The organism is Arthrobacter sp. NPDC092385 (genome assembly GCF_044755105.1).
Classification (GTDB): domain Bacteria; phylum Actinomycetota; class Actinomycetes; order Actinomycetales; family Micrococcaceae; genus Arthrobacter_D.
Map to the genome: position 1 here is coordinate 111,853 of NZ_JBIVQL010000003.1, position 111,889 is coordinate 223,741.

Below are 111,889 nucleotides of genomic sequence, written 5' to 3' on the forward strand. Positions count from 1 at the left end.
TGCAGAAGTTCTCCAGTGGGCGGAAGCGTCCGTCCCCCTTCAGCCCCAGGCGGAGCTTGGTCCTGTAGTCAGTGGGCGCGCTGCCGCGCACCTTGCCGGTGAGGAGCTTCGACTCGGCATCCCACGCGAGGGAGCTGACGGCGCCGTCCTTGGCGTAGGTCTGCCCGCGCTGGAACGCGGCCCCGCCCACGATCCGGATGATGTCGGTGACATCGACCATGGGGTGGCTGGAATTGGGCATAATTCCATGCTCTCACGCGCGGGCGACGCTCGTTCGCCAGGACGGTCCCTTTCGCCGACAGCCGTCCGCCGTCGTCGGGGCCGTGGCCCTGTCGGTGATGCGGTGCCGCTCCCTGCCCTACTGTTGGTAAGGGGACTGACAATCGGCTGGGCCGATGGAATGGAAGAGGTCGCGCGTGTTCGAAGCAGCAAGCATCATCTACGCGGCGGCAGGACTCGCCGTGTTCGCCGCCGCGCTCCTGCCCCGCCTGCTCATGCGCGCGCCGGTCTCGATGCCCATGGTGTTCCTCGCGGCCGGCATCCTGGTCTTCAGCTTCGCGCGCGACCTGCCCGACCCCGACCCCGTGAAGTACAGCGACGTCACGATCCACCTCAGCGAGGTCTGCGTGATCATCTCCCTCATGGGTGCGGGGCTCGCCCTGGACCGCAGGGTGGGATGGCGCCGGTGGTCGACCACCTGGCGGCTCCTCGGCATCGCGATGCCGCTGTGCATCCTCGTGGTGACCCTCATGGGGCTGTGGATCCTCGGCCTCGGGCTCGCCTCCGCGCTGCTCGTGGCCGCGGCACTCGCCCCCACGGATCCCGTCCTCGCGTCCGAGGTGCAGGTCGGTGAGCCCTCGGAATCCGAGGAGGACCTCGAGGCCGAGGACGAGGTGCGCTTCGGGCTCACGTCCGAGGCCGGCCTCAACGACGGGCTGGCCTTCCCGTTCGTGTACCTCGCCATCCTGATCAGCACCGTGGGAACGGCCCCCTCCGCCTGGTTCCCGGAGTGGATCCTGCTCGATGTGCTGTGGCGCATGATCGTCGGCTGCGCGCTCGGGTTCGGCATGGGCAAGCTGCTCGCCCGGATCTTCTTCCGGACACCGATCAAGAGCGTCCGCCTGGCCAACTACTCGGAAGGTTTCGTGGCGCTCGCGGCCACCTTCCTGACGTACGGCGTGACCGAGGCCGTCGAGGGGTACGGCTTCATCGCCGTGTTCGTCTGCGCCGTCACCATCCGTGCCGGTGAGCAGACCCACGGCTACCACGGCGTGCTGCACAGCTACATCGAGCAGCTCGAGCGGCTTTTGACCGTCGTCGTGCTCGTCCTGCTGGGCGGCGCCGTGGCGCGGGGGCTGTTCGAGGGGCTGCGCCCGCTCGAGGTGGTGGTCGCCGTCGCGTTCATCCTGCTGGTCCGCCCGGTCACGGCCTGGCTCAGCCTCGCGCGCGGCAAGACCGGACCCAGGGAGCGCGGCGTCCTCGCCTTTTTCGGCGTCCGCGGCATCGGCTCCATCTACTACCTCAGCTATGCCCTCTCCAAGGGGGAGTTCTCGGCCGACGAGACGGCGCTGTGGCGCATCGGCGGGCTGGTGATCGTCATCTCGATCGTGGTGCACGGCATCACCGCTGCCCCGGTCATCAACGCACTGGACCGCGCCCGGCAGCGGAAGGCGCGCGAGCAGGGCGACGAGAGCCAGGCGCCCAACACCCCGGTCTAGCTCACGGCAGCCCTCTTCCGCTCGAGGGCGGCCTGGACCGCGAGTCCGCCGACGAGCGCCCAGAACGCCCCGCCGATCCCCAGGACGGACAGGCCCGACGCCGCCAGGAGGAAGGTCACGGCACCGCTCATGCGGCCCGTCGTGTCCCTGAAGGATGCCGTCACCGCCGTCGCCATGGTGCCGATCAGCGCGAGTCCCGCGACGGCCTCCACGAGCCCGGCCGGTGCGGCCCCCACGACGACCACGAGCGCGCCCGATGCTCCCGCGAGCACCAGGTAGGAGACTCCGGCCGTCAGGGCCGCGATCCAGCGCCGGTCCCGGTCCTCGCCCGCGCCCTCGCCGGCGGACAGGGCCGCGGACAGGGCTGCGAGGTTCACCGCGTGCCCGCCGAAGGGTGCCACGACGGCGGTGCCGAGTCCGGTCACGGCCAGTGCCGGCCGCCACGGCGCGCGGTAGCCGAAGGACGAGAGGACGGCGACGCCGGGCAGGTTCTGCGACGCCATCGTCACGACGTACAGCGGCAGCGCGATGCCGATGACGGCCGCCGGATCGATCACCGGGACGGTGAAGGCCAGGCTCGGAGCCAGCGACGCCGGATCGATTCTGGTGCCGTGGAGGGCGAACTGCACGCCGATGACGGCGAGGGCCGCCACGAGTGCGAGCGGCACGGCCCACTTCGGGATGAGCGCCGAGGCGGCGAGCCAGACGGCGATCACGGGGAGCACCAGGAGGGGGATGGACCCCAGGGACTGGAACGGGGCAAGGCACAGGGGCAGCAGGACTCCGGCGAGCATGGCCTGGGCGAGGTGCTGCGGGATGCGTGCCACGAGCCTGCCGAGCCACGGCACGGCGCCCGTCAGGGCGATCAGGATCCCGGTGACGAGGAAGGCGCCCACCGCGGTGGGCCAGCCGCCGTCGGGGACGCTGGCACCGGCCAGCAGGGCGGCGCCCGGCGTGGACCAGGAGAGCGTCACGGGGATGCGGTACCGCAGTGACAGCAGGACGATCCCGAGGCCGACGGCGGCCGTCAGGGCGAGCAGCCCCGAGGCTGCCTGCTCCGGCGTCGCACCGGTGGCCCGCAGGCCCGCGAGGACGACGGCGAAGGAGGACGTGAAGCCGACGAGGGCCGTGACCACGCCGGCGAGGACGGGTTCGTGCAGGCTGGGCCGGGTGGCCGTGCTGGTGTGCACCGCGGGTCTCCTGACCGGGAGCGTCGCGCGCCCGTGGATCGAGGGTGTTCTGTATATGGAACGGCAAGCGTAGGATGCTGGAATGCCCGAGGACAAGCCCGACCGGAATGTGTCCCTCCGAGCCGCCGTGGCTCGCCGCATCACGGCGCTCCGGCAGCAGAGGGGGCTCTCGCTGAGCGCGCTGGCACTCCGGGCCGGGATCGGGAAGGGCACGCTGTCCGAACTCGAGGCCGGCACGCGCAACCCGACACTGGAGACGCTCTACGCGCTCGCGGGACCGCTGGGTGTCCCGCTCACGGGCCTCCTGGGCGACGAGGCCGGACGCAGTATCTCCGACGGCGTCGTCGACGCCCGGTTGCTCAAGGTGCGCCTTCACGACGACGGCGGGACCACCGAGGTCTTCTGGCTCACCATCGCCGCGCCGGGCACGCGGGTGTCACCGCCGCACGGGCCCGGCACCGTGGAGCACCTCCGCGTGGTGCGGGGGAGCGCGCGGGTGGGGCCGATCGGTGCAGAGCAGGAGGTCCGGGCCGGCGACTCGCACTCGTGGCGGGGCGACACGGCGCACGGCTACGGATCGACGAGCGGGGCCGAGGGGGTGCTCACCATCGAGACGCCGGGCGTCCAGCCCTGATCAGGCGTTGCGGACCTGCTCGAGCCGCCGCTGCACGGCCTCCAGCTCATCGCTCAGGGACTGCAGGCGCTCGGTTCTCTGCTCGACGGCGAGTTCGCGGACGAGGAAGTCCTGGCGCTCGCGGAGTTCGGCTTCGGAGGTCGGCAGTTCGCTGGTGGTCATGGTTCCAGTCTGTCAGGGTGCACCGGGGTCCGCGACCCGTACCCCCACTCGGGTGATGGCGTGCGGAAATAGATGCGCCCGGGCAACCGTTCCCTCAAGAGGTCCGCGGCACACCCCGCCGTGGTTCCGCGAATCGAGAGGTGCACCCATGACTGTCCCCCTGTCCATCCTGGATCTGGCGCAGGTCGCCGAGGGATCCACGCCGGCGGAGACGTTCGCCTCGAGCGTGTCGCTCGCGCAGCACGCGGAGACCTGGGGCTATCAACGCATCTGGTACGCCGAGCACCACAACATGGGCAGTATCGCGTCCTCGGCCACGAGCGTGCTCATCGCCCACATCGCCGCGCACACCTCCAGCATCCGGCTCGGTTCCGGCGGCGTCATGCTGCCCAACCACTCGCCGCTGACCATCGCCGAGCAGTTCGGCACGCTGGAGAGCCTCCACCCCGGCCGGATCGACCTCGGCCTCGGCCGTGCCCCGGGCAGCGACCAGGTCACGGCCCGCGCCCTGCGCCGCGACCCCATGTCCGCCGACAGCTTCCCCTCCGACGTCCTGGAGCTGCAGGGCTACCTGACAGGGGAGACCCGGGTCCCGGGCGTCCAGGCGACGCCCGGCAAGGGCACGAACGTGCCGCTGTACATCCTCGGGTCCTCCCTCTTCGGTGCGAGGCTCGCTGCGGCGCTCGGCCTGCCCTTCGCCTTCGCGTCCCACTTCGCGCCGCAGGCCCTGCAGGACGCCGCGTCCATCTACCGGCGAGAGTTCAAGCCGTCGGCCCAGGCGGACAAGCCGCACTTCATCGCCGGCGTGAACGTCATCGCGGCAGACAGCGCGAATGACGCCCACCACGAGTTCCACGAGGCGATGCTCCGCCGCGTGACGCTCCTCCTCGGCCGCGGACAGACCTTCACGCGGGAGGAGTCGGAGGCGATCCTCGCGTCGCCGGGCGGCCAGCAGATGGCCGACATGGCGCGCTACAGCGCCGTGGGAACGCCCGACGTCGTACGGGACTACCTCGAGCGCTTCTCGGCCCAGATCGGGGCGGACGAACTCATCGTCGCGACGCAGGCCGAGACCACCGGGGCATGGCTCCGATCCTTCGAACTGCTGGCCGAAAGCATGCTCCCGGTGGCCGCCTGAAGGTCACGGAAAAAAGAACCTTTGCGATCCTGCTTGCCATTACCCTCCAACGTTTGGTTAAGTGGGACCCGGTTGTAGTGTTGCGCATTTGTATTTCGCGCGGTTTAGCCCTCGCGGGATAGGCCGCGTCTCTGAAAAAGCGGACAAGCACGCCGCAACTGGACCGCTCCGAAAGTCGGAGTGTGTCTGAGTTTCAGAAGGATAAACAAAAATGGCAACAGGTACCGTGAAGTGGTTCAACGCTGAAAAGGGCTTTGGATTCATTGCTCCCGACGACGGAAGCGCAGACGTGTTCGCACACTTCTCCGCCATCAACGCAAGCGGCTACCGCTCGCTTGATGAGAACCAGAAGGTCAGCTTCGACACCGAGCAGGGCCCCAAGGGTCCTCAGGCGTCGAACATCCAGCCCCTCTAAGGTTCGGATCTTCTCCTAGATCTTTTCGACAGCAGCAGGTCGGACTCCGGTCCGGCCTGCTGCTTCGTTTAAGTCCCTTCGCCCCCGGCTCGGGGCAGGGGCTCAGGAGCCGCTGCCGCAGAGTCCGATGAAGGCTCCGAGCTCCTCGAGGCCGGCAGGGGTGGCGGGCATGTGCTGGGTCAGGCGTGGCGATTGGATGATCACGGCACGCCACTGCCCCCGTGAGACGGCGACGTTGACCCGGTTGCGGTTGAGCAGGAACCCGATGCCCCGCGGTGCCTCCGCGGCGGAGGAGGCCGCCATGCTGACGAGCACGACGGCGGCCTGCTGGCCCTGGAACCGGTCCACCGTGCCCACCCGGATGTCGCCGAGTCCCGCCGCTGCGAGGGCCTGCCGGATGAGGTGCACCTGTGCGTTGTAGGCCGCGACCACCAGGATGTCCTCCTGCGTGAGCGGGCGCGGGGCAGCACCCGCATGCGGGGTCCAGGCCAGGCCGAGATGCCGACGGACCTGGTGGAGGACCTCGGCCGCTTCCTGGGGCGACGACGTCGCGTTGTCCGCATGGTCCACGAGAACGCAGCCGATGCCCGGCGCTGCTCCCTCCAGGTGCCGCCCCCGCGCCGCCGGAGCCGTGGCGAGGCGCCCGTCGTAGGCGAAGGCGGAGACCGACCGGCACAGCTCGGGATGCATCCGCCAGGTGTCCGCGAGGAAGTAGCCGAACCGCGCGGGCAGGGTGGCGTGACCGTCCGAGAGCCATCCCAGTGCCGACTCGTCGACCGGTTCGGGGTGCGTGCCCTGGCTGACCTGCGGGAGCTGCTGCGGATCACCGAGCAGCAGGAGCCTGCGGGCGGCCTGCGCGACCGCCATGGTGTTGGCGAGGGAGAACTGCCCGGCCTCGTCGATCACGAGCAGGTCGAGGGATCCTGCGGGGACCCTACTCCCGGTCAGCGTCCAGGCCGTGCCGCCGATCAGGCAGCCGCCGTCCGCCCCGATGAGCCGGGCGACGTCGTCGTCGGATCTCTGGTTCCACGGCGCGGACCCGTCGCCGGTCCGCTTGGCCACGAGCCCCGCCGGGACTCCGGCTTCCATCGCCCGGCACAACAGGTTCTCGACGACGGCGTGGGACTGCGCGACGACGCCCACCTTCCAGCCTGCGCGCACCAGCTGCTCGATCACGCCGGCGCCGACGTGGGTCTTGCCCGTGCCGGGAGGCCCCTGCACCGCGAGGTAGGAATCCGCGAGGAGGTGCAGGGCCGCCGTGATGGCTGTCACGTACCCGTTCCCGCCGGGAGGTACCGAAGGCAGGGCCACGCCGTCCGCGAGCCGGGGAGGGATCCGCCGGAGCAGGTCCAGCGCAGGGCCGGCCGGGACCTCGGGCAGCGCCCGGCCCACCCGGTCCGCCAGCGCCACCAGGGCGTCCTGCAGGGACTTCGTCATGAGCGGCTGGTCGGGGGCGAGGGCCAGCGGGAGTTCCGGGCGCGGCTCGGCTCCCCGCCTCAGCTTCTCCCGGAGCACGGCCGTGGTGAGCCCGTTCCCGTCCTCCGACAGCTCGGTCACCTCGACGCCGAACCATCCGCCGCGTCCCGTTCCGCCACTGTCGGCGATGTCGGCACCCGCGGGCACCGGGGCGTCGTAGACGGCGAAGTAGGTCGCGTCCTCGCGGAAGTCCGCACCGGGCTGCAGGTGCGCCGTGGCCCGCAGGGTTCGTGCCGGGTTCGAGCGGGGCGTCGGCTTCGCCCAGTCCTGCAGGGTCTCGAGCGTGCGGAACACCATGACGTCGCGGGACTGCTCCCACGCGTGGGCGGGGGCGGCGAGGCGGTCGAAGTGGGACCACCAGAACTGCTTCCGCTCGCGTCGGTGGTAGCCGACGGCCGCGGCGACGAGCGCGATGGCCTGCTGGTCCGGGTTCTTCGCGTCCTCCGGCGGGAGGCTCGCGAGGTGCTCCAGGAGCCGCGCCTCCTCCGGGGCCGGCCCGTAGGCGGCGACCTCGGGTTCCTCCACGGTCTCCGGGCCCGGGTCCTGGCGCGGAGGACCACCGAGGCGCCTGCCCAGTCCGAGCAGCCAGTCCCGGAGCCGGAGCGTCGAGAGGCAGTCATAGCGGTTGTAGTCGCTGATCCCGGCGAGGATCTCCGCCGCGGTGGCCTCCTCACCGGCGTCGCGCGCGGCACAGTACGCGGCATAGGCCACCACGGAGGCTCCGGCATCCTTGACGTCGCCCGAACGGAGGGTGCTGCCCATGTAGAGGGGTTCGAGCTTCTTGAGGCTGTAGGAGCGTTCGGAGATGCGGAGGCTGGAGCGCACGGTCTCGTACAGGTCCACGAGCACGCCGTCGCGCAGCAGCGTGTCCACGGCGTCCTCGCCGAGAACGTGCACGAGGGAGAGCCGCCGCAGCGCGCTCTTCTCGTACGCGGCGTAGTGGTAGACGTGCAGGTCGGGATACTGCTGCCGGCGCTGCGCCACGTAGTCGAGGAAGCGGATGAACGCCGACCGCTCCTCCGCACGGCTGTGGGCCCAGAAGGGACGGAAGGGCGGTTCACCGGCGTCGCCCGCCGGCCGTTCCACGACGCCGAACAGGTACTCGAGGCCCCAGCTTCCGTCCGACGGGTCCTGCCACAGCGGGTCGCCCTCGAAGTCGAAGAAGATGTCCCCCGGACTCGGTGCGGGCAGGGAGGACAGCGTGTGCTGCGGCAGCACACGGTAGGAGACCGTGTGCTCACCCCCGTCCGCGTCGAGGTAGGTCACGCCGCCGTCGGTCGGCGCGGTACCGACCTGCAGGCGCGCCTGCTCCTGCAGGCGGGCCAGTGACGCGTCCTCGGGCCGGGCAGGCATGGCGGCGAGCTGGTCGATGGTGGTGATGCCTTCGCTGCGGAGCCTGGCCCGGCGTTCTCCGGTCATCGAGGCGACGAGGAGGAGGTCCCGCGTGGCCTCGACCTGCTCGGTGCAGTAGTCGCAGCGCCCGCAGGCGGCGATGCCGGGAGAGTCCCAGGCCACCGGCTTTGGCTGGGCCCGGTGGTCGGTCACCAGCTCGAGGAAGCGTGCCCGGCGTTCGCGGAACACCGGCAGGAGATCGGTCAGGCTGTGCACGCTGCGCGAGCGGTCGCCCAGGACGAGCGTCACCTCCGGGGATGTCGGGATGCCCGATGCCTGCAGCTGGTCGCCGTACGCGGCGAGCTGGAGCAGGGCGCCGACCTTCGCGTGGCGGGCGAGCTTCGTGTCCCATACGGCGTAGGAGCCGTCGGGCTGCCGGACGAGGAAATCGGAACGGCCGTGGAACGTGCCGTCGAAGAAGGCGGCCTGGAACACGACCGACGCGCCCGAGCGGAGCGCACGGAGGGACTCCTCGTGCTTGTCCGCCAGGGCCGTCCGGTTCATGGACGCAGCAGGTTCGACGTCGTACACGCCCGTGGGATTGCCCGGCGACCACAGCCCGTGCTCCGCCACCAGTTCGTCCAGCACGCGGTGCTCGTGCACGTCGCCGAGGAGGGCGGCCCGCTGCAGCATCTCGTCCGGCGCGAAGTCGGCGCGCTGCGCCCTGCCCAGCTTCTCGTCGAGGATGCGCAGCAGGCGGTAGCCGCACTCGGACGCCGTCACGAGATCGGTCGCGGAGAACACGAGGTCCGGGTGGGCCGGCGGACCGCCCACGGCGTCGAGCAGGAACATGGGCTGGAGGTACCTTTCGCCGCGTCGGGAGGAGGACCCCAGTTCATCACGTACCGCCGACGATCGTGTGACGGGGGTCTCGGCCAGCACCGGGCGGTGCCTCCGGACTCAATGGAAGAATTGGTACAACCGACCACCGAAGCAGGAGCACTCCATGAACCCCCGCACGCTTTTCCGCACCGTCGCCGTCGCGGAGGCGGTGACCTGGGCCTTCCTGCTGCTGGGCATGTTCTTCAAGTACGTCACGCGCACCACGGAGGCCCTGGTGCCGCCGGCGGGAGCCGTGCACGGATTCGTATTCCTCTGCTTCGTGGTCACCATCGGCTTCATCTGGATCAACCAGCGCTGGTCCGTCCTGACCGGGTTGCTGGGACTCGCCTCGGCGGTCGTCCCGTTCGCGACCGTCCCGTACGAACGGTGGATCGAGCGCCGCGGGCAGCTGGCCGGCGCGTGGCGCCTCGCCCCGGGCGCGGAGGCGCCGGTGAATCCGGCCGAGAAGCTCCAGGCCTGGGTGCTGCGGAGTCCGCTCGTCGCACTGCTCGTCGCGATGGTCGGCATCTCGGTCGTCTTCACCGCGTTGCTGCTCGTCGGCCCTCCCGGATCCTCGAGCTGACGGAGGCCTGACCGATGGCGGATCTGCGGAACACCACCGATGACGAACGGTTCTTCCTCCACAGCGGACGACGCTGGCGGAAGGCCGACCCGTCCCTGCCCGAGGACGTGTTGGCGCGCCTCATGTCCCACCTCGGGCGTGGGCGCTCCGGGGTCCGCAACAGCGCCAAGGGCGACGACGGCGCGGCACTGCCGCGTGCCCGGCGCACCGTGCAGCTCGCGAAGGAAGGGCTCGGCGAGCGGGGGAAGCCCTGGTGGGAGCAGTCGGAGGCCGAGAGGAAGGCGCGGTGGACCGCTGCGCTGAAGGAACTCGACGCGCTGCACCCGCCGCGACCCGACCGCCCGGCGCGGAAGCGCTCCGGCGATGGGTGAGCGATCCTCCGACGGCCTGCTGCGCACCGAGATCCTGCGCATCGCGGAGCAGCGCGGCAGCGACAAGACGCTGTGCCCGTCCGACGCCGCCCGCAGCATCGGCGGGGAGGGATGGCGGGACCTCATGCCCGCCGCACGGCGCATCGCGTTCGAGCTGGCAGGCGAGGGGCGCGTCGACGTGACCCAGCACGGCGACCGGGTGGAGCCCGACGCACGGGGGCCCATCCGGATCCGCTGGGTGACCGGCCCGGCGTAGGTTGTGGCCATGGATCGCTCTGCGCATTCCCTGCGAGTCCTCGTGGCTTCTGCCGACCGGCACGATCTGGTCGAGGTCTGGGACGCACTCATCGGTGTGGTGCAGGAGCCGGCTCCGCCGAGCACTTTGATGGGTGTGACGGTGCTCGGTCATCCGGGCCAGCTCGTCGAACTCGAGGCCGTCGCGGCCGTCGCAGTGGAGGTCACCGGGCAGCCCCCGCTCGCATAGGAGTAGCCGAGGAGTCCGCAGGAGGACCTGTAGCGCAGGGGCTTGTCCCCGCGCTCGTGATGCACATCCTCATTCCGGGAATCCTCGAAGGCATCCCCTCCAGTGCCGGCCTGGAGTCCTGCCCACCCGACGGCCGCCCGGGAACGACGACGGCGGCACCCAAGGTGGGTGCCGCCGTCGTCGTGTCCTGCGGTGCGTCCGCCGGCTACTTCTTCGCGAGTTCGGGGTGGTGGAGCTCGGTGACGTCCGGGTGGGCGCGGACGCGGCCCTTCAGGACGTTCGACCCGTAGGTGGACAGCATGGGGTTTTCCGGATCGTCCGTGATGCCGCGGGCCGCGGCCTTCAGCTCGTCCGTGAGCGGCACCGGCGTGATCACGGCGTCGAGGCGCGGCGACCAGAAGAACGGGACGGCGTAGCGGTCGACGCCCGCCGGGGGCGCGGTCACGCGGTGGATGGTGGCCGCGAGGTAGCCCTCGGTGGCCACCTCGAGCATCTCGCCCAGATTGACGACGAGCGCGCCGGGGATCGGCGTGACCGGCACCCATTCGCTCGCACTGTGCGGGAGGACCTCGAGGCCGCCCACCTGGTCCTGCAGCAGGAGCGTCACGAAGCCGTAGTCGGCGTGGGCGCCGACGCCCTGCGAGCCGGCTCCCTCGACGACCCCACCGACGTAGTGCACGAGCTTGGCCATCCAGGCGGGCGTCCGCTCGAAGGGCTCGGCGAAGTAGTCCTCGGGAAGGTGCAGGGCGACGGCGATCGCGGAGAGCAGCTCGGCACCCACCCGTGACATCAGGCCGGCCCAGGCCATGGCCTGTTCCTCGAGTTCGGGGAGGGCTTCCCGAGGCCAGAGGTTCGGACCCTGGAGCAGCCAGAACGGCTCGTTGTCCGGGTAGTCGCCGAGCGGCTCGCGCTCGGGGGAGAAGTCGATCTGCTCCCGGGCGTCGGGGCGGCCACGGGTGATCTCGGTGCCGAGGCCGGCGTAGCCGCGGAAGTGGGGCGAGGTCCGGTTGTGGATCCTCAGCCGCTCCTCGAGCGGGAGCTCGAAGAACCGTCGCGTGACGTCGAAGAGATCGTCCACCTGGGTAGGGGCGGCGCCGTAGTTGACGACGTGGAAGAAGCCGACGGTGTGGGCGGCATTGCGCAGCTCCTCGATGAACCCGGGGTTGAAGGATCCATCGGCAGAACGTGCGGTACTGAGGTCAAGGGTGGGGATCGATCCCGTGGAATGCTGCATGCGGAGGAGATTACGCCCGTTCAAAAGCGGATTATGACTTTGCGTTACTCCGTGTTGCGGCGGGCGTCGTCCGCGCCGGGATCGGCAAGCCCCGCCAGCGCGCGGACGGCCCGCAGGCCGCCGTCGGACCCCGGCCAGTGCCGCTCAAGGGCGCCCTGTCCCGCGCTGCGCACGACGGCCCGCAGGGCCAGCGCGATCAGCACGACGTCGTCCGCGTACCCGATCACCGGCAGCACGTCCGGCACGAGGTCGACGGGCAGCACGAGGTACACCACGAGCGCGCCGAGGATGATCCGGGTCCGCCGGGGGAGGGTGCGATCGGCGGCGAGGCGCCGGATGAGCCGCAGGAGGTCCGGTCCGAGGCGCAGTGCATCGGCCAGGGAGAGGATCTCCGGGTGGCGCCTCGCGTAGAAGACGAGGCCGGCGAGGAACAGCACGTAGGCGAGCAGGACCGCGAGGGCGGCCTGCAGTACCGCGTTCCACTCCATGCCGTTCCCCTTCCGCTGCCTGCTCCGTGCCTACCGTACGCATGGACCCTGGGGTTCGATGAGGACGACGGCGGCCGGCGGGAGCCGGGGTGGCCGGCCTCAGGGTGCGAGCGCGGCCCGCAGGACCGCCGCGATGCTCTCGGTGACCTGCTCCTCGGTGACGGCGTCGGGGTCGGCCGCACATTCCACGGCCATGCCGTTCACCGTGGCCAGGAGGATGGTCGCGAAGACCGTGTAGTGCTCGGGGTCCGACGGCGCTCCGAAGGTACCTGCCCGCTGGGCCAGCGTGGCGGCGAGCAGGGCCCGCCGGCTGCGCCGGTGCTCGCGGAAGACCGCGCCCACCTCGGGATCCCGCCCGGCCTGCAGTGCGAACTCGACGACGAGCGCGTGCCACCGCTGCTCCTGCAGGACGCCGCGGGCGAGATAGCGCGCGGTGTGCAGGACGGTCTCCTCGAGGGAGGTCAGGAGGTCCACCTGGCTCAGGACGTCCGCGGCCGTATCGGCGAGCCGCTCACTCAGCAGCGTGGCGAAGAGTTCCTGCTTCGATCCGAAGTTGGAGTAGACCGCACCCTTCGTGTAGCCCGCGCGTTCGGCGATCGCGTCCAGCCGCGCGGCGACGTACCCGATCTCCTCGAAGACCTCCAGGGCTGCGGCGAGCAGCCCCGCGCGGACATCCTCCCGGCGCGGCCGGCGCCGCGGGCGGCCTCCCGCCGTGCTGCCGGTCTCCGGCTGTGCTGTCGTCATTCGTCCTCCTGCAACTACGATACCATTGGTATTGAATACTTCAGGTATCGAAATCGAGGACGCCATGGACATCTCCCCGCTCGCCGCGCAGTCCGACCAGCCGACGGACCGTGCGCCGGCCGTCGCCGTCCGCGGCCTGACCCTGCGGGCCGGCAAGCGGACCATCTTCGAGGACGTCACGTTCGATGTCGGCACCGGGTCGCTCGCCGTCCTCGCCGGAGCGTCGGGCACCGGCAAGAGCGCCCTCGCACTGGCGCTCGCCGGTCGGCTCACGCCCACGGCCGGGCAGGTTTCCGTCCTCGGGCTCGCGCTGCCCCGGCAGGCAGGAGCCGCGCGGCGGAAGGTCGGCTTCACCGGCAACGCCACCGTGACGCCGCTCGACGAGACCCTCACGGTCAGGCACCACGTCGCCGAGGCGCTCGAACTCGCCGGCCCGTGGTGGCGGCGGTCCGCCACCCACGAGCAGGTCGGCCGTACCATCACCGCGGCCAACGACCTGCTGGGAGCGCTCGGGGACGCCTTCGGCGACGATCCCGCCGCCGCGCCCCTCGCCCAGGCCCGGCTCCACCGGGGAGAACTCGTCCGCGACGCATCGCCGGTGGCCCGCTTCGCGCTCGGCCTCGTCCTCGCCCTGGTCTCGGCGCCGGACATCCTCGTGGTCGACGACGTCGACCGGCTCCGCACCTCGGATGAGCGCCGCGCCGCCTGGGCCGCGCTCCTCACCCTCGAGCGCACGCGCCGGGACGGCGTTCCGCCGCTGACCGTCGTCGCCACCTGCCAGGACCGGCAGGAGCTCGACGACGTCCTCCATGCAGGCCACCGTCTCAGCGCGCTTCCCCTGCGCCCCGTCGCCGTCCATGACCTCGGGTCCGCGGCATCCCTTCCCTCGTCTCCAGCTCCCGAAATCAGGTAAACCGTGTTCTCCCTGCTCCGCACGGAGCTCTCACGCTTCCGCATCACCCTCACGTCGAAGGCCGCACTGCTGGTCATCGCCATCATCCCCGCGCTCTACGGCGGGCTGTACCTCGCGGCCAACTGGGACCCGACGGGCAGCCTCGACCACCTGACGGCCGCCGTCGTCGACGAGGACCGGCCCGCTACCGCCACCGGCCCCGACGGCACCGCCGCCACCATCTCGGCCGGCGCGGACCTCACGGCCACGCTCACCTCCTCCGACGACGCCGGCTTCACCTGGGTCGCGGTCGACCGGGAGGAAGCGCAGGCAGGGCTCGACGACGGCACCTACGCGGCGACCCTCGACATCCCGGCGGAATTCTCCTCGCAGCTCGCCTCGGTCGGCGGCGAGGCCCCTGCCCGGGCGATGCTCGACATCACCACCAACGACGCCGACAGCTACATCGTGGGTCAGGTCGGCAACACCGTGGCGGCGAACCTGCAGCGCCAGGTGCAGTCCGGCGCCACGAAGGACTACCTGGACAGCATCTACCTCGGCTTCTCCTCCCTCCACGGGAAGCTCGCCGAGGCCGGCGAGGGTGCCGGGAGGATCGCCGACGGCGCCCAGGGTGCCGACGAAGGATCGGCCTCGCTCGTCGTCGGCCTCGGGGACCTCGTGGACGGCAGCACCGAGCTCTCGGCCGGTACCGCGGACGTGGCCGCAGGGGCGGCGGACCTCTCGACGGGTGCCGGCGACCTCGCCACAGGGCTCGGGCAGCTCGATGCGGCGACGGCGGACCTCGTCCCGCAGTCGCAGCAGCTGGCCGACGGCGCCGCCTCGGCCGCCTCGGGCGGAGCGACGCTCCGGGACGGTGCCTCCCAGCTCGCTCCGGGCGCGCAGTCCGTGGCGGACGGAGCCTCCCGGCTCGCAGGATCCGCGACCGCGCTGGCGGGCGGTACGCGCAGCGTCGCCGACGGCGTCGGGCAGCTCGGAGAGGGCGCGGGCGCCCTCTCTACGGGTGCTGCCCAGCTCTCGACCGGAGCGGGGCAGTCGGCTGCCGGTTCACGCGCAGTCGCCGACGGCCTCGCCCGGCTCACCGCGGGCTACGGCTCCCTCACGGATGCCGAGCGGCTCGCGGCGCTCCAGCAGCTCGCCGCCGGCGCGGAGGCCGCCGCTGCAGGAAGCGATCAGGTCTCCGGTGGCGCCGGCACGCTCGCCACGTCCGCCATCGACCTCGCCTCGGGCGCAGCAGCGGCAGCCGCAGGCGCGTCCGCGGCGGCCGACGGCGCCGACCAGCTGGCTGCCGGAAGCGCGGGCCTGGCGACGGGTGCGCAGGACACGGCAGCCGGTGCGGCAGCGGTGGCTCAGGGCGCCGACAGCCTCGCGGGCGGGCTCGCGCAGCTGCAGGCCGGGACCTCCACGCTCGCCCAGGACACACCGGCCCTCCGGGACGGGATCGCCTCGGCCTCCGACGGCGCCGACCGGATCGCCGCGGGAGCGGCGACGCTCAGCGGCGGTGCGGGCCAGGTCGCCGGGGGAGCGGCCACGCTGGCCGACGGGTCAGGGCAGGCGTACGACGGAGCGACGCGGCTCGAGGACGGCCTCGGCACCCTCTCCAGTGGATCCCGCGACCTCGCCACGCAGCTCGACCAGGGCGCGGGACAGGTCCCGGACTACGGCGACGAGCAGCGCAGCGAACTGAGCGACGTCGCCTCCTCGCCGGTATCCATCGAGCGCACGCACGCCAACGCCGTGGACGCCTATGGCGAGGGCATGGCGCCATACTTCATCCCCCTGGCGCTCTGGGTGGGCGGCATCGTGACGTACATCGTGCTCCGTGCCCTGTCGCCGCGGGCGCTCGCCTCCGCGGCCGCGGCCTGGCGGGTCTCGGCCGCCGGGTACCTGCAGGGTGCGCTGTTCGCGGTGCTGCAGGCACTGGTGCTGCTCGGGATCCTGGTGGCCGGCGTCGGGCTGACCACGCCGCACCCCGTAGGACTCGTGGCCTTCACCATCCTCACCGCGCTGGTCTTCACGGCCATCCATCAGGCGCTCGTCGCACTCCTCGGCGGCGTCGGACGGCTGGTGGCGCTGGTGCTGCTGATGCTGCAGCTCACCTCCGCCGGTGGGACCTACCCGGTGGCCACCGAGCCGGGATTCTTCCAGTTCCTGAGCCCGCTGCTGCCGATGACGCATGCGGTCACGGGTCTGCGCCACCTCATCGCCGGCGGTGACCTCGGCGTCGTGTGGCTCTCGGCCGCCCAGCTGCTGGTGTTCTTCGTGCTCGCGGCGGGACTGTCGGTCGTCGCCTCGCACCGCGGCCGCTCGTGGTCGCTGGAGAAACTGCACCCGAGCCTCGCGATCTGACAACCCGCCCTCCACAGGCGGCAGGGGCGCATGCGGGAGGTGGCGGGAGCTTATAGGTTGGAGGAGTACCCGAGCGCGATACCTCCACCAGGAAGGCACCATCCCATGATCTTCATCGTCGTCAAGTTCAACGTGAAGCCCGAGTGGAGCGACCGCTGGATCGACCTCACGCGGGACTTCACCGAGGCCACGCGCCAGGAACCCGGCAACCTGTGGTTCGACTGGTCGCGCAGCGTCGACGATCCCCACCGCTTCGTGCTCGTCGAGGCGTTCCAGGACGACGCCGCCGAGGCCCACGTGAACAGCGACCACTTCTCCCAGGCGATGCAGGACATGCCCCAGGCACTCGTGGAGACTCCGGAGATCATCAGCGAGCGCATCGGCGCCGAGGGCTGGGGACGCATGGGCGAGCTGACGGTGGACTAGGCGCGAGGCCGGCCCTGCCGGGTTTTGTCTGCCGGGTTTTGTCCGCCGGGTTTTGCCTGCCGGCCGGGGACGTGGGCGGACGGTGTCAGGCCTGCGGTGTCAGGCCCACGGTGTCAGGCCCACGGTGTCAGGCCCGCGGTGTCAGGCCCACGGTGTCAGGCCGACCGTGCGCTCCGGCCGGCGGGGAGCGTCCGCTCCATGATGAAGTCGTCCTCGTAGCGGTCGCCGAGGCGGAACCGCTTGGTCCCCACCCTCCGGAAGCCGTTCTTCGTGTAGAAGCGGATGGCCCGGAGGTTCTCCTGGTTGACGCCGAGCCAGACGCCCGGCTGCCCGGACCGCGCGGCGAGATCCAGGGTCGCGGCCATCAGCGCCGCTGCGGACCCCCTGCCGTGGTGGTCGGGGTGGACGTAGAACTTGCTGAGCTCGACGACGGGCGCGAGGGTCAGCGCGGCCAGCACATCGGCGTCGGCGGGCTGGTCCTCGACCACCATGCTCCAGCCGGCGATCCGGCTACCGTCCCTGATGCAGAGGATCGTGCGGCCGGCAGCGGCGAGGTGCTCCCCGAACCGTTCCGCCGAGAGCTGCGTGTCGATGTGCCGCTGGATCTCCTCGGGCGGGGAGTCCGGCGGACAGGCGAGGGGGAAGGTGATGGCGGCGCACACGGCCAGTGCCGCCGCGTCGTCGGCCGTGGCCGTCGCGATGTCGATCGTCATGCCTCCAATCTAGGACGAGTTGCAGCAGGACGCGGACCCGGGGGTCCGCGTCCTGCTGGTGCTTCTGCTGCCGGTACCCGGCTCGCCGCAGCCCTACGGGGCGAGGACGCTCTTGGGCAAATGGTGCGTCGTCACCGCGCCCACGGGAGCCATGGGGTGCAGCGGGTCGGGCGCCGTGCTGCCGGTGGGGCCGCCCAGCCGCGAATGGCAGACCGCGCTGAGGAGGGCGTACGCGTCGCCGGGCGTATGGCCGTGGGTGTCCACCAGGAAGTCGAAGGCGTCCTCGTAGCCGCGCCGGACCGACTCCTGCACGGGGTCGCCCAGGCCGACGAAGATCCACTCCGACTCGGTCTCCACCCTCGGCGCCCGGAGCGGCAGATCCTTGACGACGTCCACACTGACGACGGCCACGCCCTCGGCCTCGATGGCGACGAAGGACGACTCGCCCACCGCCATGATCGCGTGGATGTCCCCGATGGACAGGTAGGCGCCCTCCGTCATGACAGGCAGGTAGACCGTGGTGCCGGGACGGCAGTCCGTGAGGTCCATGTTGCCGCCCTGCGCATAGGAGGGCATGACCGTCGAATGCGATCCCCGTGCCGGCGCCGTGCCGATGCACCCGATCATCGGGGCCGGTTCGAGGGTGTGGCGGTCCGTCACGTGGACGCCGTCGCCGTCGATGGGGACCCGGCGCGTGAACATGTCCGGCCCCATCCTCTCCTGCAGGGCGCCCACGCCCGGCAGGCTGACGGACCAGCCGCAGTCCTTCAGCCGGATCTCGTGGATGGTGACGGCGAGCGCGTCCCCGGGTTCTGCACCCTCGACGTACAGCGGACCCGTGACGGGGTTGAGCTGCGCGGTCAGCTTCCCCATGTCCTTGTGCTCATGGAGCTGTGCGTACACCTCGTCGCTCGTCTCGAAGCCGATGCGCGCCCCGGTGCCGGGAGCGATGCGCAGGGCGGGCTCCACCTCGGCCGTGAAGCCGGGGTGCCCGTGTTCCTTGCCGAGGAAGTGGTCGAGGCCGTCCGTCGGGGGAGTGGTGGATGCTGCGGTGCCGGTCATGGTCGGAGCCCTTCGCGTTCGCCGGTGGCCACCGGCTGGTAGTCCTCGTCCGGAGCGGCGGAGTCCCTCCCGGAGACGTCCGTGGTGCGTCCGGTCTTCCTGTAGTAGGCGAAGACGCAGGCGCCGATGACGAGCCAGACGATGCCGCCGATCTTCGCCTCGACCGCCGCATTGAGCAGGACGTACCCGATGATGAGGAAGCCGATCACGGGGACCACGAGGTGCAGGAGGTAGTTGGTGGACTTCTTGCGCACCACGTAGTGCACCACCACGGAGACATGGAGCATGAGGAACCCGAAGAGCGCCCCGAAGTTGACCAGCGCCGAGATGATGTCGATCTGGCCGACGAAGAACAGCACCAGGACGGCCGAGATCACGGACACCGTGATGATCGCGTACTGGGGGACCTTCCGCGAGTTGATGGCGCTGAGGAACCTGGGCAGCTGGCCCTCGCGGCTCATCGAGTAGAGCAGCCGCGAGGTGGCAGCCTGAGCGGCCATGGCGTTCGCGATGCCGAGGGCGAGGACGTTGACCACGAAGAAGGCCGTGGCCCAGGTGCTGCTCGAGGCCGCTTCCACCAGGTCGAAGAAGGCATTACCGGCAGCCTCGTCCGAGAAGGGGCCCTGGTCCGCTGCGAGGAGGCTGGCCAGCCAGGTCTGGGTCACGAAGCAGAACGCGGCGATGAAGAGGGCGATGATCATGGCCCTTCCGGCCGCGGTGCGCTTGCCGGTGGATTCCTCGGCCATGGTGGAGATGCCGTCGAACCCGAGGAAGCTGAGGACGGCGATGGAGAGGGCCGAGGCCAGCAGCGGGCCGCTCACCTTGTCCGCGTCCCAGATGGGTGCGGCGGAGAACTCGGCGCCCGGGATGGTGCCGCCGTTGAGGGCCGACGCCGCGATCACGATGAAGATCACCACGAAGGCCAGTTCCACCACGAGGAAGATGCGGTTCATCAGCTTGAGCGAGCTCACGCCCAGCAGGTTCACGGCCGTATTGATGGCGACGAACACCAGTGCCCACACCCACCGCGCCGAGCCGGGGAAGATGCCGATCATCGACTCCGCGGCGAACACGTAGAGGAGCGTCGGGATGAGGAGGTAGTCGAGGAGGATCGCCCAGCCGGCGAAGAACCCGACCGTGGGGTGGATGCCGCGGCCCACGTAGGAGAAGACGGACCCCGCGAGCGGGATGGATCTCGCCATCTGCGAGTAGGCCAGGGCGGTGAAGATCATCGCCACGAGCCCGATCAGGTAGACGAGGGGAACCATGCCGTCGGCGGCGTTGTAGACCGTACCGAAGATCGCCCAGGGGGCGATCGGCACCATGAAGATCAACCCGTAGATGAGCAGGTCGGTCGTGGAGACCGACCGTTTGAGCTCCTGCTTGTATCCGTAGGATTCGAGCTGCTGCTGCGCGCTCAACTCGCCGGAGGAGTGGGGAGTGGCCACCGATGTGCCTTTCGTTCGGACCTGCGGCGGTCCCGGTGTCCAGGAAGGGTGGAACGCGCCGCAGAAGGGGGATCGAGACCTTCAGCGGGCGAGCCCGATCGGTCTGAGCAGTATCCTTGCGCACAAAAGGTCTTTCTGGAAGACCTTTTGTTTCCGGCAGGTAAAACCTGACCTAGGGTGGGGGAATGCAGGTGTCCGACCAGGCCCAGACCCGAACGCCGCCCCTCGAAGGGCTTCTTTCAGCTCCCCTGCAGGCCCACTCCCGCGGGGACGAGATCGCGGACAGGCTGGTCACGGCGATCGCGGTGGGGGAGTACCTGCCCGGCGCCCGCCTGCCCTCGGAGCGGGACCTGGCGATCTCCCTCGGCGTCGGCAGGATGACCGTCCGTGAGGCCATCGCGCGGCTCGTGTCGCAGGGGATCCTCGAGACGAGGCGCGGCCGGAACGGCGGGTCCTTCGTCACGGGGCAACCGGAGGAATCTTCCGGACAGGCTGTGCAGCGCACGCTCGGAGCACGCTGGGAATCGATGCGGGATCTGAGGGAGACGCTGTGCCTCCTGCACGGAGCGCTCGCTCGCTCCGCCGCTGACAACCGGAGTGACGAGGACGTGGTGGTACTCCGCGCACGCCTGGAGGACTTCCGCGCAGCGGCGTCGGGCAAGGCCTCCCAGTCGGCGGACGCGGCGCTGCATGCGGCGATCAGCGCGGCGACGCACAACGCGCTGTTGGGCGCGCTCCTCGCGGAGGTCGAGGCCCGCCTGAACCTGGCCGCGCCCTCGCATCCCTGGGGGCCGGTGGACGGCGTCGAGGCCATGGAGGCCCGGGCGCTGAAGGACCACGAGCTGCTGGTGGCCGCGATCTGCTCGCAGGACTCCGATGCGGCGGAGGGCATCGCCCGGCAGCACGTGAAGATCGACTTCGAGATGATCGAGGCGGCGCTCTCCAGGACTACCGCCAGCACGTCGCCGCGGCCCGGGCCCACGTAGCCGGCCGGGTACGTGCAAGGCCCCCGGTCCCCGGCCCCGAGGGTGCCGGCGGCCGAGGACCGGACGAAAGCGACCGGGAGCGTCTCCCCACCCGCCCTGCAGGCGAGGAGACACGTGCCCTAGTCGAAGACCGGCTCGCCGTCGCGGGTCAGCTTCCAGTTCTCCACGAAGAAGTCCGCCGGGTCGATCGTGCCCTCGGCGATCAGGTAGTCGATCAGCAGCTGGCGGATCTCGGTGGTCTGGTTCACGAGCACCGGCGCCGTGGCGATGTGCGGGAAGTTCCCGCCGCCCGACTGCCGGTAGTTGTTCGTCGCCACCGCGAAGCGCTGCGTCGGGTCGATCGGCGCACCGGCGTAGCTGAGGTCGGTGATGCGCTGGCCCACCGGCTTGCTGATGTCGATGCCGTAGGAGACGCCCGACATCATGTCGTAGTTGTAGTCGGGCGTGCCCGCGGCGTTGGTCAGCGTTGCAGGATCGACAGGAGTGCCGGGTGCGCTCTGGTTGAAGTACTTCGCCGAGTACTCGAGGTAGTCCTTCACCTGGGCGCCGGTCATCTCGACCCCGAAGAGCGTGTTCGGGAAGACGTACAGCCCGGCCATGTCGCGGATGGTCACGGGGCCCTGGGGGATCACGGCTGCGCGGTTGAAGGGCGCCACGATGGACAGCACCGGGAGGTCGGCGTTGGGCGTCCCATCGAGCGCCCTGTCCACGGCTCCCGCCTGGACCTCGTTCACGAAGTCCATGACGGCGGTGTCACGGATGCGCGACTCCGCGGCCGACATGGTCGCCGTCGCCGTGCCGATGGCCGTGTTCACGTACTCGATGACACGCTGGTGCTGGCCGGCGGCGATGGCCGAGATCTTCGGGTCGGCCTCGACGGTGTTGGTGTTGAGCAGCTCCGAGTTCGCCGAGGTGACGTCCCACTGGCCACGCACCTTCGTCAGCTCGAAGTCCATGACGGACAGGCGCATGCCCCAGTTCTTCGGCTCTGTGAGGAGCACCTGTTCGCCCGTCTGCCTGTTCGTGACGAAGCGCTCCGGGATCTCCTGGTGCTCGTGCCCCGCGAGGATCGCATCGATACCCGGTACCTGCTCGGCGAGCAGCGTCGACGCGTTCTCGACCGGCAGTCCGCCGCCGTAGGAGGATGTCCCGGAGGGGCCGGAGTGCGAGCTGACGACGACGACGTCCGCGCCGGCGGCCTTCATCTCCGGCACGTATTTCTGCGCCTGCTCCACCATGCCCTCGAAGCGGAGCTCACCCTCGACGTTGTTCTTGTCCCAGATGGCGCTGCCCGGGGTGGTCAACCCGAGGATGCCCACCCTGATGGGCTTCTGGCCCTTGAGCTTCACGGTCCTGATGACGTACGGGGTGAAGGCGTCCTCTCCGGTGTCCCAGTCCTTGACGTTCGCGCCGAGCAGCGGGAAGTCGAGCTGGTCCTCGTAGGTGCGCAGGAGGGGCACGCCGTAGTTGAACTCGTGGTTGCCGAGGGTCGTGGCGTCATAGCCCATGGCATTCATGGCGGCGGCCATGGGGTGGGTCTCGCCGGTCTCGTCCACGGGTTCGACGTTCGCGTAGTAGTCGGTGAGGGAGGTGCCCTGGATGGTGTCGCCGTTGTCGATCAGCAGGGTCGATCCCTCGCCGCGGTCCGCACGGACCTGGTTGACGAGGGTGGAGACCTTGGCGAGTCCGACGTCGTTGTGTGCGGCGTCGTCGTACTCGGCGTTGGTGAAGTAGTCCCAGTTCTCGATGTAGCCGTGGAGGTCGCTGGTACCCATGACGGTGATGGTGACGGGGTCCTGCGTGCCCTGGGCACCGCCGGGTGCGGCGGTTGCTGCGGGCGCGAGTCCGAGTGCGGCGACGCAGCCGAGGGCGACGGCCGCGGCGGCACGCCGGTGGCCCCTTGGAAAACTTTGTGACACGTGAAATCAGCTCCTGTAGGAATGCGGTGGCGACAGCCTATCCGTGACCGGTGACACACTGGTGACGGTAGCCTTGCTCCGGATGAACGGAGCAGGTCCAGTGCCGGGCGTCCCCGCCAGGGATGCCCTTGACGTGATCCAGGCCCCCGGGAGGACCCGCCCATGACGACGAACGCAGAGCAGCAGGCCTATCGCCAGGACGTCCTGGGCCCCGGGTACGAGGTGCGGACGCTTCCGCTGCGACCCGACGAGGAGGGCGAGGTCGTCGCGACGCTCGTCCGCAGGGCCCTCCCCGGAGGTTCCCGCCGGGCGGTGCTGTACGTGCACGGCTTCGTGGACTACTTCTTCCAGACGAACCTCGCCGATGCCTGGCACGAGGCCGGCTTCGACTTCTACGCGCTGGACCTGCGGAAATACGGGCGGTCACTGGGCGCGCACCAGACGCCGAACTACATCACGGCGCTCGAGGAGTACGACGAGGAGCTCGACGAGGCGGCCCGCATCATCCGCGAGGACGAAGGGCACGATGTCCTCGTGGTCATGGGGCACTCCACCGGCGGGCTGATCACGTCGCTGTGGGCCCACCGCCGCCGTGGCCGCGGGATCATCGACGCGCTCGTGCTGAACAGCCCCTGGTTCGACCTCAACGCGAGCCTCTTCCAGCGCACCCTCGGAACCGCCGCGGTCCATCGGCTCGGGACGCTTCGGCCGCGCGTCGTCGTCGGCAAGCTCGGATCCTCCTACGGACGGTACCTGCACCGGGACACCGGCGGCACCTGGGAGTACGACCTCACCTGGAAGCCGCACGGCGGATTCCCCGTCGTGGCGGGCTGGCTGCGCGCCATCCGCCGGGGCCATGCAGAGCTCAACCGCGGCCTCGCGATCGACTGCCCCGTCTTCGTGGCGTGCTCCGACGCCACGTCAGATCCGGCAAGGGAACCGGGCCGCATCTCGTCGACGGACGTGGTGCTCGACGTCGCGCACATCGCCGGGCGGGCGCCCAGGCTCGGCAGGCTGGTGACCCTGGTGCGGATCGCGGGGGGCATCCACGACCTCGCACTCTCGCCCGAACCGGCGCGGTCCGCGTTCTTCGCCGAACTGGCGCGGTGGCAGGACGCCTACGTTCCCGAGCCGGGTGCCGGGGCGTGACGGACGGGTTCCCCAGGTGACTGAGGCGGACGGGCAGGCGGGTAGGCGACCCGGTCAGGCGAGTCTGCGCGCGGCCAGCCGGTCCGCGAAGGCCTGCTCCTCGCACAGAGCCGTGTGCGCGAGCGTGAAGACCCGGGCGTCGGACCGCAGCTGGCCGATGAGCGCCAGGACGGAACGGGCGTCCAGGGCGTCCGAGTCGAGCAGAAGGGACGCCGTCGCCTGGAGCCGCCCCGCTCCCGCCCTCGCCGAAGCGGTCTGAAGGCTGCGCACGGCGCTGTGCCACTCGGCGGGATCCGTGACCCGGAACGAGCGCTCGATCGTGAGGATGCGTTCATCCAGCAGGTCGACGAACCGGGAGACGAAGGAGGTGGCTGCTCGGGCCGAACCGATGTCCGCCACGAGCTCGGCGAAGGCTGCCTTGTCGATGACGGGCTGCACTTCGCTCCTTCCGTGCGTCACGGGCCGGTGGCTGGAGCGCCAACGGAAGGGTGGGAACCTGGTCCCACCGGAATCTCCAGTCTCGCCGTAGAAGATAAAGCTGGAGCGGAGAAACCCTCGGGGTTTGTTCAAGAAAGGCGCAGCACCGGCTATCCCGGGAGCCTCGGCCATCTGCTCAGGAGGGTCCGCTTCCGACGTCGTAGGTGAGGAACGCGAACTGGCCCTGCTGCTCGACGGAGCGGAGCGTGAGCCGGTCCGATTCGACGCGCAGGGGCAGGAGGGGTGCGCCGCCGGTCAGGGCGACCGGCGCGACGGACACCTGGATCCCGTCCAGCAGGCCGGCTGCGAGGAACTGCCCGGCGAGGTCCCCGCCGCCCACGATCCAGATGTCCTTGCCGCCGGCCGCCTCATGCAGGCGCTCGAACACCGCACGGACATCGCCGGCGACGAACCGCACGTCCGCGCCCTCCGGCACCGGCAGTTCGCGGGTGGTGAAGACGAAGGTCGGCCGCTCGCCGTACATCGTGCCCCAGGTGCCGGGCTCCTCCAGGAGTCCCTCGAAGTCGAGGACCCACTCGTACGTCGTCGAGCCCTCCACGAGCACGCCGACCGTGTCGAGGAACCGTACGTAGTGCTCCGGCGGCGGAGGTTCGACGGCGAAGAGCCAGTCCAGCGAGTTGTGCTCGTCTGCGATGAAGCCGTTGATGGTGGAGGCCGTGTAGAAGATGACGCGTGTCATGGTCCATCTCACCACCGGGGCGGCGCCGGGGTAAGGGGCTGGGAGGATCAGTTCCGGGTGTCGATCCCGCCGATGAAGGCCCGGACCAGGGCGTCGAACTCCTCTTCCCTCTCGATCTGCGGCATGTGCCCGCACTTCTCGAACAGGTGGAACTCGGCGTGCGGGAACACCGCGCGCGCGTGGTCCAGGTGCGACGCCGGCAGCACGCGGTCCTCGTCCCCCCACACCACGAGCATGGGCTTGTGCTGGGCCGCCACCGTGCGGATCAGCTGGGTGCGCCAGCGACGCCGGACGCCCCGGAACGTACCGAGGTGCCGGGCGACGGCGAGCAGGACGTCGTCGTACGCCGGGTTCCTGCCCACCTCCTGCGCGTGGTCCAGGCGTTCCTCGGTGACGAACCGCTTGTCGTGGAACAGTGCCCGTTCCGTGCGGTACGCGGCCTTGCGGGACTTGTCCTTCATGAGCCTCCGACCCACGGGCCGGACGGCGAGGATCCGCAGCGCGAGCGTCACCTCCCTGCCGAAACCTGCGCTGTTCGCGAGCACGAGGCTCCGGACGCGCTGCGGCTCCAACGCACTGATCTTCATGGCGACCGCGCCACCGAGGGAATTGCCCACGACGTGCAGCGGCCGGTGCTCACCCAGCGTGTCGAGCGCGGCGAGGACGAAGCGGGCCATGGACTCCATGGAGTACCGGCCCTCCGTCCGCTCGGACAGCCCGAAGCCCGGCAGGTCCACGCTGATGACCCTGTGGTCCGGGGCGAGGCGGGCGTAGAGCCCCTCCCAGTCCTCCAGGCTACGGCCGATGCCGTGCAGCAGGAGGACGGGCGGCTTCTCCCGGGCGCCCTCATCGCGGTAGCGCACGCGGATGCCACCGACCAGCATGAAACCCTCGGGCACGGAACCCGGAGGGGCGGAGAGTCCGGTGCCGGAACGCGCCCCGCTCATCGGCGCACCTTCGCCGCGAGGCGGACGAGGGCCGTGGCGCGGCGTTCCAGCGTGCCGAAGGACATCGGGGCGATGCGCGCGACGACGTCGGGCACCTTCGCACTCAGCCCGATCAGCAGGCGCGGCCTGCGCGCCTTCACGGCCTCGAGCATGAGCTCGGCGGCCCGATCGGCTGGAAAGGTGAGGAGCCTGTTGAACTCCTCCTTCGCCTTTCCCACCTCGGCCTCGCTGAGGTTCCCGCCGATGCGCGCGTTGAGCGCGATGCCGGTCCGGATGCCGCCGGGGTGCACGGAGGTGGTGCCGATGCCGCGCGGCAGCAGCTCGTTGCGGAGCGCTTCGGTGAAGCCGCGCAGGGCGAACTTGCTGGCGGAGTACGCCGTCTGGCCCTTGGGCCCCACGAGCCCGAACAGGCTGGAGACGTTCACGATGTGCCCGCCCGGGCCGATCCTCGGCAGCAGCAGGTGGGTGAGCAGCACCGGAGCGGAGAAGTTGATGGCCATGACCCAGTCGAAGTCCTCCATGCTGATCTGGTCGAACCGCCCGGCGAGGGCCACGCCGGCGTTGTTGACGAGCAGATCCACGCGGTCGGTGGCGGCGAGCAGGTCGTCGGCCAGGCGCTCGATGGCGGCCCGGTCCGCGAGGTCGGCGGTGAACGTCGTGACGCCGGCGGTCGGGTAGGCGGCGCGGATCGACGCGGCGACGGCGTCGAGCCCCACCTCGTCCCGGTCCACGAGCAGCAGGGTGCTCCCGCGCTCCGCGAGGCCGCGGGCCAGGTGCTCGCCCATGCCGCCTGCTGCACCGGTGACGACGGCGGTGGCGCCGGCGAACCGGAAGGGGCGGATTCTCATGCGTGGATCTCCTGGAGTTCGGGGGCGGGGGAGGACGGCGGGGCGGGGGCGTCGAAGACCATGTTCCGCGCCAGGTTGCCGCGCAGGGCGGTCGGGGCATCGAGCAGGTAGTTCTGGCGCATGGTCCACGGCTGCCGGTCGCCCTGCTTCGGGAAGGCCGCGACGGCGCGCTGCACGTACCCGGAGGTCAGGTCGAGGAGCGGGCGTGGCGCCATGTCGCCGTCGGCTGCCGGTGCTCCGTAGCGGTAGCCGTGGCGGTCCATGTACCGGACGAGGCGGCAGACGTAGCGGGAGCTGAGGTCCGCCCGGAGCGTCCACGAGGCGTTGGTGTACCCGACGCACAGGGCGAGGTTGGGGACGCCGCTGATCATCAGGCCCCGGTACACCCAGGAGTTCCCGAGGTCCACCGGCCGCCCGTCCACGGTGAAGGTGGCTCCGCCGAGAGGCAGCATCGAGAGGCCGGTGGCGGTCACGACGACGTCCGCCTCGAGCTCCTTCCCGGACGCGAGGCGGATGCCGTGCGGCGTGAACGTGTCGATCGTGTCCGTGACCACGGAGGCGCTGCCGGACCTGAGTGCCTTGAACAGGTCGGCGCTCGGGGCGACGCAGAGCCGCTGGTCCCACGGGTTGTAGGCGGGCGTGAAGTTCTCGCTGACCAGCTTCTCGTCGCCGAGGATCCGCGCCGTCTGGGTGCGGATGAGCTTCTTGGCAAGCTCCGGGCGGCGCCGGCACAACTGGTAGAACGCCTGCGTGAAGAGCACGTTCTTGGCGCGGGCCACATGATGTGCCAGGCCGGCGGGCAGGTGGCGTCGTGCCGCGTCGGAGAACCTGTCCCGGCTCGGGACGGCGGTGATGTAGGTGGGGGAGCGCTGGAGCATGGTCACGTGCGCCGCGTCCTTCGCCATGGAGGGCACGAGGGTGACGGCGGTGGCACCGCTGCCGATCACCACGACGCGCTTGCCTGCGTAGTCCAGTCCCTCGGGCCAGAACTGGGGGCGGACGATCTCCCCCTCGTACGCATCGAGGCCGGGGAAGGACGGCTCGTGCCCTTGCTCGTAGTTGTAGTAGCCGCTGCACAGGTAGAGGAACCCGCACGTGAGCCGGCGGCGCTCCACCTGGACCCGCCCGGCGCCGTCGTCCTCCGTCACGTCCAGCTCCAGGGTCCACCGGGCGTCGTCGGAGGACCACGCCGCGCTGACCAGCTTCGTGTGGAACCGGATCCGCTCCTGGATCCGCGGGTCCTCGGCGGTCTCCCGGATGTACATGAGGATGGACATGCCGTCCGCGATCGCCTCGGCCTCGGTCCACGGGCGGAAGGGGTAGCCGAGGGTGAACATGTCGCTGTCGGAGCGGACGCCCGGATAACGGAAGAGGTCCCACGTGCCACCGATGGCGTCGCGGGCCTCCAGGACCGCGAAGCTCCTGCCGGGGAGTTCGGTGGAGACGCGGTAGGCAGCGCCGATGCCGGAGAGGCCGGCCCCGACGATCACGACGTCGAGGTGTTCGAGGGAGGAGTCCATAGCTCCATTATTCGATGGCCGCCCGCCCTGGCGCTTGACTTGACGCGACACCTCTTTACCCTTGGACGACATGGGGTCCATCATCCGGTCCGCCGGCATGCGCGGCTTCCGCGACGTCGTCGAACAGTTCGGCGGCGACGCCGAGGCGCTCGCGGCGCAGTACCGTGTGCCCATAGAAGCCATCGACAGCGACGACATCCTGGTGTCCGACATCGCGATGGCCAAGCTCCTCGAGGGTGCGGCGCGAGACCTGCCCTGCCCGGACCTCGGCCTGCGCATCTCGGCGTACCAGGACATCGGCATCCTCGGGCCGCTCGCCGTCGCCGTGCAGAACTCGCCCACGGTCGGCGCAGCCCTGGAGTGCGCGTCCCAGTTCCTCTTCCTCCACAGCCCGGTGCTGCGCTTCACCATCGTGCCGGACCCCGAGGGCAGGCCCGGGGACGTCGGCCTCTGCTACGGATCCTCCGAGGGCCCTCCGCCCCGACAGGCCACCGACGCGATCCTCGCCTTCGCACACCGCATGATCCGCTTCCTGGTGGACGGGCCGTACGGGCTGCACTCGGTCCACCTCTCGCACCTGCCGAAGGCGCCGGCCGCGCGGTACACGGAGTTCTTCGGTGCGGACGTCCGCTTCGGGCAGGCCGCATCGCTGCTGCGCGTGCCCCGGAGCCTCCTCGACCGACCGCTGGCGGGAGTGGACGCCACGCTGCGGGAGATCGCCCTCGACTACCTCCACAGCCACTTCCCGGAACCCGGCCGCGTCGTCGCGCCGCAGGTCCGCAACGCCATCGACCGCATGCTCGGCACCTCGCCGCCGCGCATCGACTCCGCGGCGCGGCTCCTCGGCATGCACGCCCGGACGATGCAGCGACGGCTCGCCGCGGAGAGCACCACCTTCGAGGCACTGCTCGACGACGCCCGGCGGGACGCGGCGCTCCGCCTGCTGACCCGCACCGACCTGCCTCTGCAGCAGGTGGCGGGGCTCGTGGGGCTGTCCGAGCAGTCGGCACTCACGCGGTGCGTGCGCCGATGGTGCGGGACGACGCCCCGTGCGGTCCGGGCGCTCGGCCAGGTCAGGGCCGGGTGAGCTTGTCGGGGTTGCGGACGAGGTAGACGCCGGTGATCCGGCTCCGGTCGTCCAGGGCGATGGCCAGGGTCAGTTCCAGCCGGGCCCCTGCATGGATCAGCACGCCCGGGCCGCCATTGAGGGTGCCGATGTCCACCCGCATCTGCGGAACCGGCGTCCGGGCGACCCTCAGGAGGAAGGCCGCGATGGGTTCGGCTCCGATGATCGGCTTGCGTGCGGCCACGACCTTGCCGCCGCCGTCGGAGAGCAGCACCGCATCGGGGGCCAGTCCGTCGATCAGTGCCCGGAGGTCCCCGGTGGCGAGGGCGGCCAGGAAGGCCTCGAGTACTTCGGCACTGCGCTGGGGGGTCGTCGCGACGTGGTGTGCGGCGTTGATGCGGGTGCGGGCCCGGTGCGCGATCTGGCGTACCGCTGTCGGGGTCTTGCCCATGGCATCGGCGACGACGTCGTAGGGCAGGGTGAAGACGTCGTGGAGCATGAAGACCGCCCGTTGCTCGGGGGTGGCCTGCTGCAGCACGACGGACAGCGCGTAGCTGAGTTGCTCCTTGAGGAGGAGCTGGTGCTCCGGGCCGTCGTCGTCGGTCACCAACGGCTCGGGCAGCCACGGCCCCGGGTAGTCCTCCCGGCGTCGGCTCGCGGCCCGCACCGCGTTCAGGGCGACGCGCGTGGCCGCCGTGGCGAGGTACGCGCGCGGATCGCGGACGGTGGACGCATCGACGGCGGCCCAGCGCAGGTAGGTCTCCTGGACGATGTCCTCGGCGTCGGCCCGGGAGCCGATGATCTCGTAGGCGATGGTGAAGACGAGGGGCCGGTGGGCCGTGAACAGCTCGTCCTGTTCCGTTCTGGAGGTCACGGCCTCAGTGTACGGACACCGCGGGTCCGGACGGCCACGTGAAGGACCCCGGGGTGCGGGCCTCCCCGGCCAGCCAGGCCACGGTCATCCGGCATACCCGCTCCTTGGCCCAGCCGCCGGCCCGCCCGGTCAGCGCCCAGCGCCGGGCGGTGTCATCGGGATGCACCACCTGGACGTGCCCCTGCCCTGACCCGAGGTCCAGGCACTGCAGCAGATAGCCGATATCGATGGCGGCGGGCGTCGTACCGGCCAGGCGGGCGAGCACGGTGTCGGCGGCGTGGGCTCCCAGGGGAAGGGCGGTCGCGCACGAGGCCCGCAGGTGCGCCCCGGCCGGGCCCTGCACGGCGACGGCATCCCCGGCACCGACGACACGCTCGTGCCCGGGCACCGTGAGGGTCGCGTCCACCGTCAGCCGGCCGTCCGCCCCGACGGGCAGGCCGCTGTCGGCGGCCAGGGCAGGTACGGCGAACCCGGCCGTCCAGACCGTCGTGCGAGCCGCGGGTCGGACCGCTTCGTGCCCGATGTCCCCGAGCCCGGTTCCTTCGTGCCCGGTTCCTTCGTGCCCGGTGATGCTTCCGGTGACCGGGTTTACGGCTCCCGCCTCCACCGCGATGCCGAGACGCCGCAGGCGCCCGGCGATCGTCGGGCGCGCGGTCAGCGGATGCGCCGGGCCGGAGGGGGCCACGATCGTGATCCCGAGGTCCGGCCGGGCAACAGCGAGAGCACATGCCAGCTCCACCCCGGTCGGTCCCGCACCCGCGACCGTCAGTGCTGATCCTGTCGGCAGGTCCGCCACTGCTCTCCGCGTGGCCTCCGCGGCGTCGGGGTTCGTGATCGACAGCAGTGCTGTCGATCGCTCGCCGCTGCCCACCGCATACACCAGCCAGTCGAAGTGGAGCGGATCCTGCTGTTCGAGGGCGACCAGCCGTTGTGCCGGGTCGATCCTGACCGCCCGGGCTCGCAGGTGCCGCACGCGCGGGTGCAGCACGTCCGCCCAGTCCACGGCCGCCGAGTCCCGTGCCCCGGCGGCGAGCGCGTGCAGCCGGATCCGCTGGGTGAACGCCGCTCCAGGATCCACCAGCGTCACCTCCACCGGCGACGCGCTCCTGCTCCTGCTCCCGGCGAGGCGATTGGCCGCCATGACCCCCGCGTACCCGCCACCGACGACCACTACCCGCACCGATCCAGCCATCATGCTCTCCTCCTCGAAACGTCCTGACACCATCAAGACACCGCCCGAGGGGGAAGTGTGACACTCCGCCCGGTCAGGTCCGAGCCGGCTGACCTCCGGCCGACCTCCGGCCGACCTCCCGCCGGTCGACGGCGGTCGACAGCGGTCGACCTACACTGGCAGGCAGGACTCGAGCGCAGGAAAGGGGAGCGGTGGCGGGGATCACCAGCACCGACGTGGCCCGCGAGAGCGGCGTCTCGCGCACCACCGTCAGCTACGTGCTGACCGGCCGGGACGGCGTGAACATCTCCGAGGAGACCCGCAGGCGTGTGCGCGAGACAGCAGCGCGGCTGGGGTACGCGCCGTCGGCCGCGGCCCGTGCCCTGCGCACCGGCCGCAGCGACCTGGTGCTGTGTATCCTGCCCGACTGGCCCGTCGGGCCCGTGATCGAGACGCTGCTGGACGAGCTCGCCGACGGGCTGTCGGGCCGAGGGCTGTCGGTCCTCGTGCATCACGGGCGGCGGACGCGTCCGCTCGCCGAGCTGTGGCGGGCCGTGACCCCGCGGGCGGTGATCGGGTTCGCCCCCTTCGCGGACGAGGACCTGCTCATGATGCGGCAGGCCGGGATCCAGGTGCTCGGCACCCTCGGCGAGGAGGATCAGCCCGACCCGGCCCTCCCGTCCCAGAGCCAGCTCGCCGTCGGCGCCCTGCAGGCCCGGCGACTCGCTGCGCGCGGTGTCCGGCGCCTCGGCTACGCGTGGCCCGCGGATGCCCGGCTCGAGGTCTTCGCGCGCGACCGCCTGCTGGGCGTCGAGCGTGCCTGTGCCGACCTCGGCCTCCCGGATCCGGTGGTGCGTCCCGTCGCGCTCGACGCTCCGACCGCCGCGGGAGCCGGGCGGTCCTGGCGGGAGCACGGGGTCACGGGCGTCGCCGCCTACAACGACGACGTCGCGCTCGCCGTCCTCGCGGGACTGCGCGCCGAGGGGCTGTCCTGCCCGGAGGACGTCGCTGTAGTGGGGGTCGACGACGTCCCCGCGGCGGCTCTCGCAGCGCCTCCTCTCACGACGGTGTCGCAGTCGATCGAGGTGCAGGCCCGCTATCTCGCCGCCCTCGTCCTCGCGGACCTCGACGGCACGAAGGAGAAGCCCGAGCATCCCGGCCACGGATTGCGGCTCGTTGAGCGGGAGTCGGCCTGACGGGAGATCCGCAGCGCCGACGCGAGGAGGGCCGGAGCTTGCGAACTGCTCCGGCCCTCCTGTCACTGCGGGTCCGGTACTGGTCTATTGCCCAGCCCTTGCTACGGCGCGGGGTACCGCACCACGTAGCTCGGCGTCCCGGTATTGGCATTGCTGACCGGGGCTCCCGTGTCGTTCACGACGTGGTCGATCGTGCCCGCACCCAGGTTCACGGTCAGAAGGTGGTTGAGCACCACGCCGGGGGTTTCCGGCACCTCGAAGCCGCGGGTGGCGTGGATGCTCGGGTCCACGTTGGTGAAGATGTAGGAGCCTCCTCCCCACAGGGTGTGGTCCTTGACGCCGTCGGCCACCTTGTAGCCGGCCCAGCCGAGGACGCCGTCGTGCTGCCAGGCGGCCTGGTTCGGGGCGTCGTACGGCAGCTCGTTCTGGAAGAAGACCGTGCGGCCCCTCTCGCCGTTCCAGATGACGTTGTACTCCTGGTAGTGCTCCACGAAGAGGCCGGTCGCGGTGACGTCGTCGCCGTTGACGATCACGCCGTTGCGTCCGGTGCTGACGTCCCAGCCGAAGGCGCCCTCGTTGCCGTGGTCGGCGCGCCACACCCAGGTGTGGTCGATCAGCACGTTGTCGCTATTGACCTCCAGGCTGACGTCGGCCCTGCCCACGTGCGGGCCGCCGATCCGGAAGTAGACGTCGCTCAGCGTCGTCGGGTTCGCGGGGTCGTTGTGCTTCGCGCCGTTGTTGCCGTTCTTCGTTCCTACCTGCAGCAGGACGGGGGAGTTCACGGTGCCGCCGTCGATCGTGACGCCGGCGATGACGACGCCGGGCACGTCGGCGACGCGCATCGGCGTGGCCCCGTTCACAGCGGTGAGGGTGGCGTGGCCGAGGCCGAGGACCACGGTGTCCGCCCGCTTCACCGCGATGGTCTGCGCGATGTCGTAGACGCCCGGGGTGAGGAGGAGGTGCTTGCCGCGGGCGAGTGCGTTGTTGATCGCCTGGACGGAATCGCCCGGGCGTGCCACGAAGAACTCGGACAGCGGGACGGTGCGCCCGGCCGTCAGGCCGTCACCCCACGAGATACCGCGCGAATCGGTCTGCGCGGCGGGCACGCGCACGCTGTAGGTGCCGGAGGCGTCGGCGAAGAGGTAGGGCTTCTCGCGACTGACCAGGGTGCGGTCGAGGGTGGTGTACGGGGGAGTGGGGAAGGAGCTGTCCGCGGGGGCGCCCTCGGTGCCCGAGAAGACGGCGTTCCAGACGCCGTTGGACCAGCTGCCGATCTCCGCGTTGCGGGTGAACCACTGCTGCTGGGACCCGTTGACGATGTCGCCGGCCTTCGAATCGGCGAGATAGCCGCCGCTCGCGTACTGGGGGCCTGCGGTGCAGTAGTCCATCAGCGAGAGCGTGCCGCCCGTGACGTTGACGCGCCGCAGCGACACGGCCTGGGACACGGCCCAGAAGTTCGCCGTCGCCCGGCAGTCGTCCTGGCCTGCACCGTTGACCTCGAGGGTGAGGTTGGAGAGCGTGCGCCAGAAGTTGTTGAGCGCGATGCAGTTGGCCGTGCCGTTGTCCTCGAGGCAGCGGTTGTAGACCTCGATCTTGCCGTTGATGGTGACGTCCGACGGGGAGGCCCCGAGGCCCGCGACCTCCGTGTAGTAGCCGACCTTGAACTGCAGGGGCTCGGCGTCCGTGCCGTAGGTGCCGGGCAGGAAGAGCAGGGCTTCGCGCTCCGTGCCCATCTCGTTGTCGATCTGCCGCGCGTTGACGGCGTCGACAGCCGCCTGGATCTCGCTGACGGGCATGCCGGGATCGAAGATGGTGACGTTGGGGCCGAGATCCGGCATCGGGGGCGGTGCCTTCTTCGTGGCGACCGGCGCCGTGCGCGAGGAATCCACGGGCGGTGCTGCGACGGCCGATGCTCCCGTGCCGGCAGCCAGGAGTGCCGTCACTCCGATCGCTGCTGCCAGCCGGGTGCGCCCGGTCCTGGTGGGGTGGGGGATTGTCATGCTGAACGGTTCCTCTCCGTCGAGGTGGTCCTACTCTGGTGATGGCGGCTGGTGAATCGTGTCACTAGTCCGTTCAGGAAGTACATCCCCGGAGCAGGACGAAGTCAAGGAGTGGAGGACGTCGGAGGGAATTCCTTGATGGGCTCCGGTGCCGGTGATAGAGCTTGGGGGAGCGCCGCCGGTATGGCCCGGCAGCCAGGCCCGCACCCGACCCGAGGAGACACCATGGCAACGCCCGACGACGAAGAGCGCACCCTCAGCGAGTGGAGCCGGACCCTGGCCCAGGCGCTGCAGATCCTGGACCTCGAGGTGGACCACCCGAGGATCGTCGAACTGGCCGAGCGGTCCTCCGGACTCGTGTCGCCGCACGCAGGCGCCATCAGCGCGTTCCTGGTGGGCTATGCGGCGGGCACCGTCACCACGGACGGCCGGGAGGAGACGAGCGCCGCGGTCGAGAAGGCCGTGAAGACCGTCCTGACCGTCATCCACAAGGACGAGGAGACGCAGGAGGAGAAGGGCTGGACGGGGTCGGCGCAGTAGCTCCGCAGTCCTAGGCCACCACCGGCATCCGCGTCCGCGCCTGCCGGAGGCGCACGAGCGTCCAGGCCAGCACGACGACGATCAGCACGGCTGCGGCCAGGCCGAGGCCCGAGTAGCCCAGCAGCACGAGGGCCGGGCCGGCGAGGGCGCCGCCCGTGGCCCCGGCGAGGTTCATGACGAGGTCCGACGAGCCCTGGACCGGTGCGCGCTCGGCGACCTCGACGGCGCCCGCGAGCAGGGCTGATGCGCACACGATGCAGGCGGACCAGCCGAGGCCCAGCAGGACCAGGCTCACCGTCACCCACACCTCCGACCCGGAACCCTGCCAGGCGGTGAGCAGTGCCGCGAGCAGGAGCACCTGTCCGCAGAGGACGCCCTCGGTCTTGCCGGCCCTGTCGGCGATCCAGCCGAAGACGGGGGACAGTGCATACATTCCGGCCACGTGCAGGCTGATGGTCAGTCCGACCACCGCGAGCCCTGCCCCGTGGTCGTGCAGGTGCACCGGCGTCATGGCCATGAGGGAGACCATGGCGGCGTGGCTCGCCGCGATGGTGACGACGGCGAAGCGGGCCCTGGGATTGCGGGCAAGGATGGCGAGCCCACGCCGCCTCTGCGGCGGAACGCCGTCGTCCGTGCGGGCGGCGGCCTGGTGCCGCAGGGCGGTCAGCAGGGGATCGGGGCGCAGCCCGAGTGCGTACACGGCCGCGGCAGCGGCCTGGGCCGCCGCGGAGAAGACGAATCCGCCGCTGAGCGGCGGGATGCCGAGCACGCCCGCCACGGCCTGGCCCGGTTCGAAGAGATTGGGGCCGAGGACGGCGCCGATGGTGGTGGACCAGACCACGACGGCGAGGCTCCGCCCGCGCGTCTCCTCGGTGGCGAGGTCCGTCGCGGCGAAACGGGCCTGCAGTCCCGTGGCCGAGCCGGCGCCGAGCAGCACCAGGGCTACGAGCAGGAGCGGGAAGAGCGCGAGCGAGGCCGCAGTGATGGCGAGCAGCGCACCCAGGCCGGCGACGACGGCGCCGGTACTCAGCGAGATGCGGCGCCCGCTGCGCTGGGCGAGCGTGGCGAGGGGGACGGCTGCGGCCGCCGCGCCGAGCGTGGCCATGGTCGCGGCCATCCCTGACCATGCGCTCGAACCCGATGTTTCGGCTGCGAGCAGGGCTCCCAGCGACAGCGTGGCGCCGGCGCCGACTCCACCGAGGATCTGGGCGACGACGAGGATCCGGATGACCCGGCGCTGCTGGTCCTGCTGCTGGTCCTGCTGCTGATCCATCGGCCCCGCCCTCGTGCTCGCTGTGACCGGAGCAGTCTACAAGCGGGGCGGGGCGGCCGGAGGCCTAGGCGTTCGAGGCCTCCGCTTCCTTCGCCGGTACGCCGGTGCCGGCGACGGGGAAGCCGTCCGGCTCGGCGTCGGGCATCTGCGCGCTCGCTTCGGCGTCGTGCTTCGAGGGCGGCGTGTGCGTGCTCGGCTCGAACCGGACGATGATCTGCTTGGAGGTCGGCGTGTTGCTGCCCTGCGCCACGTGCTCGAGGGGCACCAGGACGTTCGCCTCGGGATAGTACGAGGCGGCGCACCCGCGCGCCGTGGGGTACGAGACCACGCGGTAGGCGCGGAGCACGCGCTGCACGCCGTCGTCGTACACGCCGTGGATGTCCACGTTCTGGCCGTCCTTCAGGCCCAGTTCGGCGATGTCCTCCGGGTTGATGAACACCACGTGCCGGCCCCCCTTGATGCCGCGGTAGCGATCGTTGTTGCCGTAGATGGTGGTGTTCCACTGATCGTGGGCCCGCAGCGACTGGAGGATCAGCGTGCCCTCGGGGCGCTCGAGGTACTCGAGGTCGTTGACCGTGAGGACGGCCTTGCCCGTGGGGGTGTTGAAGGTGCGCGAGTCGCGCGGGCCGTTGGCCAGGATGAAACCGCCGTCCTGCCGGATCTTCCGGTTGTAGTCCTCGCAGCCCTCGACCACGCGCGAGATGTGCTCGCGGATGAGGTCGTAGTCCTTCTCGAACCCCTCCCAGTCGGCGTCGATCTTCCCGTCGATCGTGGCGCGGGCGAGCCGGCTGATGATCGCCGGCTCGGAGAGCAGGTTCTCGGAGACGGGTTCCACGCTGCCCCACGAGGGGTGCACGGCGCACACGGTGTCCTCCACGGAGACGAACTGCACGCCGGTGGCCTGGCGGTCGATCTCCGTGCGGCCCCTGCACGGCAGGATCAGCGCCTCCTTGCCCGTCACGAGGTGCGAGCGGTTCAGCTTGATCGAGATCTGCACCGTCATGTCGGTGTTCTCGAACGCCTTCTCCGCCACCTGGGTGTCCGAGATGGCCGCGACCAGGTTGCCACCGAGGGCGACCATGACCTTGACCTTGCCGTCCCGCATGCGCCGGATCGATTCGACGGCGTCCGCGCCGTGCTCGCGCGGGGGTTCGAACCCGAACTCCTTGCCGAGAGCGTCCATGAAGGTGGGCGGCATCTGCTCCCAGATGCCCATTGTGCGGTCCCCCTGGACGTTGCTGTGGCCGCGGATCGGGGACGCGCCTGCACCCTTCTTGCCCATGTTGCCGCGCAGCAGCAGGAGGTTGATCATCTCCTTGATCGTCGCGACACCCTTCTTCTGCTGCGTGATGCCCATCGCCCACGTGATGATGACCTTGTCCGCGGCGATGTACCGCGCGGCGAGCTCATCGATCTCCTCCGTGCGGAGTCCCGTGGCTTCGAGGACGGTGGCCTCGTCGAGCTCGAGCAGGTACTCCCGCAGTTCGTCGAGGCCCTCGCAGTGCTCCTCGAGGAACGCGTGGTCCAGCACCGTGCCCGGGTTCTTCGCTTCGGCCTCGAACACGCGCTTGGACACCGCCTGCAGGAGGGCCATGTCCCCGCCGAGCCGGACCTGGAGGTACTGGTCCGCGATCTCGGTGCCCTTGCCGAGAACACCGCGGACCAGTTGTGGGTTCTTGTAGCGCTTGAGGGACGCTTCGGGGAGGGGGTTGACGGCGACGATCTGCCCGCCGTTGCGCTTGCAGGCCTCGAGCTCGGTGAGCATGCGGGGGTGGTTGGTGCCCGGGTTCTGGCCCATGACCATGATCAGGTCCGCGTCGGCGTAGTCGTCGAACGTGACGGTCGCCTTGCCGATGCCGATCGTCTGGCCCATGGCCCAGCCGGAGGACTCGTGGCACATGTTGGAGCAGTCCGGCAGGTTGTTGGTGCCGTAGCCGCGGGCGAACAGCTGGTAGAGGAACGCCGCCTCGTTGGAGGTGCGGCCGCTGGTGTAGAACGCGGCCTCATCCGGCGAGTCAAGGCTCTTGAGCTTGTTCCCCACGATCTCGAAGGCCTCGTCCCAGCTCACGGGCCGGTAGTGGTCCTCACCGGCGGGCTTGTACACGGGCTCCACGAGCCGGCCCTGCATGCCCAGCCAGTAGTCGGAGTGCGTGCGCAGGTGGCTGATGGAGTTCTCGGCCCAGAAGTCGGACGAGATCACCACCGGCGCCGCCTCCCAGGTGACGGCCTTCGCCCCGTTCTCGCAGAACTCGAAGGTCTTGCGCTTGTGCGGGTCCGGCCAGGCGCAGCTCGGGCAGTCGAAGCCGTCCTTGTGGTTCATCTTGAGGACGGTCTTCAGTGTCCGCTCCACGCCCATGTGCTCGATCGCAGGCTTCATGGAGTGGTACACGCCGGGGATCCCTGCCGCCCATTCCTTCGGCCGCTTCTCGACCTTGAGGTCCTTCTCGTCGGCTTCTTCTACACGGGGTTCCTTGCGCGTCATGATGAACGTCCTCTTCCGCGGCCCGGGGTGGGCACTCCTCGACAGGTGATCCAACTGCCCTTGTGTATCAGGCCTAGCAGGGCTGCGGGCGTGACCGCAAGCATTCCGTGGCCCGTACTCCTCCGCTTGACGGCAAATCGCGCCGCCGTGCGGTGAGTGGCAGATCGAAGGCTGTGGAGTATGCGGAAGAGTGCGGCGGGGGTCCAGCGGTGCGAGCACGGAGGAGGGGGTTGGGGAACGACGTCGTAGGCGGGTTTATTTAGTTGACCTAACGAAACGGCAGGAGTACAGTTACTTAGAGCAACGAAGTATACGAGGCCAGGAGTTTTTGATGTCAGTAGCGCAGCACACCGCTGCAGAGCTGGTGCACAACATCTTCGACCTGCAGCGCGCCCTGCGGGGAGTCACCGCCGCGGGCATGAAGTACTCGGAGCTGGGGCCGGCACACACCGGCGTCCTCTTCTTCATCGGAGAGGGCGGGCCCATGCGTGCCTCTGCGCTCGCGGCCAGGCTCGGCATCGGACCGTCGGCCCTCAGCCGGCAGCTGGCCGACCTCGAGCAGTACGGCTTCGTGATCCGCACGCCTGACCCGCTCGACGGGCGGGCCTGCCTGCTCTCGCTCTCGGCGCAGGGGCAGACGTACCTGGCGGAGACCTACGAGCGCAGGGCCGAGACGCTGCGGGAGATCCTCTCCGACTGGACCGAGAGCGAGGCCGAGGCGGCGTCGTCGTCGGTCCAGCAGCTCACCGCCGCCCTGCGCTCCGCCGCCTCGCCCCCGAACGGGGCACCATCCGGAACACCACGCACCACCGCACACCGCACGGGCAACGACGGCCGTCACCACCTGGACCCCGCGTCCGAGATCCCGAAGGAAGAACGCTGATGGCCACCCATTCCACCGCGTCGACGACAGTCGATGCGCCCACGCCGCACGCGGCCGCGGCACCCCACCGGCCGGCCGCCGAGCCCATGAGCCACAAGCAGATCCTGCAGGCGCTCACGGGCCTGCTCGCCGGTCTGTTCACGGCGATCCTGAGCAGCACCATCGTGGCGAACGCCCTGCCCACGATCATGAGCGACCTCAACGGCTCCCAGACGGACTTCGCGTGGGTCATCACCGCAGCGCTGCTCGCGAATGCCGCGACCACCCCCATCTGGGGGAAGTTCTCGGACCTGTTCGACAAGAAGATGCTGGTGCAGGTCAGCATCGTGATCTTCGTGGCCGGTTCGGTCCTCGCGGGCTTCGCGCAGACCATCCCGCTGCTGCTCACGGCGCGCGTCATCCAGGGTGTCGCCATGGGTGGCCTGACCGCGCTGGCCCAGGCCATCATCGGCACCATCATCGCTCCGCGCGAGCGTGGCCGGTATTCCGGCTACATGGGCGGCGTCATGGCCGTCGCGACGGCGGGCGGTCCGCTCCTCGGCGGTTTCATCGTGGACTCACCCCTCGGGTGGCGCTGGACGTTCTTCGTCTGCGTCCCGCTCGCCATCATCGCCCTGGTTCTGCTGCAGGTCACCCTCAAGCTCCCCGACACGCGCCGCAAGGCCCGCATCGACTGGCTCGGGTCCATCCTGCTGACCGCGGGCGTGAGCCTGCTCCTCATCTGGGTCTCCTTCGCCGGCAAGGAGGGCTACTACGAGTGGTTCTCCCGCGAGAGCGCCCTGATGGTCGGCGGCAGCGTGATCCTGCTGGCACTCCTCCTCGTGGTCGAGGCCAAGGTGGCCGAGCCCATGATCCCGCTCAAGATCATCTCCGAGCGGACCACGGCCCTGGCCATCATTGCCTCGATCGCCGTCGGTATCGCACTGTTCGCCAGTTCGAGCTACCTCGGCCAGTACTACCAGGTGGCCCGGGGCGCCACGCCCACCGAGGCGGGCCTGCTCACGCTGCCGATGATCGCCGGCAACCTGCTCGGCTCCATCGGCGCCGGCCAGCTCGTCACCAAGTACGGCAAGTGGAAGCGGTACCTGATCGCGGGTGCCCTGTTCCTCATCGCCGGCCTCGGCCTCGCCGGGACCATCGACCACCTGACCGAGCTCTGGCTCGTCGGCATCTACACCTTCGTCTTCGGCCTGGGCCTCGGCCTGATGCTGCAGAACCTCGTCCTCGCCGTCCAGAACACCGTGGCCGTCAAGGACATCGGTTCGGCCAGCGCCTCCGTCGCGTTCTTCCGTTCGCTGGGCGGTGCCGCGGGCGTCGCCGTCCTCGGTGCCATCCTCGGCACGCAGGTGGAGGACAAGACCACCGAGGGGCTCGCCGCTGCGGGTGTCCCCACCACGGGCGGCGCGGCCGGCGGGTCCCTCGACCTCGTCGACCTCCCCACTCCGATCGCCGACATCGTTCGGGCCGCCTACGGCGACAGCACAGCCATGATCTTCCTGATCACGGCGGTCATCGCGGTCATCGGCCTCGCCTGTGTCCTGTTCATCAAGGAGACCCCGCTGCGCCGGACGGTCGACTTCGCCCAGGCCGCTCCCGCCGGTCCGGCCGCCTCTCTGTCGCCCGCGGCAACGGGGGCCACGCCCGCCGTCGCCGGCGCACAGTCGGGTGCCCAGTCGGGTTCACCGTCGGCTTCGCAGTCGGGCTCGCAGCCCGGCGCCGGTCGCGGGCGGGACGGCGACACGCAGGCCCTGAAGGCGTCCGACGTCGTCGCGGTGCAGCCCTCCCACGGCCGGCACAGCGCCGGTCCGGTCGAGATCCGCAAGGCCGACCTCGACCGCGCCGCACAGGAGCTGTCAGCGCTGGACGCCGATGTGCGGGACCGCGCTGGAGCGGACAGCTAGGCAGATCCCTCAGTGAGCAGGCCATCGGGAGTTCCCGGTGGCCTGCTCGCGTTGCGGGGTATGTTCCCGCATTCCACAAACCCCTTGTCCATCGGCGGAATGTGACGTAGCGTACTGCCCAGTGGTCGTCGAAACGTTTAGACGACCACGACGGCGGAGGACCACCTCGGGCCGTGATCCCGCAGACATCGGAGTCGGCATGGCCAATATCCACGACGTAGCACGCGTCGCAGGTGTGTCCATCAGTACGGTCTCCTATGCCCTGAGCGGCAAGCGTCCGATCGGGGAGAAGACCCGCCTGCGGATCGACGAGGCCGTGCGGCAACTCGACTACATGCCGAACGCGGCCGGCCGCATGCTCGCCGGGACGCGGACCCGCATCTTCGCCCTGACCGCCCCGCTGAGGAGTGATACCTACGCACCCGCGCACATGGCGTTCGTCCTGGCGGTCGCGACGGCGGCGCGGAAGTACGACTACGACGTCCTGCTCCTGACCGAGGACGAGGCCACCGACGGGCTCCGCCGGGTCTCCTCGAGCAGGCTCGTGGACGGCATCATCGTGCTGGACGTCTCCGTCCAGGACGAGCGTGCGGAGCTCGTGCGCTCGCTCGGTGTTCCTGCCGCACTCATCGGGGTGCCGGGCGACGCCGAAGGCCTCGTGTGCGTGGACCTCGACTTCGAGGCCGCGGCGGCACTCGCGGTCGACCGGCTCGTCGACGCAGGCCATGCCTCGATCGCACTGCTCGGGCACCCGGAGGTGGTCTACGAGCGAGGCTCGAACTTCCCGATGCGCTTTCGCGACGGCTTCCTCCGCCGCGCGGCGGAGCGGGGGGTCGCGGCGTCGTTCTCGATGGTGGAGAAGGACCCCGCGCAGGTGCGCGCTGCCCTGGCACGCGTCCTCGACGCCGCCCCGGCGCCCACCGGCCTCGTCGTGCATGCGGAGGAGGGTGTCCATAAGGTCATCCTCGAGGCGGTTGCAGCTCGCGGGCTGTCCGTCCCGCAGGACCTCTCGGTGATCGCCGGAGTACCGACGTTCGACACCTCCTCGTTCACGCCGCCCCTCGATGCCATCCCGCTCATCCCCGCGGATTCCTGCACCCGTGCCGTGGAGTTGGCGGTCCAGCAGCTCGATTCGACCGTCGAACCCCGTATCGAACTCATTCCACCCAAATACCACGACCACGGTTCGGTCGCGGCACCCAGCCCGGGCACGTAGCGCCGGCTCTCCATCCACCGACCAGTTCCACCCCGGCGACGGCAATCCATTGCCCCTCGTCGAAACGTTTCGATTACCGCAGGCCGTCACGCGACGACCGACGAACACTACAAGGGAGTAGGCATGAACAAGAGCAGATTGATCCTGGGGGCGGCTTTCACCGCCGCTGCACTCGCCCTGTCGGGATGCTCCGGCTCGGACTCCGGTTCGGGTGGCGAAGGCGGCCAGGGCGACACCCTCAAGCTCTGGCACTTCGAGAGTGAGACGAGCGCCATGGGCATCGCCTGGACCGAGGCCATCAAGGTCTTCGAGGAGGAGACGGGTGCAACCGTCGAGTTCGAGGAGCGCAGCTTCGAGCAGATCCGTTCGACGGCGAGCCAGGTGCTGAACTCGGACGAGGCGCCCGACCTCCTCGAGTACAACAAAGGCAATGCCACGGCCGGACTGCTGTCCAGCCAGGGCCTGCTGAGCAACCTCGACGACGCCGTGGAGGAGTACGGCTGGGACGACAAGCTGGCGCCGTCCCTGCAGACGACTGCGAAGTACGACGAACAGGGCATCATGGGCTCGGGCAGCTGGTTCGGCGTCCCGAACTACGGCGAGTTCGTCGAGGTGTACTACAACAAGGACATGTTCGCGGCCGCGGGCCTCGAGGTGCCCACCACGCTCGACGAGTTCGAGGACGTGATGCAGGCGTTCACCGACCAGGGCGTCACCCCCATGGCGGAGTCCGCGGCGGAGTACCCGCTCGGCCAGCTCTGGTACCAGCTCGCGCTGACGCAGGCCGACCGCGAGTGGGTCGAGGACTACCAGCTGTACAAGAACCCGGTGGACTGGCAGGGCGAGGAAGTGTCCTTCGCCACCGAGACGGTCAAGGACTGGACGGACAAGGGCTACATCTCCACCAACGCCACGGGCTCGACGGCGGAGGACGCCGGAACCGCGTTCATCAACGGCACGAACCCGATCTTCTTCTCGGGCAGCTGGTGGCACAACCGGTTCACCACCGAGGCGACGGGCTTCGAGTGGGGCACGTTCCTCTTCCCCGAGGCCGAACTCGCGCCAGGGTCCGCCGGCAACATGTGGGCGGTGCCGGAGAAGGCCGCCAACAAGGAACTCGCCTACAAGTTCATCGACATCACGATGCGCCCCGAGATCCAGAACCTGATCGGCAACAACGGCGGCGTCCCCGTCGCCGCCGATCCTGCGGACATCACCGATGAGAAGAGCTCGGAGCTCATCGCGAACTTCAACCAGCTCACCGAGAAGGACGGGATCGCCTTCTACCCGGACTGGCCCACGCCCACCTTCTACGACGAGCTGAACGCGGGCCTCCAGGAGCTCCTGAACGGCACCGTCTCGCCGGAGGAGTTCCAGGAGCAGGTCGGCGAGCAGTACCAGAGCGGCGTCGACGACATCGTCGGCTAGTTCCCCGCATCCGTCCGTGCCGCCGGTATCCCCTCCGGACCGGCGGCACGGACGGCATCCCCTGCCTGTCCCCGCACTCGGAAGGTGCAAGCCCATGGCGATCGCAACCCGGTCGAAGGAGCGCGCCCAGCGCGCCAGCGCCACCCCCAGTCTCATCCCCGGCTCCCGCAGCAGTTCCTTCTGGTTCTACCTGCTGCCCGGCCTCGCCCTGCTCATGCTCATCATCGTGGTCCCGCTGCTGTGGAACGTCTACCTGACCTTCACCTCGTACCGCGGTATCCGCCCACCGGAGTTCATCGGCCTGGAGAACTGGGTCGAGCTCTTCGGAGACACCACGTTCTGGACCTCGTTCCGCAACTCCGTGGCCATGATCGTCGCGATGGTGGTGGTGCCCACGCTGCTGGGCCTCGTCCTCGCCGCGATGCTGTTCGACCTGATCGGCCGGAAGTTCGGCGGCCGCATGGCGAGCTTCCTCCGCGCCACCTACTACCTGCCGCAGATCCTGCCCGGTGTCATCGCGGCCATCGTGATCGGCTGGATCCTCCGGCCCGAGAACGGCGCTCTCAACCAGGTGCTCGCCGCCGTCGGACTGGGCAACCTCCAGAGCAACTGGCTGGGGAGCCCGGAGACGGCCCTGCCCAGCATCATGGTGATCATGGTCTGGGTGCAGCTGGGCTATCCCGTGGTCATCTTCATGGCGGCGCTGCAGCGCGTGGACCCGGAGCTGTACGAGGCCGCGGAGCTCGACGGTGCCAACTGGTTCCAGCGCTTCCGTGCCATCACGGTCAGCATCATCCGGCCCGAGATCTTCGTGGTCACCCTCACGTGCGCCATCGCGGCGCTCAAGGTCTTCGGTCCCATCTACGCGCTGACCGGTGGCGGACCCGGCACCTCGACGATCGTCCCCGCGTACTACGCCTACAGCGAGTTCTTCCAGTCCCAGCAGGTGGGCTACGGCGCGACCATCGCCACCGCGCTGACGGTGGTCATCGCCGTCGTCAGCATCATCTTCGTCCTCGTGCAGACGAGGCTCGAGCGCAGCGAGGAGGCACGCTGATGGCCATCACCGAGACCACGGCCGAGAAGACCGCACGTGATGCGGTCCAGGAACCGCCCCGGCAACGACGGCGCAGCGGGCGGGCACGCAAGACCGCCGGGGACTGGGTGATCCTTGCGGTGGCCGTGCTGATCGGGCTGCTCATCGCGGTCCCGTTCCTGCTCATCCTCGCCAACTCGTTCAAGTCGCCCACGGACTACGCCTCGGGCGGGCCGCTCTCCCTTCCGTCGGCGCTCTACTTCGACGGGATCACCGCCTTCTGGGAGCGCGTCGACTTCCCGCGCAAGCTCTGGAACAGCTTCTTCATCAGTTCCGTGGTGGCCGTGCTCGCCGTCGGGATCTCGATGTTCAACGCCTTCGCCCTCGGCATCGGGCGCGTGCGCGGCCGGACCTGGCTGGTGCTGCTGATCCTGCTCGCCAACATGCTGCCGCAGGAGGTGCTGCTGTACCCGCTGTACTTCATGTTCCGGCAGGTGGGCCTCTACGACAGCGTGTGGGCCGTGATCATCATCTTCACCGTCATCCAGAGCGCCTTCGGGACCTATCTCCTGGCCTCGGTATACGGCACGTTCCCGAAGGAACTGCTGGAGGCGGCGTCGCTCGACGGCGCGAGCCGCTGGCAGATCCTGTGGCGCGTGATCTTCCCGATCTCGCGGCCCACGTTGAGCGTGCTGCTCATCTTCTTCTTCATCTGGACGTGGAACGAGTTCCTGATCCCGCTGACGTTCCTCGTGGGCAACGACAACCAGACAGTCCCCGTGGCCATCACGGTCCTGCAGGGCGATCGCCTCATGGATGTCACCACCACCAGCGCCTCCGCCCTCCTCGGGCTCCTCCCCACCCTCATCTTCTTCCTCATCTTCCAGCGCACCCTCACCCGGGGCATCACGGCAGGAGCAGTCAAGTAACCATGAAATTCACCGACGGATTCTGGCATGTCCGCCCCGGCGTCGATGCGCAGTACGCGCAGGAGGCCTACGACATCGAGGCGGTGGACTACCGGCGCCTCGTCGTCTCGGCCCCGACGAAGGTCATCGGGCGGCGGGGCGACACGCTCAATCGGGCCCTGCTGACGGTCACCCTCAGCAGCCCGCTCGAGGGGATCGTCGGTGTGCGGATCGAGAACCACCGCGGCGACACCCCGCACCGGGGCTTCGACCTCGTGGGAGCCGTGGAGGGGCTCGGCGCAGCGAAGGCTGACGACGACGGCGGCGTACTGACCGCAGGCCCGCTCACGGCGCGCATCAGCAAGGGTGCGCCGTGGAACCTCACCTTCGAGGCGGACGGCCGCACGCTCACCTCCAGCGGACACAAGTCCGTGGGGCGGATGGGCCTCGCCCCGGACGCGCCCGTGGCCGCGGAACCCGCCGGCGTCGCGGGGGTGTCGACGACGGGACGTGCGCCGTCGCCGTCGTACCTCCACGCCCAACTCTCCCTCGGCGTCGGCGAACTGGTGTACGGCCTGGGCGAGCGCTTCGGCCCGCTGGTGAAGAACGGCCAGACGGTCGACATCTGGAACGCCGACGGCGGCACCTCCAGCGAGCAGTCGTACAAGAACGTCCCGTTCTACCTGACCAACCGCGGCTACGGGATCTTCGTCAACCATCCCGAGCACGTCTCCTTCGAGGTGGGGTCGGAGTCCGTGGAGCGCGTGCAGTTCTCGGTGCCTGGGGAGTCGCTCGAGTACTTCGTCATCTACGGCCCCACGCCGGCGGACATCCTCGAGCGGTACACGCGCCTGACCGGCCGCCCCGCCCGGGTGCCCGCCTGGTCCTACGGCCTGTGGCTGTCCACGAGCTTCACCACGGACTACGACGAGGCGACCGTGGCTCACTTCGTCGACGGCATGGCGGAACGCGACCTCCCGCTGAGCGTCTTTCATTTCGACTGCTTCTGGATGCGCGAGTTCAACTGGACGGACTTCGAGTGGGACGCCCGGGTCTTCCCGGATCCCGAGGGCATGCTGGAGCGCATGCACGGCAAGGGCCTGCGGATCAGCGTCTGGCTCAACCCGTACATCGGCCAGCGATCGAAGCTCTTCGACGAGGCCGCGACGGCCGGGTACCTCGTGCGGCGGGAGGACGGCACGGTCTGGCAGTGGGACATGTGGCAGGCGGGCATGGGCCTGGTCGACTTCACGAACCCTGAGGCGACGGCCTGGTTCCAGGACAAGGTGCGCACGCTGCTCGGGCAGGGTGTCGACGCCATCAAGACCGACTTCGGGGAGCGCATCCCGCTGGGTGTCCGCTGGCATGATGGAACGCCTGCGGAGACGATGCACAACCTCTACCCGCAGCTCTACAACCGCGCGGTCTTCGACGTCCTCGAAGAGGTCCGGGGCGAGGGCGAGGCCGTCCTGTTCGCCCGCTCCGCCACCGCCGGCGGGCAGCAGATGCCCGTGCACTGGGGAGGCGACAACTCGTCCTCCTTCGAGTCGATGGCCGAGACGCTGCGCGGCGGCCTCTCGCTGGCGCTCAGTGGATTCGGCTACTGGAGCCACGACATCGGCGGCTTCGAGGGCTCACCCGATCCCGCGGTGTTCAAGCGGTGGGTCGCTTTCGGCCTGCTCTCCAGCCACTCGCGCCTGCACGGCTCCACCAGCTACCGCGTCCCGTGGGCGTTCGACACCGGCGACGAGCCCGAAGGCCAGAGCGCCGTGGACGTCACACGGACCTTCGCGCGGCTGAAACTGTTCCTCATGCCCTACCTGTACGCCGTCGGGCTGCAGGCCCACGCAACGGGAACGCCCTTCATGCGGCCCCTCCAGCTGGCGTTCCCGGAGGATCCCGCCGTAGCGCACCTGGACCGGCAGTACATGCTCGGGCCGGACCTGCTCGTGGCCCCGGTGTTCTCCGCCGACGGCGCGGTGGAGTACTACCTGCCTGCCGGCACGTGGACTCACCTGCTGACGGGGGAGACCGTCGCGGGAGGCGGCTGGCGGCGGGAGGTGCACGGCTTCGACAGCCTGCCGCTCTGGGTGCGGGAGGGCGCCGTCCTCGTCACCGGAAGCATCGTGGACCGGCCCGACTACGACTACCTCGACGACCCGCTGCTCACGGTCTACCCCGGTACTGCGGACGGCAGCACGGTGCGCGTGGTCACCCCCTCGGGGACGGAGGGTGGGTTCCGGGTCTCCCGCTCCCCGGCTGGCTACCGCATCACGGGGCCGGACGGCGTCAGCTTCCGCGCGCGCGTCGCGGGAGGCGCCGAGGTGGCATCCGACGGCGGGGTGGTCGAGCTGACGGCGGCGGGCGGCCAGTAGCATCGAGGGGTGAAACCGTTCCTCCTCCTGGCCACCCGCGCCGAGAACTACGCGGCCGACGCCGAGTACGCGAGCTTCCTGCGCTACGGTGGCCTCGCCGAGGGTGAGCTGCGGCGCATCCGGCTGGAAGCGGAGCCGCTGCCCGAGCTCGACCTCGCCGATTACTCGGGGATCTTCCTCGGCGGCAGCCCCTTCAACTCGTCGGATCCGGAGGAGTCGAAGAGTGCGGTGCAGCGGAGGGTCGAGGGCGAGCTCGCCTCGCTGCTCGACCGCGTGGTCGAGCAGGACTTTCCCTTCTTCGGCGCCTGTTACGGGGTCGGCACCCTCGGGCGGCACCAGGGCGCCGTCATCGACACCACGTACGCGGAACCGATCGGCGCCGTCGAGGTCACGCTGACTCCGGACGGCGCCGCCGATCCGCTGCTCGCCGCCCTGCCGCCGTCGTTCGCCGCCTACGTGGGACACAAGGAGGCGTGCAGGGCGCTGCCGGGATCGGCCGTGCTGCTGGCCTCGTCGGCAACCTGCCCCGTGCAGATGTTCCGCGTGGGGGAGAACGTGTACGCCACGCAGTTCCACCCCGAGCTCGACGTCGAGGCGCTCGTGGGGCGCATCAGCACCTACCGCCACGCAGGGTACTTCCCGCCCGAGCAGGCCGACGAGTACATCGAGCGGGCCCGCGCCTCGGTGGTGGACCAGCCCGAAGCCATCCTGCGCGCGTTCGTCACGCGGTACGCGCGGGACTGACGGGCGCCGCGGTCGCGGCACCGGCGCGCCGGCGTCGTGCGGGCGGTCGCCCCGTCGGCTGCCCGAGGCATTGATTCCTGGGCTCCCTGTCCAGTGTCGGCGCCGGGCGGTACTGTCGAAGGACAGGCCGCGCAGGGCGACTCAGAAGAGGTAGCTGTCATCCGTTCCAGCACGAGCACCGCACCGGCAGGCCGCACGGTCCCCGTCATCCCCGCCCCCGGCGAGAAGCGCCACTATCAGGTGCTTATCATCGGCGGTGGCAACGCCGGCGTGTCACTCGCCGGGCGCCTTCGCCGGTACCGCATGAAGGACATCGCGGTGATCGAGCCCCGGAGCCGCCATTTCTACCAGCCCCTGTTCTCGCATATCGCCGGGGGGACCGCCGATGCCCTCGAGGCCGTCCGGCTGCAGTCCGCGGTGATGCCCAAGGGTGTCACCTGGATCCAGGACAAGGCCACCGATGTCAGCACCAGCTCCAGGACGGTGCTGCTGGAGTCGGGTTCGGCGGTCACCTACGACCACCTCGTCGTCTGTCCCGGGATCCAGAACGACTGGACGGCCATCCCGGGCCTGAAGGAGGCGATGGAGGGGCCGTACGGAGCGTCGAACTACGAGTACGAGCTCGCTCCGAAGGCCTGGAAGCTCTTCCGCACCATGACCGGCGGCACCGTGGTGTTCACGCAGCCGCCCGGACCCGCCTCCTGCGACGGTGCGGCCCAGAAACCCATGTACCTGGCGTGCGACTACTGGCGGCGGCAGGGAGTGCTCGAGGACATCCGGGTGGTCCTCGCCGTCTCCACGCCCACGATCTTCGGCATGGAGATCATCGATGAGGAGCTGAACCGGAAGATCGAGGAGTACGGAATCGAGGTCCGGTACAGTACCGAGCTCGCAGCCGTCGATCCCGAGGGCAGGACGGTCAGCCTGGTGAACACCGGAACCGGAGCGGACGAGACCCTCGGGTACGACGTCCTCCACGCCGTGCCGCCGCAGTCCGCGCCGGAGTGGCTGAAGACCACGGACCTCCCGGCGCCGGGTAACCGCGGGGGATTCGTCGAGGTGGACCCCGTCATCCTGCGGCACACGCGCTTCCCCACGGTCTGGTCCCTGGGCGACGCGGCGTCGACGCTGAACTCGAAATCGGGTGCGGCGCTGCGCATGCAGACGAAGGTGCTCGCCAAGAACCTCAAGGCCGTGCTCAAGGGCAAGAAGCCCACCGCCGAGTACAACCACTATTCGGCCTGCCCCTTCGTGGTCAGCCGCAATACCGTGGTGTTCTCCGAGTTCGACGACAAGTACGCGCCGATGCCCACCGTGCCGGGCTGGAACAACCTCGCACGCGAGCGGAGGCTGACGTTCGTCGCGGAGCGCATCGTGCTGCCGAAGGTCTACTGGAACCTCATCCTGAAGGGCCGCGCCTGAGCGCAGGGGGACGCCACAGCCGCCCCCGGTGCACACGGTCCTCGGACGGTTCTGGACCTTGTCCGGTCGGGAGGCGCCCCGTAGCATCCGGTCATGGAGATCATCGAGTACCACCCCCGGCGTGACCAACTCGTGTACACCTTCGGCGGCAGCGCCCCCGTGCTGACCGTCCAGCCCGGCACGGCGCTGAAGCTCTGGTCCGAGGACGCGTTCAACAATGCGCTCACCTCCATCGAGGACGTGTCGGGCGAGAAGGTGGACCTGAACTTCATCAACCCGCAGACCGGCCCGTTCCACGTGGAGGGCGCCGAGCCGGGGGACACCCTCGCGCTGCACATCGTGGACCTCACGCCGGCGCGCTCGTACGGGGCCTCGGCCACCATCCCGTTCTTCGGCGGGCTCACCAGCACGGACCGCACCGCCACGCTGCAGGAGCCCCTGCCGGACATCACCTGGATCTACGACGTCGACACCGAGCGCCGGACGGTCGGCTTCCAGTCCCGGCTCGGGGACTTCGAGGTCGCGCTCCCGCTCGAGCCGATGCTCGGCACCGTCGGTGTCGCCCCGCCCGGCGGCGAGGTGCGCTCGGCCCTGGTTCCCGAGCGGTTCGGCGGGAACATGGACGCGCCCGACGTGAAGCCCGGCACCACCGTCTACCTCGGCGTGAACGTGGAGGGCGCCCTCTTCTCCGTCGGCGACGGACACTACCGGCAGGGTGAGGGCGAGGCGTGCGGCACCGCCGTCGAGGGCGCCATGCACTCCACCATCATCGTCGAACTCATCAAGGGCGGCGCTCCGGCGTGGCCGCGGCTCGAGACGGACTACCACTGGATGGCGGTCGGATCCTCGCGTCCCATGGAGGATTCGTGGCGCATCGGCCAGCTGGAGATGGTCCGGTGGTTCGGCGATCTCTTCGGGCTCCATCGGCTCGACGCCTACCAGCTCCTGACGCAGACGGCGCTCGCCCCGATCGCCAACGCCGTCGACGCCAACTACAGCGTGGTGGTGAAGGCGCCGAAGGCGCTCTTCCCCGCCGTCGACGCCTACGGCGGACTCCACGCGCACCTCCGGCGACAGGGCGCCGAGCTCCACTGAATCCACTCGAGGCACCGCCCCGCGGCGCCGGACTTCGCTCGATAACCGACTTCTGACGAAAGGACCCCAATGGACCTGCACCTCGACGGCACCACTGCCCTCGTGACCGGCGGCACGAAGGGTATCGGCCGCGCCATCGTCGAGTCGTTCGTCCAGGAAGGAGCGAACGTGGCGTTCTGCGCGCGGAATGCCGTGGAGGTGGCGGCGACCGAGGCGGCGTTCGCCTCCTCCCCGGCGCGGGTCACGGGGTACGTCCTCGACGTCGGTGACGGCCCGGCTGTCGCAGCCTGGGTGGAGACCGTGGCCTCGGAGTTCGGTGGCATCGACGCCGTTGTCAGCAACGTCAGCGCCCTGGCCATCGACGACACCGAGGAGAACTGGGAAGCCGGCCTGCGCGTCGACCTTCTGGGAACGGTGCGCCTCGTGAAGGCGTCGCTCCCACATCTCGCGCGGAGTTCGACGCCGTCGATCACCGCGATCTCCAGCGTCTCCGGGCGCGAGGTGGACTTCGCCTCAGGGCCCTACGGAACCGTGAAGTCCGCGCTCATCGCCTATATGGCGGGACTGGCGTTCCAGCTCGCAGGGCAGGGCATTAGGGCCAACACCGTCTCGCCGGGCAACACCTATCACGAGGGCGGCGTCTGGGAGGGCATCGAGGGCGGGAACCCGGAGTTGTTCTCCACGGCGATGGGCCTCAACCCGACCGGCCGCATGGGCACGCCGCAGGAGGTGGCGGACGCCGTCGTCTTCCTCGCCAGCCCTCGCTCCAGCCGCACCACGGGAGCGAACTTCCTGATCGACGGCGGTCTCACCCGCGGTATCCAGTTCTAGGAGTGACCGCCACGGTGACGCGGGGCGCCGGGAGTCCGGTGCCCCGCGTCACCTGGTGCTACTTGGCGAGGAAGCCGAGCAGGACCTCGTTGATCTCGGCGCCGTGCGTCCAGAGCATGCCGTGCGGTGCGTCGTCGATCTCCACATACTCGGCGGAGGGCAGGCGCTTGGCGAACTCCCGGCCGGTTGAGTCGATCGGGAGGATGCGGTCGTCGGTGCCGTGGACGATCAGGGCCGGGACGGTCACCTTCTCGACGTCGGAGCGGAAGTCGGTCAGCCAGGTATCGACGACGGCGAAGGATGCGTACCAGGAGGAGCCGGCGGCCACGTTCCAGGCGTTGCGCAGGGCTTCCTCGCTGAGGCGGTTGCCGAGGAAGTTGTCGGTGTTGAAGAAGTCGTTGTAGAAGTTCGTGAACCAGGCGTAGCGGTCCTCGATCGCGGCGCTGCGGATGCCGTCGAACACCGTGGAGGGGACGCCGGCGGGGTTGTCGTCGGTCTGGAGGAGGAACGGTTCCAGCGAGGCGAGGAAGGCGGCCTTCGCTACGCGGGCTTCGCCGTAGGTGCCGATGTAGCGGCCAACCTCACCGGTGCCCATCGAGAATCCGACGAGCACGACGTCGCTGAGGTCGAGGGTCTCGAGGACGGTGTTGAGGTCGGCGGCGAAGGTGTCGTAGTCATAGCCGGTGGTGGGCTTGCTGGATTTGCCGAAGCCGCGGCGGTCGTAGGTGATGACGCGGTAACCGGCGTTCAGGAGGGCAGCGGTCTGCTTCTCCCAGGAGCCGCCGTCGAGGGGATAGCCGTGGATCAGGACGACGGGCTGGCCCGTGCCGTGGTCCTCGTAGTAGAGCTCGATGTCCGTGGTGTTCTCCGTACCGACCTTGATGAAACCCATGACCATGTCCTTGTCTCGAAGGGAGAGAACGTTCGTTCTCTCTCGGTTCCCACAGCGTATAGAACGATCGTTCTCTTTTCAAGTAGCATGGCTGCATGAGTTTTTCCGAGGCCCGCACCCGCATCGTCGAGACCGCCGACGAGCTGTACAACGCGAAGGGGATCCAGGTGGTCGGCATGGACGAGCTGCGCGCCGCGGCGGGCGTCTCGCTCAAGAAGCTCTACCAGGAGTTCCCCTCGAAGAGCAGCATCGTGATGGCAGTCCTCGAGCGGCGGCACGCGTCCTGGACGGAGGGCCTCGATGCGAGGGTCCGCCAGGCCGGGACGCCACGGGATCGGCTCCTGGCGATCTTCGACTTCCTCGCCCAGTGGTTCGGCGAGGATTCCTTCCGCGGGTGCGGGTTCATCAACAGCTTCGCGGAGCTGGGCGCCGTCAGCCACGAGGTGGCGGACTACGCCCGGGAGCACAAGGCATCCTTCCAGGAGTACGTCGGGCAGCTCGCGGCGGACGCCGGCGCGCCGGCCTACCTCGCACCGCAGCTCTCGATCCTCGCGGAGGGAGCGCAGACCACGGCGGCGATCGCGGGGACGCCCGAGGCGGCGGGTCAGGCCCGGCGTGCCGCCGAGGTGCTGATCGATGCGGCACTGGGCGGGCGGGCCCGCGGCGCAGCCTAGCCCACGAGGTCCCGGTATTCGGGGTGGTCCTCGATGAAGGCCGCCACGAACTCGCACTGCGGCACCACCGTGAGGTGCTGTCCGCGGGCGTCGTCGAGCGCATGCCGGATCAGGGTGCTGCCCACACCGTGGCCCTCGACCTCCTCGTCCACCACGGTGTGCGTGAAGACGATCGTGTCGCCCGAGCGCTCGTAGGCCGCGATGCCGGCCTCGTCGCCGTCGAGCATTGCGACGTAGCGGCTCTTCGCCTCGTTGTTGCTGACCTGGACTCCGGTGTTCCCGGTGCTATCCGTGTTCTCGGTGCTCATCCTGTCACTGTGGCACCCCGTGCGGAGAAGGGTCAACGGGAGCCTGGCGCCCCCGCGCAGCCTCAGTCGTGCTGGGTTGCGGGCAGTGCGCTCTGCTCGGCCGGGCTGGTGTCCGCCAGCCACGCGAGCGCCTCGGCCTCGGAAGTGAAGTAGCGGGTGACGGTGGGGGACCGGTGGGAGAAGCCGGACATCACCTCGTCGACGGCGTCCTCACCCACGAGTGCCACCTTGGAGAAACCTCGGTAGGCGGCCATGCCCACGCGTGCCTCGGGCGTGACGCCGGCGATGCCGTGCATGTGGACCAGGAGCGGCAGTGCCGCGGGACCGTGGAATTCGGCCAGGGCGCGGGCGGCGGCGACCCCGTTCGCATGGGTGATCTCGACGCCCCGCCTCCACGTGAGCCTCAGGATCCCCATGTCGAAGTCCGTGGTGAATGGGTCCATCAGAGTCCTTTACCGGAAGGGCATGGCCATGGTCAGTGATTTGACAGCCTAGCAAGGCGGTCTCCCAGAATTCACGTGTAGTCCACCCCCGGCACGCGTGGTCCGCTGCGGTCATCGAGGAGGTAGCGTCATGCTCCATGACGTTGAGCATTCTGGTGACAGGGGCGAGCCGGGGGATCGGTGCCGCCATAGCCCACGACCTCGCAGGGCGGGGGCACCGCGTCGGCGTGCATGCGGGCCGTGACGCTGCGGCGGCAGAGGCGGTCCGAGCTACCCTTCCCGGCGCCGGCCACGCGGTCGTCGTAGGGGATGTCGGCGACGCCGGGGCGTGCCGGCGCATCGTCGACGAGACGGTCCGGGAACTCGGAGGCATCGACGTGCTGGTGAACAACGCCGGCATCTTCGAGGCGCATCCCGTCGGCACGACCAGCTTCGAGGACTGGCAGCAGGCCTGGCGCCGCACGCTCGACGTCAACCTGCTCGGCCCGGCGAACCTGGCCTGGCTCGTGGCCCGCCATCTCCTCGACCGCCCGTCAGGACCGGAGGGCGGGCGCCTCGTCAGCGTCGGATCACGCGGCGCCTATCGCGGCGAGCCGCTCACTCCCGCCTATGGGGCCAGCAAGGCCGCGCTGCACTCCATGACCCAGTCCCTCGCCGTCGCGCTCGCGCCACACGGCATCCTCGCGGCCGCCGTCGCGCCGGGCTTCGTGGAGACGGACATGGGGAGGTCGGTGCTCGATGGCCCGGATGGCGACGCCGTCCGGGCGCAGAGCCCGTTCAACCGCGTGGCGACGCCGGCGGACGTCGCGCAGGCCGTCGCGTGGCTCGCCACGGAGGCGCCGCTGTGGGTCAGCGGCACCGTGGTCGACGCCAACGGCGCGTCGTACCTGCGGTAGCCCTCGCATCGAACGGCCCTGTCGCTCGACGCGAGCGGGTGCAGTCGAACAGGCGCGCCGCGGCGACCTTCCATCAGGGCGTTACCTCATGGCGGGTGTCAGCCGAATGGGTGGGCCGATTCCGAGGACGGCATCGCGCAGGTCGTCGGGGAGCTCGTGGGCGCGCTCGGCCCCGGGGTGCCAGTGTTCCACCCAGCGGCGGAGGGCTTCCAGGCGGCCTGCGGACTCCAGCCCGCCGAGCCAGACGGACGGTCCCGTGGAATCGGCCGTACCGGCGCTGAGGGCGACGGCGCCGACAGCACCCTCCGCGCATCGCTGGAGGCAGGGCGCCGAGATGAGCATGCCGCCGGAGGAGCGGGCGACGGCGGCCGCGAGACCGCCGTCGCGCCGTGTCCTGGTGAGTGCGGCGCACCGATGGCCCGCGCAGAGGGCGATGACGACGCCGCCCGGTTGCCCTGGTGCGTTGCTGCCGCCCATGGCGCTAGCCCTGGCGCGCCTTCATGCGCGGGTTCTTCTTGTTGATGACGAAGGTCTTCCCGCGGCGCCGGACGATCTGAGCTCCGGGGACCTTCTTCAGTGAGCGGAGGGAGTTGCGGACTTTCATGGTGCTCCTTCAGTTGTGGGTGGATTGCTGGAGTGTGGCCGACGAGCCCAGTTCCTCGTCCGTGAGGGCGCAGGCGTCGAGCAGGCGCGTGATGTCGTCGTCGTCGAGTTCGTCTCCGGTGAGGGCGAGGTGCGTGCCCCGGCACCACTCGCCGTGCTTGGTCCAGGTGCCGCCGTTGCCCAGGGAGATGCGCGGGCCCACGCCGTGGACGGCGATCCGGGTGTCCGGCATGCCGGCGATCCACACGCTGCCTCGGACGAAGCAGCAGCCTTCGGCGATGGCGCCGAGGGCTGTCCGGAAGCGCTGCGGGTGCAGCGGTCTCGCAATCCGATGCTCGACGGTGCGGAAGGGCGCCGAGGGGGCAGCCGGCATCAGGACCACCCCGGGGCGGCTCCGCGCCTGGGCAGACGCGTAGTCGTGCGTGCCGAGAGTGGCGTCCCCGATCGGCGAGAGGGGAGCGTGGGGAGCGAGTTCGCCGATGAGCTGGCGGCCCCTGGCGGCGAGGACGGCGTCGCTCGGCAGTACATCGCTGGTGGTGGCCAGAACTGTGTCGGCGAACAGTAATTCGCCCATCACGAACTCACCGGGCGTTCGCGAATCCTCCGGCACGGCGGTGTAGCCGGACGCGAAGAGGGTGTGGTGGTCCCACACCTGGTCCTCCACGTCTTCGGGACGCAGGGCGAACGCAACCGTCCCGACGGTGAAGGCCCCTGGCGCTGTGGCGTGGAGCCCGTCGATCGCGTTCTCCGCCGTCGTGCCCGGCGGCAGTGCGACGACCGCACGGTCGGCGCCGTCCCGCGCCAGACGCAGGAGGGCGGGTGCGAGGTCGAACCGCACCGTGCAGCTCAGGCACCCGTGTTCGAGCATCGTCGACTCGCGCTCGATCAGCTGCTCGCCGAGGTGGATCCGGCGCGTGACCAGCCCACCGTCGAGGAGGTCGTGCAGGACCACGGGGGTGCCGGGAGAGCGCCCCGCCAGCAGCGAGGCGGCGTTGTTGCGACTGAGCGCGTCCAGGGACGTGATGATGACGAGGTGCATGACCCTACTATATGAGAATCATTCTCAAATATAAAACGGGTCCTGTGCATGTCCGGGCCGAACCGGGAATAGGGCTGCGCTGGGGGCGGAACACCTTCTGGCGGGTGGCCGGCATCCGCAGCCGGGGACTAGCGTCGAGACCAAGAGATCCGACCGACCAGAAGGAGTTCCCATGTCACGCGTAGCCATCATCGGTGGGCACGGCAAAGTAGCGCTGCACCTCACCAAGATCCTGACCAGCCAGGGCCACCAGGTCAGCTCGATCTTCCGCAACCCGGACCACGCCGGCGACGTCGAGCAGGCGGGTGCGACTCCCGTGGTCGCAGACCTCGCCGACCTGTCGGTGGAGCAGATGGCGGACCTCTTCCGTGGGCACGACGCCGTCGTCTGGTCCGCCGGTGCCGGCGGCAGCAGCCCCGAGGCCACCTATGACGTGGACCGGGACGCAGCGATCCGCTCGATGGACGCCGCGCAGGAGGCATCGGTGGGCCGGTACGTCATGGTGTCCTACCTCGGTGCCCGCAAGGACCACGGCGTGCCCGAGGACAACGGGTTCTTCCACTACGCCGAAGCCAAGGCCGCGGCCGACGAGCACCTGCGCAACTCCGAACTCGCCTGGACCATCCTCGGCCCCGGCGCCCTGACCACCGATCCCGGGACGGGGATGATCGAGGTCTCGGACAAGCCGCAGCGGGATTCCGTGCCGCGTGAGGACGTAGCCCTCGTGGCCGCCGTCGTCCTCGGCAACCTCGGCACCGTGGACAAGACCATCCAGTTCAACTCCGGCGAGACCCCGGTCGCGGAGGCCATCGAGACCGCCCTGTAGTACTCGTTCGACGAGAGAGGCGACGCCCCCAGGGGTGTCGCCTCTCTTTCGCGTCCCGCCGTACCGGTGAGGACGGCGCGCGAGCACCGCTCTGCCCGGGGCTACAGGCCCTCGGCGGCGTGGAACGTGCGCAGGGCCTCGACCACGAGCTTGTGGTCCTCGAGCTGCGGCAGCCCGGACACCGTCACGGTGGCGACGGGACCCACGCCGCGGATGTACAGCGGGAACGAGCCGCCGTGGGCCGCGTGCGTCGAGGCGTCGAACATCGGGTTGTCCTCGGCGCGGCCGCCGTTGCGCCGCCCGCGCAGGCCGACGAGGAGGGACGGCACGAGGTAGCGGGCAGCAGTCCGGCTCTTCGCATCGAGCCAGTAGTCGTTGTCGGGGGTGGCGCCCTCGAGCGCAGCTCGGAATAGGATGTGGTTCGGCTTGCAGATGCTCACGGCGATCGGCAGGTTCCGCCCGACGCCGAGCTGGACGAGGAGCTGCCCGAGGGCCACGGCGTCGTCATTGGTGAAGCGGGTGAACTGGAGCTCGGCGACCTCGGCCTCGACACTCGCTATGAGCGCCTCCAGCGCTTCGGCGGGCTGGTCGTTCCCCCCGTCCGGGTCGTACGGGACGAGGATCCTGGTGGCGGCATCATTGCTCATTGGATAAATCTACGTGGTCGAGTCGTTCGACGGAATCTACTTCGGTTGTTTAGCAGATCGACGTTTGCACTAGAATCACGCCTCTTCGTCCTACTTCTTGGTACGCCGGCTCCCGCCGTGCCAGTCCTCCTGCAGGCCCGCTTCGCCGTCGTCGACCCCGAAGCTGCGCAACTGCGGGCGTTCCCGCAGGCTCCGCTTGAGTTCGGCGAACCCGGGGAAGCGCGCCAACCCGACGACGTGATCCCACAGCTCCGCGGCCTCGCCCGGGCCGGGCAGGCGGCTGATGACGGGACCGAAGAAGGCGACCCCCTCCGGCGGATCGAAGTGGATGATCGGCGTGCCGACATCCTTGCCCGTCAGTGAGAGCGCCTCATCGGTCTCCGTCTGGATGACGGCGTCCCGAGAGGTCTCCTCCAGTGCCTCGGCGAGTGCTTGAGGCAGTCCGAGCTCGGCGAGGATCGGCAGCAGGAACTCGGCAGTGCCGCGGTGTCCGCCGTCGGAGTCGTCCTTGCGTGTGTCGAAGATCCGGGTACCGAGCCGCTCGTACAGACGGCCGACGGCGTCGGGCCCGTGCTCCTCGCGGGTCCGCGCGGCGACGCGGAGCAGGCGGAGCCCCGCGGTGTGGCCGGCCTCGTAGCCGGCGGGGAAGTGGGCGTCGTAGTCGATGGAACTGTTGAGCAGACGCAGCGAGATGAAGCGCCACTCCACGGCGTAGTCGCGCTGCCGGGCGACCATCCGTACCCACTTGCTGGTCATCCACGCGAACGGGCAGACGGGATCGAAGTAGAACCTGATATCCGGGGAGGTCATGGACTCACGCTAGGGAGCGGGCGGTGGAGGGGTCAAGGTCAGAGTTCGGGCACGCAGGGACCGGTGCCGAGGAGTGCGAGGCCGGCGCGATCGCCGTCGCCGAACGAGGTCACTCCGACGTTCCTCTCGTAGAGGAGCTCGCCGGGATCATCGACGTGGTCGAGCCCGACGACGTGCGCGAGTTCGTGCATGATGATCGCCCTGAGGTAGGCGCGGCCGTCCGGGAAGAGGAGGGTCTCGACGGCGTCCGGTGCGTCGAGCTGGACCTGCCCGCCCACGTAGACGAGCGGCTTTCCGGGCGTCTGGGCATAGTCGCTCCCGCCGAGTCCGGCGACGTCCCCCACCAGCTCCGGTATCTCGGCCGGGCTCGTCCAGGTGATGAGCACGGGCACCCAGGTCTTCCCGTACAGCTCCGGCTGGTACAGGTCGCGATCCTCGCTGGGCGCTTCCGTGGTGGTGCCGTCGTCGATGAACTGCAGGCCGGTGGCGGCAGATACCTCGGCGACGGCCTCCTGGACCAGGCCCTCCGACCCCACGGGTGCACCGTTCGGGCGGACGACGTAGTGCACGGGACGGCAGGGGTCGTAGGCCACCCATTCCTGCGACTCGACCGGCGAGTCGAGCAGTCTGTACGCCGTCGAGGCCGGTGCCGCCGGCGGAATGCCGAGCGGGACGTCGCCGGCTTCGACGCCGCGGGGCGGCACGTCGGCGCCGGGCAGGTGAGGCAGGGCGACGGGCAGCACGAAGCGGTCGAACAGGGTCGGGGTCAGGTAGAGGAGAGCGACGAGTGCGAGGGCCCCCACGATTCCGAGGCGCAGCCTGCGGCGCGGGCCCACCCGGCGCCTGTTCCCCTTCGCCGGTGCGCGCCAGGGCTGCGGAGCGGCGGGCCGGCCGAGGGCCTCGTCGAGGGACCACTGCGGAATACGGCCCGACGGCGACCGGCGCACTGCCTCCAGTCGCGCGTCGCGGCCCTCGTGGTACCACTCGCGATCCATTGCCCCCATGTGCCCTGCACTTCCCCCGTAGCGACGATCCCGCTCCATCCTGCTGCACGTCCACTGCTCGCGGAGGAATCCTCTGGCAAAGCTGCGCGAAGACTGACGGGTGCGGCTTCGCGTGCGGGCTTCGCCGGCGGATAGCCCGGTTTCTCGGCGTGTCGCCGATCGACGCGCACTTTTCCGCCGAAGCGCGTGCAGGAAGCCGCAGCGGCACTCGCCGTCGTTCCTGGTCCGTGTCTTCACAGGTGCGCTCAACCGGGCATGTTCCGCCGTGACACGCACTGCATGTCACAAAAGGCGGGAACGACGACGGCCCCGCCTCCCGGTGAAAATACCAGCGGGCGGGGCCGACGATCGGGTGGACCTAGGAGGTCTCGATGTCCTTCGAGGCGTAGTCGAACCGGAAGGTCACCGAGGTGTCGGAGAGCAGGTGCAGCTCGTGGTTGTCGCCGTCGCGCACGCCGAACCGGCCGTAGTTCTCGTCCCACGAACCGTTGACGAGGATCTTGAACTGGTAGGTTCCGGCGGGCAGCTGGTGGGTCTGCTTCCAGGCGTTCTCCGTCGGCTCCCAGACGAACTGCAACTCGCGCAGGTCCGTGCTCCAGTGGCCTGCCTCGCCGAACAGCGGGTCGAAGTCGCCGGAGAGGGCGACCGACTGCGGCTGGTCCTGCCACGCTTCGTCGGCGGGGGTGTCGGACGGGGCGTGCTCGGGCGCGGTGTCGGACACCTCGAGGGTCGCCGGGACTTCCGGGGGAGTGGGATCCTCGGCCGTCGACGAGGAGGCGGCATCGGACGGCGCCAGGTCGGCCATCGTCTCCGAGACCTCGGACGTCTCGGCCGTCTCGGGGGCGGAATCCTCGGCCTGGTCGGCCTGCGACTCCTCGCCCAGCTGCTCGGGCGCCTGCGGTGCGTGCGGCGGCGCGTCGACCTGTTCCGGCACCGGGGCTCCACTGATCATGGCGTTGACGAACTGGTCGGGATCGGTGAAGGCCTTGACGGCCCGGACGCCTTCCTCGGTGGCGGTCCAGCCGCTGCGGCCCTTCACGAGCCAGCCGGCCTTCACGAGCTTCGCCGTCGCCGTCGTCAGGGCCTTGTAGCCGCGGGGGACGCCGCCGGCGAGGAGCTCGGCTTCCTTGTCGTCGAAGGGCTCCTCGGCCACGGCCTGCGACAACAGCTCGCTGGGCGCGACGACGGTGCCGGACGCCTGGTGGTCGGCCAGCAGGGCGAGGGTGGTGCGCAGTCGGGCGTTGGTGCGATTCCGGGGGCTAATGGCGGTCTCCTTCGTGGTGTTCATGCGATTGGCTGCGGTCCATCATCACCGTGCTCCTGCCCTTTCGGGGAAGAAATAGCCTGAGGCGTATTACTACCCAGGCCGGGTCACGGATGCTAGGGCTGCGGATGACAGCACACTGATGTTATCGGAGGCGGGCGGTTCCCTGTGCTGGGTTCCACCGAATGACGGACACCGGCACCGGGAAGGGGTCAGCTCCCTGCGGTGACCGTGACGAGCTTGATGCACTGGCCCTGGTTACGGAAAGCGGGGGACGAGTACGTCGACCAACCTCCGTCCTTGCAGTTCTCGGCCGTCTGCGGTGCGACGACCTTCTCGTTGGTCCGCTGATCCCAGGCGGACATGTTGTTGTTGGCGGAACTGAGGGCGGGCATGGACGGGTAGCGGTCCGGGGAGGTCGTGGCGAAGACGACGAAGCCCCATTCGCTGGGTTGCGCTGCCGGTCCGCGCCGGTTGTCCTCGAAGGTGAAGTCCGCGTTGTCGATGAGGAAGTCGCCCTTGGTGTTGTACACCGTGTTGCCGGCGATGGTCCCTGAGCCGTTCGGGTTGAGGTACGCCCCGCTGCGCAGCGAGTGGAAGGTGTTGCCCGTCATTGAGAGGCCGCTGATGCCGCCCTGCGTGACGACGGCGCGGTTGCCTACCCAACCGCTCATGGGCAGGGCCTGCGCCGGGCCGGAGATGGTGGAGCCTTCGACGGTGACGTCATTCGCGCCGATCTGGACGAATTCCCTGGGGTACGGCGCATCGCTCGTCACGGTCAGACCGCTGAGGCTCGAGCCCGGGGCGGACATCAGGAAAGTGACAGCAGACGCGGTCTGTGTCACCGTCACGCCGGCCGTACCCGTGATGGTGACGTCCTTGTGCACGGTCGTGGTGCCCGCGACCGTGAGGTTGCCCTGGAGGTGGATGGTGTCGCCGGGCTGCGCTGCATCGACGGCGGACTGCAGGGTCGGGTAGGCGCAGCCCGTCTCGCACACCGACAGGGTGTTCGCGGCGGACGCCGCAGGCGCGACGAACACTGCGCCGGCAAGGCCGGCGGCAAAGGCAGCAGCAAGTACGGACTTCTTCATGGATATCTCCCCAGTTCACGGGCGGCTGCTCCTCATGGGGCCGCTCCACCGCGCGCGGCGGCTGATTGCAACAGTAGGAGAAGCCCGGGCGGGAGGAGATACGGGTGAATACTCGAATTCCCGTGCGGGCTACTTGCCCGGTCGGTCAGACCAACGGCGGGATGACCTTGTTGGAGGCCAGTCGGTCGAAGAGGTCGAGGAACCTGTCCTCGGTGTCGAGGCAGTCGGCGAACCCGTGCTGCCGGGCCTTGATGGTCGACGTGACGTTGTCGAAGCCCGAGCGGAAAAGGAAGTCGCCGAAGGCCCAGCCGGCGAGGTCCTGGTACGGGGTCTGAACGAGGTCGTATTCCGTCACCATCTGCTGCCAGAGGTCCTGGTGCTGGGGCATTGCCTCGGCGAGCAGGACGGGCTGCGGTTCGGCGTAGTCCATCTGGAAGTGACGGGCGAAGATCGGCCACAGCTGGCGCCACCGGATCTGGTCACCGTTGGTGATGTTGTAGACCTCCCCGGCCGCTCGTGGTTCCGCCCCTGCCCAGACGGTCGCCCGGGCCAGAAGTGAGGCGTCGGTCACCTGGTAGAGCGCGTCGTAGGCGGCGTGGGTGCCGGGGAACCGCAGGGGCTGGCCCAGTTCCCGGCAGATGCTCGCGTACACGGCGATGACCATGAGGATGTTCATCGGGTTGCCGACGGCGTACCCCACCACACCCTCCGGCCGCAGCATGGTGGCGTCGAAGCCGTGCTTCGCTGCGGCAGCGCGGAGGATGTCCTCCTGCTCGTAGTAGAAGTTGGGCTGGATCAGCCGCGGGTCCCGTTCCTTCGCGGGGGTGTTGAAGTAGCCCAGGTGCGCGCCGTAAGCCTTTCCACCCTGGTACAGGGTGACGTGGCGCAGCGGCGCGCCGGCTTCTTCCAGACCCTGCAGGGTGTTGGCGAGCAGGGCGCTGTTGACCTCGATCTGCTCCGCGGTCGTGGGCCGCTCGATGTAGGCGCCGAAGACCAGGTGGGTGGTGTCCCGAGCGCTCTCCAGTCCGGTCCGTGCTGCTTCCCGGTCGAGCAGGTCCACGGGCAGGTGCTCCCACTGGGCTCCGGTGACCGGCCGGCGGCTCAGCCCGCGGACCCGCGCCCCACGGCTGAGGTATTCGTCCGCTGCGTGCCGGCCGATGACCCCACCGGCGCCGGCAACCAGGACGACGGGGGAGTTTCCCGCTGTGGTCGGTTCTGTCTGGGCATCGGTCATGGTGAGCTCCTTCGAGGGTGGTCGACCAGGGCCGGCAGTCCTCATCGCGGTCCGGCTTCCAGGGTCAGCGTCAACCCTATCGATGACGACGGCCGAGGAGACGGCGAGCAGCCGGGATGCGCGCGGGTCGGGATCTGGTGTATCAGGCGGATCAGGGTGCAGGTCCGGTGCTAGGCTCCGCCGGATGATGCCTCTCGCCCGCACCTCGCTGCCCCGAAGGATCGCCCGCGTGGTGCTCGGAGCCTTTCTCGTCTTCGCCGGCACCGCCCACCTGACGGTGGCGCGGTCCGAGTTCGCCGCGCAGGTTCCATCGTGGCTGCCGCTGGGCGCGGATCTCGTGGTCGTTGTGTCCGGCGTCGTCGAACTGCTGCTCGGCGCCGCGCTGGTGTTCCCCGGCCGGTACCGCGTCCCGGTCGGCTGGGTGGTGGCGGCGTTCTTCGTCGCGATCTTCCCGGGCAACATCGCCCAGTACGTCGACGGCGTGAGCGCCTTCGGGCTCGACACCGACGGCGCTCGGCTCGCCCGCCTGTTCTTCCAGCCCGTGCTGGTGCTGTGGGCGCTGTGGTCCACCGGCGCGTGGCGGGACCGGCGGACGCCGAAAGAGCCCTAGCTGAACGAAGCAGCGCACAACGATGCCCGGCACGGAGACCGTGCCGGGCGCCGTCGTCGGGCGGCCGAGCTAGTTCGCGGCTACCCGGCGCCGGACCACGTAGGCGCCGCCGAGCACCGCGAGCACCAACCCGCCGCCGAGCGCGAGGGCACCGGCGTCGTCGCCCTTGGGCGTCTGGGCCACGCCGGTGTCGGCGCCGCCGACCGGCATCTGCCTCATCTGCGGAGGCTGCGGAGCGACGGGCGGGGTGACGACGACGGTGTTCTCCGCGACGATCCGGTCCACGATCGACGCGTCGTAGGGCGGGTTGCCGGCTGCGTCGCAGCCGAATCCGTCCTTGTCCGCATCGAGGCCGAGCTGATAGCCGGGTGTTCCCGCCGGGATGTTGTAGACGCCGGCGTTGGCGGCTTCCGTGCAGTTGTTGAACGGCAGGCCGACGGCGAGGGCCGGCGACGCCGAGAGCAGGGAGACACCGGCGACAGCCGATGTAGCCAGTGCGATGGAAAGCTTTTTCATGGAGAACTCCTGAGACCTCGGAAGGGATGGTCGTCCGACCGTACGGCTCAGGGGAAGGGTGCGGCGGAGAAGTCCCCGATCAAGGATCAGGTTGCGCGGCGCAACTAACTGCCCTACCGCACGCGGAACTACTTCGTGTCGGCGATCGGGTACAGGTCCGTGCCCTCGAGCATCACGGACTCGATCTTCGCCGTCAGGGCGCCGTCGGCCTCGGATGCCGCCTTCGCGTCGATCCACCGCTGGTCCGCGGCGAACGCCGCCCAGTTCGCCGTCGGATCGCCGTCGTGTTCGAGGATGTAGACGAGGACGTCGTCGGTGCCCACAGGCGTCCAGTAGCCCAGGCTCTTCATGTTGTGCTCGATGAACAGGTTGATGGTGTTGTCCCGGAAGCGGGCCATCAGGGCGTCCATCCTGCCGGGGTTGGCGGTGTAGGTGCGTAGTTCGTAGGTCATGGTTCTCCTGGGTGCGTGAGGCGGCTTCAGGATCAGCCTAGGCCCGGGCAGCCTCTGCCCGCACGGAGCCGTGCAGCCCGCGGCTCCCTTGGCTCGGCGCCGAACGGGTGAACGTCGGGCGAATTCTGTGCCAGGAACGTGCCTGAGGCCACCGATGAGGCATTTCGTCAGGGTGTAATCGGCGTATGACCTCCCTGACCCGCCGTACCGTCCTGACCGCTGCCGGCACCCTCGCCGTCGCCGGTGCCGCCGTGACCCCTGTCGCCACCGCACGCAACAGCCCCGCCGCGGCCACCACCGGCACCTTCGCCCATGGCGTCGCCTCTGGCGATCCGCTGCCGGACGGCGTCCTGCTGTGGACCAGGGTCACACCCGGCAGGGACGTGGTGCCCGGTTCGGGCAAGGGCCCGGCCGTGCCGGTCCGCTGGGAGGTGTCGACGACGGCGGACTTCCGGCGGGTCGTGGCGCGTGGCACCACGAAGACCGGCCCCGAACGGGACCACACCGTGAAGGTCGACGTGCGGGGGCTGCAGCCGGCCACGAGCTACTGGTACCGGTTCACGAACGGCAAGGACCAGTCGCCGATCGGCCGGACCCGCACGGCTCCCGCGGAGGGCGCCGCCGTCGATCTCCTGCGGGTCGGCGTCGTGTCCTGCGCCAACCTCCAGGCGGGGTGGTTCTCCTCCTACCGGCACCTGGCAGCACGCGATGACCTCGACCTCGTGCTGCACCTCGGCGACTACCTCTACGAGTACGCGCCCGGCGAGTACCAGGCGCGCGACGTCGTCGTCCGTCCCCATGACCCGGCCGTGGAGATGACGACCCTCGAGCACTACCGACGCCGGCACGCCCAGTACAAGGAGGACGCCGACCTGCAGGCCCTGCATGCCGCTGTTCCCTTCGTGGTGACGTGGGACGATCACGAGTCGACGAACGACGCGTGGTCCGGTGGCGCCGAGAACCACACGGAGGGAGTGGAGGGCGCGTGGGCGGACCGTCGGGCGGCCGCGATGCAGGCCTACGCCGAGTGGATGCCGGTGCGGTACGAGGCCGGCGGGCAGCTCTACCGACGGCTGAGTTTCGGATCGCTGGCGAGCATCTCGATGCTCGACCTCCGCTCCTACCGCGACCAGCAGGCCCCGTCGACCACGGACCCGGCCATCGGCAGCCCCGACCGCAGCATCACGGGCGAGGCGCAGATGGAGTGGCTCCTCGACGGGCTGTCGACGCAGCAGGCCCAGTGGAAGCTCGTCGGGAATCCCGTCATGATCACGCCCATCCTCTTCCCGCCCGCGCTCCCGACCGCAGCAGTGGAGGGCATGGAGAAACTGATGGGCACCGCGACGCTCGACGGCGTGCCCTACAACATCGACCAGTGGGACGGGTATACCGCCGACCAGTCGCGCGTGCTGAGGCACCTCGGCGACAACGGGATCACCGACATCGTGTTCCTGACCGGTGACATCCACTCTGGCTGGGCGTGCGACCTGCCGGCGGATCGGGCCACGTACCCGACGACGGGTGCGTCGGTCGGGACCGAGCTGGTCTGCACCTCGGTGACGAGCGACAACCTGGACGACATCCTCGGGGTGCCGCCGCGGACCGCGTCGCTGTCCGTCGAGGCGCGGTTCCGGACGAACAACCCGCACGTGAAGTACCTCGACTTCGACTCCCACGGCTACTCGGTGCTCGAGGTGCGCCCGCAGGGGGTGCGGATGGACTGGTACGTGCTGTCGGACCGGACGGACCCGGCGGCCACCGCCGGCCTGTCGCAGTCCTTCCAGGTGCTCGCGGGGACGCAGAAGGTGACGCGGGCGTAGTTCGCACTGGCTCGCACTGGCTCGCACTGGCTCGCACTGGCTCGCACTGGCTCGCACTGGCTCGCACTGCGAGGTGGCAGTCCGCGTGGAGGAGTAGTGCTACCGCGTCGGGGGAGTCGTGCCGGCTGCGTTCCGCTCCGCGTCCTCGACAGCCCAGGCGTCTGCGTAGAACTCCAGCGAGAGCGCTTCCAGCAGTTCGTTGTAGGGGCCGGTGTCCATCGCCTGCGCAGAACCGTTCGGGAATCTCGTGGCGAAGGCTGACACGCCCAACCCTGCCGCACCGTCCTTCAACGTCAGACCGGCGGCTTCCAGGATGGTCGGGTACATGCTCAGCTGGTCCAAGCGGGGGCGCAGAGTGCCGGCGCCGTCTCCGCCAGGAACCCAGATCCGGTTGAAGATGGTGCGGTTCGGGTGGTTGTCCAGCTGCTCGTGGAAAGGGTCACCTGCGGGCATGTGCTTGAGGTGATCGCCCATGATCACGACGGCGGTGTCGTCGAGGTAGCCCCTGTCCTTCATATGGTTCACGAATCCTGCGACCTGGGCCATCGAGCACGAGAACACCGACGTGATGTCGTGCTCGGTGTCCACCGAGCAGTAGTCGAAGACATACGCCGGCTCGTGGGTGTCCAGGGTCAGCATGGAAAGGTTGAAGGGCCGACCGGTTCTCTTCGCTTCGGCGTGCAGCTCATCGATCCTGTCCTTGGCATGGTCCATGAGACGTTCGTCGCTCAGGCCCCAGTCGCTGCGGAAGTTCTCCTCCGGCTCGCCGGCGGCACGCCAGTCCGCGAGGCCTTTCACCTCGGAGTAGCCGTGGCTGCGCAGGAAGGACTCCTTTGCGGCGAAGGAGGAGTTGGCACCGCCGAGGAACACGTTGGTGTATCCGTGTTCTTCGAGGACATCACCCGCGCAGGTCAGTCCGCCCAGGTAGGTGGGGGTGTCGCTGCCGAGGTCGTTGGAGGGGGCTGCGCCTGCGGCGGAGCCGGTACCCTTCAGCGGGACGCCGCACTCCGTCCCGCTGATGCCCGCGATGGTCCAGCCCCCACCCGTGTACTGCTGGAGGTTCTCCACGTTCTGCCAGCCCTCCGAAGCCCTGGTGACGTCCTTCAGGGGAGTGAAGGCGTCCTTCTCGAAGAGCTGGTCGTCCTCGAGTGTGGCTTCGCCGGACTCGAGGTAGATCAGCACCAGGTTGCGTGCGTTCTCGTCGCTGGTGATGGTGGGCTCCACGTAGTAGTCGCCGAGGTCGAAGTCGGAGTTCGCAGCCCTGATGTAGTTGCCCACGCCCACCGTGGTGGCGAAGGCGGTGGTGCCACCGATGACCACCGCACCCACCAGGGCCGTTGCAATGGATCGTGCGAACCACGTCGTGCGAGGTGGGCGCACGTCGTCGCCGGAGTGGCGACGGTTGCGGCGCCTGACAAAGTGGGCCGCTGCGATCGCGGCAGTGATGAGCACCGGAGCGACCCCGATTCCGAGGATGCCCACCCAGATGATGGAGCCGCCCCCACCGTCGATCTCCACGGACACGAGGTTCGAGAGCATCTGACCGACGGAGATCTCGCCCCAGTAGTAGCGGATGCCGGCGGCCGCGATGAGCAAAGCGAGGCCCATCCAGACCAGGACGTAGACCAGGACGTAGCCCACGACGACAGCCACTCGTCGGAGCACGTGCAGAATCCGGTCGGACATGGCGCTGCCTCACTTTTGAGGTGCCCGAGGGTGATCGAATGCTCTTGACATGCGATCCCGTGGGACTTTCGCAGCCTAGTGCCGGCGAACCGACCGTTCAATACCCGTTCACCTTGCGTTAACGAGTTGTTAGCCGAGGAGCCCGCCCGATGCGGCGCACCCCCGCGTGGCTCATTCCGGTGAAGGCGGGAGCGGTATGTTGGCGTACGCGCTACGGACGCCGCCAGTGCGGCGTCGTGCGTCGACATAACGGTTAGGGTCAGCGGACAACCAGCGCGCGGTCGGTGATCTCGCTCGGGGTCACCGGGAGGGTGGACGCATGCATATTGCCTCAGCTCAGGAGGACGTACGGCGGCTCTACCGTCGTGGGTCGGTGGGGCAACTCGTCACGGCGCTCGTGTGGGCAGGGTCCGCGATCGTCGCGTCGCAGGAGTCCACGGTGGCTGCCTCTATGGCCCTGTTCCTCGGGGGAACGCTGATCTTCCCGCTGACGACCGTCGGGCTCCGGCTGCGTGGCGGTCCCGCGTCCCTGCCGAAGGGCCACCCGATGTCCGCCCTGGCATTCCAGCTGGCGATGCAGGCCCCACTCGGCCTCGTCGTCGTTCTCGCGCTCGCGGCGCTCCAGCCGAGCCTCCTCTTTCCGGCCGCGATGGTCATCGTGGGCGCCCACTACCTCCCGTTCGTGTACCTCTACGGCATGCGCTCATTCCTGTTCCTGTCAGTGCCGCTGATCGTCGTCGGCGTCCTGATCGCCTCGGTGATGCCGGAGTGGTCGCTCGTGGGAGCATGGTTCACCGTCGCGGCGCTCCTGGCGTTCAGCGTCGTCGAATTCTTCCGCGACCGGCAGGTGTCCGATGCGGATCTCGCGAGGACGGGCGCCTGACATTGGCCGGGGACGGCCGGCTCATGACGGCGGGACACGAGACGAACTGACGACGCCGGGCTGGTGATGCCGGCGATGGCAGGCTACGACGGCGGCGTCCGGACGAGCACCGTGTCCCGCAGATAGGCGACGAACTCGTCGGGCTGTTCGAACAGCGGACGGTGGCCCGACGTCGAAAGCTCGGTGGTCTCCTTGACCGGTGCCTCGAGCAGCGGGAACCACTCCTCGAACGGTTCGGCCCGGCCGCGCGCCTCGTGAGCGCCCTGCACGAAGTAGACGGGAACCTCGAGGCGGGTGACGGAGGTCCGGAAGTCGATGTCCTGGAGCTGGGGGTAGATCACCGAGAACGTGTCCATGAACGAGCCGAGGAGGTGGATCTGGTCGGTGAGGGTGTATTCGGGGACGAGGAAGTTCTCCGAGAACCCGCCCTCGCCTTCGGAGTTGCCGGTGTGGTCGTAGGGGTACACCTGGTGTTCGTAAGACAGTGCGGTCTCGTAGTCGAGCATGTCCGCGTAGGGTGGCGGGCCGATCTGCTGCAGTCTGTCCGCCAGTGCTGTATCGCCCGACCGCTCGGCCCAGGCGAGAGTGTCCTCGTAGAAGATGGTGTCCGTCTCCAGCGTGCTGACCATCTGCCCGATGCCGATGAACGCGTGGTAGAGCTCCGGCTGCCTTTGCACTGCGAGGATCCCCTGGATCGTCCCGCCCGACTGTCCCATCAGGTAGATCCTGTCCTCGTCGAAGCGCTCCCGCAGATGATCGGTCACAGTGATCGCGTCCTCGACCGAGCTCTCGAGGGTGAGCGTGGACGCCGGGTCCAGCTCCGGGTAGGACGTCCCGGTTCCGCGCTGGTCCAGGGTCGCGACGACGAAGTACTCCTCCAGCTGTTGCAGATGGTTCCGCATGGCGCCCAGTTCGGAGCCGCCCGGTCCGCCCGCGAGGAACAGCAGGACGGGCTTCTCGACGTCGACGCCGCGCAGCATGAGGCCAAGGTCCTTGCCTCCGGTCTCCACCGTGGTGAGTTCGGCGATGCTCCCGGCGACGGGGTCGCCGTCGGCGGTCCGGATGGGGGCTGTGCTGGCCGGCCGGGCGATGACCACCGCGAGCCCGATGAGCGCCACCGCCGTGAGGGCGGCGACGGCGCGGCGAAGGTAGGTGGCGGCGCCGGCCCGGCCGGGCCTCTGGGACAGCCGTCGTGCCACTCCGGCGCCGATCGCCGCCCCCAGGACCAGCGGGGTCAGGGCGAGGAGGGCGTGGAAGCCGCGCCCGACGATGAAGGTGAGGACGCCGTACGTGGTGGTGTGGATTCCGTCCACGGTGGGCCCATCGGTGCCGATACGAGTGAGCTCGAAGACGACGGCGACCGCCACCGGGGCGAGCAGCATGGCCCACCGCGACCGGAGGACGAGCCCGGCGCCGGCGCCGACCAGCAGGCAGAGAAGCATCGTGCCGAGCACCTCGGCCGTGGTGAGGGGCCCGCGGGGAGTCCACAAGCCCAGCACGACGCCACAGCCGACGGTGATTACCAGGGCAATGCCGACGCCGAGACGCCGGTCCGCCCAGATGCTTCCCAGAACGCTCCGCACTGGAGTGGAGGGGGTGGAGCCGGTGGCGTGGTGAGCGGACATCGTGCGTCAACTGCCTTCCGGGCGGGGAGAGAACGTGCCGTGCATTCCCGTCCCAGCATTCCGGAAGGGTCCTGGCCCCACTAGGGCCGAAGGTCCACCGGAAGTGGTCAGGCGGCCTCCCGGTGGGGGACCAATGGCCCTGTCCCTGCCACCCGGGGACAAGACAATGGAGGAGGAGACGATTCAGCCCGTTGAGCGGGCCGACCTGGAAGCCGGGCAAACATGAGAACGCTCACGAAGAACCAGTCACCGTCCGCGCCGGACCATCCCGATGGCAGGAAACGGACGGGCCTCCGCCGGACGATCGTCGGTGGATTCTTCCTCTTCACGGGAGGAATCCACCTGGGGATCGTCATGACCGATCCGCAGCTGTATGCGGACTTCGCGCAGGAGTCGTTCATCCCGCTGGTCCAGACGGCCTGGACCAGTATCTTCATGGCCGCTCCGGCGCGTTGGGGGCTCGCGCTCTCCCTGGGTGAGGCCACCCTGGGCGTTCTGCTCCTGCGTGGCGGTCAGTGGGCCAAGGCCGGCTGGATCGGCGTCATCGCCTTCCACCTGGGGCTCATGCTGTTCGGCTGGGGCTTCTGGTTGTGGAGCGTCCCGGCGCTCGCCTTTTTGATCTGGGCCGCCCGGGAGGACTGGCGGTCCTCCACGCGGGGGTGACGCCGTCGGCCGCCGGTGCGGGGTGAGACCGGGTGACGCCGTCGGACGCCGGGCGGACCCTTGACAGTCCCCGTCGACCTGAGGATCGTCGGTGTCCAGGCAGTAGCTCCTCTTCTTGAACGAGGTGTGCATCATGGGTACTCCTGGCGACGACGGCAGGCTTCCCGTCATCTATGTCCGCGGTTTTGCCGGCACGAGTTCGGCCATCAATTCCGCGGTGGATGACCCGTTCTACGGCTTCAGCCAGGGCTCGGTGCATGTCCGCGCGAGCAGCAGCGGGAGGCCCCGGTTCCACCAGTTCGAATCCCCGATGCTCCGGCTCGTCACCGACCACAAGTACGAGGTGCCGGTCCACGGCGACCAGCGGTCATTCCTCACCCGGGTAGGGGTCGGGGACGTCAGCCCCGCATCGATCTGGATCCACCGTTACTACGACGATTCCGCCGGCACCTTCGCCGAGGACCCGCAGAGCTTCTCCTTCGAAGAGGCGGCCCGGGACCTGTTCGACCTGATCAAGCTGGTGCTCGCCAAGACCGGTGCGCCGAAGGTGTTCCTCGTCGCTCATTCCATGGGTGGGCTGATCTGCCGGGCGCTGCTGCAGCGCGTCATCCCCGAGGGTCTCGCCGACGCCGAGGGAGGGCTGGACCCGGCGGCGGGCACACGGTACGTGGCGCGGGTGTTCACCTACGCCACCCCGCACGGCGGCATCCGCTTCGCGGTAGGTCTCGGGCTGCTGGAGCGGCTCCGGGATGCCGCGGGCACGAACGAGGCGGACGTCTTCGGTCCTGACCGGATGTACGACTACCTCACGCCGCCGGCGCTGCGGCAGCAACACCCCCGCGATGATTTCGACCCGACCGTCATGCCGACGGACGGCTTCCCCACGGAGGAGCTGTTCTGCCTGATCGGCTCGAACCCCGGGGATTACGACGTCGCCTTCGGGTTGTCCTCGGCAGCTGTCGGAGCGCGCAGCGACGGGCTGGTGCAGATCGACAACGCAGCCGTCCACGGGGCTCCCCTGGCGATCGTGCACCGCAGCCACAGCGGACGTTACGGCATCGTCAATTCCGAGGAGGGGTACCAGAACCTCCAGCGGTTCCTGTTCGGCGACCTGAAGATCGAAGTGGAACTGGCCGGATTCACCGTCGGCAAGAAGGCTCCGGCCAGCGTCGAGTTCCAGCTCGATGTAGCCCTGGCGATCCGCGGCCTGCCGGTCCTGGTGCACGAGCAGAGTGCCGCCCACTACTGCCCGGTGCAGATCGAGCGGTGGAAGGAGGGGGATCCGATCGATTCCCCCGTGCCCCTGCTGACGACGTTCCTCTCGTCGAGCGCCCCACGCCCTGACACCGGGACGGGCCAGGAACCCAGGCTCCGCCACGCACTCAAGCTCCGGCTGATGTCCATCACGGAAGTGGAGGGACACTTCTTCTTCGAGGACCACCTCGAGCAGACGGAGGACTGGCAGGACACCCTGCTCATCGACATCGAACCGCCCTCGGCCACCTCGGTGCTGCCCCGGGCGTGGGCCGCGTGGAACTCCACCATCCCCACGGCCCTGCGTGACTGGAACCCCGGCCCCGAAGATTCCCTCCGCGACACCGACCAGGCCAACCCCCAGCACTGGGTGGGCCGTGTGTACGTCCCGGAGATCGCCCGGGACCTGCTCGGTGCCGACGCCGGACTCCGCATCACGGTCACTCCGCGGTCGCTGGCGACCTCGGGGGAGTGATCCACCGCCTACTTCCACGCTGGCGGTCCTCGGCGCTGGCCATGCCGCGTGCGCCTCCTCGACCTCATGCAGTCGCTCGGTGTGGGGCACGGTCGGTCATGGTCCGCTGTCGATTGAGGCCGGCGCCGCGACGGCGCACGTCGCCCGGACACGCCCTGCGGCGAGGGCAATGCTCCATCAGGTCGGGGGTCAGCGCTTCCCTGACGACATGCCCGCGATCGCTCCGACGACGAGGCCCACGCCTGCCCCGATGCCCGCGCCGATCGCTATGCCGGGTCCACCGGCGATCGCCACCCCGATGGCACATCCAACCCCCGCGCCGAGGGCGATCCCGATTCCCGGGTACGAGTCTTTCAGGGATTCATCCGCGCTTCGCTGTTCCATCGCTCGATTGTGGTGGGCCCCGCACCAGCAGGCAAGGGTCGTAGGTCCCGTTCTGCAGTTTCGAGCGCTGAAATCCTTCTTCACTCCTGCGCTTTTCCTTCCGACCATGGGATCCGGGCTCTCCTACCCTTTGAGGAGCGAAGCTATTGGGGGAAGACGTGGAAGCAGGACAGGGCGCTGCCGAGCAGGCTCAGCGTATAGGTGAACAGGTGTCCCGGCTGGAGGCCGAGCTCGAGCGAGTCGAGGCCGACCTCGCGCTGGTCGAGAAGACCTCCACCGGCCGCCCGTCCTGGTCGAAGCTCGTGCCTTCCAGCAGCAGCTCGGGCGACGACGCCTCGAGTCGTAACAGCCGCAGCAGGTCACCGTCACCCGGCACTGCCCGGACTTGCCGCTTCCCGGAGGTGATCTGCACCCCGAACTGCTCGCCGAGCACCGCATGCAGGGACGCATCGTGCAGCTCTTCCGCCGTCAGGCAGGCGAACGTCGGTGCCGGCAGCCACAAGTGGATGACAGCAATAGGTACGCCGTCGGACGGGCTCACGGACGAGATCACAGCAATCACGGGGGGAGGCGCCGCTTAAGCCTTCGAGGCGATCGGGCGCGTGCAGACCATCGAGTCCCTTCCGTCGCTCATCGCCCCGGGCGGGAAGGCCGTCATCGTGTTCTAGGGATGGTGACGACGGCTGAGGTGGCTGGGACGGCCGTCGGCGAGTAGAGCAGCGGGGCGCTTGCAGCAGATCGTTCACGTCCGGCGTCACGAAGCTGCTCGTGGACGGCATCCTCCACCTGCCAGTAGGTATTTCTTCGGGGACTCCGATTCGGGTCAAGGTGTACCGGTGGAGTGAACCAGGGGATGCCGTACTTCGATTCGACGTTCCACTTCCCCTCGTGGATCACATGATGATGCCGCGAGCACAGGAGGACGCCCTGGTTGATACTCGTTGTTCCACCTTTGGCCCAGGGCGCTATGTGGTGGGCCTCGCACCAGGTTGCCGGAATGGAGCAGTCCGGGAACGCGCAGCCCTTGTCCCTCGCAACGAGTGCCCGCCGCAGATGCGCGGGGAAGAGGCGTTGTGCCCGCCCGATGTCGAGGATCTGACCCTGCCCGCCGAGGACCATCGGAATGATGTCTGCATCACAGGCCAGCGTGCGGATGCTTCGTGCGCTCATCTGCTGCCCGAACACAGCGTGGCCGGCACGTTCCATCTCGCCCACGAGGTCGGTATAGCTGATGGTCACCATGACCTGGGGCCGGTGTCCGCCCGCTGCGGGAAGCCTGTCGGTCGACAAAGCGATCCTGCAGGCGGCGACCAAGCCGTCGAGGAGGTTCTGCGGACGTGTCGGCCGGTGTGTATCGCCCCCACCGGCGTCAGACACACCAGCGTCACCCTCTTCGTTCTCGGCGGCCATCACGTCGGCTCGGTCTCCGCCGATGGTCGAGTCCCCGGTGTTCTGAAGGGTCAGCGGATCCCTCCTCGGATTCGTCGCGGAGTTCATGACGGTGACCAGATGCTCGAACTGCTCGTCGGTGGCGCCGATCTCCAGAAAATGCAGACCGTTGCGTCTGCCCTTGAGGAAGACGCCCTGTCGTGCCTTGAGGACCTTCTCGGTGGGTTCCAGCCCGTCCTGGTTGAGCACACCCTCCCAGCGTCGCGCGAGGACCCGCAGGAGGTCTTCATCCGATTCGACTGCTTGCCGCGTGAGGTGCTGCTCCATCGAATCGAGTTGCACCGGCGTTGCGAAGGACCGCACCCGCTGCACGGCCTCATGGATGATCGAAACAGCGCGTCCGCTGACCTCGCCCGCGCTTGCTGCAGCACCGAGGGTGCTCATCGACGCGGGAGTGGCAGAGCCGATTGCAGTGACCCCGGGCAGGAGGCTTGCCGCGATCCTCAATCGACGGTTTGCCTCGGTGCGGCTGATGCCGAGCCCGGCCCGCAGAAAGTCGGCACAGGTCCTGAATTCGGGACGGAACCCATTATTGTTCCACTGTTCGGCGCCTGCTGAAGTGCTCCCGCCGCCGCCCCCGGCGCCGTCGTCCTGCACTGTCGACAGGCTTTGCTGCGCCCGCACAAGGAGGGATCCAGGGGCCTCCTGCTCCCCGGTGCCGGCGACGCCGTGTTCCTGCGCAGCTCGAGCGGCAACGATCTGGAGATGATCGATGACCTTCGAAAGCTCTTCGATGTCCACGAGTGCTCGTACGACGTCGTGCTTGCTGAGAAGAAGGTGGCGCCCATTCAGGTCCTGCCCGAAAGCGAGCAATTCCGACCGCATCGACTCCAAGGAGGTACCTGTTCCCTCGGGATGCTCGAGCGGTGCGATGTCCATACCTTATTTTATCGAACACGCGTACTATTTCAGAGGGTTCGGACTCTTTGTGGAGGAGAAGTCGAGCACTATTCCTCCACAGCCGTCGGCTGTCATCGCCGGTCACGCCATCGAGTTGGCGTACCGGAAACCATCAGGTGCGGATTCGACGTGAGGTCGATCATTCACGGCATGGTCCCGCCCTCGTTCAGGGAGAAGAACTCGTGCATGGTGTAGGCAGGCCGCGTGCTGATTGAAGAGTGGCATCTTGGCCCTGCCACCCAAGAGCCTCGACGCGGGACACCCGAGCGGACTTGCCAGCCAGGCGGTTGCGGCTTGTAGTTTCTGGTAGGTGGACCAGCGACACGGGAGGGCTGCAAAGCTGGGCCGACGATCAGCGCTCAGCGTTCGAGAGACCGTCCGCGAAGCGGAGCAGGTCGGCGCCGAGCCGGCGGGCCCGGTCCGCCACCGCGTCAGGGGCGTCAACAGCAGACGACGACGGCGGGCCGCCTGCCGAGGTCTGCACTGCGGGCTCCCGCTGGATGTCGATGTCGAACACCACATGGTCCGGGTGGTGCCAGGTCGAGAAGACCTCCACGGGCCGCCCGTCCTGGTCGAAGCTCGTGCCTTCCAGCAGCAGGACGGGCGACGACGCCTCCAGCTTCAGGAGCCGCAGCAGGTCCTGGTCACCCGGGACAGCGCGGATCTGCCGCTTCCCGGAGGTGATCTGCACCCCGAACTGCTCACCGAGCACCGCGTGCAGGGACGCGTCGCGCAGGGACTCCGCTGTCAAGTCAGCGAAGACAGGCACCGGAAGCCAGGTGTGGATGACGGCGATGGGCTCGCCGTCGGCCGTCCGCAGCCGCTCGAGCGCGAGCACCTGAGGAGTCCCGAGGACCGCCGTCGACGCATCGGCGTCCTGCAGCGTCAGCGACAGCACCTCGGTGCCGACATTCGCTCCGGCGCTCCCCAGCTGCGCCGAGAGCCCCGACGTGCGGTGCACCAGACGGTGGTGTTCCTGCCGGGGAGCCACGGTGCTGCCGCGCCCGCGGCCACGCTCGATCAGCCCCTCATCGGCGAGTGCACCGAGGGCCTGACGCACCACGGACCGGGACACCCCGTACCGCACCTGGAGCTGCGCCTCACTGGGTAGCGAGGTGCCCGGCGGCAGCGAGTGATTCAGGATCTGTGCCCGCAGGTGCCCGCGGAGCTGCAAGTGCAGCGGCTCGCTGCTCCCGGTGTCGAGCAGGCGTCCGGGGGCGTCAGGGGTGTCCATTCCAGCCATTATTCCGACCCGGCCTCAGGGCGCGGAGTCGGACTCGTCCGCTGGCGCCGGACCGTCGTCGTCCTGCTCCTCGAGGACCTTTCCATCGTGGACGCGCTTCAGTGTGATGCCCTCGAGGTAGCTGGGGACGGGAGGGTCGAGGTCTTCGTCGCTTGTCATGATTCCGATCCTAGGTGCCGACGGTACGGGAGCAGCTACTCCTTCTGCGCGGTCCGCCAGACGACGTCCCAGCCCGGCGCCAACTGAGCGGCCCGGCGCAGGGACAGGACGAGGCTGGCCTCGCGGGCGATGCCCTGGCCTGCGATGTCGAACGCCGTCCCGTGGTCCACCGAGACGCGGACGACGGGCAGGCCGACGGTGATGTTCACGCCGTCGTCGCCGTAGACCGCCTTGAAGGGTGCGTGGCCCTGGTCGTGGTAGCAGGCGATGACCATGTTCCAGTTGCCCTTGACCGCGGCGGGGATGAGCGCGTCCGCGGGGATGGGCCCGTGCACGTTGATGCCCTTCTCGCGGGCGGCGGCGACGGCGGGGGCGAGGATGTCGGCGTCCTCGTTCCCGAACAGGCGGTTCTCGCCGGCGTGCGGGTTGAGCCCGGCGAGGCCGATCGGCTCGTCCGGGTTGCCGAGTGCCTTCGTGAACGCGCTGACGAGTTCGATGACGTTGCCGGTGCGTTCCGGCGTGACGTCCTCGATGGCCTGCCGCAGGGAGACGTGGGTGGTGAGGTGGAAGAAGTAGAGGTCGCCCGCGGAGAGGACGAGGCTGAAGTTCTCCACGCCGAACTCGTGCGCGAGCAGCTCCGTGTGGCCGGGCCACTTGTGCCCGCCGGCGTGCATCGCGGCCTTGTTGAGCGGCGCGGTGACGATGCCCTGGACTGTGCCCTCGCGGGCCAGGCGGCAGGCCTCGACGACGAAGCGGTAGGAGCCGTCGCCCGCGGCGGGGCTGAGCTCGCCGAGCTTCACGTCGGCCAGCGACGGGCCGGTCTGCAGGAGTTCGATGATGCCGGGCTCGTTCGTCGCGTCCCCGATCGAGGACAGCACGCGGACCCTGTCCGGATCGCCGCCCACGTTGGACACGCCCTGGCGCATGGCGGCCTCGTCGCCGATGACGACGGGCACGCATTCCTGCCGGACGTCGTCGTGCCCGAGCAGTGACTTCGCGGTGATCTCCGGTCCGATGCCGGCGACGTCGCCGAGGGTGACGGCGAGGGTGGGGATGCTCATGAGGATGCCTCCGTTGAGTGGGCGAGGGGGGTCAGGGTTCGGGTGAGTTCGGCGACGGTGTCGAGCAAGGCGGTGACCGGCCCGAAGCCACCGGCCTTCGTGACGACAATCTTTCCAGCGGCGGTGCCGCCTTCGACGACGCTGACCGGGATGCCCTCCTGGATGGCGCCGGTGATACGCAGCGCCTGGGCGCGGGTGGCGTCGAGGACGGCGCGGGCGCCGTCGCCGCCGACGAGCACGAGGGCGCCGACCGACGCGCGGGCCAGGGTCTGCTGCACCACCGACGCGAGACTGCCCGCGATGGCGGTGCCGCTGAGGGTCTCGGAACCGCCGACCGCTTCGGGGGAGGTTATGACGACGACCCGCGGCAACGTCTCCGGGGACTCGAGTTCTCCGGCGGCCCATTGCGCGAGCCGGTTCGGCTGGTCGAGCAGGGACTCGTCGGGCTGCAGGATGCGGAGGTCGGCGGAGTCCAGCCGGGCGCGCAGGTGGTCGGTCTGGGCGCGGGCGACGTCGTGCAGCGAACTGACGACGACGACGATCCGTTGCCCCTGAGCGGCAGGCGCCGGCTCCGGGGGCGTCAGTTCGGCGGCAGCATCTGCCCACGCAGTCGCCAGGGCGGCGGCGAGTCCGGCCGATCCGGCCGGGATCGCCGTCGGGCCGGCGACGACGAGCGCGGCCGCGAGGGTGCGGAGGTCGCTATCGGACGCCGCATTCACCACGACGACGCCGCCACCCGCCGCGTCCCGCAGCGCCTGGGCGTCTGCCGCGGGTGAGCTGCCGAGGCTGATCGTCGTCGTGCCGGGGAGGAGGTGCGAGAACTCGCTCGTCGGGACCGGGGTGACAGGATCCCGGCCTGCGGGGGAGTCCTCGACGGGTCCGCCGTGCACGCGCAGCAGGCCGTCTTCTACGGTCCGCCCCATCGCCGGGTAGGCCGGGCAGACGACGGCGAAGCAGCCGGGGTGCTGTTCCTGCCAGGCGTCGAGGGCCCCGGCCACCTGCGCCGGGACGCTGCCGCGCATGGTGGAGTCGATCTTCAGGTACAGGCGATTCGCCCCGGCGATGACCAGATCGGCGACGGCGCCTGCGGTGGCCGTTCGGGCGGTCGCAGGGTCCATCGCCCGGGCGTCGGAGTTCAGGGCGAGGGCGCTGCCGGGCTCCACCGAGTTCGGGAGCAGTCCGCCCAGCAGCAGCCGGGAGGACCAGCCGGTGCGGGAGAACTGGACCACGGAGTCGGTGGCGCCGGTGACGTCGTCGGCCGCTATGCCGACGATCGGTGCGGACGGTGTCACGGCCGGTCGTCGTCCTGCGCTCGGCGGGGACGGGTGGTCGGCGCCGAGGGGTCACCAGCGGGCGGGAGCTCGGAGGCGGACGTCGAGGCGACCGCGACGGCGTCGTCCGTATCCAGACCGCCCTGGCGCTTGAGCACCCAGGTGGCGAGGAGCGGAGCGAAGATCGCGGTGACCAGGACGGCCGAGGCGACCTGCGCCGTCGCGACCTCCACGAACGGGGAGAAGCTCGGATCCGCTGCCGCAACGATCGCCGGGGTGGCGATCGAGTTGCCCGCCGTGGTCGCCGATGCGATACCGATGCCGGACTTCCCGCCGCGGCGGAGGATGAAGCGGTAGCCGATGTAGACCAGGGCGCCGGTGATGAGGGTGGCGGCGATGCCGACGAAGATGCCGCTGATGCCGCCGGTGATGACGTTGCGGAGGTCGATGCCGGTGCCGAGGGCGAAGGCGAAGAACGGGATGACGATGTTCGGCACGGGCCGCATGACCTCGGTCCACTTGGCGTCGAGGTTGCCGACGATGAAGCCGAGGATCAGGGGGATGACGGCGGCGAGGAGGGTGAGGAACGGGATGTTGCCGAGACCCGAGATGCCGAGGAAGAGCAGGGTGAAGAAGGGGCCGTCGTTGACGGCGGAGGCCATGTAGGCGCCGCGGTCGCGGTAGTCGCCGTAGCGGCCGGTGAAGGCGAGCCAGAGTCCGCCGTTGCTGTTGTCGAAGCTGGCCAGGAGGGCGAGGATCGAGATCCCGAGGATGCCGTCGATGCCGACAACCAGGCCGAGGCCTGCGACGAGGGCGGCAGGGATGATCGTCTTGAAGAGCAGGACGACGCCGGTCGTCGCGAGGACGGGGCCCGACGCCTTCGCGGTGATCTGCATGCCGGTGGCAAAGATGAGGATAGCAATGAGCGGCAGGGCGGACTCGGCGAACAGGGCGGTGGTGAAGCTGCCGAGTTCGAGGAAGCCGGGGGCGAACGTCCCGACGATCGAGCCGAGGATCAGGGGGATCAGCATGAGTCCGCCGGGGATGCGGTTCATGCCGTCGAACAGGGGGATGCGGGACTTCGGAAGCGATTCGGCTGCCATAGCGAATCTTCTCTCTGTACGGGAGGTCTCTGTGCGGACGGAGGCGTGCGGGAGGCGTGCGTACAACTAGTACGGACACGATGTACCTACTGTAGGGCGCGTGGGGCACGTCACACAAGAAGTGGCTGCGAGGAGCAATCCTTCCGCTGGGCCGTACAGAAGACCTTGTGTACTTCGCTGCCGTGGCGCACGTCCACCTGATCCGACGGGAACCGATGTTGATCATTACCTTCAACGGCGACCGCGCGGGCCGCGCCGCCCGCGCCGAGCAGTGACCGCTTCAGCAGCCGCCGCGTCGGCACTGGTGGTCATCCCCGCGTTCGGTTCGCCGGAGCTGACCGATGCGGTGGTGCGTGACCTGTGCCGCGACGGGAGCGACCTCGACCCGGCCCTGCGCATCGTGGTGGTCGACAACGCCGGGAACTACGTCCTCCCCGAGGGGAACATCGAGGTCTACCGCCCCGGGCGCAACCTGCGGTGGATCGGCGCCGCGAACTGGGCCCTGCAGACGGCGTCACGCGATGGACAGGCGGTCTGCGTGGTGCTGAACAACGACATCCGGCTGTCGCCCGGGTTCCTCGACGGATTGCTCGCGCCCTTCTCGACGGCGGACGACATCGCGCTCGCAGCGGCCTGCTACGACGATTTCTGGCTCCACCAGCGGGCCCCTGCTATTCCGGGCACCGCTGCGGAGTACGTCCCGCGCGACGTGCTGCGCGACGTCGACTTCTGTGACGGCACGGCGATCGCGTTCGCGGTGCCCCCCGTCGTCGAGCTGGGGGGCCTGGACGAGGCCACCTTCCCGCGGCACGGCTACGGCGCGGACATCGACCTGGCCATCCGCGTGCGGGCGGCCGGCCTGCGGTGCGTGGTCACGGAGGGCGCCTACGTCTCGCACCTTCGGCGGCAGACGATGAACCGGACCGGTCAGAGCTCCGAGGGAAACCGGGCGGAGATCCTCCACGGACTGGACGCCAAGTGGGGCGAGGGGTGGCGGGCCGACGTCGGGCTCGGCCCGGACTCGTTCCCCGCCCACAACACCGGGAGCGGCGCGTCCTGGTACCTGACGGCTCCGGCATGGTGAGCACTCCCGGACGGTCTCCGGGGCGGATCGTCTACGCAGGTTTCGCCACGCGCCACCACAGCGGCGGCGTGCACGTGATGACCCAGCACGTCCGGCTGCTGCGGAAGCTCGGCCACGAGGCCTGGTTGTGGCTGCCTGATCCGGACGACCGCACCGACTGGATCGCCGACGACGTGCCGATGGTGTTCGGCGCCACCACTGCGATCGGCGCCGACGACCTCCTGGTGCTGCCGGAGACACCGACCGTCCAGGGCCGCGATCCGGCACCCGGAGCCCGCAAGGTCATCTTCAACCAGAACCACTTCTACACCTTCGCCGCAGGCACCCCCGGCGAGGACTTCCCCGGGTGGACGCCGGCGCCCGCGGTCTGGGTGGTGTCCGCGGAGAGCCGCGACGTGCTGTCCGCCGCGCTGCCCGGCCTGCCGGTGAGCGTGGTGCCCAACCCGGTCGACGGCGAGCTGTTCACCCCCGGCGCCGCCGGGCAGCTCCGGGTGAGCTGGTTCCCCAAGAAGCGGCCGCGGGAGGCCTCGCTGCTGAAGCGGCTGCTCGCGGACGAGCCACGGCTCTCGGGGGTGGAGCTGGTGGAACTGGTCCAGGCCCCGCGGGCGCAGGTGGCCGCCACCCTGGCGAGCTCGGCGGTCTTCGTCGCCCTCGGGCACACCGAGAGCTTCGGTCTGCCGGTCGCCGAGGCGCTGGCGTCAGGCTGTCTCGTCGTCGGGTACGACGGCGGCGGCGGGCACGAGCTGTTCGAGGCGCCCGGCGCGTGGCGGGTGCCGGACCAGCGACCGCTGCTGATCCGCGACCGGGTGGCGTCCCTGATCCAGGACCTCGACGCCCTGGCGCCGGTCCGCGCGGCGAACCGCCGCTGGGTGCTCGACCGCTACCCGTTCGCCCGGACCGGCGCGGCGCTGCAGGAGGCGGTCGCGGCCGCGTGGGCCCGGCCCGGCGCTGACGCCGTGGCCGTGCATCCGGCCGCCTGGCTCGACACCCTCGGTCCGAACTTCACAGCGTATGCGTGAGGACTCAGTGGGCGCCCTTCACGACGTTGACGAGGTCCTCGCCGGCCACGTAGCGGCGCACCTGCGCGTTGACCAGAGCGAAAGCCCGTGGGCCGGACTGCGCAATCGAGCCGGCCGCGTGCGGGGTGATGATCAGGTTCGGCGCGTTCCACAGCGGGTGGTCGGCAGGCAGGGGCTCCGGCTCCATCACGTCGAGGGCGGCGCGCAGCCTCCCGGACGTCAGTTCCGCGAGCAGTGCCGAGGTGTCCACGACCCTGCCGCGCGCCACGTTGACCAGCAGGGCGCCGTCGGGCATCCGGGAGAGGAACTCCGCGTCGACGAGACCTGTCGTGGCCTCCGTGAGCGGAACGGTCAGCACCACCACGTCGGCTTCGGGCAGCAGGCCCGCCAGCTCCGAGGTGGCGTGGATGCCGTCCCGTGCCGTGTGCGCCACGAGCACGGGAACGGCGTCGAAGCTCCGCAGGCGGCGCGCGGTCTGCTCTCCGAGGTCACCGGCGCCGATGACCAGGACGCGCTTGCCGCGCAGGTCGTCGGCCTCCATCGGGTCCCACCGGCCCTGTCGCTGCGCCTCACCGAAGTGGGGCAGCCGACGCAGCGTGGCCAGGACGACGGCCAGAACCAGCTCGGCGACAGCCGGGCCGTGGACGCCACGCGCGCTGCACAGGGTCACACCGTCCGGGACGTGCTCGAGGATGTCCTCGACGCCGGCACTGGTCAGCTGGGTGACCTCGAGCTTCGGCATGGCGGCGAACTTCCCGGGGAGGTTGGTGGAGTCCTCGACCTGCGGCACCCAGAAGACGGTCTCCGCCAGGCGTGCGGGCTTCTCTCCCTCGCCATCCCAGACGATCACCTCGACCTCGTCGGGAAGGGCTCCGAGAAGATCGCGGGCATGGGGATCGGGTACGCATACAACAGTCATTTTGTCAGTGTAAACATTCCCTTGACGAGGCAGGGCTATGGTGTCAGCAGGACTTCTACAGAACTGAGAAATTCATTTCCGGCGGCGGGGAACACCCGTGCCCGATGGATCAGCCGCGCCCGTCGGTGCGGCTTCGAAGGCAGAACCGAACTTCTACAGGAGACGCGTCATGGCCATCACACAGCTCACCTACCCGCACCAGGAGCCGGAGCTCGCCGGCGAGGACACCCGGCTCCGCAACTGGGCCAGGAACTCCCGGCTGGGCCTGCCCGGCTCGGTCGTCGCGCCGGCCACCGAGGCGGAGCTGTGCGACTTCCTGTCCACCAGTGACGGCCGGGTCCGGATGATCGGGAGCCGGATGTCGCCCGGCAGGATGATCGAGGTCGCGGACGGGGCCGGAACGCTCCTGGACCTGAGCAGGCTGAGCGGCCTGATCTCCAGCACGGAGGACACCGCGACCTTCGCCGGCTCGACGTCGTTGGCCGAGGTGTACGCGTTCCTCACCGCGCGAGGGCAGATGCTGGACGCCTCACCCGGGGTGATCGCCGAGCAGACGCTGGCCGGCGCCCTGTCCACCGGAACCCACGGTCAGGGCCTGCAGCAGAGCTCGATCGCCGGCGCCGCGCTGGCCATCCGCATGGTGCTGGCCGACGGCACGGTCGCGGAGTACGGCCGTGACCACCCGGACTTCCCCGCCGTCCAGCTCGGCCTCGGCTCACTGGGCGTGATCACCGCCGTGACACTGCGCGCACGGGAGTCGATGATCTACACCTGCGTGAAGAAGGCCGTCGACGCCGGCACGCTCGAGACGGACCTGGAGACCTGGAACCGGGAGAACATCCTGGTCAAGGCGTGGTGGTTCCCGCAGGAGAACCAGGTCCAGGTGTGGACCGCCAACGAGGCGTCCGACGACGAGGTGTCGCGGTACCGGGCCGGCGGCAGCCGGCTCGTGGAGTACGCAACGACCGACACGTCCATGAACAGCACGATCGAGTCCACGCTGCAGCACCTCCGCGACGACAGCAAGGGTGTCGCCGACAACGGCAAGTCGCTCCGCACGGTGTCACGCTTCCGGGACTTCACCGACGTCACGGGTGACATCTACCAGGTGTTCTGCAAGGGGATCGCGACCCCCCAGATCAACGTCGAGATCGGCATCCCGCTCGCGCGGGCCGGAGCGGTGATCAGGAAGATCAAGGACTGGCATGCGGAGACCCGCCCCCGCATGCACTACCCGGTGATCCTCCGCTGCACGGGCGCGTCCGAGGGATGGCTGAGCCCGTCCAACGGCCAGGACACCTGCTACTTCGGCTTCGTGGTCTACTACGCGGCGGACGGTTCGCTGTCCGAGGAGGGGAACAGCTTCCTCCGGGCCGTGGAGCGGGCCCTGGCCGAGGAGGGCGGCCGTCCCCACTGGGGCAAGTACTTCGACGAGTCCCTCTACGACTGGCCGGCGCTGTACCCGCAGTGGGAGGCCTTCCGCCGGGTACGCGAGACGCTGGACCCCGAGCACAGGTTCGCGAACGCATTCACCGATGCGCTCCTCGACTGACCCGACCCGCCCACCCTCGATTTCCTGGACAGGAGCACCACCGATGAATGCCTGGGTGACCTTGCTGACTCAACCCGACTACCTGATCGGGGTCCGGACGCTGCGGGCCTCGCTGGCGGCCTCCGGCAGCACTATCCCCCTCGTGGTTATGGTGACCGAGGGGATCGACGAGCAGGCCCGGCGCGTCCTGCAGGACGACGGGTGCCTCTTGCGCGACGTGGCACCGTTGCGTCCGGCCGGTGGGTCGGCGGACAGCTACGCCAACTCCCGGTTCGCGGAGGTGTGGACCAAGCTGGCCGTCTGGGGCCTCACGGAGTTCGAGCGCGTCGTGTTCCTGGATGCCGACATGCTGGTGACCCGGAACATGGACGAGCTGTTCTCGCTGGACCTGGCCGACGGCGCCATCGCCGCCTGCCACGCCTGCCGGTGCAACCCCAACCGGATTGCGAGCTATCCGCCGAGCTGGACACCCGAGACCTGCTTCTACACGCAGTGCCGGGGCGGGGACCACGTCACCGAACCGGGTGCGACGGACAACTACCTGAACGGCGGCTTCCTCGTGCTGTCGCCCGACGAGGCCGTCCTCGCCGACATGGTGGGGCGGCTGGCAGGCGTGGACGACCTGTCGCACTACCCGTTCGCCGAACAGGACTTCCTCAACGAGTTCTACCGCGACCGCTGGCGTCCGCTGCCCTACGTGTACAACGCGCTGAAAACCTTGCAGCACCAGCACCCATCGGTCTGGGATCCGGCGCAGGTGAAGAATATCCACTACATCATCGACAAGCCGTGGGCGAAGCCGCTCGACCCCACCGACCGGTACGTCGAGGTGAACCGGCTCTGGTGGAAGATCGCCGACACCCTGGGCGCACCCGTCGGCTTCTAACCCTGCAGGTGAAGGCGCTCGGTCTCGACCTCGCTACCCCGTGGAGGGGTTTGCACCTGCTGCGTTCCGTGCCACCAGGATGTGCGTCCGCACGGCGGTATCCGGTCCTCTTGGTGTTGTCGCCGATAACAGCGCGCATATGGCGCGATCAGGCAGCGGCGAGTGCAATCGGCTCCAAGGAGAAGCGTTGTTCGAGGGCCGCTCCAAGCGGTTATAGCCGACGGGTGGCGCCGGACACTGATCTTATCTACGTTTACCTCCTGCCGACCACGAGCGGAGAACGGGGATACGACGCTATTCCAATCCCCGAATTCCCTTTAATCATCGACGGAGCTTCTCTCGGTAACGACTGATTTGTCAACGACACTGTTGGTCCTTCCTAGTTTTCGGGGCTGGCTCGATGTGCTGTTTAGGTGAGGTCACCTACCGCTACACCTACGAAGAACGCATGTGCTTGCACTTCGTAGGTTCAAATTCCAATTGAATTTATATACAAAGCGAATACATGTTAGTGAAAATCAACTGAACGAAGCGGCCGAGGTTGGCTCAACTACCGGAGCGGCTAAGTCCCCAAAAATTGCCGCAAACAACAGCTGCAACTCCTCAATCACGTTTTCTGCATTGTCGCCATGTCGAGCACGAAACTGATCGAGATTCTTTGTGGCATCGCGGAACCTCCCCGCAGCAAGAACTTTATCTGATCCCAGCGAAGGCTGACCGTAGTAATGCTCGATAGCGCCACGTTCTAGGATGTGCGTCCCCGAAGAATGTAACTGAAGATTGAGCTTTCGCTTTTGTTCACCAAGATCACCCTGAATAGAAGACAGGACTGTCAAGCGCTCACGACCACGCGATAGGTCAAATAACTGTCCTAGGATTGATTCAAGAGCCTGAAGGTCCCCGCGGTCTGGATTCTCGTCCAGTTCTCCAAAGGCCTTATGTGCTTCTTCCCAAAGCTTACGAGCACTTGCCTTTCGGCGAAAGCTTTCGACTGCTTTACCTCCTAGGGGGATTGGCTCGGAGGCAAGAAACACTTCGACACTTTGAAGAATTGATTGTCGGATTTGGTCAGCTTCGGCATCGCTTGATACTTTCGAGAAACCATCAAGTAAAACATCCAGGTCTCCTATAGCGAATACCGGTACCTCAAAACGACCGAAAAAATCTCGGTATCTTTGAATGCTAGACTTCCCGCCCGTGCGAATAAAAACCACTCCGTGTTCTACGTGGTCCCAATCCTTATCGATGAGTTGAGCTAGATGCGGAAGTACGACGGCATCACTGTCGCCTTCCACGAGCACGACTGCGCGTGCAAAGAGAGCAGCTTCGTTGTTTTCATGGCAAATTAGTTGAAGAGCATCCCTCTCTGACATGTTGGAACGCAGATCTACATCTACAACCGCAACGCCTGCAGAAGAATGGCGCTTTCGGAGACAGGCGAAAGTCGCCGTAGCGTTCGCATTAAGGAACACTGGAGAGTGTGTGGTTACAAGGACTGGATGATCCTTCGAGAATCTAGCCAGGGTATCGAACAACTGCCGTTGCGCTCGGGGGTGAAGGTAGAGTTCCGGTTCTTCAAACAATAGGAGATAGCTTGACTGTGTGTTTGGGGGTCCGTCACTACCTCGAAGTCCATTGTCCTTCAACGCGGTGTAGGCGCGCAAGATAGCGAAAGCGACAGTGCGCTTCAGCCCGTCTCCTTTGCTAGCTATCGAACCTTTATGGCCGTCGTCAATGTCAATCTCGGCACTGCCGAGAATTGATCGTAGTTCGGGTGCTGGAACTCTGACTTCAAGACCCACACCAGGAAAACTCTCCCGCACGAATTCCTGAATGGTGCTTTCTATCAGTTGCACTTCAGCCAGACGACTATCGATTGGCTCTCCGTCGTCGCCTAGGTGGCGACTTAGGCGCTGGTGAATCTCACGAAAAGAGTTTTCGATATCCTGAAACTCGTCTGAAACGGCGTCAAGCAAAATCTTTAGTAGTTTACCAAAAGTAGCTGTTTCGGAGGTCTTTGTTTCTGCGGTAGCATCTTTAACTGCCTCGATATAGATAACCTCTGGTAATAGTGGTTTCAGTCCCGCCTCGATGCCTGTCTTCAGTGGAACAACTGTTCTCTCGAAATCCTCTGCAGGTAAAATTTGTACAATCTCGGCAAGCTTTGTACGAGTTGGTGTTCGGATTGTGGCGTCCGCGCAGTCTTCACTGGATTGCGCTTGGCGCGGTTCTGCTCTTCGCCGCGTTCAACGCAGCGGCCGGGATCTACGTCCTGAGTACCTTCAGCGATTCGCGGTGGTCCCCGGATGGAGAGGCACCGCTGAGTGCTCCGACACTCTCCGAAACGCCTCTTGTGGGGGAGTTCCTGGAGCCGCTCGACTCCGCTATGGAAGGAGTAGTGGGAGGGGTGAATGACTTCCGCTCATTCCAGCAGGCACTTCCCATCGCTCTGGGCTTCCTTGCTACTTCTGGGTGGGCATTGCTGGTGTCATTCCCGCTCGTCATTCTTGCCGCTGGTCTTAGCTTCCTCACCGCGCAGCGCCGAAAGGCGGACTTCAGGAAGTACCGCGCGACTGTCGATTCGCTCAAGGAGGAGCTGGAGCAGATCAAGCGGCAGATCTCATCAGGGAGTGTCGGTGCTACGGCGCTCCCTATGGGGGATGCCGGTATGGGTACGCAGCCAGGAGTGACGCGCAGGTGACGCGGTGAAGGGCCGCATGATCGCCGCGCTGTGACCCCTTCTGCTTTTCAAGCACTTCGCACTTGCCGTTCATCTCAACCGGAACGTAGACGCCACGGTCGCCAACGGGACCGAGCTGGTACCACAACACCTCTCTGAGTGGTGGGCCTCATAACGATCAGCTCAGTTCTCGCCGGCGAGCACATCCACGTGAACGTGGTCGAGGTGACGCAGAATCTCATTCGCAGGCGCCGGTGCCTCGTAGGGGTGCCACCCGCCCCGCGCGATGCGGACGCTCCAAAATTGGTCATCGAAGATGACGTACTGGATGTCGAGGTCCTCGGCATGAGCCACCAGCCAGTGGGACAGGATCCATCCCTCGCGCCGGTTCTCCTCCGTCACCGGCCGGAAGAAGACGTCGATAGCCCGGCCGTCGTAGTGGGTGGAATCACCGCCATGCCCGGAGCCGACGCCGCCTGGCTCGAAGCCGCCGAGGCTCTGCTCGCCGAACACCTCGGTCATCGCCGTCCGCACCAGCTCGGCGCGCGGCGTCAGGCCCGTCGCGGTGAGCTCCTCTGTCTGGAGTTCGCCGTCCACGAAACCCCTGCAACTCAGGACAGGCCCGGCATCGTCAGCCGGTCCGCCTGCCAGCGATTGGAGCGCGGCGTCGTCCAGACCAGTTGTGTCCGGAGCGTCGGCTCCGCTGGATTGAAGCGCCACCGCCGTCGTCGCGCTCTTTGCCTGGTCACGGGTCAGCCCGACATCTCCGTCCGGCGTTTGAACGACGCATTCCGGCCTCGAGAAAAGCGAGCCGCCTCCGACGCGCGAATCGCCGAAAAGACCAGGTCCCAGGAGCACCAGCGCTGATCCGAGCACGCCGAGGATGACTGCACTGACGAGCAATCGAACCGGACGGCTCCGACGGCGGGGTGTGACGCTCGCCGTCATGAGTAGTCCTTGTCAGCGGACAGCTGAGGGACAATGTGCGGAGTATCAGGGGTCGACGCGCATATGCCAGAGATCATCGCCGCGCACCTGCTCACCATGACCGATCCTCCCGTTGTGGTGGTGCATCTCCTCGTAGGGCGATGCGCCACCGCTCAGGGAGTTAATTGACAGCGGGCGTCAGTAGTTCCCTCGACAGTTCCCGCGACGTCGGATCCGAGCGCCGTTCAGCAGGGCCGCCAGCTCTTTCCACCCGGTGCGTAGCAACGAGGACCGTTGTAGCCCGGGTACGGGTTCTGTGCCGCAGGGGGAGCCGGTGCGATGTACGGCGCAGCGGGCGGGATGTAGGGCGCTGGAACGGGCGGAAGGTTCCGAATCCGCTCACGCTCGGCGGCTGCTGCAGCTTCAGCTGCCAGGCGGTCGGCCTCAGCACGAGCGTTGGCTTCTGCCTAGAGCCGCTCGGATTCGACACGGGCAGCCTCCGCGGCTTCCGCCTGGATCCGCTCGGCCTCGACGCGGGCAGCCTCCGCGGCTTCTGCCTGGAGTCGTTCGGTCTCGATGCGGGCAGCTTCTGCCACCCTGGCTGCTTCCGCTTCAGCTGCCGCAGCCTGGGCTGCCTTCTCTGCGTCGTCGAGGGCGGTGGCCCTGGTGTTGGCGGTCGTCAGCGACTGCTCGCCCTTGGCAATCTGGGTGTCGAGGTCACGCAGCATCGCCGCCGCGCGATCGGCGCCGACCGCGAGGACCCGAACCGTGTCCTTGCCTGCTGCCAGCGCTTCCCGGGCGGATTTCGCGGTTGCGAGGGCGGCGAGGATGCCGGCTGCAGTTGCGGCGACGGCTGCCGCCGTCTCGCCCATGGGAGCGTCGGTCGCCGCAGCAAGGGTTTCCACGGCATCAGTCACTTCCGCCGGCAGGGTGCAGCCCGCAGCGGGGTCCAGCAGCCCGACGCCCTGTGCGGTGGCTTCGTTGTATGCCGCTTGCACCTCGTCGTAGTACTTACGGTTGGGCTCGATGAGGATGGGAACGCCCAGACCGATGCGTGCAAGTTCCGCATTGACCAGGGTCTGGTCCTCGATGAATACCGCGGCCAACACGCGGTCATACTTGTCGGTCCGCTCGACGTCGAAATCCAGGGCAACCTTCGTACCGGGCGGGGTCAGCGATTCAAGCTTCTCGGTGGCCTCCAGTCCGAGGCACTCGACAGGCTTGTCGGGGTGCTTCGTCTCGGGCGTATCCACGTTGAGCAGGCGGACGGTCTGGTCCTCGTCATCGAAGTTGATAACAAGGGTGTCGCCGTCGATGACCCGCACCACAGTGCCTGCCTGGTAGTCGGACGGCGTCCCACCCGACGCATCGGAGCCGGTGCAGGCCGTCAGGGTCGAGGCGAGAACAGTCGCGGTAAGAATGATCGCCGGTGCGAGGCGGCGGAAGTGAGCAGGATTCATCGGTCTTCTTCTACGGGTACGAATATGCGTGCTGGAGCGTCGGAAAGTCCCACCGGTGCCGCGGGCTTCGAGTGTCATTTTTGATGCAAACCATCGACCTTGATGCTCGGTGCCTGAAACACGGTTTGGCGAAGTCAATGACTTCAAAGATGTAGCACAGATCAATACTCCTGCTCATACAGGCAGTGATCGTGACAACCGGTCGCGAGCCTTCTTCAGACGCTTCCTTCGGCCAGCCGGAAAGCGGATCATGCCGCGAGATACCTCTGGTACTGGGGCCGACGCGATGCACAGGCCTGATTCGTCGTCCCGGAATGACGTCGCGAATCCTGAGCCAATGCTGAGCCCGAACTGAGTCATGAATCAATTGATCAGCGCCAGGTACAGGGCCCTTCGAATCGTTGTAGATCCACAAGGGTATGCTTCCCGAGAAGCAAGATCATCAACCCTGGGGGCCTTCCATTTCTTCGTCATCCCGTCCGCCTGCGCGCACTCCGTCGTCAACGATCAAACTGGAGGTGCGGCGCTCGACGGCGATCGTTGCCGGTCTCGGCCTGTTCCTCGTCGTCATCGGTCTCATCGCCGGTGGACTCAGCGGCGCGATCATCATGGCCGCACTCTTCGGCCTCTTCACGGGCCTCTACACGCTCCTGACCAACCGCCCGTCCTGGGCGCGGCTCGGCGGGCGCAGGGCCGGGGCCATCACGGCAGGAGCGGCCGTCGTCGCGCTCCTCGTCGGTGGTGCCATCGCGCCCGCATCCGACACGGTCCCGACAGCCGTGGCCGAGCAGGCCGCCGAGCCGACCAGTGCGCCAAGCACGAGCGCCCCGTCCGCAACAGCGACAGCGACGGCGACGGCGACGGCGACGGCAAAGCCGACGGCTTCCTCGAAACCGACGCCATCACCGACGCCCACGCCCACGGCGTCGGACGTCGCACCGCTGGATTCCGACGCCGTCGCCGATGTCACCGGAACGCCTCGCGCGCCGTCGGACCAGCCGGCCTTCAACACCACCGCGCTCGCGGTGCTCGAGACGCTGCCCATCAAGGGCCGTGCCCCGAAGACGGGGTACGACCGCGAGCAGTTCGGGCAGGCCTGGGCCGACGTCGACCGCAACGGGTGCGATACGCGCAACGACATGCTGAACCGGGACCTGACGGAGATCGCCTACGTGAACTCTGTGCCCTGCAAGGTGCAGTCCGGCGTGCTCGACGACCCGTACACCGGCACCCAGATCCCGTTCCTGCGCGGTCAGGCGACGAGCAGCGATGTGCAGATCGACCACGTCGTCGCCCTCTCCGATGCCTGGCAGAAGGGTGCGCAGCAGCTCACCGCCGACCAGCGCGTCGCCTTCGCGAACGACCCGCTGAACCTGCAGTCCACGGACGGCCCCACCAACCAGCAGAAGAGCGACGGCGACGCCGCCACCTGGCTGCCGCCGAACAAGGCCTACCGCTGCGAGTACGTGGCACGGCAGGTCTCCGTCAAGGCAACCTACGCGCTGTGGGTCACGCAGGCGGAGCGCGACGCCATGGCCGGCATCCTGTCCGACTGCAACGGCATCCTCGCGCCGACCAACCAGATGGCGCCGTCCATCGCCCCGCCCGTTGAGACCGAGGCGCCGATCGTCGCGCCCGCGCCGCCCGTCGTCGTCGTTCCCGAGCCCGTCGCGCCAGCCCCGGTAGCACCAGCGCCGGCGCCAGTGCCTGCACCGGTAGCTCCGGCACCTGCACCGGTAGCCCCTGTCCCGGCACCGGCTGCTCCCTTCTACCAGAACTGCGACGCCGTTCGGGCGGCAGGCGCTGCCCCGATCGCCGCAGGCTCACCCGGCTTCCAGCCGAAGTTCGATCGCGACGGCGATGGATGGGGCTGCGACAGCTAGCCGCACCACAACGGATGAACGGCGGGGCAGTCACGCGTGGTGGCTGCCCCGCCGTCGTCTTCGCCAGCTACAGGACATCGACGTCACCGGCTTGCTGTCCGTCCGCGGACGAGGGCCGGAGCGGGCGTGGGAACGACGCAGGGATTGGGGCCTTTCCTCGATCAGGGCTGATCCGGCTCGGAGCCCCAACGCCCGGTTCCTGCGGTGCGGCACATCATGCCGTCCTCGATGGCAGGTGGAGCAGCGCTCCTTCTGCCCAGTTCCATCGGATCAGCTCCTGCTCCAGCCGGACCGAGGGCCCATAGACGTCCTGCTGCAGTGCCCGGTACATCTCCGCCTCCGCCGCGGTGAGGCGCGTCAGATCGACGCGCGACGGCGTCGGCTCCGTCCCCCAGCGGTCCCGGTGCGCCAGCAGGGTCTCCTCGTCCATAAGCATGCTGCCCACCTGTGGGTGCACCGCGCGGAGTTGATCCAGGATCCGGAAGCCATGCGTGTCCAGGTCTCCCCAGTAGTGCACCGCACAGGATCGCAGCCACCCGGCGTCCCTCAGCGACGAGAAACCGTACCCGCCTCCGAACAGCGCCAGGGTCATTGGCCGATCGGGCAGGGACAGGAAGTTCACCAGGTTCTCCGTGACGATCACCTCGTCCACCGGCAGGCGGAGCGAGGCAAAAGCGTCCGCCGTGACCGTAAGATCGCGCGCGGACCCGAGTACCGACAGCTCTGGATCCAGCACCCGGAACCGAACCCGTTCCGGAGCATGCAGGAAGCCGTGCCGCGCAGCGAACCGTGCCCCCGGGGGTGAGTCCTGTGCGACGACGACGGACGAGGGCACTTCATCCACACGTACAGAGGGCGCCAGTTCAACCGCCGGCATCGGGTCCTCCGGCCGCAGCACCGACAGCATCTCGGTGATGGTTCTCCGGTGGCCTTCGACGAACTTGGTATGCACGCCGGGCAGGCTGAGCTGCCGGACATAGATGGCTGGCGAACGGTGTTCACGTAGCCAGAGCGCCACCCGCGACGCCGTCACTGCGTCCTCGCCCAGTTCGAGGAGTTGCATCGGCCGGGCGATGACCCAGGCTCTCAGCGCAGGGTCCACTTCCGTCAATTCCGCAGTCAGGGCCACGGCGCGCGCGGTGTCACGATCCTTGCCGACGAAGGCGATCTCGTCGTCGACGTTTGCGAACACCGCCGCCGCGGGCACTTGATTGGCGCCGATGGTGGTGCGACCCACCTCGATGAGTTCAAGGCTGAACGCACCCGCGGCCGCCGTGAGCTCACCGGACCAGGACCGGGCGGCAGCGTAGTGGTCGCGCAGCTCGGCGGCGGTTGGCTTCTTCAGGGCACGACGCCGGGGATAGGCTCCCGACGGCTCCAGCACCTCCCGTAGCAGCGAGCCTCGCTGCCACGCCGTCGCGGACAGCGTGCGAAGATTCGCGAGGGTCGTCCAGCGGGCGGAGGCATCAGCCGGCACGTCTATTTCTTTCCTCGCGGTATTCCTGGATCGTCATGTTCCGTAGCTGGGAATCGTCACCGTTGGTATTGGCCACGAAGCCCACATGGGAGACGAAGGGTTCGATGACGTGGATCTTCTGAAGCGGGGTGACGATCAACAGTTGCAGCTTCATGCGCCGGAACAACTCCAGGCCGTAGCGTGCCGACTCGTCCGAGCCACGGCCGAAGGCCTCGTCGATGACCACGAAGCGGAAGCTGCGGCCCTTGGAGCGCGACGTCGACCGGGCGGCGTCCTGCGCGGAACCGAGGCCGAACTGGAAGGCGAGCGCCGCGGCGAGGATCGTGTAGGCGAGCTTCTCCTTCTGGCCGCCGGATTTTCCGCCGGAGTCGGTGAAGTGCTCGAATTCCTCGCCGGTCTCGGTCCATTTCTCCGACGCCGAGAACGTGAACCAGTTCCGTACATCGGTGACCTTGGCCGTCCACCGTTCGTCCAATGCCGTCAGGCCCTCGCGCCCACGGAAGCGCTCGATCAGCCCTGCCACCTGCAGGTACTTCTGCTCCGAGTACTGCTCCGTGTCGCCGAGGCTTCCCTCCGAACAGGCGCGCAGGTCACTGCCGAACTGGCGCACATCCGCGTCGGAGGTGTTCTGGTGCTCCAGTTGGATGTGGCGGCCCGGGTTGTAGTCGATGCCCGCGAGGGACACGTTGATCTCGTTGATCCGGCCGATGATGTCCTGCCGGCGGCTGTCCAGGAACGCGTTGAACGCCACCACCTCGTGGATGGTGTTCTGGTTGAGTGATTCCTTGAAGTGGGCCTCGAACCGGGGGAGGTCGTTGCTGGTCAGCTGGTCCAGCATGCGGCTGAACTCGTCGGCCGATTCCAGCGATGCGTCGATGTCCGCGGTCTCGTTCGGGTACTTGTTCCGGAAGTCCGCCATCTGCCGCACGGTGGAGGCTGCGGCCGTGACGATGCGCTTGTTCCGCGCATCGATGGTGTCGGTGAGACTGGCTCGTACAGCGGATTCGACCGTGGCGGTGTTCCTGTGCGTCAGGGCCTTCCCGTCAAGGGCTGCCGCCGTGAGCTGAGCGACGGCGGCGCGGACATCGTCGTCGTCGGTGAGCGGTTTCTCGAGCAGGAGTTCTTCACATTCGACGATGGCGTCGGCGATGTCCCGGGCATCCTTGTCATTGGCCCCGATCCGCTGCTGAAGAACGCTGCTCTTCTGCTCGAGCTTCTCCAGCCGCCCGCGCAGCTCGGTTTCGGTCCGGGTGAGCTGCTGAAGGACATCGCTCGCGGCCTCCAGCTCCGCCCGTTCCGCCGTGAGGTCCGCGATCCGGCGCGCCGTGACCTGCCAGCTGATCTCGCTGAAGCTCGTCACGGCACGTACGGTGCCGAGGTGCTGATTCTTGCGGCCGACCTCACCGAGAGACGCGGCGATACGGCCCACCCGTCCGGTGATCCCGTCGAGCTCGCCCTGGAGTTCGTCGCGCTCGGCGTGGAAGCGGCCGATCTTGTCATGGTTGTCCCAACCGAGCACGAAGGTGCGGCGGTCGGTGAGGCCTTGGCGGTCGTCCTTCTCGTGGCGTCCGCGGCCGCCCTTGAGCTGACCGTTGAGGGTCAGTGCCTTGGGGTAACGGCGGAAGTCCTCGAGGGATTCGCAGCACACGTAGTCGAAGCGGCTGCTGAGCTCGTCGAGCAGGAAGTCACGGTGAGGCGTGCCGGCCTTGATGGCGATCTTCGCGGCCAGCGTCCCGGGCCCCGGCGGTTGCGGTGAGTAGGAGTCCGCGATGCGCCGATACACCAGGCGCCCGCGGAGGTTGTTGCCGTCCACCCAGGCGCTGACGGCCGGATAGTGCTCGTTCGGCACCAGCAGGGAGAGCGCGAAACCGCGCAGGGTGCGCTCGGCAGCGCCTTCCCATGCCCCTTCGCCGTCGCGCACGCGTAGCAGCTCGCCTGCATACGGCAGGGCGGTCTCGGCGATACCGGTTCCCTCGCACAGGCGACGGCGCAGCTCGAGCTGGGCGAGGGGGAGCAGATTGGGGCGGGACTGCAGGGAGACCAGTTCGGCGGTGATGGCCGCCAGTTGCTCGGCGTAGCTGGAGCGCTGGACCGTGAGGGCTGTGTGCTGTTCCTGCAACTGGCCTGATTGTTCCTTCAGGTCGGTCTCGACGTCGGCCAGCTGTGCCCGGTTGGCATCGAACAGCACGCGGTCCTCGGGAAGCTGGAGTCCGAGTTCCTTCGCTGCGCTGCGGTAGTTCTCGAACCGTGCACGCTGCGCCCGCGACTCCTCCTCGAGGCGGGCGAGGTCGACGTCGATCGCGGCGAGTCGCCCGCCTCCGTTGGTGCGGATGTCCTCCTGCACCGCGGACAGCTCGTGACGTGCGCCGGCGATCTCGGCTGCCAGCGCAGTGCCGTCCTCAGCGAGCCGGACTGCGGTGCGCTCGAGTTCGGCCTGGTGCTCGGTGCTGAGTTCGAGGCGCTGCTGCGAGAACCACGGATGCAGCTGGTCCCGCTGGGTGCGCGCTTGCTCGTCCTCGCTGCTCAGCTTCGCGTGCAGTGCGGAACCTCCCCGGATCGGGGCCAGCAGCGCGATCTGGTCCTTGGCGCGCAGCACGGCATCGTGCGCTCGCTTCAGGTCGTCGAAGTGGTGGATCAGGTTGCCGATCCGCGCCGCGACGTCGTCCTCCTCCAGCATGTTGGTCCGCACGAAGGAGGTGATGTTCTCCACCTGCTTCATGGAGATGGTCCGGTGGAAGAGTTCCATGGCCTGGTTGCCGCTGATCCCGAACTGGCGTTTGAAGGCGGCGGCGTAGGGGTCGAAGGAGTCATGCACGGCGACGCCGGCGCCACGCAGCTTCTTCTTGAGCTTCGCAGGATCCTGTCCGAAGTCGGAGAAGTCCGCGGCGATGCTCTGGTCGCTTTCCGCGAGCGAGTAGAAGCGGGTGGGCTGGCCTGCCTCCTGTGTGGCCCACAGCGTGATCGCGAGGGTCACCGACTTGCCCAGCTGCGCGTTGTGGAAGACGCCGAGCACCACGGTCAGCATGCCTGTCTTGCGTAGCGCCACGGGCCTGGAGTATTCGCCACTCGTGCTGCGCGTGCTCTTGTGGAATCCGCGCACGTAGGACATCAGGCTGCGTTCCTTCTTCTGCGCGCCTGCGGCCTTGTTGTAGTCGATGCGGTTGGCCGGCAGCAGCAGCGTGGTGATGGCGTCAACCACCGTGGACTTGCCCGAACCGATGTCACCGGTGAGGAGGCTGTTGACGCCGTCGAGCGTGAAACTCCTGACGCCGCCGTGGAAGGTGCCCCAATTGAGCAGTTCGAGGCGGTGCAGCCGGAAGCCGGGCAGCGCGCCGTCGTCGTCTCCTGGTCCCTCTAGGGCGAAGAGGGCGTCCTGGATCTCGGTGCTCATCTACTGTTCCCCCGTGGTGTTCGTGGTGGCGCCCGACAGCGTGGCGCGGTAGTCGGCGAGGCGCGCGTCGAACTCCTCGAGCCACTGCGCGTCCACGAAGGCCTTGAGGATGCGCATCACCTCATACGTGCCCGGCTGCCCGCGAAGTCTCCGCAGGAATCCCAGCTCCACCACTCTCTTGATATCGGCACCGAGACGGTCCAGGACGCGGGCCTCGTTGCTGCTGTCCGGCAGGAAGACCGAGACCATGTCCGCGATGTCCTGGTCCGTCATGATGAGGCGTAGTTCGCTGCTGTTGGTGTCGAACTCGAGCATGCGTCCGCGGAGCAGGGCCAGCAGCAGGCTGACGTTGAAGGTCAGCTGGCGGCGCGGGATCAGCCGGGGGAGGGAGCCGTCCTCGTCCTCGCGGGAACGGAGGAACGCGTAGCCCTCGGGCTCGTCGAGAATGAGCTCCAGCCCGAGCACTGCGACGTAATCCTGCACCTGGGATGCGAGCCCGAGCAGGGCCTGCCACGTCTTCTCATCCGCCTCTGCGTACATCACGCCCTTGAAGAGCCGGGTGATGACACCGGGGAGCTCCGGCGGGGTCGTGGCATTGTTCTCCGGGTTCAGGACTGTCATGAGGGCCTCACGAAGATGATCTGGTCGATGGTCGCTTCACGGATACTGCCGTCCGGCAGGGTCCAGGCGAGTTGTTCCGTCCGATCCGCGGTGATGGATGCCCACGGCGAGTCTGTGGCCAGCTGGTAATAGGCCACCAGTTCAGCCAGCCCCTGGGAGAGCGGATACGCCGCAGTGACCTCCGCGAGGGTGGCCTGTTCCACATCCGAGAGCACGGCCTCGATCTGCGCCGTGAGCCGGTCTCTGTCCACATGGAACTGGTTGAACAGCGCGCTGGCGTCAACGGTTGTGTCATCGGCCAGCTCGACGACGTCGTCCACCATCACGCGTCGGCTCGGCTCGTACAGAGGGCGTTCGAACGGCAACGCGACCTCGACGTCCGGGGCGGGGATGTCCATGAACACGCCTGACGGCGGCTGCGCACGCGTGGCGAGGGCACCGCCCTCGATCTGCCGGATGAGTTGCATGATGCGCTTGTTCTCGAGGAACACCTTGTCATCGAGCAGCCGGCGCATTTGCTGGGAGAGCTGGCGCACGGTGGCCTGGGTCTGCTCGACCGCGGGCAGCCAGTCCTGGTGCAGCGTGCCGAGGCCCTGCAGCTCGTCGCGCTCGGCAAGGGCTTTGATCTCGGTGGCGCGCTGCAGCAGGTCCCGCAGCTCGGTCCGCAGCTGGGGCGACATGAGGTAATCCCAGAACCCCTGGAATGTGCGGCCCTGCAGAGAGCTGGTGATGCCCTGCTGGTTGGCGAAGATCGAGGTGAGCAGTTCGCCCTGGGTGCCGTCCCAGGTGGTGATGTGCTCGCGCACCTCGCGGTCGAGCGTGCGGAAGTTCTGTTCGACCTCGCGAAAGTCGGAGAGCAGGTCCTTCGCCAGGGCGGTGAGCTGCTGCAAGTGGTCCAGTGCCTCAGGCGCGCTCATCACGCGAAGGTGGCCCTCGCGCAGGCGCTGCATCTCGGCGTCGATGCCGTCCCGCTGCCGTTGAAGCTCGGCGAGACGAACGTCCGGGTCCGTCTCCGATCCCTGGACCAATGCCTTCAGGACCGCGAAGATGCTGGTCAGCCGCGATTGCGTGGCCACGAAGGCGCGCCCCTGCAGGTTCTCGACCCACCGCACCACATCCTCGGAGGTAGCCGTGAGGTCATAGCGCGGTTCGTCCTGACCCGGCACGTAGTACTTGCGCAGCCACGCTTTCTCGGGCGCAGCCCAGTCGTCGAGATAGTCGGCGGCAGGCTTGGGGAAGGAATCCTCGCCCAAGGTGTCCCGCACGCCGAACAGCACGTCATCGAGGACGTCGATGAGCTGCTGCCGCCCGAGGTTGCGCTGGTTCGGACCCGTGAAGGCAGTCATGAAGAAGGCGAGTGCGAGCGGTGCATGGTGGGCACGCAGGAGCGACCACCCAGGGTGGTTCTCGCGCAGGGCCGCGACGCCGTAAAAGTCCACTTCTTCCCCAAAAGCCTCTGCGTGTCCTGATTGTTCTCCATGGTAAGCGCAGGGTGGTGTGCCGTGATGCTGCGCCGCGGGATAGGAGCTGGCGTCACATCGACGGTCTGAGATTCTGTGGAAGTTGGTCAAGCAGGGGCGCGAAGAGTTCCATCTCGGCTCGGGGGATGCCGCATGCGTCGGCCGCCGTCCGCCAGGTGCTCACGGCGTGCACGACCGTATCCACAATGACTTTCCGCTGGTCGCGGTTCACGAAGTAGTCGGCTACCCCCAGGGCGGCAGCCATCGCATCCTCACGTGTCACTGCGCCGTCAATGGCAGTACCTCGCTCGGCGTTCAGATCCGGTGTGGGATTGACATCGAATGCGGGGGAGAGTCGCCATCCGTTGCCTCCTCTGAGGAAACCGTGGTTCCTCAAATGATCGTCCGTATTGTTGACGAGGATGTTGAAGCAGATCCGTCGAAACAGTTCCGCTCGGTCGGCGCCCGGATCCTCGGAGTTCTCATCGATGACGTCCAGGAGATCCAGGTAGTCCCCGCCTGTACCGTCGCGCTGCCGTAGCATCGTCATCGCCGAGACGTACCCGGTTCGTCGAGGCCCATCCCGGTCGAATCGATCAAGGACGAGAACCGGGTCGGAGGCTGAGAGACGGAGTAGTTGGTGTGAGGGAGTGCCGATACCAGCCCGTTCGGCCAGTATGAGCGTGGCCGCTTCCCAGGCGATCACCTGCCACTGGTCGCCCGCGTGAGTGAATTTGGCAAGGGCAAGACGGTCGCCATCCTGAACAGAAGCCTTCGGACGTGCGCCACCAAGGCTGCCGGTGCCGGCGTCGAGAAGCATCTTCAGCGCGGAAAGATCCTCCGGATTCCGTTCGACGTCCTTCGCGGCCTGCCGCAACTCCGGTAACCGCACGAGCTTAGGTACGTCGGTACCTTGGCTCAGGTGGGGGCCCTCGGCCATGCGAAATCTCAGTGCCCCCTGTCGCGTCTTGTCCGATACTCCCAGGAGGAAATCGCGATCTGTCAGTGTTCTGGGGCTCACTGCGAGGCGTCGAGCCTCTGCCTGAAGCCGCTTGCTGATGATGTGCCGACCCCAACGGTCGGGAGACGCATCCGCGAAGGCACCGGGGATGCCCTTCACGGCGTGATTGCCACGTGTGATAGGTAACTCGGGATCGATCGCATACGAGGTCGGTAGGGCAAGATAGGCGCCGTCATACGCGAAGTTCGTGGTGGTGGTGCCCCGTCGGGACTCTATATAGGCTCGGCCGACGTTGACAGTGCCGCCCGTCGTCTCCAGATCCACTTCAATGTGTGCACTCAACGGCGCACCCTCTGGGGTAGCTTCTGTTCAGCGCGTGCGCGCCCGAAATCGGTCTCATAGGGATCGAAAGCGGCCTCGAGTTGCTCGCTCAACCCGAGTACCCTCGCCACGTTGAGGAAGGCCTCGAATCCGACGCCCAGTTCCCCCTTCTCAAGCTTCCGGAGCGTATTTCGACTGATCCCGGCACGATCTGCGACCTGCTCGGCAGTGAGGCCCAGAAGTTTGCGCCAGGTCAACAGCTGACCGCCGATCGTCCCCGCGATGCGTTGAGTGGTCACTGACGTTCTTTTGGTCATACCTGAATATAAGGCTAATGGTCCCATTCGGTGCACTTAACCCTGGTTGGGGTCACTCTGATAATCTTTACTACATCGCAGGCTCTCGCTTGCCTACTTGGCCGCCAACTCAGGCCGGAACCTCGATGCTGACGATGCGGTCGTCGCCCGGTTGCGGCTCGCCGCGTCCGCTGGTGTTGTTGGTGAGCACCCAGAGGCGTCCATCCGGCGCCTCGATGACCGCCCGGAGCCGGCCGTACTCACCCACCAGGTAATCGGTGCCTGCGGTGGGATCGCCCACGGGAACGGCGCGCAGCCTCTCCCCGCGGAGGTTGGCGATGAAGACCGTGCCGTCGACCACCGTGATGCCGCTCGGGCTCGCCTCGGACGGACTCCACTGCTGGACCGGATCGACGAATCCCTCCTCCCCGGCGATGCCCTCGACGACCGGCCAGCCGTAGTTCCTGCCGGCCTCGATGACGTTCAGTTCGTCCCACGTGTTCTGCCCGAATTCACTGGCGAACAGAGTGCCGTCCGCCGCCCAGGCAAGGCCCTGGACGTTGCGGTGGCCGTGGCTGAAGACGAGGGATCCGGGGTAGGGGTTGTCCGCGGGGACCTCACCGTCCGGCGTCATGCGGAGGATCTTCCCTGCCAGCGAGTCGAGGTCCTGTGCCCGGCCCGGGTCGCCGGCGTCGCCGACCCCGGCGTACAGCATGCCGTCGGGTCCGAAGGCGATGCGTCCACCGTTGTGGATGCTGTTCGACGGCAGCTCGTCGACGAGGGTTTCCGCGTCGCCCAGGACCAGGGAGCCGGGAGCGCCGTCGAGCGTCAGGCGCTGGATCCGGTTTCCATCCGTGCCGGTCGAGTAGGCATACAGGCGGTCCTGGTCGTCGACGGCGAGACCGAGCAGGCCGCCCTCCCCGCCGGGACGGACGCCCTCGACCGTGCCGACCTCCCGGCGATTGCCCGCGTCGTCGAGCTCGAAGATCCGTGCGGTGTCCCGCTCGCTGATGAGGAGGGTGCCGTCGCGGAACGCCATGGACCAGGGCAGGGCCAGGCCCGTCGCGATGTCCTGCGCGCCGACCGCCGCGTTCACGCCGGCGTCGGATTCCGACGTCGCGTCGGTGGTCCCGCCCGGACCGGCACTGCTGTCCGCTGTGCAGCCGGTGGCCAGGGCGACGACCACCAGGCCGACGATGCCGGTGAGGGGGATCCGTCTCGACATGGCTCGGCTCTCTTTCCGATGGCGTGCCCGATGGCACAGGAACGACGGCGCCGCAGCCAGCGTGGCTGCCCCGTCGTCGTCCGCTGTGGTTCCGCTACATGCTCCAGTCCTCCGCGTGGATGTCTGTCTCGTCAGACCAACGCCGCTGGAGCGCGAAAAGTTCGGACACGATGTCCTGCGGCAGCGGCTCGAGCGCCTGGCTGCAGGCGAGCAGTTCCCGCAGGTTCTCCTCACGACTGGCAGACCCGACAGTGCTGACCACCTGCGGGGTGCTGTGCGCGAAGCGCATGCAGAACTCGGCCCAGCTCGCGACGCCGGAGCGCTCGAAGATGGGTGCGACCTCGACGGCGCGTTCCTGAAGATAGGGCTTCCACGCAGCACCCGGGACGTCGCGCAGGTCGTGGACGGGGGCACCGGCCACCGTGCGCATCGAGATGATGGCCTTGTCCTGCGCCAACAGTTCGTCCCAGAGCTCGTTGGACGCGAACCGCTGCAGCGGGTTGAGGTAGAAGATGTAGCCGTCGATCAGCCCGTCGAGGTGCCCGGCCCGCAGCGCCTGGATCGGTGCATCCGACGTCCAGGGGAAGACCTCGAGGACGAACCGCCCCACGAGGCCGTCCTCCTTGATGCGCTGCAGGTCGGCGAGGATCGGCCCGCCCGTGGCCATGTCGTCCGCGAAAGCGCCGACGCCGCTGAGCTGGCCGATGTCGATGGAGCTGATGCCGAGCGGCTCGCTGTTCTCGGCGATCGTGGCGCGGACATCCTCGGCCGTTCCGCCGCCCAGCTTCACGATGACCGGCGGGACCCTGCCGGGATCTTCGGCGAAGGCGGCTCCGAGTACCTCGAGCGCGTGGTCGTACTGCCGTGACGTGTGCAGCCAGAGACCGGCGTCGATCGCCGTACGCGCCATGGAGGCCTGCTGCTCGCGGGGGACGTCGTCGTGCCCGAGCCGCGTGGTGCCATAGATGTACGGGGGAAGATCTGCCAGGGGTTTCATTGCCTCAGGCTAGCGGAGGGGAGTGCGCCGTCGGTCTACAGCGCGGCGACCGACTCATGACGCCGACGTGCCTGCTCCACAGGATCCGGAACGGGAGCGGCCGCGAGCAGGCGTTGGGTATAGGGATGCTCGGGGGCAGTCAATACTGTGTGGCGGTCACCCTGCTCGACGATTTTTCCGCGATGCAGCACCACCACGCGGTCGCAGAGCTCGTCCACGACCGCGAGGTCGTGACTGATGAACAGGCAGGCGAAACGGAGATTGCCTTGGATGGTGCGCAGCAACTCGAGCACTGTCGCTTGCACTGAGACATCCAGCGCCGAGGTCGGCTCATCTGCAATGAGCAGCATCGGCTCGAGCGATACCGCGCGGGCTATCGCTATGCGCTGGCGCTGGCCACCCGAGAGCTCGTGCGGGTAGCGCCCAGCCCACGAGGCAGGCAGCTCGACAGCCTCGAGCAGGCGATCGACACGCGCAGAAAGTGCGCCACCGCGCAGGCGTTCGTGGACCCGGATGGGTTCGCCGATCGACTGGCCGATAGTCCGTCGGGGGTCGAGCGCGGCAGTAGGGTTCTGGAACACCACGCCGATGCGCTTCTTGAGCGCTCGCGCCTGGGAGCGCGACGCTGTGGCCAGATCGACACCATCGATGACGATATGACCTTCGGTCAGCGGGGCGAGGCCGGGCGCGCTCTTGCCGATCGTCGACTTGCCTGAGCCCGATTCGCCGACGAGAGCGATCATCTCCCCAGCGCGGATGTCCATGGAGACGCCGTCGACCGCGCGCATCGCACGCCCGCGTCGATTGCGGTACTCCACCACCAGATCGGCGATCTCGAGAACCGGACGTTCGTGAGGTACAGCTGTCGATGCTCGGTGGGCGGATCCGAGCCGTGGGACCGCCGCGAGCAAGGCCTTCGTGTACTCCGCCTCGGGGGATTCGAAGATGCGCTGGACGGGCGCGGTCTCCTCGACCCGTCCCCGCCGCATGACGACGACCCGGTCTGCAAGGTCCGCCACGACGCCCATGTCGTGCGTGATGAGAAGGATCGCCGCGGCGGTGCGCTGCTGCAGCCTCCGCAGGACGTCGAGGATCTCCCGCTGCACGGTGACGTCGAGCGCCGTCGTCGGTTCGTCGGCGATGAGGACCTCCGGGTCACACGCGAGAGCCATGGCGATCATGATGCGCTGCGCCTGCCCACCGGACAGCTGGTGCGGGTAGTAGTCGAGCCGGTCCTCGGGATCGGGCAGCTCCACCATCCGCAGCAGCTCCACGGCACGTTCGCGACGCTGAGCTGCGGTCAGCTGTGGGCGATGGCGCTTCAGCATCTCCAGGATCTGGTATCCGACGGTGAAGACCGGGTCGAGCGCGTTCGACGGGTCCTGGAAGATCATCGAGACCTTCCGGCCCCGGATCCCGGACAACACCTTCTCGGAGGCGCCGAGAACGTTCTGGCCGTCGACGAGAATCTCGCCGGATGCGCGCGCATTGCCGGGGAGCAGCCCGAGCACGGCCAGGGAGGTCACGCTCTTTCCCGAACCCGACTCACCGACGATGGCGAGCACCTCACCGGCATGGAGGTCGAAGTCGACGACGTGCACGGCCGGCACACGATCTCCCCCCACGAGGAAATCGATGGCGAGGTTCCGGACGGTGAGCACGGGAGTTGTCATGGCGTTTCGTCCCTCGTTGTCGTGTGGTCGTTCTCATGGGCATCGCGGTACGCCTCCCAGTCGAGGAGCATCTTGCGGTGGTACCCCTCGAGCCAGGTCATGTAGCGCTCGGCGTTGCGCAGCCGCGTGCGCGGGCTGGCCGCTTCGCTGTCAAGGATCCCGAGGCCGCCGGTGATCGCGCCCTTCATCCGGCGCAGGTACTCGCGCTCGCCACTGAGGAACGTGCCCCACACGTCGTCCTCGACCCGGAAGTAGTGGGCACGATCCCCGGGGATGTTGTGCCGCTTGAGGAAGCCGACGATCACGAGCGAGCGGGTGGCCATCGATACCGCGCCGGTACTCGCCTGCAGGAGCTGGCCGATCTGCGCGGATGACAGGTAGGGCTCGTCCACGATCATGAGCAGACCGAGGACGCGGCCCTCCATGCGGGCGTTGTTCGCGAGTTCCCATGAGGAGGCGAAGTCCTCGATGAAGGTCCGGGTTTTGTCGTCCAGCTCGCCCGAGAAGGACCGCGAACCGCTCTGCTTGTCTGTCATAGGGACATCTTGCCAAGCGTGTCGACAGGGCGTCCCGTCGCGAGCGCCGCGCGGTAGGTGTCGATCGGCCAGAGCGTCATCCCGCCCAGGGCTACGGACAGGATCCGCCCCGCCCCATCGCGCGTGAAGTATGCGGGCTCACCCGTCGCACCGAAGCCCGGGATGCGTTCGGCGAGGAGCTCGTCGTCACCGACGACGTCGAGGAACTGGTGGGCGAGGGCCGGCTCGGGGGACCGGGGGTTGATCGAGACAAGATGCCCGCCGAGTTCCACGATGTCGGTGACGCCCCACATGTTGGCGAAGCGGCCGGTATACCGCGCGAGGACCGCCGGGTCGTGCGCCTGGGCCGCCGTGGTGGGGGAGAGGGCGATCTCGATGATCTGCAGCAGGCCGGTCGCGAGGGAATCGGCGGGTCCGTCGACCGAATTGGTGAGCACGCTGAGCACGAACGCGTCGTCCGGGTCGATCCAGGTGCGCGTGATATGACCGGGGTAGCCACCGCTGTGCCCGACGAGCTTGCGCTCTCCCACGGTGCGAATCTCGAAGCCCAGCCCGTAGCGGCCGAGTTCCCGTCCGCGGACCTTGACGATGGTCTCCTCGCGCTGCAGCAACCGTTTCGAGGAATCCGACACGAGGGTTTCGTTGCCGAACCAGTGCGCGGCGCCATAGCTCGTCAGTTCGGCGGCGGTCGAGAACCAGCCGGTCGCGGCCGCCATCGCGCGGGTGTCGACGTGTCCGATCCGCCAGCGCCGGTCATCGGCTTGCGTGAGACCCGTGTGCCCGGCCGCGTACTCGGCGGCGCGGTCGGCGTCGTACTCCGGCCCGGAATCGACGAGGCGCAGTCGGTCGACGATGTTCACACGCACGTAGTCGTTGTACGGCAGCCCGCTCGCGGCCTCGATGGCGAGCCCCAGCAGGGAGTAGCCGACGTTCGAGTACTTGAAGTACTCGTCCGTCTCGTACACGGCTCCGTTGAGCCGCGACTCTTCGAGCAGGGCCTCCCGGTCGAGGAACTCCCCGCCGCGCTGCCAGAAGTCGTTGTCGACGCCGTCACGGATCACGCCTGCGTTGTGACCGAGCAGGGCGCGCAGGGTGACCGTGGCGAGGCGGGTCTCCGCCAGTTCCGGGACCCAGGTGACGACGGCGTCGTCGAGCCGGAGGAAGCCCTGCTCGACGAGCTGCAGCACCGCCGTGGCCGTCATGGTCTTCGAGTGCGAGGCGATGCGGAACAGGTGTCCGGGGGTGAGCGTTTCCCCGGTGTCGACGTCCGCGGTTCCCCAGGCATAGTTCAGCACGACGTCGTCGTCGACCCGCATCGCCGCCTGGACCCCCACCGCTCCCCGGAAGGCGCCCTGGAAGGCGATCCAGCTCTCGAGGTAGGGGGCGATGCGAATGAGGACGGCGGTCCGGTCCGTTGCGGTGATGGTCATGAACGTCCCTTCGGGTCGAGGGCGTCCCGAAGGATGTCGCCCAGCGTGATGAGGCTCAACACCGTGACGGTGAGGAACAGGCTCGGGAAGACGAGCAGGTGGGGGTCGCTCTGGAAGTACGACTGCGCCGTGGAGAGCTGCAGTCCCCAGGAGATCGAGGGTTGACGCAGGCCCACGCCGAGGAACGTCAGCGTCGACTCGGCGACGATGACGGAGCCCACCATGGTGGTGGCGATGGCGAGCACCGGCCCGAGCGAATTGGGCACGACATGTCCGAGCAGGATACGACGGTCGGTCAGTCCCATCGCCGACGCAGCCTGCACGTACTCCGCCCCACGTACGGTCCGCACGGAACTGCGCACCAGCCGCGAGAGCGTAGGCCACGAGAAGAACGCGAGCACGAGGGAGACGGTGAGGGCCGAGCGCGTGCCCGCACTGTTGAGGACCACGATCGCTCCGAGCAGGAACGGGAACCCGAGGAACACATCGGTGAGCCGCGAGACGATCCGGTCGGCGACGCCTCCGTAGTAGCCGGCGATCGTTCCCAGCACCATCGCGATGACCAGGCACAGGATGGTGGTGAGCAGGCCGATGAAGAGTGAGGTCTGGGTCCCGTGGACCACGTTCGCGAAGATGTCGCACCCCTGGAGGTCGGTGCCGAAGACATGGGTGGGGCTGGGTTCCTGCGCGCTACGGGACAGGTCGCACGCTCGGGGGTCGGGCTGTCCGAACAGTCCCGCGATCGGGCCGGGCAGAACGGCGATGACCGCGAGCACGCCCAATGCCGCTGAGCAGATCCAGAAGAGAGGCCGCTTGCGGAGGGTGGTCCAGACGCTTCGGTCGCCGGGGGTGACGAGGGGTGCCTGCTGGGACGCGAGTTGCTCACTCATGGCGGATCCTGGGGTCGAGGAGGGAGTTGATGAGATCGACGACGACGCTGGTCATCAGGAAGATGAGGATGAGTGCGGTCGCCACGCCGACGACCGTCGGCCCCTCGTGTGTCCGGATGGCGTCGAACAGGAGAGCTCCGATGCCGGGCAGGTTGAAGATGGCCTCGATGACGACGGTCCCGCCGAGGAGGTAGCCGAGGTCGATCGCGAGGAACGTCAGCACCGGGGTCACCGAGTTGCGCATGACATGGACGCCGACGACGTTGCGGCGCGGCATCCCCTTGGCGGTGAGGGTCCTGACGAAGTCCGACCGCAGGGTGTCGACGACGCTGCCCCGCATGAGCCGCGTGACGCTGGCGAGCCCGAACAGCGCGATCACGGTAGCCGGCAGCAGGTACGCCGTCGGCCATCCGGCTCCGGCCCCGGCGATGGGGAACCAGCCGAGTTGCAGTCCGAAGACCAGCTGGGCAGAGACGCCGAGGACGAAAACCGGTACCGAGGTCGCGAGGATCGTGCCGATCAGCAGGGTGCGATCGAGGATGCCGCCGTTGCGCAGGCCGGAGACGAGGCCGAGGATCACGCCCACGACGACCTCGATCGCGAAGGCGGTCAGGGCGAGCGTGATGGTGATGGGCCATCGCGCGGCCATCCGGTCGCCCACGGGCCGGCCGTCGAACGTGGTGCCGAGGTCCCCGGTGAACAGCCCCCCGATGTAGCGCAGGTATTGCAACCACACGGGTTCATCCAGGTGGTACTCGGCGCGTAGTTGCGCCTGTACGTTCTCGGGCAGCGGACGGTCGCCTCCGAGCGCTGCGATCGGGTCCCCGGGGAGCGTGAACACCATCGCGTAGATGATGAACGTGACCCCGATGAACACGATCGCGAGTTCGATGAAGCGCCGGCCGATGTAGCGGGTCATGAAGCGTCCTCCGCCAGGAGCCGGGCCGCGACGGCGAGCGTCGAGGCGTATTGCACGCCCACCAGTTTCTCGATCGGCAGCACGGTGATGCCCGGTACGGATTCGGACTCCGCGATCCACCCGTCGTAGACCCGGGCCAGCTCCGTGCCGATGAGGCGCAACTCGGCTGGGGCGACGCCGGCGTTGACCTCGGCATCGATGGCACGCAGGAGCATCCCGCCGAAGCGCAGGCGGAAGCAGCGCACCGTGTCCTCATTGGTGAAGACCTCGGCCGTGGTGGCCATGCGTGAACTCTCGGGAAGCTCGGCCCTGCGGGCCTCGGCGTCACCGACTCCCGCCATCATGGGGATGAACGCGCGCGAGGCCCGGAGAAACGGTGAGTCGAGCACGAGGTGCGGCAGCGCCGACGACAACGCGTGCTGCAGCACGCGGCTGAGGTCACCGAGACCGGCAGCCTTCTTCCGGAGGACAGCTGCGTAATCGGTGCCGCCCGGGCGCGTGTCGAAGGCGTCGGGATGGGTCCAGTACGGCAACTCGGCCACGAAGGTGACCGACCCGTAGCGGCGCGCATAGTCGGCCGACCCGCCCCCGCCCACCTCCGCCACGGGATCGAGGCCGAGCGATTCGAGGTAGTCGTAGTGTTCTGTTGCGAGGGGGGCCAGGAACACCGCAGGCGCGAGCGCCGTGAGATCGGCGGATTCGGGTTCGCCTGCGTCGAGGGGGAGACCGAGAGCCTCAGGGATGGCGTGGAGGTCTGCGACGGCTCCCGCGATGTCGCGCCCCAGATAGTAGTAGACGCCCCCTAGCTCCGCATTGTGCAACCCGACGAGCAGCGCGGGTCGCGTCTCGTCGATCAGGCGCATGAGTGCCTGCGTCTCCGGCATCGACCGATCGAAATACGCCTTCTTGTAGCTGAGGGGGAACGACCACTCGACCTGCTCCTGCGGTGCCGGGCGGTAGAAGTTGCGGGCGTAGTGCGAACGGCTCGACGGCGCGCCGAACCATCCCTCGTTGAGCCGCGTTCCGTCGGGATCGATGCACGGGATCAGATGCCAGGTTGCGTCGACCGCGGCGAGCAGGGCGTCGTCGGCGGTGAGATCCTCTGCCAACCGCTCGATGGTGTGGAAACCGATGGGTTCATTGGGGTGCACCCCTGCGTACACCAGGATGTGTGCGGAGCCGGTGCCGACGGCGTAGTCGTGGATCGGGTCACCAGCCCGGGAGGTTCCGATGCGGCGTCGGGTGACGCGT

Annotated in this window: 104 protein-coding genes (2 of these 104 running past the window's edge); 41 read left to right on the plus strand and 63 right to left on the minus strand. The window is 68.6% G+C overall.

Annotated features, from left to right (window positions below; translation table 11 throughout):
* Positions 1-241, minus strand: the beginning of a protein-coding gene (locus tag ACIQCY_RS05560) for an SNF2-related protein (RefSeq protein WP_400482895.1). Its footprint begins 3,056 nt before the window's first position; the window shows 241 of its 3,297 coding nt (coding positions 1-241); its start codon is at positions 239-241; the stop codon falls past the left edge of the window.
* 175 nt (positions 242-416) lie between these two features.
* On the opposite strand from ACIQCY_RS05560, the gene ACIQCY_RS05565 reads away from it, so the two are divergent.
* Complete coding sequence (locus ACIQCY_RS05565) at positions 417-1,718, plus strand: cation:proton antiporter (protein WP_400483063.1); 1,302 nt, start codon at positions 417-419, stop codon at positions 1,716-1,718.
* Here ACIQCY_RS05565 and ACIQCY_RS05570 read toward each other — a convergent pair.
* Complete coding sequence (locus tag ACIQCY_RS05570) at positions 1,715-2,908, minus strand: benzoate/H(+) symporter BenE family transporter (protein WP_400482896.1); 1,194 nt, start codon at positions 2,906-2,908, stop codon at positions 1,715-1,717. The genes ACIQCY_RS05565 and ACIQCY_RS05570 overlap by 4 nt on opposite strands.
* Before the next feature lie 82 nt (positions 2,909-2,990).
* On the opposite strand from ACIQCY_RS05570, the gene ACIQCY_RS05575 reads away from it, so the two are divergent.
* Entirely contained in the window at positions 2,991-3,542 is a 552-nt protein-coding gene (locus tag ACIQCY_RS05575; protein ID WP_400482897.1) for a helix-turn-helix domain-containing protein, read from the plus strand.
* Here the strand turns inward: ACIQCY_RS05575 and ACIQCY_RS05580 are convergent, their stop codons facing one another.
* Positions 3,543-3,704: a hypothetical protein gene (locus ACIQCY_RS05580; RefSeq protein WP_400482898.1), complete on the minus strand. Its 162-nt coding sequence runs from the start codon at positions 3,702-3,704 to the stop codon at positions 3,543-3,545.
* Positions 3,705-3,852: 148 nt separating this feature from the next.
* Here ACIQCY_RS05580 and ACIQCY_RS05585 point away from each other — a divergent pair, with 148 nt between their 5' ends.
* Both ACIQCY_RS05585 and ACIQCY_RS05590 read left to right on the plus strand, forming a co-directional pair.
* Entirely contained in the window at positions 3,853-4,842 is a 990-nt protein-coding gene (locus tag ACIQCY_RS05585) for an LLM class flavin-dependent oxidoreductase (protein WP_400482899.1), read from the plus strand.
* A gap of 211 nt (positions 4,843-5,053) precedes the next feature.
* On the plus strand, positions 5,054-5,257 hold the full coding sequence (locus ACIQCY_RS05590; RefSeq protein ID WP_026533290.1) for a cold-shock protein: 204 nt from the start codon (positions 5,054-5,056) through the stop codon (positions 5,255-5,257).
* 102 nt (positions 5,258-5,359) lie between these two features.
* On the opposite strand, the gene ACIQCY_RS05595 is transcribed toward ACIQCY_RS05590, so the two are convergent.
* Positions 5,360-8,917, minus strand: coding sequence for a TM0106 family RecB-like putative nuclease (locus ACIQCY_RS05595; protein ID WP_400482900.1), 3,558 nt, complete (start codon positions 8,915-8,917; stop codon positions 5,360-5,362).
* Between the two features lie 154 nt (positions 8,918-9,071).
* On the opposite strand from ACIQCY_RS05595, the gene ACIQCY_RS05600 reads away from it, so the two are divergent.
* The 4 genes from ACIQCY_RS05600 to ACIQCY_RS05615 are packed head-to-tail and all read left to right on the plus strand — an operon-like array spanning position 9,072 to position 10,385.
* On the plus strand, positions 9,072-9,530 hold the full coding sequence (locus ACIQCY_RS05600; protein WP_400482901.1) for a DUF3817 domain-containing protein: 459 nt from the start codon (positions 9,072-9,074) through the stop codon (positions 9,528-9,530).
* A 14-nt stretch (positions 9,531-9,544) separates the two neighbouring features.
* On the plus strand, positions 9,545-9,901 hold the full coding sequence (locus tag ACIQCY_RS05605) for a hypothetical protein (protein ID WP_400482902.1): 357 nt from the start codon (positions 9,545-9,547) through the stop codon (positions 9,899-9,901).
* Entirely contained in the window at positions 9,894-10,157 is a 264-nt protein-coding gene (locus ACIQCY_RS05610; protein ID WP_400482903.1) for a DUF3253 domain-containing protein, read from the plus strand. Before ACIQCY_RS05605 ends, ACIQCY_RS05610 begins: the two co-directional genes overlap by 8 nt.
* A 9-nt stretch (positions 10,158-10,166) precedes the next feature.
* Positions 10,167-10,385, plus strand: a complete 219-nt coding sequence (locus tag ACIQCY_RS05615; protein ID WP_400482904.1) for a hypothetical protein — start codon at positions 10,167-10,169, stop codon at positions 10,383-10,385.
* Positions 10,386-10,590: 205 nt separating this feature from the next.
* Here the strand turns inward: ACIQCY_RS05615 and ACIQCY_RS05620 are convergent, their stop codons facing one another.
* The 3 genes from ACIQCY_RS05620 to ACIQCY_RS05630 all read right to left on the minus strand — a co-directional run bounded on the left by ACIQCY_RS05620 (position 10,591) and on the right by ACIQCY_RS05630 (position 12,851).
* Positions 10,591-11,619: an isopenicillin N synthase family dioxygenase gene (locus ACIQCY_RS05620; RefSeq protein WP_400482905.1), complete on the minus strand. Its 1,029-nt coding sequence runs from the start codon at positions 11,617-11,619 to the stop codon at positions 10,591-10,593.
* A gap of 44 nt (positions 11,620-11,663) precedes the next feature.
* On the minus strand, positions 11,664-12,107 hold the full coding sequence (locus ACIQCY_RS05625) for a YkvA family protein (protein WP_400482906.1): 444 nt from the start codon (positions 12,105-12,107) through the stop codon (positions 11,664-11,666).
* Between the two features lie 99 nt (positions 12,108-12,206).
* Entirely contained in the window at positions 12,207-12,851 is a 645-nt protein-coding gene (locus ACIQCY_RS05630; protein ID WP_400482907.1) for a TetR/AcrR family transcriptional regulator, read from the minus strand.
* Between the two features lie 31 nt (positions 12,852-12,882).
* Here ACIQCY_RS05630 and ACIQCY_RS05635 point away from each other — a divergent pair, with 31 nt between their 5' ends.
* The 3 genes from ACIQCY_RS05635 to ACIQCY_RS05645 all read left to right on the plus strand — a co-directional run bounded on the left by ACIQCY_RS05635 (position 12,883) and on the right by ACIQCY_RS05645 (position 16,536).
* Positions 12,883-13,764, plus strand: coding sequence for an ATP-binding cassette domain-containing protein (locus ACIQCY_RS05635; protein WP_400482908.1), 882 nt, complete (start codon positions 12,883-12,885; stop codon positions 13,762-13,764).
* 3 nt (positions 13,765-13,767) lie between these two features.
* Complete coding sequence (locus ACIQCY_RS05640) at positions 13,768-16,110, plus strand: YhgE/Pip family protein (protein ID WP_400482909.1); 2,343 nt, start codon at positions 13,768-13,770, stop codon at positions 16,108-16,110.
* 105 nt (positions 16,111-16,215) lie between these two features.
* On the plus strand, positions 16,216-16,536 hold the full coding sequence (locus ACIQCY_RS05645; protein ID WP_400482910.1) for a putative quinol monooxygenase: 321 nt from the start codon (positions 16,216-16,218) through the stop codon (positions 16,534-16,536).
* Between the two features lie 155 nt (positions 16,537-16,691).
* Here the strand turns inward: ACIQCY_RS05645 and ACIQCY_RS05650 are convergent, their stop codons facing one another.
* The 3 genes from ACIQCY_RS05650 to ACIQCY_RS05660 all read right to left on the minus strand — a co-directional run bounded on the left by ACIQCY_RS05650 (position 16,692) and on the right by ACIQCY_RS05660 (position 19,759).
* On the minus strand, positions 16,692-17,249 hold the full coding sequence (locus ACIQCY_RS05650; protein ID WP_400482911.1) for a GNAT family N-acetyltransferase: 558 nt from the start codon (positions 17,247-17,249) through the stop codon (positions 16,692-16,694).
* Positions 17,250-17,342: 93 nt separating this feature from the next.
* Entirely contained in the window at positions 17,343-18,311 is a 969-nt protein-coding gene (locus tag ACIQCY_RS05655; RefSeq protein ID WP_400482912.1) for an acetamidase/formamidase family protein, read from the minus strand.
* The gene (locus ACIQCY_RS05660; protein ID WP_400482913.1) at positions 18,308-19,759 is read right to left on the minus strand and encodes an APC family permease; all 1,452 of its coding nucleotides are present in this window, start codon (positions 19,757-19,759) and stop codon (positions 18,308-18,310) included. The genes ACIQCY_RS05655 and ACIQCY_RS05660 overlap by 4 nt, the downstream gene beginning before the upstream one ends.
* 185 nt (positions 19,760-19,944) lie before the next feature.
* Between ACIQCY_RS05660 and ACIQCY_RS05665 the strand changes: the two genes are divergently transcribed.
* On the plus strand, positions 19,945-20,745 hold the full coding sequence (locus tag ACIQCY_RS05665; protein WP_400482914.1) for a FadR/GntR family transcriptional regulator: 801 nt from the start codon (positions 19,945-19,947) through the stop codon (positions 20,743-20,745).
* Between the two features lie 119 nt (positions 20,746-20,864).
* On the opposite strand, the gene ACIQCY_RS05670 is transcribed toward ACIQCY_RS05665, so the two are convergent.
* Positions 20,865-22,664, minus strand: a complete 1,800-nt coding sequence (locus ACIQCY_RS05670; protein WP_400482915.1) for a bifunctional metallophosphatase/5'-nucleotidase — start codon at positions 22,662-22,664, stop codon at positions 20,865-20,867.
* Between the two features lie 162 nt (positions 22,665-22,826).
* Between ACIQCY_RS05670 and ACIQCY_RS05675 the strand changes: the two genes are divergently transcribed.
* A complete protein-coding gene (locus ACIQCY_RS05675; protein ID WP_400482916.1) occupies positions 22,827-23,813 on the plus strand; it encodes an alpha/beta hydrolase in 987 nt (328 codons plus the stop codon).
* 54 nt (positions 23,814-23,867) lie between these two features.
* On the opposite strand, the gene ACIQCY_RS05680 is transcribed toward ACIQCY_RS05675, so the two are convergent.
* From ACIQCY_RS05680 to ACIQCY_RS05700, 5 genes are all read right to left on the minus strand, one after another.
* Positions 23,868-24,251 carry a hypothetical protein gene (locus tag ACIQCY_RS05680; RefSeq protein ID WP_400482917.1) on the minus strand — a complete coding sequence of 128 codons (384 nt, stop codon included), beginning with the start codon at positions 24,249-24,251 and terminating at the stop codon, positions 23,868-23,870.
* Positions 24,252-24,426: 175 nt separating this feature from the next.
* Positions 24,427-24,990, minus strand: coding sequence for a dihydrofolate reductase family protein (locus ACIQCY_RS05685; RefSeq protein WP_400482918.1), 564 nt, complete (start codon positions 24,988-24,990; stop codon positions 24,427-24,429).
* 47 nt (positions 24,991-25,037) lie between these two features.
* A complete protein-coding gene (locus ACIQCY_RS05690) occupies positions 25,038-25,937 on the minus strand; it encodes an alpha/beta fold hydrolase (protein WP_400482919.1) in 900 nt (299 codons plus the stop codon).
* A complete protein-coding gene (locus ACIQCY_RS05695; protein ID WP_400482920.1) occupies positions 25,934-26,785 on the minus strand; it encodes an SDR family NAD(P)-dependent oxidoreductase in 852 nt (283 codons plus the stop codon). Before ACIQCY_RS05695 ends, ACIQCY_RS05690 begins: the two co-directional genes overlap by 4 nt.
* Entirely contained in the window at positions 26,782-28,305 is a 1,524-nt protein-coding gene (locus ACIQCY_RS05700) for a flavin-containing monooxygenase (RefSeq protein WP_400482921.1), read from the minus strand. The genes ACIQCY_RS05695 and ACIQCY_RS05700 overlap by 4 nt, the downstream gene beginning before the upstream one ends.
* A 70-nt stretch (positions 28,306-28,375) precedes the next feature.
* On the opposite strand from ACIQCY_RS05700, the gene ACIQCY_RS05705 reads away from it, so the two are divergent.
* Positions 28,376-29,392 carry an AraC family transcriptional regulator gene (locus tag ACIQCY_RS05705; RefSeq protein ID WP_400482922.1) on the plus strand — a complete coding sequence of 339 codons (1,017 nt, stop codon included), beginning with the start codon at positions 28,376-28,378 and terminating at the stop codon, positions 29,390-29,392.
* On the opposite strand, the gene sigJ is transcribed toward ACIQCY_RS05705, so the two are convergent.
* On the minus strand, positions 29,379-30,245 hold the full coding sequence (gene sigJ, locus ACIQCY_RS05710) for an RNA polymerase sigma factor SigJ (protein ID WP_400482923.1): 867 nt from the start codon (positions 30,243-30,245) through the stop codon (positions 29,379-29,381). The genes ACIQCY_RS05705 and sigJ overlap by 14 nt on opposite strands.
* Positions 30,246-30,249: 4 nt before the next feature.
* Complete coding sequence (locus ACIQCY_RS05715; RefSeq protein ID WP_400482924.1) at positions 30,250-31,440, minus strand: NAD(P)/FAD-dependent oxidoreductase; 1,191 nt, start codon at positions 31,438-31,440, stop codon at positions 30,250-30,252.
* A 188-nt stretch (positions 31,441-31,628) separates the two neighbouring features.
* On the opposite strand from ACIQCY_RS05715, the gene ACIQCY_RS05720 reads away from it, so the two are divergent.
* On the plus strand, positions 31,629-32,612 hold the full coding sequence (locus ACIQCY_RS05720; RefSeq protein ID WP_400482925.1) for a LacI family DNA-binding transcriptional regulator: 984 nt from the start codon (positions 31,629-31,631) through the stop codon (positions 32,610-32,612).
* 101 nt (positions 32,613-32,713) lie between these two features.
* Here the strand turns inward: ACIQCY_RS05720 and ACIQCY_RS05725 are convergent, their stop codons facing one another.
* The gene (locus ACIQCY_RS05725) at positions 32,714-34,612 is read right to left on the minus strand and encodes an adenylyl cyclase (RefSeq protein WP_400482926.1); all 1,899 of its coding nucleotides are present in this window, start codon (positions 34,610-34,612) and stop codon (positions 32,714-32,716) included.
* Between the two features lie 225 nt (positions 34,613-34,837).
* On the opposite strand from ACIQCY_RS05725, the gene ACIQCY_RS05730 reads away from it, so the two are divergent.
* Positions 34,838-35,152: a DUF6457 domain-containing protein gene (locus ACIQCY_RS05730; protein ID WP_400482927.1), complete on the plus strand. Its 315-nt coding sequence runs from the start codon at positions 34,838-34,840 to the stop codon at positions 35,150-35,152.
* Between the two features lie 10 nt (positions 35,153-35,162).
* Here the strand turns inward: ACIQCY_RS05730 and ACIQCY_RS05735 are convergent, their stop codons facing one another.
* Positions 35,163-36,425 carry an MFS transporter gene (locus tag ACIQCY_RS05735; protein WP_400482928.1) on the minus strand — a complete coding sequence of 421 codons (1,263 nt, stop codon included), beginning with the start codon at positions 36,423-36,425 and terminating at the stop codon, positions 35,163-35,165.
* Positions 36,426-36,489: 64 nt separating this feature from the next.
* Positions 36,490-38,907: an FdhF/YdeP family oxidoreductase gene (locus tag ACIQCY_RS05740; protein ID WP_400482929.1), complete on the minus strand. Its 2,418-nt coding sequence runs from the start codon at positions 38,905-38,907 to the stop codon at positions 36,490-36,492.
* Positions 38,908-39,238: 331 nt separating this feature from the next.
* Between ACIQCY_RS05740 and ACIQCY_RS05745 the strand changes: the two genes are divergently transcribed.
* The 11 genes from ACIQCY_RS05745 (at position 39,239) to ACIQCY_RS05795 (ending at position 52,746) form a co-directional block, all read left to right on the plus strand.
* Positions 39,239-39,790 (plus strand): MarR family winged helix-turn-helix transcriptional regulator, encoded by a 552-nt coding sequence (locus ACIQCY_RS05745; RefSeq protein ID WP_400482930.1) that lies wholly within the window; start codon positions 39,239-39,241, stop codon positions 39,788-39,790.
* Entirely contained in the window at positions 39,790-41,691 is a 1,902-nt protein-coding gene (locus ACIQCY_RS05750; RefSeq protein WP_400482931.1) for an MFS transporter, read from the plus strand. Before ACIQCY_RS05745 ends, ACIQCY_RS05750 begins: the two co-directional genes overlap by 1 nt.
* A gap of 199 nt (positions 41,692-41,890) precedes the next feature.
* The gene (locus tag ACIQCY_RS05755; protein WP_400482932.1) at positions 41,891-42,907 is read left to right on the plus strand and encodes a LacI family DNA-binding transcriptional regulator; all 1,017 of its coding nucleotides are present in this window, start codon (positions 41,891-41,893) and stop codon (positions 42,905-42,907) included.
* Positions 42,908-43,030: 123 nt separating this feature from the next.
* The gene (locus tag ACIQCY_RS05760; protein ID WP_400482933.1) at positions 43,031-44,335 is read left to right on the plus strand and encodes an ABC transporter substrate-binding protein; all 1,305 of its coding nucleotides are present in this window, start codon (positions 43,031-43,033) and stop codon (positions 44,333-44,335) included.
* Between the two features lie 94 nt (positions 44,336-44,429).
* Positions 44,430-45,392 (plus strand): carbohydrate ABC transporter permease, encoded by a 963-nt coding sequence (locus tag ACIQCY_RS05765; RefSeq protein ID WP_400482934.1) that lies wholly within the window; start codon positions 44,430-44,432, stop codon positions 45,390-45,392.
* Positions 45,392-46,300, plus strand: a complete 909-nt coding sequence (locus ACIQCY_RS05770) for a carbohydrate ABC transporter permease (protein ID WP_400482935.1) — start codon at positions 45,392-45,394, stop codon at positions 46,298-46,300. Before ACIQCY_RS05765 ends, ACIQCY_RS05770 begins: the two co-directional genes overlap by 1 nt.
* Before the next feature lie 2 nt (positions 46,301-46,302).
* Complete coding sequence (gene yicI, locus ACIQCY_RS05775; RefSeq protein WP_400482936.1) at positions 46,303-48,654, plus strand: alpha-xylosidase; 2,352 nt, start codon at positions 46,303-46,305, stop codon at positions 48,652-48,654.
* A 9-nt stretch (positions 48,655-48,663) separates the two neighbouring features.
* The gene (locus ACIQCY_RS05780) at positions 48,664-49,398 is read left to right on the plus strand and encodes a glutamine amidotransferase (protein WP_400482937.1); all 735 of its coding nucleotides are present in this window, start codon (positions 48,664-48,666) and stop codon (positions 49,396-49,398) included.
* 240 nt (positions 49,399-49,638) lie between these two features.
* Positions 49,639-50,820 carry an NAD(P)/FAD-dependent oxidoreductase gene (locus ACIQCY_RS05785; protein ID WP_400482938.1) on the plus strand — a complete coding sequence of 394 codons (1,182 nt, stop codon included), beginning with the start codon at positions 49,639-49,641 and terminating at the stop codon, positions 50,818-50,820.
* Positions 50,821-50,913: 93 nt separating this feature from the next.
* Positions 50,914-51,915, plus strand: a complete 1,002-nt coding sequence (locus tag ACIQCY_RS05790) for an acetamidase/formamidase family protein (protein WP_400482939.1) — start codon at positions 50,914-50,916, stop codon at positions 51,913-51,915.
* Between the two features lie 69 nt (positions 51,916-51,984).
* Positions 51,985-52,746 (plus strand): SDR family NAD(P)-dependent oxidoreductase, encoded by a 762-nt coding sequence (locus ACIQCY_RS05795; RefSeq protein ID WP_400482940.1) that lies wholly within the window; start codon positions 51,985-51,987, stop codon positions 52,744-52,746.
* Positions 52,747-52,804: 58 nt separating this feature from the next.
* On the opposite strand, the gene ACIQCY_RS05800 is transcribed toward ACIQCY_RS05795, so the two are convergent.
* Positions 52,805-53,638: an alpha/beta fold hydrolase gene (locus ACIQCY_RS05800; protein WP_400482941.1), complete on the minus strand. Its 834-nt coding sequence runs from the start codon at positions 53,636-53,638 to the stop codon at positions 52,805-52,807.
* Between the two features lie 95 nt (positions 53,639-53,733).
* On the opposite strand from ACIQCY_RS05800, the gene ACIQCY_RS05805 reads away from it, so the two are divergent.
* Positions 53,734-54,312, plus strand: coding sequence for a TetR/AcrR family transcriptional regulator (locus ACIQCY_RS05805; RefSeq protein WP_400482942.1), 579 nt, complete (start codon positions 53,734-53,736; stop codon positions 54,310-54,312).
* Here the strand turns inward: ACIQCY_RS05805 and ACIQCY_RS05810 are convergent.
* Positions 54,309-54,620, minus strand: a complete 312-nt coding sequence (locus ACIQCY_RS05810; RefSeq protein ID WP_400482943.1) for a GNAT family N-acetyltransferase — start codon at positions 54,618-54,620, stop codon at positions 54,309-54,311. The two genes, ACIQCY_RS05805 and ACIQCY_RS05810, sit on opposite strands and share 4 nt — an antisense overlap.
* A 62-nt stretch (positions 54,621-54,682) precedes the next feature.
* Positions 54,683-55,063 (minus strand): STAS/SEC14 domain-containing protein, encoded by a 381-nt coding sequence (locus ACIQCY_RS05815; RefSeq protein ID WP_400482944.1) that lies wholly within the window; start codon positions 55,061-55,063, stop codon positions 54,683-54,685.
* Between the two features lie 137 nt (positions 55,064-55,200).
* Here ACIQCY_RS05815 and ACIQCY_RS05820 point away from each other — a divergent pair, with 137 nt between their 5' ends.
* Positions 55,201-55,959 (plus strand): SDR family NAD(P)-dependent oxidoreductase, encoded by a 759-nt coding sequence (locus ACIQCY_RS05820; protein WP_400482945.1) that lies wholly within the window; start codon positions 55,201-55,203, stop codon positions 55,957-55,959.
* Positions 55,960-56,040: 81 nt separating this feature from the next.
* Here the strand turns inward: ACIQCY_RS05820 and ACIQCY_RS05825 are convergent, their stop codons facing one another.
* The 3 genes from ACIQCY_RS05825 to ACIQCY_RS05835 are packed head-to-tail and all read right to left on the minus strand — an operon-like array spanning position 56,041 to position 57,601.
* Positions 56,041-56,436, minus strand: a complete 396-nt coding sequence (locus ACIQCY_RS05825) for a hypothetical protein (RefSeq protein WP_400482946.1) — start codon at positions 56,434-56,436, stop codon at positions 56,041-56,043.
* Between the two features lie 4 nt (positions 56,437-56,440).
* On the minus strand, positions 56,441-56,563 hold the full coding sequence (gene ykgO, locus ACIQCY_RS05830) for a type B 50S ribosomal protein L36 (protein WP_400482947.1): 123 nt from the start codon (positions 56,561-56,563) through the stop codon (positions 56,441-56,443).
* A 9-nt stretch (positions 56,564-56,572) separates the two neighbouring features.
* Entirely contained in the window at positions 56,573-57,601 is a 1,029-nt protein-coding gene (locus ACIQCY_RS05835; RefSeq protein ID WP_400482948.1) for a GTP-binding protein, read from the minus strand.
* A 172-nt stretch (positions 57,602-57,773) separates the two neighbouring features.
* Between ACIQCY_RS05835 and ACIQCY_RS05840 the strand changes: the two genes are divergently transcribed.
* Positions 57,774-58,427, plus strand: coding sequence for an SDR family oxidoreductase (locus tag ACIQCY_RS05840; RefSeq protein WP_400482949.1), 654 nt, complete (start codon positions 57,774-57,776; stop codon positions 58,425-58,427).
* A 101-nt stretch (positions 58,428-58,528) separates the two neighbouring features.
* On the opposite strand, the gene ACIQCY_RS05845 is transcribed toward ACIQCY_RS05840, so the two are convergent.
* From ACIQCY_RS05845 to ACIQCY_RS05870, 6 genes are all read right to left on the minus strand, one after another.
* Entirely contained in the window at positions 58,529-59,074 is a 546-nt protein-coding gene (locus ACIQCY_RS05845; RefSeq protein WP_400482950.1) for a heme-degrading domain-containing protein, read from the minus strand.
* Between the two features lie 90 nt (positions 59,075-59,164).
* Entirely contained in the window at positions 59,165-59,884 is a 720-nt protein-coding gene (locus ACIQCY_RS05850) for a hypothetical protein (protein WP_400482951.1), read from the minus strand.
* Positions 59,885-59,922: 38 nt separating this feature from the next.
* Entirely contained in the window at positions 59,923-60,879 is a 957-nt protein-coding gene (locus tag ACIQCY_RS05855) for a peptidase (protein WP_400482952.1), read from the minus strand.
* 367 nt (positions 60,880-61,246) lie between these two features.
* Positions 61,247-62,176 (minus strand): glycosidase, encoded by a 930-nt coding sequence (locus ACIQCY_RS05860; protein WP_400482953.1) that lies wholly within the window; start codon positions 62,174-62,176, stop codon positions 61,247-61,249.
* 188 nt (positions 62,177-62,364) lie between these two features.
* Entirely contained in the window at positions 62,365-63,243 is an 879-nt protein-coding gene (locus ACIQCY_RS05865; RefSeq protein WP_400482954.1) for a hypothetical protein, read from the minus strand.
* 145 nt (positions 63,244-63,388) lie between these two features.
* A complete protein-coding gene (locus ACIQCY_RS05870; protein WP_400482955.1) occupies positions 63,389-64,477 on the minus strand; it encodes an SDR family oxidoreductase in 1,089 nt (362 codons plus the stop codon).
* 184 nt (positions 64,478-64,661) lie between these two features.
* Between ACIQCY_RS05870 and ACIQCY_RS05875 the strand changes: the two genes are divergently transcribed.
* Positions 64,662-65,087, plus strand: coding sequence for a hypothetical protein (locus ACIQCY_RS05875; protein ID WP_400482956.1), 426 nt, complete (start codon positions 64,662-64,664; stop codon positions 65,085-65,087).
* A 69-nt stretch (positions 65,088-65,156) separates the two neighbouring features.
* Here ACIQCY_RS05875 and ACIQCY_RS05880 read toward each other — a convergent pair whose 3' ends face one another.
* Entirely contained in the window at positions 65,157-65,603 is a 447-nt protein-coding gene (locus tag ACIQCY_RS05880; protein WP_400482957.1) for an excalibur calcium-binding domain-containing protein, read from the minus strand.
* A gap of 128 nt (positions 65,604-65,731) precedes the next feature.
* Positions 65,732-66,055 (minus strand): NIPSNAP family protein, encoded by a 324-nt coding sequence (locus ACIQCY_RS05885; RefSeq protein WP_400482958.1) that lies wholly within the window; start codon positions 66,053-66,055, stop codon positions 65,732-65,734.
* A 185-nt stretch (positions 66,056-66,240) separates the two neighbouring features.
* Here ACIQCY_RS05885 and ACIQCY_RS05890 point away from each other — a divergent pair, with 185 nt between their 5' ends.
* Complete coding sequence (locus ACIQCY_RS05890) at positions 66,241-67,875, plus strand: alkaline phosphatase D family protein (RefSeq protein ID WP_400482959.1); 1,635 nt, start codon at positions 66,241-66,243, stop codon at positions 67,873-67,875.
* 99 nt (positions 67,876-67,974) lie between these two features.
* On the opposite strand, the gene ACIQCY_RS05895 is transcribed toward ACIQCY_RS05890, so the two are convergent.
* Entirely contained in the window at positions 67,975-69,561 is a 1,587-nt protein-coding gene (locus tag ACIQCY_RS05895; RefSeq protein ID WP_400482960.1) for an LTA synthase family protein, read from the minus strand.
* Between the two features lie 319 nt (positions 69,562-69,880).
* Here ACIQCY_RS05895 and ACIQCY_RS05900 point away from each other — a divergent pair, with 319 nt between their 5' ends.
* Positions 69,881-70,444, plus strand: coding sequence for a DUF7010 family protein (locus ACIQCY_RS05900; RefSeq protein WP_400482961.1), 564 nt, complete (start codon positions 69,881-69,883; stop codon positions 70,442-70,444).
* An 83-nt stretch (positions 70,445-70,527) separates the two neighbouring features.
* On the opposite strand, the gene ACIQCY_RS05905 is transcribed toward ACIQCY_RS05900, so the two are convergent.
* Positions 70,528-72,069, minus strand: coding sequence for an alpha/beta fold hydrolase (locus tag ACIQCY_RS05905; RefSeq protein ID WP_400482962.1), 1,542 nt, complete (start codon positions 72,067-72,069; stop codon positions 70,528-70,530).
* Between the two features lie 222 nt (positions 72,070-72,291).
* Between ACIQCY_RS05905 and ACIQCY_RS05910 the strand changes: the two genes are divergently transcribed.
* Positions 72,292-72,732 (plus strand): hypothetical protein, encoded by a 441-nt coding sequence (locus ACIQCY_RS05910; RefSeq protein WP_400482963.1) that lies wholly within the window; start codon positions 72,292-72,294, stop codon positions 72,730-72,732.
* A 133-nt stretch (positions 72,733-72,865) separates the two neighbouring features.
* Complete coding sequence (locus ACIQCY_RS05915; RefSeq protein WP_400482964.1) at positions 72,866-74,461, plus strand: esterase/lipase family protein; 1,596 nt, start codon at positions 72,866-72,868, stop codon at positions 74,459-74,461.
* Positions 74,462-74,650: 189 nt separating this feature from the next.
* On the opposite strand, the gene ACIQCY_RS05920 is transcribed toward ACIQCY_RS05915, so the two are convergent.
* The 8 genes from ACIQCY_RS05920 to ACIQCY_RS05955 all read right to left on the minus strand — a co-directional run bounded on the left by ACIQCY_RS05920 (position 74,651) and on the right by ACIQCY_RS05955 (position 82,031).
* The gene (locus ACIQCY_RS05920) at positions 74,651-74,845 is read right to left on the minus strand and encodes a hypothetical protein (RefSeq protein WP_400482965.1); all 195 of its coding nucleotides are present in this window, start codon (positions 74,843-74,845) and stop codon (positions 74,651-74,653) included.
* A 190-nt stretch (positions 74,846-75,035) separates the two neighbouring features.
* Entirely contained in the window at positions 75,036-75,407 is a 372-nt protein-coding gene (locus tag ACIQCY_RS05925) for a UTRA domain-containing protein (RefSeq protein WP_400482966.1), read from the minus strand.
* Positions 75,408-75,499: 92 nt separating this feature from the next.
* Positions 75,500-77,173, minus strand: a complete 1,674-nt coding sequence (locus tag ACIQCY_RS05930) for a DUF222 domain-containing protein (protein ID WP_400482967.1) — start codon at positions 77,171-77,173, stop codon at positions 75,500-75,502.
* A 373-nt stretch (positions 77,174-77,546) separates the two neighbouring features.
* A complete protein-coding gene (locus tag ACIQCY_RS05935; RefSeq protein WP_400482968.1) occupies positions 77,547-78,428 on the minus strand; it encodes a GntR family transcriptional regulator in 882 nt (293 codons plus the stop codon).
* A gap of 24 nt (positions 78,429-78,452) precedes the next feature.
* Positions 78,453-78,596 (minus strand): hypothetical protein, encoded by a 144-nt coding sequence (locus ACIQCY_RS05940; protein ID WP_400482969.1) that lies wholly within the window; start codon positions 78,594-78,596, stop codon positions 78,453-78,455.
* Positions 78,597-78,631: 35 nt separating this feature from the next.
* The gene (gene pdxA, locus ACIQCY_RS05945) at positions 78,632-79,657 is read right to left on the minus strand and encodes a 4-hydroxythreonine-4-phosphate dehydrogenase PdxA (protein WP_400482970.1); all 1,026 of its coding nucleotides are present in this window, start codon (positions 79,655-79,657) and stop codon (positions 78,632-78,634) included.
* A complete protein-coding gene (locus tag ACIQCY_RS05950; protein ID WP_400482971.1) occupies positions 79,654-80,949 on the minus strand; it encodes a four-carbon acid sugar kinase family protein in 1,296 nt (431 codons plus the stop codon). The genes pdxA and ACIQCY_RS05950 overlap by 4 nt, the downstream gene beginning before the upstream one ends.
* The gene (locus tag ACIQCY_RS05955; RefSeq protein WP_400482972.1) at positions 80,946-82,031 is read right to left on the minus strand and encodes a 2-keto-3-deoxygluconate permease; all 1,086 of its coding nucleotides are present in this window, start codon (positions 82,029-82,031) and stop codon (positions 80,946-80,948) included. Before ACIQCY_RS05955 ends, ACIQCY_RS05950 begins: the two co-directional genes overlap by 4 nt.
* 271 nt (positions 82,032-82,302) lie before the next feature.
* Here ACIQCY_RS05955 and ACIQCY_RS05960 point away from each other — a divergent pair, with 271 nt between their 5' ends.
* Together ACIQCY_RS05960 and ACIQCY_RS05965 are read left to right on the plus strand one after the other, a co-directional pair.
* Positions 82,303-83,115, plus strand: a complete 813-nt coding sequence (locus tag ACIQCY_RS05960; protein ID WP_400482973.1) for a glycosyltransferase — start codon at positions 82,303-82,305, stop codon at positions 83,113-83,115.
* Positions 83,109-84,134, plus strand: coding sequence for a glycosyltransferase (locus ACIQCY_RS05965; protein ID WP_400482974.1), 1,026 nt, complete (start codon positions 83,109-83,111; stop codon positions 84,132-84,134). Before ACIQCY_RS05960 ends, ACIQCY_RS05965 begins: the two co-directional genes overlap by 7 nt.
* Positions 84,135-84,138: 4 nt before the next feature.
* On the opposite strand, the gene ACIQCY_RS05970 is transcribed toward ACIQCY_RS05965, so the two are convergent.
* Positions 84,139-85,053 carry a 2-hydroxyacid dehydrogenase gene (locus ACIQCY_RS05970; RefSeq protein WP_400482975.1) on the minus strand — a complete coding sequence of 305 codons (915 nt, stop codon included), beginning with the start codon at positions 85,051-85,053 and terminating at the stop codon, positions 84,139-84,141.
* A gap of 169 nt (positions 85,054-85,222) precedes the next feature.
* On the opposite strand from ACIQCY_RS05970, the gene ACIQCY_RS05975 reads away from it, so the two are divergent.
* The gene (locus ACIQCY_RS05975; protein WP_400482976.1) at positions 85,223-86,605 is read left to right on the plus strand and encodes a D-arabinono-1,4-lactone oxidase; all 1,383 of its coding nucleotides are present in this window, start codon (positions 85,223-85,225) and stop codon (positions 86,603-86,605) included.
* Positions 86,606-86,660: 55 nt separating this feature from the next.
* Positions 86,661-87,491, plus strand: coding sequence for a glycosyltransferase family 8 protein (locus tag ACIQCY_RS05980; RefSeq protein ID WP_400482977.1), 831 nt, complete (start codon positions 86,661-86,663; stop codon positions 87,489-87,491).
* A gap of 518 nt (positions 87,492-88,009) precedes the next feature.
* On the opposite strand, the gene ACIQCY_RS05985 is transcribed toward ACIQCY_RS05980, so the two are convergent.
* The gene (locus ACIQCY_RS05985) at positions 88,010-89,677 is read right to left on the minus strand and encodes an ATP-dependent nuclease (RefSeq protein ID WP_400483064.1); all 1,668 of its coding nucleotides are present in this window, start codon (positions 89,675-89,677) and stop codon (positions 88,010-88,012) included.
* On the opposite strand from ACIQCY_RS05985, the gene ACIQCY_RS05990 reads away from it, so the two are divergent.
* Positions 89,596-90,192: a hypothetical protein gene (locus ACIQCY_RS05990; protein ID WP_400482978.1), complete on the plus strand. Its 597-nt coding sequence runs from the start codon at positions 89,596-89,598 to the stop codon at positions 90,190-90,192. The genes ACIQCY_RS05985 and ACIQCY_RS05990 overlap by 82 nt on opposite strands.
* Positions 90,193-90,354: 162 nt before the next feature.
* On the opposite strand, the gene ACIQCY_RS05995 is transcribed toward ACIQCY_RS05990, so the two are convergent.
* Together ACIQCY_RS05995 and ACIQCY_RS06000 are read right to left on the minus strand one after the other, a co-directional pair.
* On the minus strand, positions 90,355-90,768 hold the full coding sequence (locus tag ACIQCY_RS05995) for a hypothetical protein (protein WP_400482979.1): 414 nt from the start codon (positions 90,766-90,768) through the stop codon (positions 90,355-90,357).
* A 797-nt stretch (positions 90,769-91,565) separates the two neighbouring features.
* On the minus strand, positions 91,566-92,558 hold the full coding sequence (locus ACIQCY_RS06000; protein ID WP_400482980.1) for a thermonuclease family protein: 993 nt from the start codon (positions 92,556-92,558) through the stop codon (positions 91,566-91,568).
* Between the two features lie 518 nt (positions 92,559-93,076).
* On the opposite strand from ACIQCY_RS06000, the gene ACIQCY_RS06005 reads away from it, so the two are divergent.
* Entirely contained in the window at positions 93,077-94,441 is a 1,365-nt protein-coding gene (locus ACIQCY_RS06005; protein ID WP_400482981.1) for a DUF1524 domain-containing protein, read from the plus strand.
* Positions 94,442-94,655: 214 nt separating this feature from the next.
* On the opposite strand, the gene ACIQCY_RS06010 is transcribed toward ACIQCY_RS06005, so the two are convergent.
* The 14 genes from ACIQCY_RS06010 to ACIQCY_RS06075 form a co-directional block, all read right to left on the minus strand.
* Positions 94,656-95,918, minus strand: a complete 1,263-nt coding sequence (locus ACIQCY_RS06010) for a Wadjet anti-phage system protein JetD domain-containing protein (protein WP_400482982.1) — start codon at positions 95,916-95,918, stop codon at positions 94,656-94,658.
* A complete protein-coding gene (locus ACIQCY_RS06015; RefSeq protein ID WP_400482983.1) occupies positions 95,908-99,309 on the minus strand; it encodes an ATP-binding protein in 3,402 nt (1,133 codons plus the stop codon). Before ACIQCY_RS06015 ends, ACIQCY_RS06010 begins: the two co-directional genes overlap by 11 nt.
* Entirely contained in the window at positions 99,310-99,930 is a 621-nt protein-coding gene (locus ACIQCY_RS06020) for a DUF4194 domain-containing protein (protein WP_400482984.1), read from the minus strand. It lies immediately after the preceding gene.
* A complete protein-coding gene (locus ACIQCY_RS06025; protein ID WP_400482985.1) occupies positions 99,927-101,369 on the minus strand; it encodes a DUF3375 domain-containing protein in 1,443 nt (480 codons plus the stop codon). The genes ACIQCY_RS06020 and ACIQCY_RS06025 overlap by 4 nt, the downstream gene beginning before the upstream one ends.
* A 94-nt stretch (positions 101,370-101,463) precedes the next feature.
* On the minus strand, positions 101,464-102,675 hold the full coding sequence (locus ACIQCY_RS06030; RefSeq protein ID WP_400482986.1) for a type II toxin-antitoxin system HipA family toxin: 1,212 nt from the start codon (positions 102,673-102,675) through the stop codon (positions 101,464-101,466).
* Between the two features lie 14 nt (positions 102,676-102,689).
* On the minus strand, positions 102,690-102,971 hold the full coding sequence (locus tag ACIQCY_RS06035) for a helix-turn-helix domain-containing protein (RefSeq protein WP_400482987.1): 282 nt from the start codon (positions 102,969-102,971) through the stop codon (positions 102,690-102,692).
* A 127-nt stretch (positions 102,972-103,098) separates the two neighbouring features.
* Entirely contained in the window at positions 103,099-104,193 is a 1,095-nt protein-coding gene (locus tag ACIQCY_RS06040; protein WP_400482988.1) for a PQQ-dependent sugar dehydrogenase, read from the minus strand.
* A gap of 94 nt (positions 104,194-104,287) precedes the next feature.
* Positions 104,288-105,190: an aldo/keto reductase gene (locus tag ACIQCY_RS06045; protein WP_400482989.1), complete on the minus strand. Its 903-nt coding sequence runs from the start codon at positions 105,188-105,190 to the stop codon at positions 104,288-104,290.
* Positions 105,191-105,225: 35 nt separating this feature from the next.
* On the minus strand, positions 105,226-106,863 hold the full coding sequence (locus tag ACIQCY_RS06050; RefSeq protein WP_400482990.1) for a dipeptide ABC transporter ATP-binding protein: 1,638 nt from the start codon (positions 106,861-106,863) through the stop codon (positions 105,226-105,228).
* Complete coding sequence (locus tag ACIQCY_RS06055; RefSeq protein WP_400482991.1) at positions 106,860-107,399, minus strand: GbsR/MarR family transcriptional regulator; 540 nt, start codon at positions 107,397-107,399, stop codon at positions 106,860-106,862. The genes ACIQCY_RS06050 and ACIQCY_RS06055 overlap by 4 nt, the downstream gene beginning before the upstream one ends.
* The gene (locus ACIQCY_RS06060) at positions 107,396-108,829 is read right to left on the minus strand and encodes a serine hydrolase domain-containing protein (RefSeq protein WP_400482992.1); all 1,434 of its coding nucleotides are present in this window, start codon (positions 108,827-108,829) and stop codon (positions 107,396-107,398) included. Before ACIQCY_RS06060 ends, ACIQCY_RS06055 begins: the two co-directional genes overlap by 4 nt.
* A complete protein-coding gene (locus ACIQCY_RS06065; protein ID WP_208739886.1) occupies positions 108,826-109,719 on the minus strand; it encodes an ABC transporter permease in 894 nt (297 codons plus the stop codon). Before ACIQCY_RS06065 ends, ACIQCY_RS06060 begins: the two co-directional genes overlap by 4 nt.
* Positions 109,712-110,638 carry an ABC transporter permease gene (locus ACIQCY_RS06070; RefSeq protein ID WP_208739888.1) on the minus strand — a complete coding sequence of 309 codons (927 nt, stop codon included), beginning with the start codon at positions 110,636-110,638 and terminating at the stop codon, positions 109,712-109,714. The genes ACIQCY_RS06065 and ACIQCY_RS06070 overlap by 8 nt, the downstream gene beginning before the upstream one ends.
* On the minus strand, positions 110,635-111,889 hold the 3' portion of the coding sequence (locus tag ACIQCY_RS06075; protein ID WP_400482993.1) for a M14 family zinc carboxypeptidase. The gene runs 158 nt beyond the window's last position; only the last 1,255 of its 1,413 coding nucleotides appear in the window; its start codon lies off the right edge, out of view — the gene reads right to left on this strand; its stop codon occupies positions 110,635-110,637. Before ACIQCY_RS06075 ends, ACIQCY_RS06070 begins: the two co-directional genes overlap by 4 nt.

What these genes read in the sequence shown, in the direction of transcription:
- ACIQCY_RS05575 (WP_400482897.1), top strand. Translation starts at nt 2,991, where the DNA reads ATGCCCGAGGACAAGCCCGACCGGAATGTGTCCCTCCGAGCCGCCGTG.
- ACIQCY_RS05580 (WP_400482898.1), bottom strand. Translation starts at nt 3,704, where the DNA reads ATGACCACCAGCGAACTGCCGACCTCCGAAGCCGAACTCCGCGAGCGC.
- ACIQCY_RS05585 (WP_400482899.1), top strand. Translation starts at nt 3,853, where the DNA reads ATGACTGTCCCCCTGTCCATCCTGGATCTGGCGCAGGTCGCCGAGGGA.
- ACIQCY_RS05590 (WP_026533290.1), top strand. Translation starts at nt 5,054, where the DNA reads ATGGCAACAGGTACCGTGAAGTGGTTCAACGCTGAAAAGGGCTTTGGA.
- ACIQCY_RS05595 (WP_400482900.1), bottom strand. Translation starts at nt 8,917, where the DNA reads ATGTTCCTGCTCGACGCCGTGGGCGGTCCGCCGGCCCACCCGGACCTC.
- ACIQCY_RS05600 (WP_400482901.1), top strand. Translation starts at nt 9,072, where the DNA reads ATGAACCCCCGCACGCTTTTCCGCACCGTCGCCGTCGCGGAGGCGGTG.
- ACIQCY_RS05605 (WP_400482902.1), top strand. Translation starts at nt 9,545, where the DNA reads ATGGCGGATCTGCGGAACACCACCGATGACGAACGGTTCTTCCTCCAC.
- ACIQCY_RS05610 (WP_400482903.1), top strand. Translation starts at nt 9,894, where the DNA reads ATGGGTGAGCGATCCTCCGACGGCCTGCTGCGCACCGAGATCCTGCGC.
- ACIQCY_RS05615 (WP_400482904.1), top strand. Translation starts at nt 10,167, where the DNA reads ATGGATCGCTCTGCGCATTCCCTGCGAGTCCTCGTGGCTTCTGCCGAC.
- ACIQCY_RS05620 (WP_400482905.1), bottom strand. Translation starts at nt 11,619, where the DNA reads ATGCAGCATTCCACGGGATCGATCCCCACCCTTGACCTCAGTACCGCA.
- ACIQCY_RS05625 (WP_400482906.1), bottom strand. Translation starts at nt 12,107, where the DNA reads ATGGAGTGGAACGCGGTACTGCAGGCCGCCCTCGCGGTCCTGCTCGCC.
- ACIQCY_RS05630 (WP_400482907.1), bottom strand. Translation starts at nt 12,851, where the DNA reads ATGACGACAGCACAGCCGGAGACCGGCAGCACGGCGGGAGGCCGCCCG.
- ACIQCY_RS05645 (WP_400482910.1), top strand. Translation starts at nt 16,216, where the DNA reads ATGATCTTCATCGTCGTCAAGTTCAACGTGAAGCCCGAGTGGAGCGAC.
- ACIQCY_RS05650 (WP_400482911.1), bottom strand. Translation starts at nt 17,249, where the DNA reads ATGACGATCGACATCGCGACGGCCACGGCCGACGACGCGGCGGCACTG.
- ACIQCY_RS05655 (WP_400482912.1), bottom strand. Translation starts at nt 18,311, where the DNA reads ATGACCGGCACCGCAGCATCCACCACTCCCCCGACGGACGGCCTCGAC.
- ACIQCY_RS05665 (WP_400482914.1), top strand. Translation starts at nt 19,945, where the DNA reads ATGCAGGTGTCCGACCAGGCCCAGACCCGAACGCCGCCCCTCGAAGGG.
- ACIQCY_RS05675 (WP_400482916.1), top strand. Translation starts at nt 22,827, where the DNA reads ATGACGACGAACGCAGAGCAGCAGGCCTATCGCCAGGACGTCCTGGGC.
- ACIQCY_RS05685 (WP_400482918.1), bottom strand. Translation starts at nt 24,990, where the DNA reads ATGACACGCGTCATCTTCTACACGGCCTCCACCATCAACGGCTTCATC.
- ACIQCY_RS05690 (WP_400482919.1), bottom strand. Translation starts at nt 25,937, where the DNA reads ATGAGCGGGGCGCGTTCCGGCACCGGACTCTCCGCCCCTCCGGGTTCC.
- ACIQCY_RS05695 (WP_400482920.1), bottom strand. Translation starts at nt 26,785, where the DNA reads ATGAGAATCCGCCCCTTCCGGTTCGCCGGCGCCACCGCCGTCGTCACC.
- ACIQCY_RS05700 (WP_400482921.1), bottom strand. Translation starts at nt 28,305, where the DNA reads ATGGACTCCTCCCTCGAACACCTCGACGTCGTGATCGTCGGGGCCGGC.
- ACIQCY_RS05705 (WP_400482922.1), top strand. Translation starts at nt 28,376, where the DNA reads ATGGGGTCCATCATCCGGTCCGCCGGCATGCGCGGCTTCCGCGACGTC.
- ACIQCY_RS05715 (WP_400482924.1), bottom strand. Translation starts at nt 31,440, where the DNA reads ATGATGGCTGGATCGGTGCGGGTAGTGGTCGTCGGTGGCGGGTACGCG.
- ACIQCY_RS05725 (WP_400482926.1), bottom strand. Translation starts at nt 34,612, where the DNA reads ATGACAATCCCCCACCCCACCAGGACCGGGCGCACCCGGCTGGCAGCA.
- ACIQCY_RS05730 (WP_400482927.1), top strand. Translation starts at nt 34,838, where the DNA reads ATGGCAACGCCCGACGACGAAGAGCGCACCCTCAGCGAGTGGAGCCGG.
- ACIQCY_RS05735 (WP_400482928.1), bottom strand. Translation starts at nt 36,425, where the DNA reads ATGGATCAGCAGCAGGACCAGCAGCAGGACCAGCAGCGCCGGGTCATC.
- ACIQCY_RS05740 (WP_400482929.1), bottom strand. Translation starts at nt 38,907, where the DNA reads ATGACGCGCAAGGAACCCCGTGTAGAAGAAGCCGACGAGAAGGACCTC.
- ACIQCY_RS05745 (WP_400482930.1), top strand. Translation starts at nt 39,239, where the DNA reads ATGTCAGTAGCGCAGCACACCGCTGCAGAGCTGGTGCACAACATCTTC.
- ACIQCY_RS05750 (WP_400482931.1), top strand. Translation starts at nt 39,790, where the DNA reads ATGGCCACCCATTCCACCGCGTCGACGACAGTCGATGCGCCCACGCCG.
- ACIQCY_RS05755 (WP_400482932.1), top strand. Translation starts at nt 41,891, where the DNA reads ATGGCCAATATCCACGACGTAGCACGCGTCGCAGGTGTGTCCATCAGT.
- ACIQCY_RS05760 (WP_400482933.1), top strand. Translation starts at nt 43,031, where the DNA reads ATGAACAAGAGCAGATTGATCCTGGGGGCGGCTTTCACCGCCGCTGCA.
- ACIQCY_RS05765 (WP_400482934.1), top strand. Translation starts at nt 44,430, where the DNA reads ATGGCGATCGCAACCCGGTCGAAGGAGCGCGCCCAGCGCGCCAGCGCC.
- ACIQCY_RS05770 (WP_400482935.1), top strand. Translation starts at nt 45,392, where the DNA reads ATGGCCATCACCGAGACCACGGCCGAGAAGACCGCACGTGATGCGGTC.
- yicI (WP_400482936.1), top strand. Translation starts at nt 46,303, where the DNA reads ATGAAATTCACCGACGGATTCTGGCATGTCCGCCCCGGCGTCGATGCG.
- ACIQCY_RS05790 (WP_400482939.1), top strand. Translation starts at nt 50,914, where the DNA reads ATGGAGATCATCGAGTACCACCCCCGGCGTGACCAACTCGTGTACACC.
- ACIQCY_RS05795 (WP_400482940.1), top strand. Translation starts at nt 51,985, where the DNA reads ATGGACCTGCACCTCGACGGCACCACTGCCCTCGTGACCGGCGGCACG.
- ACIQCY_RS05800 (WP_400482941.1), bottom strand. Translation starts at nt 53,638, where the DNA reads ATGGGTTTCATCAAGGTCGGTACGGAGAACACCACGGACATCGAGCTC.
- ACIQCY_RS05805 (WP_400482942.1), top strand. Translation starts at nt 53,734, where the DNA reads ATGAGTTTTTCCGAGGCCCGCACCCGCATCGTCGAGACCGCCGACGAG.
- ACIQCY_RS05810 (WP_400482943.1), bottom strand. Translation starts at nt 54,620, where the DNA reads ATGAGCACCGAGAACACGGATAGCACCGGGAACACCGGAGTCCAGGTC.
- ACIQCY_RS05815 (WP_400482944.1), bottom strand. Translation starts at nt 55,063, where the DNA reads ATGGACCCATTCACCACGGACTTCGACATGGGGATCCTGAGGCTCACG.
- ACIQCY_RS05820 (WP_400482945.1), top strand. Translation starts at nt 55,201, where the DNA reads ATGACGTTGAGCATTCTGGTGACAGGGGCGAGCCGGGGGATCGGTGCC.
- ACIQCY_RS05825 (WP_400482946.1), bottom strand. Translation starts at nt 56,436, where the DNA reads ATGGGCGGCAGCAACGCACCAGGGCAACCGGGCGGCGTCGTCATCGCC.
- ykgO (WP_400482947.1), bottom strand. Translation starts at nt 56,563, where the DNA reads ATGAAAGTCCGCAACTCCCTCCGCTCACTGAAGAAGGTCCCCGGAGCT.
- ACIQCY_RS05835 (WP_400482948.1), bottom strand. Translation starts at nt 57,601, where the DNA reads ATGCACCTCGTCATCATCACGTCCCTGGACGCGCTCAGTCGCAACAAC.
- ACIQCY_RS05840 (WP_400482949.1), top strand. Translation starts at nt 57,774, where the DNA reads ATGTCACGCGTAGCCATCATCGGTGGGCACGGCAAAGTAGCGCTGCAC.
- ACIQCY_RS05845 (WP_400482950.1), bottom strand. Translation starts at nt 59,074, where the DNA reads ATGAGCAATGATGCCGCCACCAGGATCCTCGTCCCGTACGACCCGGAC.
- ACIQCY_RS05850 (WP_400482951.1), bottom strand. Translation starts at nt 59,884, where the DNA reads ATGACCTCCCCGGATATCAGGTTCTACTTCGATCCCGTCTGCCCGTTC.
- ACIQCY_RS05855 (WP_400482952.1), bottom strand. Translation starts at nt 60,879, where the DNA reads ATGGATCGCGAGTGGTACCACGAGGGCCGCGACGCGCGACTGGAGGCA.
- ACIQCY_RS05860 (WP_400482953.1), bottom strand. Translation starts at nt 62,176, where the DNA reads ATGAACACCACGAAGGAGACCGCCATTAGCCCCCGGAATCGCACCAAC.
- ACIQCY_RS05865 (WP_400482954.1), bottom strand. Translation starts at nt 63,243, where the DNA reads ATGAAGAAGTCCGTACTTGCTGCTGCCTTTGCCGCCGGCCTTGCCGGC.
- ACIQCY_RS05870 (WP_400482955.1), bottom strand. Translation starts at nt 64,477, where the DNA reads ATGACCGATGCCCAGACAGAACCGACCACAGCGGGAAACTCCCCCGTC.
- ACIQCY_RS05875 (WP_400482956.1), top strand. Translation starts at nt 64,662, where the DNA reads ATGATGCCTCTCGCCCGCACCTCGCTGCCCCGAAGGATCGCCCGCGTG.
- ACIQCY_RS05880 (WP_400482957.1), bottom strand. Translation starts at nt 65,603, where the DNA reads ATGAAAAAGCTTTCCATCGCACTGGCTACATCGGCTGTCGCCGGTGTC.
- ACIQCY_RS05885 (WP_400482958.1), bottom strand. Translation starts at nt 66,055, where the DNA reads ATGACCTACGAACTACGCACCTACACCGCCAACCCCGGCAGGATGGAC.
- ACIQCY_RS05890 (WP_400482959.1), top strand. Translation starts at nt 66,241, where the DNA reads ATGACCTCCCTGACCCGCCGTACCGTCCTGACCGCTGCCGGCACCCTC.
- ACIQCY_RS05895 (WP_400482960.1), bottom strand. Translation starts at nt 69,561, where the DNA reads ATGTCCGACCGGATTCTGCACGTGCTCCGACGAGTGGCTGTCGTCGTG.
- ACIQCY_RS05900 (WP_400482961.1), top strand. Translation starts at nt 69,881, where the DNA reads ATGCATATTGCCTCAGCTCAGGAGGACGTACGGCGGCTCTACCGTCGT.
- ACIQCY_RS05905 (WP_400482962.1), bottom strand. Translation starts at nt 72,069, where the DNA reads ATGTCCGCTCACCACGCCACCGGCTCCACCCCCTCCACTCCAGTGCGG.
- ACIQCY_RS05910 (WP_400482963.1), top strand. Translation starts at nt 72,292, where the DNA reads ATGAGAACGCTCACGAAGAACCAGTCACCGTCCGCGCCGGACCATCCC.
- ACIQCY_RS05915 (WP_400482964.1), top strand. Translation starts at nt 72,866, where the DNA reads ATGGGTACTCCTGGCGACGACGGCAGGCTTCCCGTCATCTATGTCCGC.
- ACIQCY_RS05920 (WP_400482965.1), bottom strand. Translation starts at nt 74,845, where the DNA reads ATGGAACAGCGAAGCGCGGATGAATCCCTGAAAGACTCGTACCCGGGA.
- ACIQCY_RS05930 (WP_400482967.1), bottom strand. Translation starts at nt 77,173, where the DNA reads ATGGACATCGCACCGCTCGAGCATCCCGAGGGAACAGGTACCTCCTTG.
- ACIQCY_RS05935 (WP_400482968.1), bottom strand. Translation starts at nt 78,428, where the DNA reads ATGGACACCCCTGACGCCCCCGGACGCCTGCTCGACACCGGGAGCAGC.
- ACIQCY_RS05940 (WP_400482969.1), bottom strand. Translation starts at nt 78,596, where the DNA reads ATGACAAGCGACGAAGACCTCGACCCTCCCGTCCCCAGCTACCTCGAG.
- pdxA (WP_400482970.1), bottom strand. Translation starts at nt 79,657, where the DNA reads ATGAGCATCCCCACCCTCGCCGTCACCCTCGGCGACGTCGCCGGCATC.
- ACIQCY_RS05955 (WP_400482972.1), bottom strand. Translation starts at nt 82,031, where the DNA reads ATGGCAGCCGAATCGCTTCCGAAGTCCCGCATCCCCCTGTTCGACGGC.
- ACIQCY_RS05965 (WP_400482974.1), top strand. Translation starts at nt 83,109, where the DNA reads ATGGTGAGCACTCCCGGACGGTCTCCGGGGCGGATCGTCTACGCAGGT.
- ACIQCY_RS05970 (WP_400482975.1), bottom strand. Translation starts at nt 85,053, where the DNA reads ATGACTGTTGTATGCGTACCCGATCCCCATGCCCGCGATCTTCTCGGA.
- ACIQCY_RS05975 (WP_400482976.1), top strand. Translation starts at nt 85,223, where the DNA reads ATGGCCATCACACAGCTCACCTACCCGCACCAGGAGCCGGAGCTCGCC.
- ACIQCY_RS06000 (WP_400482980.1), bottom strand. Translation starts at nt 92,558, where the DNA reads ATGAATCCTGCTCACTTCCGCCGCCTCGCACCGGCGATCATTCTTACC.
- ACIQCY_RS06015 (WP_400482983.1), bottom strand. Translation starts at nt 99,309, where the DNA reads ATGAGCACCGAGATCCAGGACGCCCTCTTCGCCCTAGAGGGACCAGGA.
- ACIQCY_RS06020 (WP_400482984.1), bottom strand. Translation starts at nt 99,930, where the DNA reads ATGACAGTCCTGAACCCGGAGAACAATGCCACGACCCCGCCGGAGCTC.
- ACIQCY_RS06040 (WP_400482988.1), bottom strand. Translation starts at nt 104,193, where the DNA reads ATGTCGAGACGGATCCCCCTCACCGGCATCGTCGGCCTGGTGGTCGTC.
- ACIQCY_RS06045 (WP_400482989.1), bottom strand. Translation starts at nt 105,190, where the DNA reads ATGAAACCCCTGGCAGATCTTCCCCCGTACATCTATGGCACCACGCGG.
- ACIQCY_RS06050 (WP_400482990.1), bottom strand. Translation starts at nt 106,863, where the DNA reads ATGACAACTCCCGTGCTCACCGTCCGGAACCTCGCCATCGATTTCCTC.
- ACIQCY_RS06055 (WP_400482991.1), bottom strand. Translation starts at nt 107,399, where the DNA reads ATGACAGACAAGCAGAGCGGTTCGCGGTCCTTCTCGGGCGAGCTGGAC.
- ACIQCY_RS06060 (WP_400482992.1), bottom strand. Translation starts at nt 108,829, where the DNA reads ATGACCATCACCGCAACGGACCGGACCGCCGTCCTCATTCGCATCGCC.
- ACIQCY_RS06065 (WP_208739886.1), bottom strand. Translation starts at nt 109,719, where the DNA reads ATGAGTGAGCAACTCGCGTCCCAGCAGGCACCCCTCGTCACCCCCGGC.
- ACIQCY_RS06070 (WP_208739888.1), bottom strand. Translation starts at nt 110,638, where the DNA reads ATGACCCGCTACATCGGCCGGCGCTTCATCGAACTCGCGATCGTGTTC.